General features: G+C 71.8%; 103 protein-coding genes, 3 tRNA genes and 1 pseudogene (2 of these 107 cut by a window edge). 67 read left to right on the top strand and 40 right to left on the bottom strand.

What is annotated here, in order from left to right; all coding sequences use genetic code 11:
* From gyrA to OG776_RS21465, 3 genes are all read left to right on the top strand, one after another.
* Positions 1-1,398, top strand: the 3' portion of a protein-coding gene (gene gyrA, locus OG776_RS21475; protein WP_148009299.1) for a DNA gyrase subunit A. The gene continues 1,197 nt to the left of window position 1, outside the view; 1,398 of the gene's 2,595 nt are visible here — the last part of the coding sequence; the start codon falls outside the window, past its left edge; the stop codon is at positions 1,396-1,398.
* An 18-nt stretch (positions 1,399-1,416) separates the two neighbouring features.
* The gene (locus tag OG776_RS21470) at positions 1,417-2,196 is read left to right on the top strand and encodes a DUF3566 domain-containing protein (protein ID WP_148009300.1); all 780 of its coding nucleotides are present in this window, start codon (positions 1,417-1,419) and stop codon (positions 2,194-2,196) included.
* 111 nt (positions 2,197-2,307) lie between these two features.
* Positions 2,308-2,384 (top strand) — tRNA-Ile (locus tag OG776_RS21465).
* Positions 2,385-2,863: 479 nt separating this feature from the next.
* Here OG776_RS21465 and OG776_RS21460 read toward each other — a convergent pair.
* Positions 2,864-3,232: a DUF6344 domain-containing protein gene (locus OG776_RS21460; protein WP_148009301.1), complete on the bottom strand. Its 369-nt coding sequence runs from the start codon at positions 3,230-3,232 to the stop codon at positions 2,864-2,866.
* Between the two features lie 338 nt (positions 3,233-3,570).
* Here OG776_RS21460 and OG776_RS21455 point away from each other — a divergent pair, with 338 nt between their 5' ends.
* Together OG776_RS21455 and OG776_RS21450 are read left to right on the top strand one after the other, a co-directional pair.
* On the top strand, positions 3,571-3,699 hold the full coding sequence (locus tag OG776_RS21455) for a DLW-39 family protein (RefSeq protein ID WP_003999697.1): 129 nt from the start codon (positions 3,571-3,573) through the stop codon (positions 3,697-3,699).
* 208 nt (positions 3,700-3,907) lie between these two features.
* Positions 3,908-5,422: a hypothetical protein gene (locus OG776_RS21450; protein ID WP_329322229.1), complete on the top strand. Its 1,515-nt coding sequence runs from the start codon at positions 3,908-3,910 to the stop codon at positions 5,420-5,422.
* Positions 5,423-5,444: 22 nt separating this feature from the next.
* Here OG776_RS21450 and OG776_RS21445 read toward each other — a convergent pair whose 3' ends face one another.
* The gene (locus OG776_RS21445; protein WP_329322227.1) at positions 5,445-7,319 is read right to left on the bottom strand and encodes a serine/threonine-protein kinase; all 1,875 of its coding nucleotides are present in this window, start codon (positions 7,317-7,319) and stop codon (positions 5,445-5,447) included.
* Positions 7,320-7,468: 149 nt separating this feature from the next.
* Positions 7,469-8,017, bottom strand: coding sequence for a helix-turn-helix domain-containing protein (locus OG776_RS21440; RefSeq protein WP_148009302.1), 549 nt, complete (start codon positions 8,015-8,017; stop codon positions 7,469-7,471).
* 180 nt (positions 8,018-8,197) lie between these two features.
* Here OG776_RS21440 and OG776_RS21435 point away from each other — a divergent pair.
* Positions 8,198-8,270, top strand: a tRNA-Ala gene (locus OG776_RS21435).
* Positions 8,271-8,755: 485 nt separating this feature from the next.
* Here the strand turns inward: OG776_RS21435 and OG776_RS21430 are convergent.
* On the bottom strand, positions 8,756-9,466 hold the full coding sequence (locus tag OG776_RS21430) for a DUF5324 family protein (RefSeq protein WP_148009303.1): 711 nt from the start codon (positions 9,464-9,466) through the stop codon (positions 8,756-8,758).
* A gap of 312 nt (positions 9,467-9,778) precedes the next feature.
* On the opposite strand from OG776_RS21430, the gene OG776_RS21425 reads away from it, so the two are divergent.
* Both OG776_RS21425 and OG776_RS21420 read left to right on the top strand, forming a co-directional pair.
* On the top strand, positions 9,779-10,312 hold the full coding sequence (locus OG776_RS21425) for a peptidylprolyl isomerase (protein ID WP_148009304.1): 534 nt from the start codon (positions 9,779-9,781) through the stop codon (positions 10,310-10,312).
* Positions 10,313-10,421: 109 nt separating this feature from the next.
* The gene (locus tag OG776_RS21420) at positions 10,422-11,336 is read left to right on the top strand and encodes a rhomboid family intramembrane serine protease (RefSeq protein WP_148009305.1); all 915 of its coding nucleotides are present in this window, start codon (positions 10,422-10,424) and stop codon (positions 11,334-11,336) included.
* Between the two features lie 282 nt (positions 11,337-11,618).
* On the opposite strand, the gene crgA is transcribed toward OG776_RS21420, so the two are convergent.
* A complete protein-coding gene (gene crgA / locus OG776_RS21415) occupies positions 11,619-11,873 on the bottom strand; it encodes a cell division protein CrgA (RefSeq protein ID WP_148009306.1) in 255 nt (84 codons plus the stop codon).
* Positions 11,874-12,015: 142 nt separating this feature from the next.
* Between crgA and OG776_RS21410 the strand changes: the two genes are divergently transcribed.
* The 6 genes from OG776_RS21410 to OG776_RS21385 all read left to right on the top strand — a co-directional run bounded on the left by OG776_RS21410 (position 12,016) and on the right by OG776_RS21385 (position 16,706).
* Positions 12,016-12,795, top strand: a complete 780-nt coding sequence (locus tag OG776_RS21410) for a DUF881 domain-containing protein (protein WP_148009307.1) — start codon at positions 12,016-12,018, stop codon at positions 12,793-12,795.
* Between the two features lie 32 nt (positions 12,796-12,827).
* Positions 12,828-13,547, top strand: coding sequence for a class E sortase (locus OG776_RS21405; protein ID WP_329323742.1), 720 nt, complete (start codon positions 12,828-12,830; stop codon positions 13,545-13,547).
* A gap of 71 nt (positions 13,548-13,618) precedes the next feature.
* Complete coding sequence (locus tag OG776_RS21400; RefSeq protein ID WP_148009308.1) at positions 13,619-13,780, top strand: hypothetical protein; 162 nt, start codon at positions 13,619-13,621, stop codon at positions 13,778-13,780.
* On the top strand, positions 13,777-14,415 hold the full coding sequence (locus tag OG776_RS21395) for an aminodeoxychorismate/anthranilate synthase component II (RefSeq protein WP_148009309.1): 639 nt from the start codon (positions 13,777-13,779) through the stop codon (positions 14,413-14,415). The genes OG776_RS21400 and OG776_RS21395 overlap by 4 nt, the downstream gene beginning before the upstream one ends.
* Positions 14,412-15,875 (top strand): class E sortase, encoded by a 1,464-nt coding sequence (locus OG776_RS21390; protein WP_329322221.1) that lies wholly within the window; start codon positions 14,412-14,414, stop codon positions 15,873-15,875. The genes OG776_RS21395 and OG776_RS21390 overlap by 4 nt, the downstream gene beginning before the upstream one ends.
* Before the next feature lie 81 nt (positions 15,876-15,956).
* The gene (locus OG776_RS21385) at positions 15,957-16,706 is read left to right on the top strand and encodes a class E sortase (RefSeq protein WP_148009310.1); all 750 of its coding nucleotides are present in this window, start codon (positions 15,957-15,959) and stop codon (positions 16,704-16,706) included.
* A 114-nt stretch (positions 16,707-16,820) separates the two neighbouring features.
* Here the strand turns inward: OG776_RS21385 and pknB are convergent, their stop codons facing one another.
* From pknB to OG776_RS21350, 7 genes are all read right to left on the bottom strand, one after another.
* A complete protein-coding gene (pknB, locus tag OG776_RS21380; RefSeq protein WP_148009311.1) occupies positions 16,821-18,806 on the bottom strand; it encodes a Stk1 family PASTA domain-containing Ser/Thr kinase in 1,986 nt (661 codons plus the stop codon).
* A 170-nt stretch (positions 18,807-18,976) separates the two neighbouring features.
* On the bottom strand, positions 18,977-20,467 hold the full coding sequence (locus tag OG776_RS21375; RefSeq protein ID WP_148009312.1) for a peptidoglycan D,D-transpeptidase FtsI family protein: 1,491 nt from the start codon (positions 20,465-20,467) through the stop codon (positions 18,977-18,979).
* Positions 20,464-21,912 carry an FtsW/RodA/SpoVE family cell cycle protein gene (locus tag OG776_RS21370; RefSeq protein ID WP_148009313.1) on the bottom strand — a complete coding sequence of 483 codons (1,449 nt, stop codon included), beginning with the start codon at positions 21,910-21,912 and terminating at the stop codon, positions 20,464-20,466. Before OG776_RS21370 ends, OG776_RS21375 begins: the two co-directional genes overlap by 4 nt.
* Before the next feature lie 26 nt (positions 21,913-21,938).
* Positions 21,939-23,483, bottom strand: coding sequence for a Stp1/IreP family PP2C-type Ser/Thr phosphatase (locus tag OG776_RS21365; RefSeq protein ID WP_261994527.1), 1,545 nt, complete (start codon positions 23,481-23,483; stop codon positions 21,939-21,941).
* Between the two features lie 128 nt (positions 23,484-23,611).
* Positions 23,612-24,136, bottom strand: a complete 525-nt coding sequence (locus OG776_RS21360) for an FHA domain-containing protein FhaB/FipA (RefSeq protein ID WP_148009315.1) — start codon at positions 24,134-24,136, stop codon at positions 23,612-23,614.
* 10 nt (positions 24,137-24,146) lie between these two features.
* Positions 24,147-24,989, bottom strand: coding sequence for an FhaA domain-containing protein (locus OG776_RS21355; RefSeq protein ID WP_148009316.1), 843 nt, complete (start codon positions 24,987-24,989; stop codon positions 24,147-24,149).
* Positions 24,977-25,117 (bottom strand): hypothetical protein, encoded by a 141-nt coding sequence (locus tag OG776_RS21350; protein WP_187285617.1) that lies wholly within the window; start codon positions 25,115-25,117, stop codon positions 24,977-24,979. Before OG776_RS21350 ends, OG776_RS21355 begins: the two co-directional genes overlap by 13 nt.
* A 415-nt stretch (positions 25,118-25,532) precedes the next feature.
* Here OG776_RS21350 and OG776_RS21345 point away from each other — a divergent pair.
* Positions 25,533-25,619 (top strand) — tRNA-Leu (locus OG776_RS21345).
* 163 nt (positions 25,620-25,782) lie between these two features.
* Here the strand turns inward: OG776_RS21345 and OG776_RS21340 are convergent.
* The gene (locus OG776_RS21340; protein WP_329322216.1) at positions 25,783-26,988 is read right to left on the bottom strand and encodes a sensor histidine kinase; all 1,206 of its coding nucleotides are present in this window, start codon (positions 26,986-26,988) and stop codon (positions 25,783-25,785) included.
* 309 nt (positions 26,989-27,297) lie between these two features.
* Here OG776_RS21340 and OG776_RS21335 point away from each other — a divergent pair, with 309 nt between their 5' ends.
* Complete coding sequence (locus tag OG776_RS21335; RefSeq protein ID WP_329322214.1) at positions 27,298-27,963, top strand: TetR/AcrR family transcriptional regulator; 666 nt, start codon at positions 27,298-27,300, stop codon at positions 27,961-27,963.
* 658 nt (positions 27,964-28,621) lie between these two features.
* Here OG776_RS21335 and OG776_RS21330 read toward each other — a convergent pair.
* Positions 28,622-29,242: a ScbR family autoregulator-binding transcription factor gene (locus OG776_RS21330; RefSeq protein WP_148009547.1), complete on the bottom strand. Its 621-nt coding sequence runs from the start codon at positions 29,240-29,242 to the stop codon at positions 28,622-28,624.
* 331 nt (positions 29,243-29,573) lie between these two features.
* The gene (locus OG776_RS21325; RefSeq protein ID WP_148009546.1) at positions 29,574-30,368 is read right to left on the bottom strand and encodes a response regulator transcription factor; all 795 of its coding nucleotides are present in this window, start codon (positions 30,366-30,368) and stop codon (positions 29,574-29,576) included.
* 473 nt (positions 30,369-30,841) lie between these two features.
* Between OG776_RS21325 and OG776_RS21320 the strand changes: the two genes are divergently transcribed.
* From OG776_RS21320 to OG776_RS21245, 16 genes are all read left to right on the top strand, one after another.
* Entirely contained in the window at positions 30,842-31,861 is a 1,020-nt protein-coding gene (locus tag OG776_RS21320; RefSeq protein ID WP_329322212.1) for a ScbA/BarX family gamma-butyrolactone biosynthesis protein, read from the top strand.
* A gap of 55 nt (positions 31,862-31,916) precedes the next feature.
* Entirely contained in the window at positions 31,917-32,852 is a 936-nt protein-coding gene (locus tag OG776_RS21315; RefSeq protein WP_329322210.1) for an NAD-dependent epimerase/dehydratase family protein, read from the top strand.
* 494 nt (positions 32,853-33,346) lie between these two features.
* On the top strand, positions 33,347-35,119 hold the full coding sequence (locus tag OG776_RS21310) for an acetyl/propionyl/methylcrotonyl-CoA carboxylase subunit alpha (RefSeq protein ID WP_329322208.1): 1,773 nt from the start codon (positions 33,347-33,349) through the stop codon (positions 35,117-35,119).
* Positions 35,120-35,306: 187 nt separating this feature from the next.
* Positions 35,307-35,636 (top strand): TcmI family type II polyketide cyclase, encoded by a 330-nt coding sequence (locus tag OG776_RS21305; protein ID WP_148010173.1) that lies wholly within the window; start codon positions 35,307-35,309, stop codon positions 35,634-35,636.
* Complete coding sequence (locus OG776_RS21300) at positions 35,633-36,904, top strand: beta-ketoacyl-[acyl-carrier-protein] synthase family protein (RefSeq protein ID WP_148010172.1); 1,272 nt, start codon at positions 35,633-35,635, stop codon at positions 36,902-36,904. Before OG776_RS21305 ends, OG776_RS21300 begins: the two co-directional genes overlap by 4 nt.
* Positions 36,901-38,115, top strand: a complete 1,215-nt coding sequence (locus OG776_RS21295; protein ID WP_148010171.1) for a ketosynthase chain-length factor — start codon at positions 36,901-36,903, stop codon at positions 38,113-38,115. The genes OG776_RS21300 and OG776_RS21295 overlap by 4 nt, the downstream gene beginning before the upstream one ends.
* 154 nt (positions 38,116-38,269) lie before the next feature.
* Positions 38,270-38,545 carry an acyl carrier protein gene (locus OG776_RS21290; RefSeq protein ID WP_148010170.1) on the top strand — a complete coding sequence of 92 codons (276 nt, stop codon included), beginning with the start codon at positions 38,270-38,272 and terminating at the stop codon, positions 38,543-38,545.
* A gap of 144 nt (positions 38,546-38,689) precedes the next feature.
* On the top strand, positions 38,690-39,475 hold the full coding sequence (gene fabG, locus OG776_RS21285) for a 3-oxoacyl-ACP reductase FabG (RefSeq protein ID WP_148010169.1): 786 nt from the start codon (positions 38,690-38,692) through the stop codon (positions 39,473-39,475).
* Positions 39,476-39,575: 100 nt separating this feature from the next.
* Positions 39,576-40,511 carry an aromatase/cyclase gene (locus OG776_RS21280; RefSeq protein ID WP_329322206.1) on the top strand — a complete coding sequence of 312 codons (936 nt, stop codon included), beginning with the start codon at positions 39,576-39,578 and terminating at the stop codon, positions 40,509-40,511.
* A gap of 2 nt (positions 40,512-40,513) precedes the next feature.
* Positions 40,514-42,163 (top strand): FAD-dependent oxidoreductase, encoded by a 1,650-nt coding sequence (locus tag OG776_RS21275; protein ID WP_329322204.1) that lies wholly within the window; start codon positions 40,514-40,516, stop codon positions 42,161-42,163.
* Between the two features lie 148 nt (positions 42,164-42,311).
* Entirely contained in the window at positions 42,312-43,829 is a 1,518-nt protein-coding gene (locus OG776_RS21270) for an FAD-dependent monooxygenase (RefSeq protein WP_329322202.1), read from the top strand.
* 257 nt (positions 43,830-44,086) lie between these two features.
* Entirely contained in the window at positions 44,087-44,974 is an 888-nt protein-coding gene (locus OG776_RS21265) for an alpha/beta hydrolase (protein ID WP_148014283.1), read from the top strand.
* 4 nt (positions 44,975-44,978) lie between these two features.
* Positions 44,979-46,283 carry an MFS transporter gene (locus tag OG776_RS21260; RefSeq protein ID WP_329322200.1) on the top strand — a complete coding sequence of 435 codons (1,305 nt, stop codon included), beginning with the start codon at positions 44,979-44,981 and terminating at the stop codon, positions 46,281-46,283.
* Complete coding sequence (locus tag OG776_RS21255) at positions 46,280-46,585, top strand: acyl carrier protein (protein ID WP_148014262.1); 306 nt, start codon at positions 46,280-46,282, stop codon at positions 46,583-46,585. Before OG776_RS21260 ends, OG776_RS21255 begins: the two co-directional genes overlap by 4 nt.
* A 53-nt stretch (positions 46,586-46,638) precedes the next feature.
* Positions 46,639-48,207: an acyl-CoA carboxylase subunit beta gene (locus OG776_RS21250; protein WP_148014263.1), complete on the top strand. Its 1,569-nt coding sequence runs from the start codon at positions 46,639-46,641 to the stop codon at positions 48,205-48,207.
* Between the two features lie 31 nt (positions 48,208-48,238).
* Positions 48,239-48,475 carry an acyl-CoA carboxylase subunit epsilon gene (locus OG776_RS21245; protein ID WP_148014264.1) on the top strand — a complete coding sequence of 79 codons (237 nt, stop codon included), beginning with the start codon at positions 48,239-48,241 and terminating at the stop codon, positions 48,473-48,475.
* A gap of 146 nt (positions 48,476-48,621) precedes the next feature.
* On the opposite strand, the gene OG776_RS21240 is transcribed toward OG776_RS21245, so the two are convergent.
* From OG776_RS21240 to OG776_RS21230, 3 genes are all read right to left on the bottom strand, one after another.
* Entirely contained in the window at positions 48,622-49,419 is a 798-nt protein-coding gene (locus tag OG776_RS21240; protein ID WP_261995033.1) for a 4'-phosphopantetheinyl transferase family protein, read from the bottom strand.
* 5 nt (positions 49,420-49,424) lie between these two features.
* Positions 49,425-50,396: an aromatase/cyclase gene (locus OG776_RS21235; RefSeq protein WP_148014266.1), complete on the bottom strand. Its 972-nt coding sequence runs from the start codon at positions 50,394-50,396 to the stop codon at positions 49,425-49,427.
* A gap of 314 nt (positions 50,397-50,710) precedes the next feature.
* Positions 50,711-51,406 carry an antibiotic biosynthesis monooxygenase family protein gene (locus OG776_RS21230; RefSeq protein WP_148014267.1) on the bottom strand — a complete coding sequence of 232 codons (696 nt, stop codon included), beginning with the start codon at positions 51,404-51,406 and terminating at the stop codon, positions 50,711-50,713.
* 213 nt (positions 51,407-51,619) lie between these two features.
* Between OG776_RS21230 and OG776_RS21225 the strand changes: the two genes are divergently transcribed.
* The 3 genes from OG776_RS21225 to OG776_RS21215 all read left to right on the top strand — a co-directional run bounded on the left by OG776_RS21225 (position 51,620) and on the right by OG776_RS21215 (position 54,132).
* Positions 51,620-52,066 (top strand): nuclear transport factor 2 family protein, encoded by a 447-nt coding sequence (locus OG776_RS21225; RefSeq protein WP_148014268.1) that lies wholly within the window; start codon positions 51,620-51,622, stop codon positions 52,064-52,066.
* Positions 52,063-53,442 (top strand): cation:proton antiporter, encoded by a 1,380-nt coding sequence (locus OG776_RS21220; RefSeq protein ID WP_148014269.1) that lies wholly within the window; start codon positions 52,063-52,065, stop codon positions 53,440-53,442. The genes OG776_RS21225 and OG776_RS21220 overlap by 4 nt, the downstream gene beginning before the upstream one ends.
* 153 nt (positions 53,443-53,595) lie before the next feature.
* Positions 53,596-54,132 carry a flavin reductase family protein gene (locus tag OG776_RS21215; RefSeq protein WP_261995030.1) on the top strand — a complete coding sequence of 179 codons (537 nt, stop codon included), beginning with the start codon at positions 53,596-53,598 and terminating at the stop codon, positions 54,130-54,132.
* Positions 54,133-54,184: 52 nt separating this feature from the next.
* Here OG776_RS21215 and OG776_RS21210 read toward each other — a convergent pair whose 3' ends face one another.
* On the bottom strand, positions 54,185-54,649 hold the full coding sequence (locus OG776_RS21210) for a winged helix-turn-helix transcriptional regulator (protein ID WP_148014270.1): 465 nt from the start codon (positions 54,647-54,649) through the stop codon (positions 54,185-54,187).
* Between the two features lie 139 nt (positions 54,650-54,788).
* Between OG776_RS21210 and OG776_RS21205 the strand changes: the two genes are divergently transcribed.
* The 5 genes from OG776_RS21205 to OG776_RS21185 all read left to right on the top strand — a co-directional run bounded on the left by OG776_RS21205 (position 54,789) and on the right by OG776_RS21185 (position 62,110).
* Complete coding sequence (locus OG776_RS21205) at positions 54,789-56,279, top strand: MFS transporter (RefSeq protein ID WP_148014271.1); 1,491 nt, start codon at positions 54,789-54,791, stop codon at positions 56,277-56,279.
* A 19-nt stretch (positions 56,280-56,298) separates the two neighbouring features.
* Entirely contained in the window at positions 56,299-56,697 is a 399-nt protein-coding gene (locus OG776_RS21200) for a pyridoxamine 5'-phosphate oxidase family protein (protein ID WP_148014272.1), read from the top strand.
* Positions 56,698-56,982: 285 nt separating this feature from the next.
* On the top strand, positions 56,983-58,458 hold the full coding sequence (locus OG776_RS21195) for an FAD-dependent monooxygenase (RefSeq protein ID WP_148014273.1): 1,476 nt from the start codon (positions 56,983-56,985) through the stop codon (positions 58,456-58,458).
* 95 nt (positions 58,459-58,553) lie between these two features.
* Positions 58,554-60,254, top strand: a complete 1,701-nt coding sequence (locus tag OG776_RS21190) for an NAD(P)/FAD-dependent oxidoreductase (RefSeq protein WP_148014274.1) — start codon at positions 58,554-58,556, stop codon at positions 60,252-60,254.
* A gap of 341 nt (positions 60,255-60,595) precedes the next feature.
* A complete protein-coding gene (locus tag OG776_RS21185; protein ID WP_329322192.1) occupies positions 60,596-62,110 on the top strand; it encodes an FAD-binding oxidoreductase in 1,515 nt (504 codons plus the stop codon).
* Positions 62,111-62,261: 151 nt separating this feature from the next.
* Here the strand turns inward: OG776_RS21185 and OG776_RS21180 are convergent, their stop codons facing one another.
* Positions 62,262-62,876: a TIGR03086 family metal-binding protein gene (locus OG776_RS21180; RefSeq protein WP_148009319.1), complete on the bottom strand. Its 615-nt coding sequence runs from the start codon at positions 62,874-62,876 to the stop codon at positions 62,262-62,264.
* A 152-nt stretch (positions 62,877-63,028) separates the two neighbouring features.
* Between OG776_RS21180 and OG776_RS21175 the strand changes: the two genes are divergently transcribed.
* Complete coding sequence (locus OG776_RS21175) at positions 63,029-64,294, top strand: helix-turn-helix transcriptional regulator (protein WP_329322189.1); 1,266 nt, start codon at positions 63,029-63,031, stop codon at positions 64,292-64,294.
* A 220-nt stretch (positions 64,295-64,514) separates the two neighbouring features.
* Positions 64,515-65,357 carry an NAD(P)H-binding protein gene (locus OG776_RS21170; protein ID WP_148009321.1) on the top strand — a complete coding sequence of 281 codons (843 nt, stop codon included), beginning with the start codon at positions 64,515-64,517 and terminating at the stop codon, positions 65,355-65,357.
* Positions 65,358-65,877: 520 nt separating this feature from the next.
* Here the strand turns inward: OG776_RS21170 and OG776_RS21165 are convergent.
* Positions 65,878-66,531 carry an FMN-dependent NADH-azoreductase gene (locus tag OG776_RS21165; RefSeq protein WP_148009322.1) on the bottom strand — a complete coding sequence of 218 codons (654 nt, stop codon included), beginning with the start codon at positions 66,529-66,531 and terminating at the stop codon, positions 65,878-65,880.
* A 135-nt stretch (positions 66,532-66,666) separates the two neighbouring features.
* On the opposite strand from OG776_RS21165, the gene OG776_RS21160 reads away from it, so the two are divergent.
* The 4 genes from OG776_RS21160 (at position 66,667) to OG776_RS21145 (ending at position 70,386) form a co-directional block, all read left to right on the top strand.
* Positions 66,667-67,038 carry a winged helix-turn-helix transcriptional regulator gene (locus OG776_RS21160; protein ID WP_148009323.1) on the top strand — a complete coding sequence of 124 codons (372 nt, stop codon included), beginning with the start codon at positions 66,667-66,669 and terminating at the stop codon, positions 67,036-67,038.
* 187 nt (positions 67,039-67,225) lie between these two features.
* Positions 67,226-68,656 carry a DUF2252 domain-containing protein gene (locus OG776_RS21155; protein WP_329322185.1) on the top strand — a complete coding sequence of 477 codons (1,431 nt, stop codon included), beginning with the start codon at positions 67,226-67,228 and terminating at the stop codon, positions 68,654-68,656.
* A gap of 246 nt (positions 68,657-68,902) precedes the next feature.
* A complete protein-coding gene (locus OG776_RS21150; protein ID WP_443077370.1) occupies positions 68,903-69,847 on the top strand; it encodes a hypothetical protein in 945 nt (314 codons plus the stop codon).
* 209 nt (positions 69,848-70,056) lie between these two features.
* A complete protein-coding gene (locus OG776_RS21145; RefSeq protein ID WP_148009504.1) occupies positions 70,057-70,386 on the top strand; it encodes a rhodanese-like domain-containing protein in 330 nt (109 codons plus the stop codon).
* Positions 70,387-70,598: 212 nt separating this feature from the next.
* Here OG776_RS21145 and OG776_RS21140 read toward each other — a convergent pair whose 3' ends face one another.
* From OG776_RS21140 to paaA, 6 genes are all read right to left on the bottom strand, one after another.
* Positions 70,599-71,783, bottom strand: coding sequence for an acyl-CoA dehydrogenase family protein (locus OG776_RS21140; protein WP_148009325.1), 1,185 nt, complete (start codon positions 71,781-71,783; stop codon positions 70,599-70,601).
* 129 nt (positions 71,784-71,912) lie between these two features.
* The gene (locus OG776_RS21135) at positions 71,913-72,977 is read right to left on the bottom strand and encodes a 2Fe-2S iron-sulfur cluster-binding protein (protein WP_148009326.1); all 1,065 of its coding nucleotides are present in this window, start codon (positions 72,975-72,977) and stop codon (positions 71,913-71,915) included.
* Positions 72,977-73,522, bottom strand: a complete 546-nt coding sequence (gene paaD / locus OG776_RS21130; protein ID WP_148009327.1) for a 1,2-phenylacetyl-CoA epoxidase subunit PaaD — start codon at positions 73,520-73,522, stop codon at positions 72,977-72,979. Before paaD ends, OG776_RS21135 begins: the two co-directional genes overlap by 1 nt.
* Positions 73,516-74,304, bottom strand: coding sequence for a 1,2-phenylacetyl-CoA epoxidase subunit PaaC (gene paaC, locus OG776_RS21125; protein WP_148009328.1), 789 nt, complete (start codon positions 74,302-74,304; stop codon positions 73,516-73,518). The genes paaD and paaC overlap by 7 nt, the downstream gene beginning before the upstream one ends.
* Positions 74,301-74,588, bottom strand: coding sequence for a 1,2-phenylacetyl-CoA epoxidase subunit PaaB (gene paaB / locus OG776_RS21120; protein WP_148009329.1), 288 nt, complete (start codon positions 74,586-74,588; stop codon positions 74,301-74,303). The genes paaC and paaB overlap by 4 nt, the downstream gene beginning before the upstream one ends.
* Entirely contained in the window at positions 74,585-75,628 is a 1,044-nt protein-coding gene (gene paaA, locus OG776_RS21115; protein ID WP_148009330.1) for a 1,2-phenylacetyl-CoA epoxidase subunit PaaA, read from the bottom strand. The genes paaB and paaA overlap by 4 nt, the downstream gene beginning before the upstream one ends.
* Positions 75,629-75,887: 259 nt before the next feature.
* Here paaA and OG776_RS21110 point away from each other — a divergent pair, with 259 nt between their 5' ends.
* Genes OG776_RS21110 through OG776_RS21100 form a run of 3 tightly spaced genes read left to right on the top strand, consistent with a single transcriptional unit; the run spans position 75,888 to position 79,146 of the window.
* Positions 75,888-77,018: a DUF5819 family protein gene (locus OG776_RS21110; RefSeq protein ID WP_329322183.1), complete on the top strand. Its 1,131-nt coding sequence runs from the start codon at positions 75,888-75,890 to the stop codon at positions 77,016-77,018.
* Positions 77,015-78,241, top strand: a complete 1,227-nt coding sequence (locus OG776_RS21105) for an HTTM domain-containing protein (protein ID WP_148009331.1) — start codon at positions 77,015-77,017, stop codon at positions 78,239-78,241. Before OG776_RS21110 ends, OG776_RS21105 begins: the two co-directional genes overlap by 4 nt.
* Positions 78,238-79,146, top strand: coding sequence for a TrmH family RNA methyltransferase (locus OG776_RS21100; protein ID WP_187285618.1), 909 nt, complete (start codon positions 78,238-78,240; stop codon positions 79,144-79,146). Before OG776_RS21105 ends, OG776_RS21100 begins: the two co-directional genes overlap by 4 nt.
* Here OG776_RS21100 and paaN read toward each other — a convergent pair.
* Positions 79,143-80,849, bottom strand: a complete 1,707-nt coding sequence (gene paaN / locus OG776_RS21095) for a phenylacetic acid degradation protein PaaN (RefSeq protein ID WP_148009332.1) — start codon at positions 80,847-80,849, stop codon at positions 79,143-79,145. The genes OG776_RS21100 and paaN overlap by 4 nt on opposite strands.
* A 148-nt stretch (positions 80,850-80,997) precedes the next feature.
* Here paaN and OG776_RS21090 point away from each other — a divergent pair, with 148 nt between their 5' ends.
* Both OG776_RS21090 and OG776_RS21085 read left to right on the top strand, forming a co-directional pair.
* Positions 80,998-82,512 (top strand): 3-hydroxyacyl-CoA dehydrogenase, encoded by a 1,515-nt coding sequence (locus OG776_RS21090; RefSeq protein ID WP_148009333.1) that lies wholly within the window; start codon positions 80,998-81,000, stop codon positions 82,510-82,512.
* Positions 82,509-83,099 carry a TetR/AcrR family transcriptional regulator gene (locus OG776_RS21085; protein ID WP_148009334.1) on the top strand — a complete coding sequence of 197 codons (591 nt, stop codon included), beginning with the start codon at positions 82,509-82,511 and terminating at the stop codon, positions 83,097-83,099. The genes OG776_RS21090 and OG776_RS21085 overlap by 4 nt, the downstream gene beginning before the upstream one ends.
* Before the next feature lie 3 nt (positions 83,100-83,102).
* Here the strand turns inward: OG776_RS21085 and OG776_RS21080 are convergent, their stop codons facing one another.
* Complete coding sequence (locus OG776_RS21080; protein WP_148009507.1) at positions 83,103-83,594, bottom strand: Lrp/AsnC family transcriptional regulator; 492 nt, start codon at positions 83,592-83,594, stop codon at positions 83,103-83,105.
* A 190-nt stretch (positions 83,595-83,784) separates the two neighbouring features.
* On the opposite strand from OG776_RS21080, the gene pdhA (OG776_RS21075) reads away from it, so the two are divergent.
* Genes pdhA (OG776_RS21075) through OG776_RS21055 form a run of 5 tightly spaced genes read left to right on the top strand, consistent with a single transcriptional unit; the run spans position 83,785 to position 89,956 of the window.
* The gene (gene pdhA, locus OG776_RS21075; protein ID WP_148009335.1) at positions 83,785-84,951 is read left to right on the top strand and encodes a pyruvate dehydrogenase (acetyl-transferring) E1 component subunit alpha; all 1,167 of its coding nucleotides are present in this window, start codon (positions 83,785-83,787) and stop codon (positions 84,949-84,951) included.
* On the top strand, positions 84,948-85,952 hold the full coding sequence (locus OG776_RS21070) for an alpha-ketoacid dehydrogenase subunit beta (RefSeq protein ID WP_148009336.1): 1,005 nt from the start codon (positions 84,948-84,950) through the stop codon (positions 85,950-85,952). The genes pdhA (OG776_RS21075) and OG776_RS21070 overlap by 4 nt, the downstream gene beginning before the upstream one ends.
* Entirely contained in the window at positions 85,952-87,457 is a 1,506-nt protein-coding gene (locus tag OG776_RS21065) for a dihydrolipoamide acetyltransferase family protein (RefSeq protein WP_148009337.1), read from the top strand. Before OG776_RS21070 ends, OG776_RS21065 begins: the two co-directional genes overlap by 1 nt.
* 25 nt (positions 87,458-87,482) lie before the next feature.
* Complete coding sequence (locus OG776_RS21060) at positions 87,483-88,535, top strand: NTP transferase domain-containing protein (protein ID WP_329322177.1); 1,053 nt, start codon at positions 87,483-87,485, stop codon at positions 88,533-88,535.
* Positions 88,535-89,956: a molybdopterin molybdotransferase MoeA gene (locus OG776_RS21055; RefSeq protein ID WP_148009797.1), complete on the top strand. Its 1,422-nt coding sequence runs from the start codon at positions 88,535-88,537 to the stop codon at positions 89,954-89,956. The genes OG776_RS21060 and OG776_RS21055 overlap by 1 nt, the downstream gene beginning before the upstream one ends.
* Before the next feature lie 134 nt (positions 89,957-90,090).
* Here the strand turns inward: OG776_RS21055 and OG776_RS21050 are convergent, their stop codons facing one another.
* Positions 90,091-90,678 (bottom strand): hypothetical protein, encoded by a 588-nt coding sequence (locus OG776_RS21050; RefSeq protein ID WP_148009796.1) that lies wholly within the window; start codon positions 90,676-90,678, stop codon positions 90,091-90,093.
* Between the two features lie 281 nt (positions 90,679-90,959).
* On the bottom strand, positions 90,960-92,072 hold the full coding sequence (locus OG776_RS21045) for a potassium channel family protein (protein ID WP_329322173.1): 1,113 nt from the start codon (positions 92,070-92,072) through the stop codon (positions 90,960-90,962).
* A gap of 284 nt (positions 92,073-92,356) precedes the next feature.
* Between OG776_RS21045 and OG776_RS21040 the strand changes: the two are divergent.
* Both OG776_RS21040 and OG776_RS21035 read left to right on the top strand, forming a co-directional pair.
* Positions 92,357-93,040, top strand: a pseudogene (locus OG776_RS21040) (potassium channel family protein); the annotation flags it as partial.
* Between the two features lie 10 nt (positions 93,041-93,050).
* On the top strand, positions 93,051-94,031 hold the full coding sequence (locus OG776_RS21035) for an NAD(P)H-quinone oxidoreductase (RefSeq protein ID WP_148009338.1): 981 nt from the start codon (positions 93,051-93,053) through the stop codon (positions 94,029-94,031).
* Between the two features lie 230 nt (positions 94,032-94,261).
* Here OG776_RS21035 and OG776_RS21030 read toward each other — a convergent pair whose 3' ends face one another.
* Positions 94,262-94,516, bottom strand: coding sequence for a hypothetical protein (locus tag OG776_RS21030; protein ID WP_148009339.1), 255 nt, complete (start codon positions 94,514-94,516; stop codon positions 94,262-94,264).
* Between OG776_RS21030 and OG776_RS21025 the strand changes: the two genes are divergently transcribed.
* Both OG776_RS21025 and OG776_RS21020 read left to right on the top strand, forming a co-directional pair.
* The gene (locus tag OG776_RS21025) at positions 94,515-95,201 is read left to right on the top strand and encodes a hypothetical protein (protein WP_148009340.1); all 687 of its coding nucleotides are present in this window, start codon (positions 94,515-94,517) and stop codon (positions 95,199-95,201) included. The genes OG776_RS21030 and OG776_RS21025 overlap by 2 nt on opposite strands.
* A 99-nt stretch (positions 95,202-95,300) precedes the next feature.
* Entirely contained in the window at positions 95,301-95,849 is a 549-nt protein-coding gene (locus OG776_RS21020) for a bacterial proteasome activator family protein (protein ID WP_148009341.1), read from the top strand.
* 242 nt (positions 95,850-96,091) lie between these two features.
* Here OG776_RS21020 and OG776_RS21015 read toward each other — a convergent pair whose 3' ends face one another.
* The gene (locus tag OG776_RS21015; RefSeq protein WP_329322170.1) at positions 96,092-97,723 is read right to left on the bottom strand and encodes a protein kinase domain-containing protein; all 1,632 of its coding nucleotides are present in this window, start codon (positions 97,721-97,723) and stop codon (positions 96,092-96,094) included.
* 388 nt (positions 97,724-98,111) lie between these two features.
* Here OG776_RS21015 and OG776_RS21010 point away from each other — a divergent pair, with 388 nt between their 5' ends.
* A complete protein-coding gene (locus tag OG776_RS21010; protein ID WP_329322167.1) occupies positions 98,112-99,680 on the top strand; it encodes a protein kinase domain-containing protein in 1,569 nt (522 codons plus the stop codon).
* A gap of 158 nt (positions 99,681-99,838) precedes the next feature.
* Here the strand turns inward: OG776_RS21010 and OG776_RS21005 are convergent, their stop codons facing one another.
* The 3 genes from OG776_RS21005 to OG776_RS20995 all read right to left on the bottom strand — a co-directional run bounded on the left by OG776_RS21005 (position 99,839) and on the right by OG776_RS20995 (position 102,532).
* A complete protein-coding gene (locus tag OG776_RS21005) occupies positions 99,839-101,179 on the bottom strand; it encodes a phosphotransferase (RefSeq protein WP_329323739.1) in 1,341 nt (446 codons plus the stop codon).
* Positions 101,180-101,281: 102 nt separating this feature from the next.
* A complete protein-coding gene (locus OG776_RS21000) occupies positions 101,282-101,704 on the bottom strand; it encodes a pyridoxamine 5'-phosphate oxidase family protein (protein ID WP_329322165.1) in 423 nt (140 codons plus the stop codon).
* 165 nt (positions 101,705-101,869) lie between these two features.
* Positions 101,870-102,532, bottom strand: a complete 663-nt coding sequence (locus OG776_RS20995; RefSeq protein WP_148009345.1) for a response regulator — start codon at positions 102,530-102,532, stop codon at positions 101,870-101,872.
* Between the two features lie 409 nt (positions 102,533-102,941).
* Here OG776_RS20995 and pdhA (OG776_RS20990) point away from each other — a divergent pair, with 409 nt between their 5' ends.
* Genes pdhA (OG776_RS20990) through OG776_RS20980 form a run of 3 tightly spaced genes read left to right on the top strand, consistent with a single transcriptional unit; the run spans position 102,942 to position 106,610 of the window.
* Positions 102,942-104,189, top strand: a complete 1,248-nt coding sequence (pdhA, locus tag OG776_RS20990) for a pyruvate dehydrogenase (acetyl-transferring) E1 component subunit alpha (RefSeq protein WP_148009346.1) — start codon at positions 102,942-102,944, stop codon at positions 104,187-104,189.
* A 2-nt stretch (positions 104,190-104,191) separates the two neighbouring features.
* Entirely contained in the window at positions 104,192-105,172 is a 981-nt protein-coding gene (locus OG776_RS20985) for an alpha-ketoacid dehydrogenase subunit beta (protein WP_148009347.1), read from the top strand.
* Positions 105,173-105,182: 10 nt separating this feature from the next.
* Positions 105,183-106,610, top strand: a complete 1,428-nt coding sequence (locus OG776_RS20980) for a dihydrolipoamide acetyltransferase family protein (RefSeq protein ID WP_148009348.1) — start codon at positions 105,183-105,185, stop codon at positions 106,608-106,610.
* A 106-nt stretch (positions 106,611-106,716) separates the two neighbouring features.
* On the opposite strand, the gene OG776_RS20975 is transcribed toward OG776_RS20980, so the two are convergent.
* Together OG776_RS20975 and OG776_RS20970 are read right to left on the bottom strand one after the other, a co-directional pair.
* Positions 106,717-107,673: a BRO-N domain-containing protein gene (locus tag OG776_RS20975; RefSeq protein WP_329322162.1), complete on the bottom strand. Its 957-nt coding sequence runs from the start codon at positions 107,671-107,673 to the stop codon at positions 106,717-106,719.
* A gap of 282 nt (positions 107,674-107,955) precedes the next feature.
* The gene (locus OG776_RS20970) at positions 107,956-108,852 is read right to left on the bottom strand and encodes a D-alanyl-D-alanine carboxypeptidase family protein (RefSeq protein WP_148009349.1); all 897 of its coding nucleotides are present in this window, start codon (positions 108,850-108,852) and stop codon (positions 107,956-107,958) included.
* 232 nt (positions 108,853-109,084) lie between these two features.
* On the opposite strand from OG776_RS20970, the gene OG776_RS20965 reads away from it, so the two are divergent.
* On the top strand, positions 109,085-109,768 hold the full coding sequence (locus tag OG776_RS20965; protein WP_329322160.1) for a GntR family transcriptional regulator: 684 nt from the start codon (positions 109,085-109,087) through the stop codon (positions 109,766-109,768).
* On the top strand, positions 109,765-111,069 hold the full coding sequence (locus OG776_RS20960; RefSeq protein WP_148009351.1) for an MFS transporter: 1,305 nt from the start codon (positions 109,765-109,767) through the stop codon (positions 111,067-111,069). Before OG776_RS20965 ends, OG776_RS20960 begins: the two co-directional genes overlap by 4 nt.
* A gap of 91 nt (positions 111,070-111,160) precedes the next feature.
* Here OG776_RS20960 and OG776_RS20955 read toward each other — a convergent pair whose 3' ends face one another.
* Complete coding sequence (locus OG776_RS20955; protein ID WP_148009352.1) at positions 111,161-111,985, bottom strand: maleylpyruvate isomerase family mycothiol-dependent enzyme; 825 nt, start codon at positions 111,983-111,985, stop codon at positions 111,161-111,163.
* 144 nt (positions 111,986-112,129) lie between these two features.
* Here OG776_RS20955 and OG776_RS20950 point away from each other — a divergent pair, with 144 nt between their 5' ends.
* Complete coding sequence (locus OG776_RS20950) at positions 112,130-112,924, top strand: carbon-nitrogen family hydrolase (RefSeq protein ID WP_148009353.1); 795 nt, start codon at positions 112,130-112,132, stop codon at positions 112,922-112,924.
* A 116-nt stretch (positions 112,925-113,040) separates the two neighbouring features.
* Here the strand turns inward: OG776_RS20950 and OG776_RS20945 are convergent, their stop codons facing one another.
* On the bottom strand, positions 113,041-113,516 hold the 3' portion of the coding sequence (locus tag OG776_RS20945) for an LURP-one-related/scramblase family protein (protein ID WP_148009354.1). The gene runs 19 nt beyond the window's last position; 476 of the gene's 495 nt are visible here — the last part of the coding sequence; the start codon falls outside the window, past its right edge; its stop codon occupies positions 113,041-113,043.

Here is a 113,516-nt window from a genome sequence, read left to right as displayed (position 1 = left end):
AAGGCCCTGGACGCCATCGACGAGGTCATCGCGCTGATCCGGCGCAGCGACACCGTCGAGATCGCCCGAGAGGGCCTGATGGCCCTCCTGGAGATCGACGAGATCCAGGCGAACGCCATCCTCGAGATGCAGCTGCGCCGGCTGGCCGCCCTGGAGCGTCAGAAGATCATCCAGGAGCACGACGAGCTCCAGGCGAAGATCACCGAGTACAACGAGATCCTCGCCTCGCCGGTGCGTCAGCGCGGCATCATCAGCGAGGAACTCGCGGCGATCGTCGAGAAGTTCGGCGAGGACCGCCGCTCCAAGCTGGTGCCGTTCGACGGTGACATGTCCATCGAGGACCTGATCGCCGAAGAGGACATCGTCGTGACCATCACGCGCGGTGGGTACATCAAGCGCACCAAGACCGAGGACTACCGCTCGCAGAAGCGGGGCGGCAAGGGCGTGCGCGGCGCGAAGCTGAAGCAGGACGACATCGTCGACCACTTCTTCGTCTCGACGACGCACCACTGGCTGCTCTTCTTCACGAACAAGGGCCGCGTCTACCGGGCCAAGGCGTACGAGCTCCCGGACGCCGGCCGGGACGCCCGCGGGCAGCACGTCGCGAACCTGCTGGCCTTCCAGCCGGACGAGGCGATCGCCGAGATCCTGGCGATCCGCGACTACGAGGCGGCGCCCTACCTGGTCCTGGCCACCAAGGGCGGCCTGGTGAAGAAGACGCCACTGAAGGATTACGATTCCCCCCGCTCGGGCGGCGTCATCGCGATCAATCTCCGGGAGACGGAGGACGGATCCGATGACGAACTGATCGGAGCCGAACTGGTCTCGGCCGAGGATGATCTGCTTCTGATCAGCAAGAAGGCTCAGTCGATCAGGTTCACCGCAACGGACGACGCACTTCGACCGATGGGCCGTGCCACCTCGGGCGTCAAGGGCATGAGTTTCCGTGAGGGGGACCAACTGCTCTCGATGAATGTTGTTCGACCCGGTACGTTCGTGTTCACTGCCACAGACGGCGGGTACGCGAAGCGGACCGCCGTCGACGAGTACCGCGTCCAGGGTCGCGGTGGCCTCGGCATCAAGGCCGCCAAGATCGTGGAGGACCGTGGTTCCCTCGTCGGCGCGCTGGTGGTCGAGGAGACCGATGAGATCCTCGCCATCACGCTCTCCGGCGGTGTGATTCGTACGCGAGTCAACGAGGTCAGGGAGACGGGCCGTGACACCATGGGCGTCCAACTGATCAACCTGGGCAAGCGCGATGCCGTGGTCGGCATCGCACGTAACGCCGAGGCCGGCCGCGAGGCCGAGGAAGTCGACGGCGAGGGCGCCGAGGACGAGACCGCCGAGGGCATCGAGGCCGTCGGCACGGACGAGGGCGAGCAGTCCTCGTCCGAGTAGCGCGAGGAGTGAGTCATCGTGAGCGGAGCCACGGGCGCCGGATCGGCCGGTAGGGATACGGACGGCGGCCGTGGCTCCGCCACGGGATCGGCTGACTCCCATGACACTCATGGATCCCAGGGGGGAACTGTGACGGACACCCGAGGTCCGCAGGGCCAGCAGTACGCGGCCGGAGCGGGCCCCGCGGCTCCGGGCGGACCGGCCGCGGCCGGTCCCGCCACGACCAAGGCGGCGCCCGGCGCGCCGACCGCTCCGCCGGCCGCGCCCGCGGCCTCCGCGACGGCCGCTCCGGCGCCCGACTCCGCACTGCCGGGGGAGCGGCAGCCGCAGCAGTCCTCGCAGCCGTATCACCCGCCGCAGGCGTACGCGGCGCAGACGCCGTCGGGCGCCGTGCGCCGGCCGCGGACCGGGGCGCGCACCACACCGCGCACCCGCAAGGCGCGGCTGCGGGTGGCCAAGACCGACCCGTGGTCGGTGATGAAGGTCAGCTTCCTGCTCTCCATCGCGCTCGGCATCTGCACGATCGTGGCGTCGGCGGTGCTGTGGATGGTCATGGACGCCATGGGCGTCTTCTCGACGGTCGGCGGCACGATCTCCGAGGCGACGGGGTCGAACGAGTCGAACGGCTTCGACCTGCAGTCGTTCCTCTCCCTGCCGAACGTCCTGCTGTTCACGTCGATCATCGCGGTCATCGACGTCGTGCTCGCCACGGCGCTCGCGACCCTCGGCTCCTTCATCTACAACCTCTCCGCGGGCTTCGTCGGGGGTATCGAGCTGACGCTCGCCGAAGACGAATGACCGCGGCTCCCGGGCCTCCGTCAGGGGCCCGGGATACCGATTTTGGGACTGACCGCGTCGTGCGCTAATCTTCAGAGGTCAGCGCGCGGGACACACACCGCAGAGCGCGGCGGGGCTATAGCTCAGTTGGTTAGAGCGCATCCCTGATAAGGATGAGGCCACAGGTTCAAATCCTGTTAGCCCCACCAGTACGAAAACCCCCGGTCCCCATGGACCGGGGGTTTCGTCATGAGTGACGGGTCTCCGCCGTGGGGTGATGAGCCTCGGCCGTGGGGCGGGACGACCGAGTTCCATGGAGCCGGCGGTGGTTCGGCGCTGACGGCCCCGCCACGACGGTCCCTGGAGCGGTGCGAGCCGGGATCAGGCCCTCCGGGACCGGCCCCTCCAGGGAGTTCACCGTCCTGGCGCGCACCGGAGCCCGGGACCGTGGACGTGCTCCCCGTCCGGTTCTCGTCCGGCGGCTTCCCGGAGGCGTGCCGACCGGCCATGAACCGATCCTCCGGGGCCGCAAGGAGCCTTTCCCCAGGGTTTCCCCGCCGGCGTCCGCACAGGAGAAAGCCCGGCAGCTCTTTCGAGGTGCCGGGCCTTCGGTCAGGTGTGGCGGTGTACGCAAGTCGCCGCTACATCGGGCAGGAGGGGCGGGGAAGTCGGGGTGGAGCGGTGCGCCTCAGCGCTGGAGGGGCGCCTCGCCGTGCTGGAGGCTCGTGTCGCGGTCCGTCATGGCCTCGGGGGCGCAGAGGGCGCCGAGGCCGCTCGCCTCGGCATCGACCCGCGGGCGGTGCCGGCAGCTCGGTGAGGAGCCGTGGGCCTCGGCGCGGATGCGTTGCTTCATCGTGGGGGGCAGGGCCCGGCTGTAGGAGGCCGTCCATGGAGCCGTCGCCGCCGGCACCGCCGCGGGGGCCGTGCTCTCGTGCGTCGTTCCGGACTGCGGTACCGCGGCGGCCGCGGTCGTCGTGATGAATCCGAGCGTCGTGCAGAGCGCCAGGAAGGCGGTCACGAGGACGGTCCACAGCTTCATGACCTTGTTCTGGGTCATGGCCCCTCACTTTCGGGTCAGGCGATTTGCGTACTTTCCTCATGATGTGTAAGCGGGCCGCGAAGTGGTGGACCGACGCTCATGGCGCGTTGATGTTCCGATGAACACCACCCGTATGGCCGCAAAGCCTCTCGGGAGACCATGAAAGAGGACGAAAAGACAGGGAAGGGTCACCGTGTGTGAGGTGTGATCACCCTGAGATCGGTGCGGTCGCACCCCGTCCTACTGCGCTCCACCGGTGGGGAGTTGGGGGTCGACGCAGGTCACCGATCGATATCGGGCGGTGTGTATAGTCGGGCGCCAGAGGTCCCCTACGTCAAGAAAGACGAGGTCGCGCGGTGAAGAAGCTTCTCCTGGTCGCACTGGCCGCCATCGGCGGACTCCTCGTGTACCGCCAGATCCAGGCGGATCGCGCCGAGCAGGATCTGTGGACGGAGGCGACTGACTCCGTGCCCACGGGTTCGTGAGTACCGACACCAGTCTCAGAGCAGACCCCGGCCGCCTCGCGGTCGGGGTTTTGTGTTGCCCGGGACCGGTCGCCCCGCGGCCGGAGCCCCCGTACCCTTCGCTTTCGCGTATGAAGTGATTGCTGGAGTGAAGTCTCTCGCTGTCCCGGCACGGGATTTCGGCCGTTTGTGGGGATAGCAAGGGCGAAGCCGTGGCCGGCGGGGCAGGATGGCCACGATCCGGGGTGACGACGAGGGGTGGCGTGTGATGGGGCGGCGCACGGTGGGACGGCGGGCACCGTCGCGGTACGGGCGGGCGCTCGGGGCCCTGGCCCTGGGAGCGGCGCTGGGTGTGACGGCCGCGACGGCGGGGACCGCCTCGGCCGCCTCGCCCCTGACCGGGACCGGCACACCGAAGCCGTACGCCTACGCCGAGGACGACACGACGGTCGAGGGCGCCACGAGCACCACGGACGCGGCGCGGCTGGAGCCCGGGAAGACGTACCGCAGTTCGATCGGCGAGGGCGGCCGGCTCTACTACCGCCTCGCGCTGGACGCCACGTCCGACGCGTACGTCTCCGCCACCGCCGTGCCCCGGCCGGGTGCCACGGTCTCCTACGCGGCCGGCGTCAAGGTCTCCGTCCAGGACGACAACGGCCGCCGCTGCTCCTCCTCGGCGGCCGCCCGGTTCGGCGCCTCCGAGAGCTCGCGCCCCCTGGCCGCCTGGGCCTCCCGGGAGACGGGCCCCGACGAGTACTCCTGCCAGGCGGCGGGGACGTACTACGCGGTCGTCGAGCGCGTCGACACGTCCGGCTCGTCGGCGTCCGCGTCCTCCTCCCCCGGCGACTGGGATCTCGAACTCGGCTACGTGTCGGAACCCGCCCTGACGAAGGCCGGTTCGACGAAGGCCCCCGAGGCGTGGAACTCCGCCTCGCCCGAGGCCCTGCAGGGCGACGCGCGGACCCGGGCGGGCGGTGCGGGGTTCGCCACGGCCACCGCCCTCGGGAAGGGGGTCTGGAAGGACGGGATCAGTCCGGGGCAGACGCTCTTCTACAGAGTGCCGGTCGACTGGGGACAGCAGGTCTACGCGGGCGTGGAGCTGGGCAGTTCGGCCGCCGGTGACGGGTTCGTGGGCACGGCCCTCGTGGTGTCCCTCTACAACCCCGTCCGGGGGTTCGTCGACGACGTGGGCAGCGGATACGACGGCGGCCAGCGGGCCACGGCGCTGGATCCGCTGCCGCCCGTCGCCTACGACAACCGCTACTCCCTCAACGACCGGACCAGCAGCATGCGGTTCGCTGGTTCCTACTACCTCGCCGTGCACCTCGCCGGGCAGGTCGCCGACCGGTTCGGCGACGGGCCGTTCGGGCTGACGCTGCGCGTACGGGTGGAGGGTTCGGCCCACGCTGGCCCGGCGTACGCGGGACGGACGGCCCCCCGGGACGTGTTCGACGCGCCGCCCGCCGCCGCCCCGGCGGGGATCTCCGGCGGGGCGGCAGGCGCGGACGGCAGCGGAGACCGTGCGGCGGGCGCGGTCGGCAGCGCCACGGACCCGCGCATGAAGCTGGTCGCCGCGGGCGGCCTCGGCACGGGAACCGCGCTGCTGCTGGTGCTCGCGGTGTGGACGGCGATCGCACGGCGACGGGCGAGGGCGTGGTCGGCCGCGGGGGACACGGCAGTGACCGCTCCGCCCGTGGCGTCCCCCGCCCTGCCAGGGGACCACGGGGCGCCGCCGGGCCCGTAGAAACGATCCTGCGGGCGCGTTTTCAGATCCGCGTCAGTGCCCAGAAACCCACCGCGAGGCAGGCCAGCGCGAGGAGCAGGACCGGGACGGCCACCCGGGCCGGTGGTCCGGGACGGACCGCACGCCGGTGCACGGCCCGGTGCGAACCGGCGGAGCCGTGCGCGTGCCGGTGCTCCACGACGGTGGGTTCCACGGGCCTCTGAGGGGCGGGGGCCGGCACGGACGGGGGACCGAAGGGCTGCGCGTACACGGGGGCCGTGTGCGGCACGGTGACCGCGGTGGGGGGAGTGGGCGGCTGCTCGGGCGGACGCCACGGGTGGCCCGGGACGGGATGCCGCTGGGTCTCGTGCCAGGCCTGCTGCGGTTGGGGGTGCGGTTGGGGCTGGTCCGGTTGCCGCGGGTGGCCGGGGGACCGGGGCTCGGGCTGTCGCTGCGGCTGTGGCTGCGCCTGGGGCTGGTGATGCGGACGGGTGGGCGCGTGCGGGGTGGCCGCCCGGGGCGGCGGCAGATGGAAGCTCCCGGTGTCCGACATCGTGGACGGCCTCGGGGGCGCGGAGTCCGGGTCCGTGGACTCGGGGGGGACGAAGTCCGGTGCGGGAGGCGGCGGTACGTCCCCCGGGGCGGCCTCGGGGTGTGCGTCACCGGTGTCGGGCTCCGGACGCGCGGCCTCCGGTCCAGGACCCCGGAGCACGCCTCTGGAGGTCGTCCCGGGCCATCCGTCCCCACCGGCGCCCCCGTCGGCGTCCGGGCCCGAGCCCGTGTCCGGACCGGGCAGGGAGCCGGGACCAGCGGCGGCACCGGGGTCAGGGCCGGAACCCGGCGCCTGCGCCGGGTCAGGGACCTGGGAGGGGGTGAACCCCTGGCCGGGCGCGGCTCCTCGGGCGGGGTCCGTACCCCGGCCGGAGGCCGGCCCGGAGAAGGCCCCGGGGGACCCGGTAGCCGTGGACTGGGAAGCAGTGGACCCGGTATCCGTGCGCCCGGAAGCCGTGGATTCGGCGGTGGGGCGGGTCGCCGTGCCGGCCGGTCCCGTGGGGTCGAACCCCGTGGGGAGCGGGCCGACCTGGTCGAAGACCTCGACGAGTTCGTCGTCGGGGCCGGGCTCGGGCAGCAGTTCGGCGGCCGCGGCCAGCGCCTTGCGTGCCCCCGTCGCGGTGCGGAACCGCGCGGCGGGGTCCGGCTGCAGCAGCGTGGCCACCACCTGCCACAGCGGCTCGGGCATGCCCTGGGGCGCGGACGGCGTGCCGTTCTCGACGAAGTACTCGATCAGCGCCTTGGTGTCCGGTTTGGCGCCCTCCAGCAGGTACAGGGCGACCAGGCCGACGGCGAACAGGTCGGCGGGGAAGTCCGGCTCGGACCCCATCATCTGCTCGGGCGCGAGGTAACCGGGCGTCCCCACCACGTAGTCGGTCTCGGTCAGCCGCGGTTCGCCCAGCCGCATCGCGATGCCGAAGTCGGACAGCCGCAGCCGCGGCCGGGCCGTCCCGGTCGCCTCCAGCAGCACGTTGGCGGGCTTGATGTCCCGGTGCACGACCCCCTCGGCGTGGACCGCGGCGAGCCCCGAGAGGAGCTGGTCGAGCAGGGTGCAGACGAAGGCGGGGGGCAGCGGGCCGTAGTCGCTGACCAGGTGGACCAGGGAACCCCCCGCGACCAGGTCCATCGTGAACAGGACCTTGTCGTCGTCGGCGGCCCAGCTGGCCGGCGCCAGGACATGGGGATGGTCGATCCGCAGCGCCTGTTCCCGCACGAAGCGCAGCAGCGCGTGCGCGTCGCTCTGCCGGAGCACCTTGGCGGCCACGTACCGGCGCCGCCGCCGGTCCCAGGCGCGCCACACGGCTCCGACTCCCCCGTGGCCGATCGGGTCGACCAGCTCGTACCGTCCGGCGAAGACCTCACCCATGGTCGTGCGTCGCTCCCCTTCGGCAGTCGGTCCTTACGGCTTCCGCGAGGTGCCCGGTGACCCGGGACGCGGCGCTGGACGGCGTTGCGGGCCCTCCAGCGCGGGGCGTGCGGTCGGCCGGACCGTCGGCTCGGTTGCGGGCCGTCGGCTCAGTTCTGGTGCGACTGGTAGTGCGCGACGGCGTCCGAGGTGCGGCCGGCGCCGTACACCCGGAGGAACTCTGCCAGTTCCGGGTGGGTGGGAGCGAGGGTGTCGGCGGCCTCGATGATGTCCCCGGCGGCCGCCACCGAGCGCAGCAACGACTGGATCTCGCGGACCACGCGCTTGACCGTGGGCGCACCCGAACTGCTCGTCGACTGCGTGGTGTTGCTGAGCACGGAGCCCCCCTGGGACTTCTTGATCTCGTCCATGCGCTCGGTCGCCTCGGCGGCGCTGACACTGCCGTCCGCGACCTGCCCCGCCAGGTCCTGCAGCAGCTGGACCCGCTGGACCACCGCGGGATTGCCGATCTTGGCACGCTGGCCGCTCATCAGCTGCGACAGCATGGGCGCGGACAGGCCCAGTACCCCGGCAAGACGCGCCTGGTTGAGGCCCAGATCGTCTATGAGCCTACGGAAGAGCGTCCCCAGCGGCTCCCCGTACCAGTTCCGCTGCAGCTCCTGGGCTCTTGCGGTTGCTTCCTGCTGTGCGGCGTCCATTGCGTCTCCCCATCGCTTCCCCAATACCGTGGTTCGCCATCGCGAACCACGTCGAGCATCTTACGGAGAGTGGTCGCCCACGGGGACCCCCAATCTTTTTGCGAGATACCGGGGGTGACCCGGTACTCTGGTGCCCGGCGCCAGTCGGTGGCGGAATGCACCGGCCGGACGCTTCTCTTCGGGGCCTTAGCTCAGTTGGTAGAGCGCTGTCTTTGCATGGCAGATGTCAGGGGTTCGACTCCCCTAGGCTCCACACTCGGACCGGCCGGACGCCTTCAGGGCGACCGGCCGGTTTTCGTATGCCCCACTTTGAGGCTCTCTTGGTGACCTGCGTCACAGGAGAGAATTCGCAGGCGTTGCATTTGTTTGCGCAAAGAGGTGTGCTGTCGAAGGGTGCCGGGGCCGCCCGGCGGGTGGCCGGCGCCCCGTGGCGGGCCTCGTGGTCCGTCATCGGCGCCGTGCGTGAACTGGCGCAAGCAGAGGTGGGTAATCAAGGCCATGCGCACGGTGAAGAGAGTCTGTGTGGATGTTGTGCGTGAGGGTCGTTGCAAACGTCATCACGGACGGAACCCGTAAACGGGCAGCTTCCCCGTGTTCTCCGCCGCCTTCCCGACGCGCCAGGCGCCGGGCCCCCCTCGTCCTGTTCCACGTGAAACAACGCTGTGGGGCAGGAGACCCTCAAGTCTCCTGCCCCACAGCGTTGTTGAAGCCTCTGCCCGGACCGGTCCGGGCGGGGGTTCAGTGGCGATCGTCGCGCTTCGCCGCTTCCTCCTCGGCCTGCTTGGCCTGGACCTCGGGGTCGAGGTCGGTCCGGGCGCTGCCGTCGACCGACGTCAGGCGGCCCGGTTCGGGCACCTCCGTCGCCGCGGGCGGCTCCACGAGCCAGTCGGGGTTGGCCTGCTTGTCCCACCACTTCCAGGCGGCGTAGGCGCCACCCGCCAGCAGGCCCAGGACGGCCAGCCCCTTCACCGCGCGGCCGGCCTTCGCCCGCCGCCGGTGCTTGCGGACCAGCTTCTCGATCTCCTTGGGGGAGACCTGCCCGCGCAGTGCCGCGAGCGCCGCCGCGCCTCGTGCCGCGGCCTCCTCGCGCACCGGCTGGGCCGCGGCCACGGCCTGCTCGATTCTCGGCTTGGTGTAGTCGGCGGCCTGGAGCGCCGCCTGGCGGGTGCGGACGGCGGCCGTGTGGGCGGCGTGGGCGGCGTGATCGACCTTGGGCGGCACATGGGCGCGCGCCTGCTCGAGCCGCGGCGCGAGACGGGCGTCGTACTGCACGCGGGCCTGCTCTGCGGCCAGCGTCATCTTGGGCGCGAGCCGTACGCGTGCCTCGTTCGCGTAGTGCGAGGCCCGGTCCTTGGCCGTGTCGGCGTAAGGCGCCACCACTTCCGCGGCGTGCAGCACGCTGTCCTTCGCCGAGCCGGTCGCGGCGCGCACGCTGTCAATGCGGGTCACGGGTTTTCCTCCTCCTCGGTGGCGTACTTGGGCGTTCGAGTACCCCAAACAGGCACAGTCCACCTTTCCACCCTTTTCGAGATCATGCCCCTCGCGCGTCCGGAGGGCATGCGAGATGGGGCATACGGGGCAACCGGGCCTTGCCGCCGACCCTGCCACGGATCGCGGCTCCGGGCGCCGCCCGCGCGAGGAATCGACGCGTTTTCCGCAAGAGGGAGGACGGGATGTTCGCCCGGAGGTGGCGGTCGGGCGACGCGGGGTCCGGGCCGTGCGAGGATCGGGGGGTCAAAAGAAGGCAACGGAAGGCAGATCGTGGCCGAGCAGCTTTACGCCACCCTGAAGACCAACCAAGGCGACATCGAAGTCCGGCTCCTGCCGAACCACGCGCCCAAGACGGTCCGGAACTTCGTCGAGCTCGCCACGGGTGAGCGGGAGTGGGTCAACCCGGAGACGGGTGCGAAGTCCACGGACAAGCTCTACGACGGCACGGTCTTCCACCGGGTGATCAGCGGATTCATGATCCAGGGCGGTGACCCGCTCGGCAACGGCACCGGTGGCCCGGGCTACCAGTTCGAGGACGAGTTCCACCCCGACCTCGCCTTCGACAAGCCGTATCTGCTGGCGATGGCGAACGCGGGCCCCGGCACCAACGGCTCCCAGTTCTTCATCACCGTCTCCCCGACGGCGTGGCTGACCCGCAAGCACACCATCTTCGGCGAGGTCGTCAACCCGGCCGGCCAGAAGGTCGTGGACGCCATCGCGGGCACCCAGACCAACCCGCGCACCGACCGTCCGGTCAACGACGTCGTCATCGAGTCGGTCGTGGTCGAGACCCGCGAGGGCTGAGCCCGGCCGACCGCGGGGTCCCGAGGACTCCAGCGGGGAACCAAACGCCCCGTTCATCCGTATGGATGGACGGGGCGGTGCAGTGTGTACGACCGATCGAGGGGACCCCATGGACCAGGCACCAGGCAGCCCACAGGGCCCGCAGGACCAGGGATCGCAGGACACCGGGAAGACGCCGACCTGCTACCGGCACCCGGACCGCGAGACCGGTGTGCGCTGCAGCCGCTGCGAGCGCCCGATCTGCCCCGAGTGCATGGTCAGCGCCGCCGTCGGCTTCCAGTGCCCCGAATGCGTCCGGGGCGGCTCCGGCACGGGACATCCGCCGTCGGCCTCCCGGCCGCGCACCCTGGCGGGCGGCACCGTCGCCGCGGACCCCCGGCTCCTCACCAAGGTCCTGATCGGGATCAACCTCGCCCTCTTCCTGGTGCAGCAGGCGGTGGGCGACCGCTTCACCGACAGCTTCGACCTCATCGGCCGGGCGTACGTGCCGGTCCTCGGCTCGGTCGAGGGCATCGCGGAAGGCCAGTGGTACCGGCTGCTGACGTCGATGTTCCTGCACGGCAACTACGTCCACATCCTGTTCAACATGCTCAGCCTCTGGTGGATCGGCGGCCCCCTGGAGGCGGTCCTCGGCCGGGCCCGCTACCTCGCGCTGTACTTCGTGTCGGGGCTCGCCGGCAGCGCGCTCACGTATCTCCTCGCCGCGCCGAACCAGCCGTCGCTCGGCGCCTCCGGCGCGATCTTCGGTCTCTTCGGCGCCACCGGCGTCCTGATGCGCCGTCGCAACTACGACCTGCGCCCCCTGATCGCCCTGCTCGTGATCAACCTGATCTTCACCTTCACCCCCGCCTTCGGCATCTCCTGGCAGGCGCACATCGGCGGTCTCGTGGGAGGTGTCGTCGTGGGCTACGCGATGGTCCACGCACCGCGCGAGCGGCGGAACCTGGTCCAGTACGGGGTCTGTGCGCTGGTGCTCGCCCTGGTGGTGGTCGCGACGCTGGTCAGGACGGCTCAGCTCACCTGAGCGGCCCTGGTCGTCGCTCTGTTGTCCACAGACGGTCGCGGATCTTGTGCACGCTGTGTGGGAACAGCTGTGCCCCCTGTCGCTGACCCGAGTTTTCCCAGGTCGGACAGGGGGCGAACAGACTTGCGGATCCCGGTAGGCCAGTCACACCGGCGTCAACCCTGGATGAGTTATCCACAGATCGTCGTTCTTTTTCCACCTGTGGAAAACAGTTGTGGATAACTCAGTGGATAACCCTGGGGAGAGCTGTCCGGGAACGGCCGGAGTGTCCGTCGCGGAGCGCTACTTCCACTGCGTGGAGACGCCGAATCCCGCCGCGATGAAGCCGAAACCGACCACGATGTTCCAGTTGTCCAGCGCGTCGATCGGCAGCGAGCCGTCGGTCACGTAGAAGACGACGATCCAGGCGAGGCCGATGAGGAACATGGCCAGCATGACCGGCGCGACCCAGCCGCGACTGGTGAGCTTGATGTTGGTCGTCTGCTTCGCCGGGGGTGGCGTGTAGTCGGCCTTCTTGCGGATACGTGACTTCGGCACGAGGGTCTCTCCTGTCGATGCGCTGCGTGGCCGCGCAGGGAACTGGGGCGGGCTCCGGGGCAGCGTACAAGGGGACACTGAGCGCTCCCCCGGGCGTCCGTTAGCGTAGTGCTTCCGCGGCGCCGAAGGAGATAAGGGTACGTTGAGCAATTCTGCCGACTCTCCAGGGACGGGTCCCAGTCCTGCCGGTTCGCGCCGTTTCCGGCCCGTTCGGGTCCTCACCGCGGCCGTCTTCGCCCTCGCCGGGCTGATCTTCTTCACCAGCTTCGACACGGCCAAGGGCACCAACATCCGCACGGACGCGTCCCTGCTGAAGCTCTCCGACCTGATCCAGGAGCGGAGCCACAAGAACGCGTCGCTCGACGACTCCAACGGCGCGCTGCGCGGCCAGGTCGACGGCCTCGCCGGGCGGGAGAACGGCAGCAGCCGGGCCGAGACCGACAAGGTCGCCGCGCTGGAGAAGAAGGCGGGCACCAAGCCGCTCAAGGGCAAGGCCGTCACGGTCACCCTCAACGACGCCCCGCCGAACGCGACGGCCAAGCTGCCCGGCTACCCCGAACCGCAGCCCGACTATCTGGTCATCCACCAGCAGGACCTGCAGGCCGTGGTGAACGCCCTGTGGCTCGGCGGCGCCCAGGGGATCAAGGTCATGGACCAGCGGCTGATCTCCACCAGCGCCGTGCGCTGCGTCGGCAACACGCTGATTCTGCAGGGACGCGTCTACTCGCCCCCCTACAAGATCACCGCGGTCGGTGACCCGGAGAAGCTCCAGAAGGCGCTCGCGGACTCCCCGGCGATCCAGAACTACATGGTGTACGTCAACGTCTACGGGCTCGGCTGGAAAGTCGAGGAGAACGGGACGGTGACTCTTCCCGGCTACTCGGGCACAGTGGATCTGCACTACGCGAAGCCTGTGGAGTAGCCGGAGCCGCTGCCGCTGGGGGGCCTGTGTCGGTGCGAGTGGTCGTCAGGACGGTGAGCGAGCTCTGCATCACCACCGGCACGCTGATCGTGCTCTTCGTGGTCTACCTGCTGTTCTGGACGGGCGTGAAGGCCGACAGCGAGATGGACCACCAGATCGACCAGCTGCAGCGGCAGTGGTCGAAGGGGGCACTCGCGCGGCCGCCGGGGGAGCCCGCCACCGCCCCGACGGCGACCGGTCGACCGGCGGCCGGCGGGACCCCGAAGCGCCCGCCCTCGTACGCCTACGGCAAGCCCTTCGCGGTGATGTACATCCCGCGCCTCGGTTTCACGTGGAACAAACCCGTGCTCGAAGGCACCGGAACGAGTGTCCTGAAGAAGGGGCTCGGCCACTACCGGGGGACGGCACAGCTGGGGCAGACGGGGAACTTCGCCGTCGCGGGACACCGCCGGACCTACGGCGACCCCTTCGAGGACTTCCCGGAGCTGCGACGCGGTGACGCGGTGGTGCTGACCGACGGAACCACCTGGTTCACGTATCGGATCGACAAAGGCCCCTACAAAACCGTGCCCACGGACGTTGAGGTGATCGACCCTGTGCCACGTAAGTCCGGGTATACGGCTCCGGGCCGCTACCTGACGCTGACCACCTGCGACCCGGAGTGGGGGCACAGCCACCGGCTGATCGTCTGGGCACATCTGGATTCCACACAGCCTGTGGAGGCCGGGAAACCCGGGGCGCTCCGCCGTTAGTCTGGTCCCGTACGGCGTGGGTCCGGTGGTGCAGGGTGGCTCTGACGCCGTGGTGCGACGGAAGGGACGGCATGTACGGCTTCATCTGGCGGCATCTGCCGGGCAACGTGTGGGTGAAGGCGCTGATTTCACTCGTGCTCGTCCTGGCGGTGGTCTACGTGCTCTTCCAGTACGTCTTCCCCTGGGCCGAACCGCTGCTGCCCTTCAACGATGTGACGGTGAACAACCAGTGAGCGCGCGGATCCTCGTCGTCGACAACTACGACAGCTTCGTCTTCAACCTGGTCCAGTACCTCTACCAGCTGGGCGCCGAGTGCGAGGTGCTGCGCAACGACGAGGTGTCGACCGCGCACGCCCAGGACGGGTTCGACGGAGTGCTCCTGTCGCCCGGCCCGGGCGCTCCCGAGCAGGCCGGCGTCTGCGTCGAGATGGTCCGGCACTGCGCGGACACCGGGGTGCCCGTCTTCGGCGTCTGTCTCGGCATGCAGTCGATGCAGGTGGCGTACGGCGGGGTCGTGGACCGCGCGCCCGAGCTGCTGCACGGCAAGACCTCGCTGGTGGAGCACGAGGGCAGGGGCGTCTTCGCCGGACTGCCGTCCCCCTTCACGGCGACCCGCTACCACTCGCTCGCCGCCGAGCCGGAGACCGTGCCGCCCGCGCTGGAGGTCACCGCGCGCACCCACGACGGGATCATCATGGGCCTCAGACACCGTGAACTGCCGGTCGAGGGCGTCCAGTTCCACCCCGAGTCGGTGCTGACGGAGCACGGGCACCGGATGCTCGCCAACTGGCTGGTGGAGTGTGGCGACCAGGGTGCCGTGGCGAGGTCGGCGGGGCTCGCCCCGGTGGTGGGCAGGGCCACGGCGTGACCGCGCTGCGCCCCGAGCGCGAGTCCGGCGCCGCCTACGGTGCCGCCGGAGGAGACGGGTCCTCGTACGGGCAGCAGCCGTACGGGGCGCCCGGCGCGTTCGAGGTCGCGGTCGAGCAGTTGGCGGACCCGCTCACCGATCCCCTCCCGGGCACGGCCCCGGCCCCCGGCCCCGCCGCGCCGGCCGGGCCCACCGTCGGACCGGAACAGCAGTGGACCGGTCATCACCAGTACGCGGGCGACTCCGCGGGATACGCGCAGCGGTGGCAGGGCGCCCCGGCGGGGGGCCACGACGCCGAGCGGCAGCGGCAGCCGTACACCGGACAGGCGACGACGGCCATGCCGGTCACACCGGCCTTCCAGGAGCCCGCGCCCCCGTACGGGGCGTCCGCTCCCCTGCCCCCGTACGCGGCGCCCGGGGGCCCGTCCGCGCCGGCGTACGGGGCCCCCACGGCCTCGCCCGGCCCGATGGCCGGGCCGGGTTACGACGCGCCTTCCGCGGTGGTCCGACCGCCGGACGACGAGACCGTGGCGCTGCGCGCTCCCGAGGTCGCGCAGGCACGGCTCATGGCGGGGCCCCCGGCCCGTACGGCCGCGGCGGACGAGGCCGCGGCCGAGCCCGGGGGACGCGCGGCGCGACGCAAGGCCGCACGGCGCCATGGGCGCCACGGAGGGCCCCTGGAGTCCCCGGAGTCCCCGGAGTCCCAGATGCCCCAGGAAGGGGCCCAGGAGGCCGCTGGAGCGCCGCTGAGCCGTGTGGCGGCCCGGCGTGCGGCGCAGGCGCGGAAGCCCGGCGCCGCGGTCGTGGTGAGCCGCATGATCGGCGAGGTCTTCATCACCACCGGCGTCCTGATGCTGCTGTTCGTGACCTACCAGCTGTGGTGGTCGAACGTGCGGGCGCACCAGCAGGCCGGCAGTGCCGCGCACCATCTGCAGGAGGACTGGGCGAGCGGCAGGCGGAGCCCGGGGACGTTCGAGCCGGGACAGGGTTTCGCCATCCTGCACATCCCGAAGCTGGACGTCGTCGCGCCGATCGCGGAGGGCACCAGCAAGACGAAGGTGCTCGACCGCGGAATGGTGGGCCACTACGGCGAGGGCAGCCTCAAGACGGCGATGCCGGACGCCAGGACGGGCAACTTCGGTCTGGCGGGCCACCGCAACACCCACGGTGAACCGTTCCGCTACATCAACCGCCTCAAGCCGGGCGACGCGATCGTCGTCGAGACGCAGGACGACTACTTCGTCTACAAGATGGCGTCGATCCTCCCCGTGACGTCTCCTTCGAACACAAGTGTGCTGGCCCCGGTCCCCAAGGGCTCCGGCTTCACGGGTCCCGGCCGCTACATCACCCTGACCACCTGCACGCCGGAATTCACGAGCAAATACCGGATGATCGTGTGGGGCAAGATGGTCGAGGAACGCCCGCGCAGCAAGGGCAAGCCGGACGCCCTCATCGGGTAGGCGCACCCAGCGGTGCGCTGTCGGCCTCCGGGGGCGAGCACGTGAGACAACCTGAGACAGACCAGACGGGGCAGATGCACAGTGGCAGCGAGGACCGACCACGACGAGCGCACCGACGCCGACGCCGAGGCGCCCGCACCGAGACGGCGTGGTCCCGGCCCGGTCGCGACGGCGGTCAGCGTTCTCGGTGAACTCCTCATCACCGCGGGCCTGGTGCTCGGTCTCTTCGTCGTCTACTCGCTGTGGTGGACGAACGTCGTCGCGGACCGCGAGGCGCACAAGCAGGGCGACAGGGTCCGCGACAACTGGGCTGCGTCGGACAAGGGCCCCGGCGCGCTGGACACCAAGGACGGCATCGGCTTCCTGCACGTCCCGTCCATGAAGAACGGTGAGGTGCTCGTCGAGAAGGGCACCTCCACGGAGATCCTCAACGACGGCGTCGCCGGCTACTACACGGACCCCGTCAAGTCGTCCCTGCCGATGACCGGCAAGGAGGGCAACTTCACCCTCGCCGCCCACCGGGACGGCCACGGCGCCAAGTTCCACAACATCGACAAGGTCGCGAAGGGCGATCCGATCGTCTTCGAGACCAAGGACAAGTGGTACGTCTACAAGGTCTTCGGCATCCTCCCGGAGACCTCGAAGTACAACGTCAAGGTCCTCGGCGCGATCCCCGAGGAGTCGGGCCGGAAGAAGCCGGGCCACTACATCACCCTGACGACCTGCACGCCGGTCTACACGTCCCGCTACCGGTACATCGTCTGGGGCGAGCTGGAGCGCGTCGACAAGGTGGACAGCGCCCGGACCCCGCCGAAGGAACTGCGCGGCTGACCGGCACGGCTGCGCCCGGAGCGGTCACCGGAATGCCCAGGGGCCCGGTACTCGGACGAGTACCGGGCCCCTGACGGAAGGCCGTGCCTGTTAGCCGCTAGTGGCCGTCAGCCGCTAGTTGCCGCCGATGAACCCGCCACCGCCGTTGTTGCCGCCGTTGTTCCCGTTTCCGCCCAGGGTGGTCAGGGTGATCGGCGCGTTCGGGTCCGCCTGGCCCCCTCCCGGGTCCTGCTTGATGACGAACGCGTTGTCGCCCTGATCGCCCTGCACCTGGATGTTGTTGAAGCCGTTCTGCTGCAGGATCTGCCGGGCCTGCTGAAGGGTCCGGCCCTGGACGTTGGGGACGTCCTTCTGCTGGTTCTGCGGCTTCTTGCCGATCTGGATGTTCACCGTGGAGTTCTTGTCGACCGCGCTGCCCGCCTGCGGGGAGGTCGAGACGACCTTGTCGACCTGGCCGTCGTCCGCGGTCTCCACGTCGGTGCAGTTGCCGACCAGGTTGTTCGCGGTCATCTGCGCCTTGGCCGCTTCACAGCTCTGCCCCTTCACGTCCGGCACGGTCGCCTTCTCCTGCGCCTTGGCGATGGTGAGGGTGATCGTCGAGCCCTTCTGGACCTCGGTGCCGAGCTTCGGGTCCTGGTCCAGGACCGTGTTCGGGTCCTCCGTGGAGGTCTGGGTCTTCGTCTTGACCTGGAACCGGTAGCCGTCGCCCTCGAGCTTCGCCTTGGCGTCGTCGAGGCTCTGGCCGGTCACACCGGGCACGACCACCTTCGGGGCGCCCGTCGAGACGACGAGGGAGACCGAGTCGCCCTTCTTGACGTCCGCGCCGGCCTTCGGGTCCTGGTCGCACACGCTGCCCTTGGGCTGCGCCTCGCACGGCTTCTTGGTGGTCGTCACCGTCAGTTCGACGTTGGCGGCCATCGATTTCGCGTCGGCCAGCGTCTGGCCGACGAAGTTCGGGGCGGCGAAGGGCTTGTTGCCGTCGCTGCTGCCGCTGAACGCCCACTTGCCGATCAGGATCGCGCCGATGAGCACCAGGACTCCCGCCACCACCAGCAGGATCGTCGAGGTGTTCGACTTCTTCTGCTGCTGACGGCGCCGGGGCGGACGGTCGTCGTAGTTGGTGAAGCCGCCGTCGTCCGGGTTCATCGGCGGAAGCATCGACGTGGCCTGGGCGTCCGTGGAGCGCAGCGCCGTGGTGGCCTGGTCGTCCGGGTAGCCGCCGTAGCCGACCGAGCCCATGGCGGCGGTGGCCGCGACCGGCTGGCCGTCGAGGCAGGCCTCGATGTCCTGCCGCATCTCGTCGGCGGACTGATACCGGTAGTCCGGGTCCTTGACAAGCGCCTTCAGCACGATCGCGTCCATCTCGGGCGTGATCTCGGGGTCGAAGACGCTCGGCGGCTGCGGCTCCTCCCGGACGTGCTGGTAGGCGACGGCGACCGGCGAGTCGCCCACGAAGGGCGGGCGGACCGTCAGCAGCTCGTAGAGGAGGCAGCCGGTGGAGTAGAGGTCGCTGCGCGCGTCCACCTGCTCGCCCTTGGCCTGCTCCGGGGAGAGGTACTGGGCGGTGCCGATGACCGCGGCGGTCTGCGTCATCGTCATGCCGGCGTCGCCCATGGCGCGGGCGATGCCGAAGTCCATGACCTTGACCTGCCCGTTGCGCGTCAGCATGACGTTGGCGGGCTTGATGTCGCGGTGGACGATGCCGGCGCGGTGGGAGTACTCCAGGGCCTGGAGGATCCCGATGGTCATCTCCATGGACCGCTCGGGCAGCAGTCTGCGTCCCGAGTGGAGCAGCTCACGCAGCGTGGAGCCGTCCACGTACTCCATCACGATGTACGGGATGGAGATGTTCTCGATGTAGTCCTCACCCGTGTCGTACACGGCGACGATCGCGGGATGGTTGAGCGAGGCGGCCGACTGGGCCTCCCGGCGGAACCGGGCCTGGAACGACGGGTCGCGTGCGAGGTCGGCTCGCAGCGTCTTCACCGCCACGGTGCGACCGAGCCGGGTGTCATGGGCGAGATGGACCTCCGCCATGCCACCACGGCCGAGCACCTGGCCCAGCTCGTACCGGCCGCCGAGGCGACGCGGCTCTTCCATAGCTACCTACCAGCCCTCTCCGTCGGTCCCGACCGCACACATGTGTGGTCCGGCGGTGTGCCGTCCGGGCATACCGTACCCGGATCGACTTGTGTGACCTGGCCGAGCCCGCCACCCGATACAGGACCGGTATCGCAACGTGCACCGATGTGAAGGGGACGTGACAGGGGTCACTTCTTGCTGTCGATTACTGCCTTCATCACACTCCTGGCGATCGGAGCGGCGAGACCGCCACCGGAGATGTCGTCCCGGTTGGCGCCCTCGTCCTCGACCACCACGGCGACGGCGACCGGAGAGCTGCCGTCGGCGAGCTTCGCGTACGAGATGAACCAGGCGTACGGGTTCTCGCTGTTGTCCACACCGTGCTGGGCGGTACCGGTCTTGCCGCCCACCGTGACGCCGTTCTCGTTGATCTGGGCGTTGGTGCCGGTGCCTTGCTTGACGACCGTCTCCATCATCGACTGAAGGATCTGGGCGTTGTCCTTGGACAGCGGTTCGCCGAGCTTCTCCGGCTCGGTCTGCGAGACCACGTCCAGGTTCGGGGCCTGCAGCTTGTCGACCATGTACGGCTTCATCAGCGTGCCGTCGTTGGCGACCGCCGAGGCGACCATGGCCATCTGCAGCGGGGTCGCGGCCGTCTCGAACTGGCCGATGGAGCTGAGCGCCGTCTGCGGCTTGTCCATCGACTTGGGGAAGACGGAGGCGTTGGAGCGCACGGGCGTGAACTGCTGCGCGTTGAAGCCGAACTTCTCGGCCTCCTCCAGCATCTTGTCCTTGCCGAGGTCGGCGCCGATCTTGCCGAAGACCGTGTTGCAGGAGTAGCGCAGCGCGACCCGCATCGTCGCGTTCTTGCAGGGGATGTTCCCCTCGTTCTTCAGCTCGGTCGTGGTGTCCGGCAGCGTGTACGGCAGCGGCGAGTCCGTCTTCTGGTCGGCGGACGAGTACAGCCCGTTCTGCAGCGCGGCCGCCGCGGTGACCACCTTGAAGGTGGAGCCCGGCGGGTAGGTCTCGCGCAGTGCCCGGTTGAGCAGCGGGTCGTCGGGGTTGTTCTTCTTCAGGAGCTTGGTCCAGGCCTTGGAGTCCGTCGTGGTGGAGTTCCCGGCGAAGGTCGACGGGTCGTACGACGGAGTGGAGGCCAGTGCCAGGATCGCGCCCGTCTTGGGGTCGATCGCCGCGACGGCGCCCTTGCCCTGCTTCAGCAGGCCCTGGTAGGCGGCCTTCTGCGCGGCGGCGTTGAGGGTGGTGACGACGTTGCCGCCCTGCTTCTTCTTGCCCGTGAGCATGTCGAGGGTGTTGCGGAAGAAGAGCCGGTCGTCGTTGCCGGTGAGGATGCCGTCCTCGATGCTCTCCAGCTGGGTGGCGCCGAAGGCCTGGGAGGCGTACCCGGTGACGGGCGACCACATCGCGCCGTCCTTGTAGGTGCGCTTGTACTCGAAGTCGTTGATGCCGCCCTTGGCCGACTTGACGGCCCCGGTGATCGGGTTGCCGTCGACGATGATGTCGCCGCGCGGGGTGGCGTACCGCTCGATGGCGACGCGGCGGTTGTGGGTGTCGGTCCGCAGACTGTCCGCCTGGACGTACTGGATGTAGTTGTCGCGGATCAGCAAGGCGAGGACGAGGAGCCCGCAGAAGATCGCGATCCGGCGCAGGGGCTTGTTCACGGGCGGACCACCTGGGTCATCTCGGCGTCGGGGCTGGGTGCGGGCGCGGGCGCGGGGCGGCGGGCGGTGTCGCTGATTCTGATGAGGATGCCCATCAGCGCCCAGTTGGCGATGACGGAGGAGCCTCCGTAGGCCACGAACGGCATCGTCATACCGGTGAGCGGGATCAGGCCCATGACGCCGCCGGCGACGACGAAGACCTGGAGCGCGAAGCCGCCGGAGAGGCCCACGGCGAGGAGCTTGCCGAACGGGTCGCGGGCCGCGAGCGCCGTACGGATGCCGCGCTCCGCGATCAGGCCGTAGATGACCAGGATCGCCATGATCCCCGCCAGGCCGAGTTCCTCGCCGAAGCTGGCGAGGATGAAGTCGGAGTTGGCGGCGAACCGGATGAGTTCGGAGTGGCCCTGTCCCCATCCGGTGCCGAGCGTGCCGCCGGAGCCGAAGGCCCACAGCGCCTGCATGGCCTGCTCGGAGTGGAGGATGCCGTCGTGGGTTCCGGCCTGGCTGAGCTTGTACTCGTGCAGCGGGTTGAGCCAGGCCTGGACACGGGTCTGGATGTGCGGTTCGAAGCTCGCGACGCCCACTGCGCCGACCGCCGACATCAGCAGACCGAAGACGATCCAGCTGGTCCGTTCCGTGGCGACGTACAGCATGATCACGAACATGCCGAAGAACAGCAGCGAGGTACCGAGGTCGGTCTCGAAGACCAGGATCAGGATGGAGACGAACCAGACCACCAGGATCGGGCCGAGGTCGCGTCCGCGCGGCAGGTAGAGGCCCATGAAGCGGCGGCTGGCGAGGGCCAGCGCGTCGCGCTTGACCATCAGGTAGCCGGCGAAGAAGACCGCGAGGATGATCTTCGCGAACTCGCCGGGCTGGAGGGTGCCCAGGCCGGGGATCGAGATCCAGATCTTGGCGCCGTAGATGTTGGCGCCGAGGCCCGGAACCAGCGGCAGCAGCAGCAGGATCAGGGCGCCGAACATGGAGATGTAGGTGTACCGCTGCAGGACCCGGTGGTCCTTGAGGAAAATCAGGACGACGACGAACAGGCCGATGCCCAGCGCGGTGTACATCAGCTGGCGGGGCGCGGCCGGGGCGAAGTTGGGCAGCGACCGGAGCAGCTTGGACTGGTCGAGGCGCCAGATCATCACCAGGCCGAGGCCGTTGAGCAGCGTCGCCAGCGGCAGCAGCAGCGGGTCCGCGTACGGGGCGAACTTGCGCACCGCGAGATGGCCCACGCCGGCGAGGAGGCCGAGCCCCAGGCCGTAGCTCAGCAGGCCGGGCGGCACCGAGTCGTTGATGGCCAGGCCCACGTTGGCGTAGGCGAAGACCGGGATGACGACCGCGAACACCAGCAGCGCGAGCTCGGTGTTGCGCCGGCTCGGCGTGCCGATGGAGCCGATCGTCGACGTGTGGTGCGTCGGCGTGTTCGTACTACTGCTCATGGTGTGACAGGGCCCCTCACGGCTTCTTACTGCTTACCGCACAGCGAGACCAGCTTCTGCTCCTCGTCGGAGAGGCTGGGGCCGGGTGTGGGAGTGGGTGCGGTCTTGGACGGGTTCGACGACGGCGAACTCGAGGAGTTCGGTGACGGCGTCGCGCTGGACGTGGCCTTGGACGTGAGTGAGGTGCTGGTGGTTCCCGTGGTCCCACCCGCCCCGTTCTCACCGGTCTTGGCGTTGTTCTGTGTCTCGGCGGAGCGGCGCTCGGAGTTCTTCCTGCACGCGGACGCCTGCACCGCGAGCTCGTCGATCTTGGACCGGGCGTCGTCGAGACCGCCCTCCGCGATGGTCGCCTTGACCTGCTTCTGCTGGTACGGCGGGAGGTACTTGAGTTCGATCTCGGGGTGGTCCTTCTCCACCTTCGAGAGCGAGACCCAGGCCAGGTCCTGGCTGATACCGCGGTACAGCGCGACGTGCTGCCCGTTGCTGCCGACGTAGTACTGCGTCTGCGTCCACCGGTACCCGCCGTACGCGCCACCGCCGAGCACGGCGAGCGCGAGCACGGAGTAGAAGGATCGCTTCAGCCACTTGCGGCCGGTGCGCGGCTTGACGAAGTCCTCGTCCGAGTAGTCGGCGAAGCCGCCCGCGGGGGCGTAGCCGTCGGCCTCGCCGCTGCCGGGCGGCCCGAACTCGCCGCCGCCGCCCTGGCCGGGCACCTGACGGCCGAGGCCGGAGGCGCGGCCCGCGGGGGTCTGCATGGCGCCGTTGTCGTGCAGCTGGTGCTGGTTCTCGGCGACCGCGCCCACCACGACGGGGGTGTCGGAGAGCTGGGCGGCGAGGGTGTCGCCGGAGTCGATGTCGAGGACGTCGGCGACGATGACGGTGATGTTGTCGGGGCCGCCGCCGCGCAGCGCGAGCTCGATCAGGTTCTGGACGGTCTCCTGCGGGCCCTGGTAGCTGGCGAGGGTGTCCTCCATCGTCTGGTGCGAGACGACGCCGGAGAGTCCGTCGGAGCAGATCAGGTAGCGGTCGCCGGCGCGGACCTCGCGGATGGAGAGGTCCGGTTCGACGTGGTCGCCGCTGCCCAGCGCGCGCATCAGCAGGGAGCGCTGCGGGTGGGTGGTGGCCTCCTCCTCGGTGATCCGGCCCTCGTCGACGAGGCGCTGGACCCAGGTGTGGTCCTGGGTGATCTGCGTGAGGACGCCGTCCCGGAGCAGATAGGCGCGGGAGTCGCCGACGTGCACGAGACCGAGGCGCTGGCCGGTCCACAGGAGCGCGGTGAGGGTGGTCCCCATGCCCTCCAGCTGGGGGTCCTCCTCGACCATCATCCGGAGCTGGTCGTTGGCGCGCTGCACGGCGGTGCCGAGCGAGGTGAGGATGTCGGAGCCGGGCACGTCGTCGTCGAGCGCCACGATGGTGGAGATCACCTCGGAGGAGGCGACCTCACCGGCGGCCTGGCCGCCCATCCCGTCGGCGATCGCGAGCAGCCGGGGACCGGCGTAACCGGAGTCCTCGTTGCCCTCGCGGATCATGCCTTTGTGCGATCCGGCGGCGAAGCGCAGTGACAGACTCATGCGCACCTCGCCCGTCGGCTCCGGGTACATCCGCACGGTGCCCACCCTCCGGTCGGGAGCGCGCCGGGGTCCTTCGTGTGGACCGCCGCTGCGTGCTCGCTCCGCTCGCGCTCATTCATGACGTAGCACTACTTCCGCAGCTCGATGACGGTCTTGCCGATGCGGATGGGTGCACCCAGCGGGATCGGCGTGGGAGTCGTCAGTCGGCTCCGGTCGAGATACGTGCCGTTGGTGGAGCCGAGGTCCTCGACGATCCACTGGCCGTCCCGGTCCGGGTAGATCCTGGCATGGCGGCTGGACGCGTAGTCGTCGTCCAGCACGATGGTGCTGTCGTGCGCGCGGCCGAGGGTGATGGTCTGCCCCTGGAGCGCGACCGTGGTGCCCGTGAGGGTGCCCTCGGAGACGACGAGTTTGGTGGGGGCGCCGCGGCGCTGGCGGCCGCCGCCGGCCGCCGGCGCCTGCTGGCGCTGCGGCGGTGGTGCCGCGGCCTGGCGCGCGGCCTGCTGCGGCCTGGCCGCGTCCCTGCGCGAGCCGCGCTGTGTGACACGCGTTCCGAACAGGTCGCTGCGGATGACCTGCACGGCCACGATCACGAACAGCCACAATACGGCCAGGAAACCCAGCCGCATGACCGTGAGGGTCAGCTCTGACATTGCCCCCGCTTCACCCTTCGGCTTGCCGGTAAATGATGGTGGTGCTGCCCACGACGATCCGCGAGCCGTCGCGGAGCGTAGCGCGGGTGGTGTGCTGCCCGTCCACCACGATGCCGTTGGTGGACCCGAGATCCTGGATCGTCGAGGGCGTTCCGGTCCGGATCTCACAGTGCCGGCGCGATACGCCGGGGTCGTCGATCCGCACGTCGGCTTCGGTGCTGCGGCCCAGCACCAGCGTCGGGCGGGAGATCTGATGGCGGGCGCCGTTGATCTCGATCCAGTGGCGGGTACGGCCACCGCCCGCCGGTCCCGCGCTCGCGCCGGGCCGGTGCCCCATGGGCGTGGGCCCCGGGCGCCCGGGCGGCGGCGCGGACGGCATGGGAGGCGCGGCGGCCGGCGGGTAGCCGTAGCCGCCCTGGCCGCGCGGGGACGCCTGCGGGGGACCCGCGGGGGCGCGCTCGGGCGCCTGCTGGTCGGTGGAGGAGGCGAGCGTACGGCTGCGCACCCGGTACAGACCGGTGTCGAGGTCGTCCGCCTTCTCGAGATGGACCTTGATGGGGCCCATGAAGGTGTAGCGCTGCTGCTTGGCGTAGTCGCGCACCATGCCCGCGAGCTCGTCGCCGAGCTGGCCCGAGTACGGGCTGAGGCGCTCGAAGTCCGGTGTGCTCAGTTCCACGATGAAGTCGTTCGGTACGACGGTCCGCTCGCGGTTCCAGATCGTCGCGTTGTTGTCGCACTCGCGCTGCAGCGCTCCGGCGATCTCCACGGGCTGGACCTCGGACTTGAACACCTTGGCGAAGGTGCCGTTGACCAGACCTTCGAGACGCTGCTCGAATTTCTTCAGGACTCCCATGGGGCACCTCCTCCGTCGTAGCCGTCCTGGTACTGCGTGCTGCCTGTGCCGTACTGCGCACGGCCCGCCGCGTACGGTCGGCCGCTGTCGTCCTGGTCGTGCTGGTACTGCTTACTGATCGTATCCACGCGCCGGGAAATCGGCTGGTTCCCCCTGTCGGCCCGGTCGACGGCTTGTCGACGCCTTGCGAAGTCCCCCACCGAAGTTCCCTGCGAAGCGCCTTTTCGAACTCTTCCCTGCACTGCTCCTGCCAAGGATCGTAGAGGCGGCCCGGGACCAGTGTCCCGCACCCGACTGTGCACCCTGCCCTGCTGCAGGGGAGATGGCCTGGACCGGTACGAGGTTGATACGTGAACCGGTTCTCGTCGATACGTGGAGCGGCGGCGATGTGCTCGGGCCCCGGCGTACGGGGGTCCCCCGCGGCTCCGGGGCCCCCGGGGCCGCTCGGAAAGCGAGGTGAATCCGCCCCGGCCACCGTGCTAATCTTCTGCATGTCGGAAGGGGCCAGCACCGCACGGTGGGGCACCGGAGGACACACCCAATGCGCGGGTGGCGGAATAGGCAGACGCGCTGGATTCAGGTTCCAGTGCCCGAAAGGGCGTGGGGGTTCAACTCCCCCCTCGCGCACCAGTGAAGAGGGCCCGTCGTGATCACGACGGGCCCTCTTCCGCATGCTCGGACCCGGGTGGACCCGGGTGGACCCGGGTGGCCGGCGCGGGATCCGAGTGTGTTCTGTCTCTCAATTTTTCCCCGGGGTTTCCTCAGCTCCTCCTCGGGCCGCCGGAAGCGGGTATCAGAGGTGGGCGCGCAGGGGCAGGTGGATCTCCAGGAGGGTGCCCGTGGGGGTGGCCTCGGTGATGCGGGTGCGGCCGCCGAGGTCTTCTATGCGGTCCGTCAGGGAGCGCAGGGACTCGGCGGAGCGGGGCGCGGGCCCGTCGTCGGTCACCTTCGCGTAGAGCCACCGTCTGGTGACGCGTACGACGGTGTCCACCCGGCGGGCGCCCGAGCGGGCCAGGCGGTCGCGCAGGGCCTCGCGCAGGGCGAGGAAGGTCTCCTCCCGGTACCGCTCGGAGAGGGTCCGCTCGTCCCCGACGACCTCGACGGACGTCCGGACGCCGAGGCCCGCGCGGGGGCGGGGGCCCGCGAGGAAGGCCTCCAGGGCCTCGCGCAGGGGCGGCAGGCCGGCTCGGTGGCGCAGGCCGCCGATGAGCGCCTGGTTCTGTCTCGCCGCCTCCGTCAACGCCCGCTGCGCCGAGGCGAGATGGGCGGTGAGGGCGGAGGGAGTGGGGGCGCCGGGGGTGTGTTGTGGCGTCGTGGTCGGCGCGGGGGCCGTGGCGGCGGCCGTCGTGGCCGCTTCGAGGCTGAGGCGGGCCGTGGACAGGGCGCCGCCCAGTTCGTCGTGGAGCTGCCTGGCCAGCCTGCGGCGCTCACCACGGCCGTCGTCGCCCGACCAGGCCCCCTCGCCGGTCTCCCGGACGACCTCGCCCAGGCGCCGGACCACCGCGACCGCCCGCGGCAGCGCGCCCTCCCGGTGGGCGATGCCGTGTTCCAGGACGTGCAGCAGGGCGCACTCCAGGAGCAGCGCGACGGCGGCCGCCACCTGGTGGGGGGAGGCCGCGGGCGGGGCGACGGGGCCGGGCGGGCCGTCCGCGGCGGGGGACACGGGCGGCGTGGCGAGGGCGGGGGCCTCCGCGGCCCGCGCGAGGACGGTGCGCGCGAACTCCGTCAGCGTGCCGCGCAGCGCCGGTACCTCCGCCTCGGCGGGGTCGAGCACGGTGGGCAGCCCGGCGGTGAAGCGGTCCAGGACGGCGCCGGTCTCCCAGGTCCCCAGGGTGTCGCCGGGCGCTCCGGTGCCGGGGGCCCGGCGCGGTGACATCCGGGACGCCGCACGGACCAGGCCCTCGTGCAGTGCTTCGCCGAATCCGCTGCCGACGACCGGCGCGGCGCGGGGAACGGAGACGGCCGGGGGGACGGGCGCGGGTGCGGTCGTGCCGCTCATCGGACTCCTCAACGCTCGGGTGACGCTCGGGTGCCGGGGCAACGGGCCGTCGCCAACGTAACAAACAGACTTGTCTGATTGTCAAGGGTCGGCGGGTGTTCCGGGTGAGGTGTGGCCACGGGATCGCCGTCCCGTCAAGAGCCAGGTCATGGGTAAGAGCAGCAGAATGTATGGGGATCGGATGAAGGTCTGCGTTCACAGGGCTGTCAGGTAAAACAGGCATGGTTGTATGATTCCGGTTGTTGCTGGCGCCCATGGGCACCCGCGCGCTCCTTCATGCCAAGCGCAGGAATAGGCAGGTGCAGCCTGATGCAGACTCGGTCCGAACAGACCCGTCAGGCTCTCGTCCGTGCCGCGGCGGAACTGATAGCGAACGGCCGGCTCGCCGATGCGGGTCTGGTCAACATCTGCCGCCGCGCCGGAGTGAGCCGGGGGGCTCTCTACCATCACTTCTCCTCCATCGCGGAGTTGAACGCGGCCGTCTACGAGCGGGCGCACGAGCGGGTCGTCGCGCTCATGGACGAGGCCTTCGGGAGCGGTCCCTTGGAGGACGCCCCCGAGCGCCTCCTGATCGCCTTCTGCGAGGCCCTGCGGACGGAGGAACTCGTGCGGGCCGGCATCCAGTTGGCGGTCGACGGCTCGGTGGGGCCGCCCAGGCTGCGCGACGACGTCCTGTCGCTCGTACGCGAGCGCGTCGCCGCCACGCACCGGGGCGCGGTGCCCGCCCCGGAGGACCTCGCCGACCTCGCGGTGGTGGTGGCCGCGGGGCTGGAGACCCTGGGGCACACCGACGCCGACTGGTGGGACGCCAGGACGTCCAAGAGGCTGTGGGCGCTGTTGCGGCCGCTGTTCGCGGGGCGGGCCGGGGGCGGCGCGGTCGGCCCCGGTGCCGACGACTCACTGGGTGCCGTGGGTGCCGTGGGTGTCGGGGGTACGGAGGGGGCGGGACGGCGTGGGGAAGGGGAGCGGGTCTGAGATGTCTCCGTGTGGCGTGCGTGCGCCGGTGGAGGGGCGGGCGGCTGCGCGGTGAGGTAGCCGTGCCGGGGGCGTGCGGCGCGGGGGTGCCCGCATGGCGCCGGGGTGCGGCCGGGCGTGCGAGTCGTCCCCGCGTGGGGGTGGGGCGGGAGGGTCCGTGCCGCCCGGGAGCGTGGATCGGCCGTGTGCCGTCCGGACGAGTGCCTGTGAGCAGGCGTCAGGCGACGGGCGCGAGGGGTCAGGAGCCCGGGCGCTGGGGTGAGCCGTGCGGCGGTGCCCGGGTGCGGCCGCGGACGGGGACGGGGTGCGGCGGGGCGTCGGTGACGCGCTACGGGCCGGGAGTGCGCGGCGGCCGTCCTCGGGTGCGTGGATACGCGGGCGGGCGCGGGCGGGTGTCGCGGTTCCGGGGCCCGGGTCGCGTTCCCGTACCGGGTGGGGAGCGTGGTCGGTCGCGGGGCCGGGCGGAGGCTTGGGGGAGCCTGGCCGCTCGGCGGCGTCGAGCCGGGTTCCGTCCGGCCGGGCGGGGCCGGTGCGGTGCGGTCTGTCCTGTCCGGCGAGGACCGGTCCGGACCGTCGGGATGCGCGTGGTCTGCGGGATGCGTGAGGCCGATGGGGCCGGCGTGACCGGCGGGGTGCGGCCGGCCGGGTCCGGTGGTGCTCAGGCGTCCTCGGAGGGCGCCGTGACGGACGTGCGCAGGCGGCCGAGCAGGCCGGGGGTGGCCAGGCCGGGCAGCACGAAACGCCAGAACGCGCCGATGCGTTCGGGCAGGTCCGCGCGGTTGCTGTACACCTGCGACATCAACTGCAGCCCGGTGAAGGCGCCGACGATGGTCGAGGTGGCTTCCCGGATGTCGACGCCCGGCAGGATCTCGCCCTGTTCGTCGGCCTGCCGCAGCAACGCCAGGATGGCCGCGCCGGACTGCTCGTACGCGGTCTGCGGCGGGCGTGAGAAGGACGTCTGCTCGACCGCGAGCCGCACGCTCGCGCGCAGCACCGGGTCGTGCTGGAGACGCTGGGCGAACTCCAGGGTCAGATCGATGACCGCCTGGAGCTTCACCGCACGGTCCGGCACCACGAGTGCCTCGCTGTGCGCGGTGACCAGGGCCACGGCGATCGCTTCCTTGGAGGGGAAGTGGTGGTAGAGGGCGCCTCGGGTGAGACCCGTGCGCGCCAGGATGTCGTTGGTGCTCGCCGCGTCGTAGCCGCGCTCGTCGAACACCCGGGCCGCGGACTCCAGGATCGAGTGCCTCGACCTCGTTCCGCGTTCTTGTGTCGCCATGCCAGGTCCTTGCTCTCGCCCACCAAAATTTTACCGACTGGTCTGTATTGTATCGGCAAGGCGGCACGCCGCCAGGGGGCGGGAGTATTCGCTTCCGGTTCGGCTCGGTTTTCGGTCGGTCCGGGACGTTGTCCGTGGAGGGCACTTCAGTGGGCCTTCAACCGGCCTGCAACCGGCCTTCAGTGAGCCTTGAGCAGGACTTCGGCCGTCCTGCGGCGACGGCCCCGTGCGGGGTGTGCGGGTGCACGGGCCGTACGGGGTGTGCGGGTGCACGGGGCGGCCCCGCGGTGGGTCCGGGGCGTCCCGGGCGGCCGCCTTCGACCGCCCGGGGCTACGGGTGGCCGAGCCGGAAGCCGACCCCCCGGACGGTGATGATCCAGCCGCTCGAACCGAGCTTGCCGCGCAGACTGCTGACATGGGTGTCGATCGTGCGGCCCCGGTGGGACCAGGTGTCGTCCCAGACCTGGGCCATGAGCTGGCGGCGCGGCATCACGGTGCCGGGCTGCGAGGCCAGCAGGTGCAGCAGGTCGAACTCCTTGCGGGTCAGGTCCACCGGCTCCCCGTCCAGGGTGGCCACCCGGGTGCCGACGTCGATGCGCAGCGGCCCGTGGGTGATGACCTGGGCGGACGCCGGCTGCTGTCGTACCCGACGCATCACCGCCTCCATCCGGGCCAGCAGTTCACGGAAGCCGTAGGGCTTGACCAGGTAGTCGTCGGCGCCGGCCTGCAGTCCGAGCACGCGGTCGAGCTCGGAGCCGCGCGCGGTGACGGCGATGACCGGGGTGTCGCAGACCGCCCGGATGCCCCGGCACACCTCCAGCCCGTCCAGGTCGGGCAGGTCGAGGTCGAGCAGCAGGAGATCGGCGTCGCGGTGCGCCTGGAGCGCCTTGGTGCCGGTCGCCACGCTCTGCGCGGCGTACCCCTGCCGCAACAGGCCCTGGACCAGGGAGTCCGCGGCCCGCGCGTCGTTCTCCACGACCAGGACGCGCAGGGCTCCGGCCGGCGGGCCGGGGCGGTCGGTGGCGGCGTGTGCGGCAACCGGCCGCCCGGGGTGCGGAATCGTGGGTCGGTGCGGGAGATTGCGCTGCGATCGGACGTCGAGTAGATCCACGGCTTGCCGATTCATCTGCTCCTCCTGAGGCACAGTCTCGTCATCACGGAACGGACTGCTGAACGCTCACCTTGAGGACGATAGCAAACAGACTTGTCTGATTGTCAACGTGTTCCGTGCCGCCCGCGCGCCGCCTCGTTCCTCCACCGGAAATCATCAACTGACCTGCGTAGACACGCACTTCTTCGCCCTTTCGGGGCCAGGTCCGGTGCGCCCTCTGCTCGGCGCCGATCCCGTCTTCGGCCCGGCTTCCGTCCTCTAACCGTGCAGGTCTGCACGGTTTCGAGGAGGTGGAGGCGCAAGTGGCGCGATCGGGTCGTACCGGCCGGTAAGGGCGGCCTGAACCTAGAGGGATACTAAAGCTTTACTTGAAGAACCGAACAGACATGTCTGTATCTTGTGCGAGCAAGAGAACGTCGGCCACGGGGGGTGGCTGCCGACCGTACGGATTGCTGCCCCCTGCTCGGAAACAGACAGGAGTGCCGTACATGTCGTACACCACCTCCACCCGTGTGTCGGTCGCTGGCGATGTCGCGTCGGTGGCCACGAAGGCGCCCCGCACCACCGTGAGGGCTCCGCAGCCCCGGCTGACCACGACGGTTCCGCGCGAGTACGTCCATCGCGCGGCGGTCTCCGAAGTGCTGCTGACCGGCTGGGAAGCCGCCACGGGCCCGGCCGGGCCCGACCGCTCCGACGTCTTCGCGGTCAGTGCCCAATGGCCGCGCAGCCACTCGTTCTTCACCCAGTCCGGCGGCTATCAGGACCCGATGCTGCTGATCGAGTCCGTCCGCCAGATCGGCTCCCTGCTCGCGCACGCCGAGTTCGGCGTCCCCTTCGGGCACCAGTTCCTGATGTGGGACATGTCGTTCAGCACCTCGCCCGAACTTCTCGTCGCGGACGCCGTGCCCACCGAGGTCGAACTGCGCACCGTCTGCCGCGACATCGTCCGCCGGGGCCGCTCGCTCGGCGGAATGCGCTACGACGTCACCGTGCTGCGCGACGGGGAGGCCCTGGCCACCGGGGGCGCCGCGTTCAGCTGCACCAGTCCTGCGGTGCACCGCAGGCTGCGGGCCGGCCGGCCCACCACCACCGACCGCGTCGCGCCGCCGGGGATCGATCCCGCGGCCGTCGGGCACTCCGGCGACCGCCATGTGCTGCTCGCGGAGCCGGGGGCCGGGGCGGCGCCCGGCACCGGCGACCGCTGGGAGCTGCGCGTCGACACCGCCCATCCCACCTTCTTCGACCACCCCGTCGACCACATACCGGGCATGGTCCTGCTGGAGGCGGCCCGGCAGGCCGCCCTCGTCTCGACGGGCATGCCCGACGCCCTGCTGCTGGGTCTCAAGAGCAACTTCACGCGCTACGCGGAGTTCGACGCCCCCTGCTGGATCGAACCGAGCGTGGAACCGCACGGCGCCGACGGCGGCGTACTGGTGCGGGTGTGCGGCACACAGCACGCTGAGACGGTCTTCACCGCCGAGCTCCTCCTGAGCCCGCGCGGACGTTGAACCGGTGCACCGTCCGGGCCACTTGGCGAGCGTTCCCATCCGAGGAGAGTGTTCCGTGCCCACCCTTCTGATCACCGGCGCGGCCGGTTTCGTCGGCAGCCGTGTCACCCGCGAGGCGGAGCGGCTGCCGGTCGAGGCGAGACTGATGTCGCACCGCAGTCCGCTCCCCGGTTCCCTTTCCGGGTCCGGTGTCCGGACCGTACGGGCCGACCTGGGCGAACCCGCCTCCCTGCGCGGGGTCTGCGACGGCGTCGACGTGCTGATCCACTGCGCCTCGCGGATCGGCGGGGACGCCGAGGCCAACGAGGCCGTCAACGCCCGCGGGACGGCCGCCCTCGTGGAGGAGGCGTGCCGCGCGGGGGTGGCGCGCATCGTTCAGCTCAGCACCGCCTCCGTCTACGGCCGCGGTACCTTCCGCGGGAGCCGCCCCGAGGACCTGACGCGCAACCCGGGATCGCCCACCTCCCGCACCCGGGCCGCGGCCGAGGACGCCGTTCTCGCGGCCGGCGGCATCGTCCTGCGGCCGCACCTCGTGTACGGGGAGGGCGACGCCTGGGTGGTCCCGGGGCTGGCCCGGCTGCTCTCCGCGCTGCCCGGCACGGTGGAGGGCTGGCCGTCCCGGACGTCGGTGATCGAGGTGTCCGAGCTGGCCGCGCTGCTGGTGGCGACCGCGCTCGCCCCGGCCGCCGCCCTGACGGCCTCCATCTATCACGCGGCGCACCCGGAGCCCGTCGCCGTGGACGCCCTGCTGCGCGCGGTGGCCGCGTGCGTCGGCGTCGCGTGGCCGGACCGGGAACTGACCGCCGGCCGGGCGCGGGCGGTCCTGGCGGAACGCGGCGTACCGGCGTCGGGGCTCGACATGTTCACCACCGACCACGTCTTCGACAGCACCCCGCTCTGGTCCGATCTGCGCCGCGTTCCCGGCCCGGGGTTCGACACCGATTTCGCGTCTGCCGTGCCCTGGTACCGCAAGGCCCTGCACGCGGGCTGAGGGCGGCCGCGGTCCCGCCGGGCGGGTACCCCGTGCCCGGCCGGGAGGGTGCCCGCACGGCGCCGGGGGTGGCGGCACGGCGCGGGGGGCCCGCACGGCGCCGGGGATCCCGCGCGCCGGTGGCCCCTTCCGCGTCGCCGCGCGAGGAAGGGGGGTTCCCGGAGCCCGGACGGGGAGCCCGCCTTCCGGTCATGGACCCCGCCTTCCGGCCGCCGCCCCCTTACTCCGGCCGACCCGGCTTCCGGCGGCGCGGAAAACTCGCGGGAAGGCTGGAATCACCACCATGGAATGCTGTATTCCCGCTCTTTCCGGACCCGGCGGTTCCGCCCGTCGGGTCCGGCTTTTTGACGGAGGCCTGACCTTTTTCTTTCCTCTCCCGCAAACTGTTGCGCCGGGTCTGCGGATTCTGACCCAGTTCTGCAACGGGCCGTATTGAAGGGGGGTGTGGGCTCGAACAGTCTTGTGGCTCCGAGAGGAGTCAGGGGAGGCCCATCGTGCGCAAGGTGCTCATCGCCAACCGTGGCGAAATCGCTGTCCGCGTGGCCCGGGCGTGCCGGGATGCCGGGATCGCGAGCGTTGCCGTGTATGCGGAACCGGACCGGGACGCTGTGCATGTCCGAGCGGCGGACGAGGCGTTCGCGTTGGGCGGTGACACCCCGGCCACCAGTTATCTGGACATCGCGAAGGTCCTGAAGGCCGCCGGGGACTCGGGAGCGGACGCGGTCCACCCGGGGTACGGCTTCCTGTCCGAGAACGCCGAGTTCGCGCAGGCCGTGCTCGACGCGGGGCTGATCTGGATCGGTCCGCCCCCGCAGGCGATCCGGGACCTGGGTGACAAGGTCGCCGCCCGGCACATCGCGCAGCGTGCCGGTGCCCCGCTGGTCGCGGGCACCCCGGACCCGGTCTCCGGCGCGGAGGAGGTCGTGGCCTTCGCGAAGGAACACGGTCTGCCGATCGCGATCAAGGCGGCGTTCGGCGGCGGCGGCCGCGGGCTGAAGGTGGCCCGGACGCTGGAGGAGGTCCCGGAGCTGTACGACTCCGCGGTCCGTGAGGCGGTCGCCGCGTTCGGCCGTGGTGAGTGCTTCGTCGAGCGTTACCTCGACAAGCCCCGGCACGTGGAGACCCAGTGCCTGGCCGACACGCACGGCAACGTGGTCGTGGTCTCCACCCGGGACTGTTCGCTGCAGCGCCGTCACCAGAAGCTGGTGGAGGAGGCGCCCGCGCCGTTCCTGTCCCGGGCGCAGGTCGAGGAGCTGTACGCGTCGTCGAAGGCCATCCTCAAGGAGGCCGGTTACGTCGGCGCGGGCACGGTGGAGTTCCTCGTCGGGATGGACGGCACGATCTCCTTCCTGGAGGTCAACACCCGTCTGCAGGTCGAGCACCCGGTCACCGAGGAGGTCGCCGGGATCGACCTGGTCCGGGAGATGTTCCGGATCGCGGACGGTGAGGAACTCGGCTATGGCGATCCCGAACTGCGCGGTCACTCCTTCGAGTTCCGGATCAACGGCGAGGACCCCGGCCGGGGCTTCCTGCCCGCCCCCGGCACCGTCACCACCTTCGCCCCGCCCTCCGGCCCCGGCGTCCGCCTCGACGCCGGCGTGCAGTGCGGCAGTGTGATCGGTCCGGCGTGGGATTCCCTGCTGGCCAAGCTGATCGTCACGGGCGCCACCCGCGAGCAGGCCCTCCAGCGCGCCGCCCGTGCTCTCGACGAGTTCGAGGTCGGCGGGATGGCCACCGCGCTGCCCTTCCACCGCGCGGTCGTCCGCGACCCCGCCTTCGCTCCCCGGCCCGGGGGTCCCGCGGACCCGTTCACGGTCCACACCCGGTGGATCGAGACCGAGTTCGTCAACGAGATCCCCGCCTTCACCGCCCCCGCCGACGGCGAGACCGACGACGAGCCGGGCCGCGAGTCCGTCGTCGTGGAGGTCGCCGGGCGCCGGCTGGAGGTGTCGCTGCCGTCCTCGCTCGGCATGTCACTGGCCCGCACCGGACTCGCCGCGGGCGCCAAGCCCAAGCGCCGCGCCGCCAAGAAGTCCGGGCCCGTCGCCTCCGGCGACACCCTCGCCTCGCCCATGCAGGGCACGATCGTCAAGATCGCGGTCGAGGAGGGCCAGGAAGTCCAGGAAGGCGACCTCATCGTCGTCCTGGAGGCCATGAAGATGGAACAGCCCCTCAACGCCCACCGCTCCGGCACCGTCAAGGGCCTTACCGCCGAGGTCGGCGCGTCCGTCACCTCCGGTGCCGCGCTGTGCGACATCACCCACTGATTCATGAGCGGATTCTCGGTGAATTCGCTGTGCGGCCGTGCGGTCCTCCGATATTGCCTGCGGAATTCTGACCCGGTCTGACAATTACCTGACATGGGGAACATTGAAAGCGCACTTACCGCCCCGGATACTGAAACAAGAGCTTTCGTCAACTGTCGTGTGGTGGGCCCCGAGGAGAGGGAAACGTATGTACAGCACGCTGATTGTGGCTCGGATGGAACCCGGGTCGAGCGTCGACGTGGCCAGGATTTTCGGTGATTTCGACGACACGGAAATGCCGCACCGCATGGGAACGCGCCGGCGCCAGCTCTTCCAGTACCGGGGTCTGTACTTCCACCTCCAGGACTTCGACGCGGACAACGGGGGCGAGCTGATCCAGCACGCCCGGCACGACGCGCGCTTCGTCCGGATCAGTGAGGACCTGAAGCCGTTCATCGAGGCGTACGACCCGGCCACCTGGCGCTCTCCGGCCGACGCGATGGCCACCCGCTTCTACAACTGGGAGGCGTCCGCGTGACCGGCCGACGAGTCGTCATCACCGGCATAGAGGTGCTGGCCCCCGGCGGGGTCGGGGCGAAGAACTTCTGGAACCTGCTGAGCGAGGGCCGTACGGCCACCCGCCGTATCAGCTTCTTCGACCCCACCCCGTTCCGTTCCCGGGTCGCCGCGGAGATCGACTTCGACCCCGCGGAGCACGGCCTGAGCCCGCAGGAGATCCGCCGGATGGACCGCGCCGCGCAGTTCGCGGTGGTCGCGGCCCGCGGCGCGGTCGCCGACAGCGGCCTCGACCTCGACACGCACGACCCCTACCGGGTGGGCGTCACCATCGGCAGCGCGGTTGGCGCCACCATGGGCCTCGACGAGGAGTACAACGTCGTCAGCGACGGCGGCCGGCTGCGTCTGGTGGACCACGCCTACAGCGCCCCGCACCTGTACAACTACCTGGTCCCCAGCTCGTTCGCGGCCGAGGTGGCCTGGGCGGTCGGCGCGCAGGGCCCCAGCACGGTGGTCTCCACCGGCTGCACCTCCGGCATCGACTCCGTCGGCCACGCCGTGGAGCTGCTCCGGGAGGGCTCGGCCGACGTCATGATCACGGGTTCGTCCGACGCCCCGATCTCGCCGATCACGATGGCGTGCTTCGACGCGATCAAGGCGACGACGCCCAGGGACGACGCCCCCGAGCGTGCCTCGCGCCCCTTCGACGGGACCCGCAACGGGTTCGTCCTCGGGGAGGGCGCCGCCGTCTTCGTCCTGGAGGAGCTGGAGAGCGCCCGGCGGCGCGGCGCGCACATCTACGCCGAGATAGCCGGGTACGCGACGCGCTCGAACGCGTACCACATGACGGGTCTGCGGCCGGATGGCGCGGAGATGGCCGAGGCCATCACGACCGCGCTGGCCGAGGCGCGGATGAACGCGACCGAGATCGACTACATCAACGCGCACGGCTCCGGCACCAAGCAGAACGACCGGCACGAGACCGAGGCGTTCAAGCGCAGCCTGGGCGACCACGCGTACCGGACCCCGGTCAGCTCGATCAAGTCGATGGTCGGGCACTCGCTCGGCGCGATCGGTTCCATCGAGATCGCCGCCTCCGCGCTGGCGATGGAGAACCACGTCGTGCCGCCCACGGCCAACCTGACCACCCCCGACCCCAAGTGCGACCTCGACTACGTGCCGCTGGTCGCCCGGGAGCAGCTCACCGACGCGGTCCTGACGGTCGGCAGCGGCTTCGGGGGATTCCAGAGCGCCATGGTGCTGGCGCGTCCCGAGAGGAGCGTGGCATGACCACGACGGTGGTAGTGACCGGTCTGGGCATCGCCGCCCCCAACGGGCTGGGCACACAGGACTACTGGGCCGCCACCCGGACCGGCAAGAACGGAATCGGACGCGTCACCCGCTTCGACCCGTCGTCCTACCCGTCGACGCTGGCGGGCGAGGTCCCTGGCTTCGTCGCGGAGGACGTGCTGCCGAGCCGGCTGCTGCCGCAGACCGACCACATGACGCGGATGGCGCTGGTCGCGGCCGACTGGGCGCTCGCGGACGCCGGGATCGATCCCGCGGCGCTGCCGCAGTACGACATGGGCGTCGTCACGGCGAGTTCCTCGGGCGGCTTCGAGTTCGGCCAGGGGGAGCTGGAGAAGCTGTGGAGCCAGGGCAGCCAGTACGTCTCGGCGTACCAGTCCTTCGCCTGGTTCTACGCGGTCAACAGCGGCCAGATCTCCATCCGCAACGGGCTGAAGGGGCCCAGCGGCGTCATCGTCAGCGACGAGGCCGGCGGTCTCGACGCGGTGGCGCACGGCCGGCGGCTCATCCGCAAGGGCACGCCGATGATCGTCTCCGGCGGTGTCGACGCGTCGATCTGCCCCTGGGGCTGGGTGGCGCAGATGGCCGGCGACCGGCTCAGCACCAGCGACGAGCCGACGCGTGCCTATCTGCCCTTCGACGCCGACGCGTCCGGTTACGTACCGGGTGAGGGCGGCGCCATCCTGATCATGGAGTCGGCCGAGTCGGCCTGCGCGCGCGGCGCCCGGATCTACGGCGAGATCGCGGGCTACGGCTCGACGTTCGACCCGAGGCCGGGCAGCGGCCGCGAACCCGGTCTGCGCAAGGCGGTCGAACTCGCCCTCGCCGACGCGGACGTGGCACCCGGGGACGTCGACGTGGTCTTCGCGGACGCGGCGGGCGTGCCGGAACTGGACCGGATCGAGGCGGAGGCGATCTCCGGGGTCTTCGGCGTCCGGGGCGTCCCGGTCACCGCGCCCAAGACGATGACCGGCCGGCTGTACTCCGGCGCGGCGCCGCTCGACGTCGCCACCGCGCTGCTCGCCATCGAGGAGGGGCTGATCCCTCCGACGGTGCACGTCGATCCCGCCGAGGAGTACGGACTCGACCTCGTCCTCACCCAGTCCCGCCCCGCCCAGGTGCGTACCGCGCTGGTCCTGGCCCGCGGGTACGGCGGCTTCAACTCGGCCGTCGTCGTCCGCGCCGTCGACTGACCGGCACGGTTCGGCCGCCGTCCCGCACCCGCTCCACCGCTCCCCCGCGCCCCCTGCCGCCGCCCGTCGGCGGCAGTCCCCGGGACCGCCCGGGACCCGTAGCCCGACCGATCCACCGACCTGTCGCACCATCCCGACCTCGGAAGGAACCCACGTGTCCACTTCGGAATTCACCCTGGACGACCTGCGCCGCATCCTGCTGGAGGGCGCGGGGGTCGACGAGGGGGTCGACCTCGACGGCGACATCCTCGACGAGCCGTTCGAAGTGCTCGGCTACGAGTCACTCGCCCTGCTGGAGACGGGCAGCCGCATCGAGCGCGAGTACGGGATCGTCCTCGACGAGGACCTGCTGACCGACGCCGACACCCCGCGCGCCCTCATCGAGGCCGTGAACCAGCAGTTCGGCGCCGACGAGCCCGCCGCCGCCTGACCCCGAGGGCGTGCCCGGGCCGGGCGAAACCTTTCACCGCATCCGAGTCGTGCGTCCCGCCGCGGGTACCGCCGCGCCCGGACGCGGACCGGCCCGGCCCGGCCCGGGCCCGCCGCAGACCACACGCCACAGGAGAGGAAGCACATGTCAACGCTGGAGAAGCGGGTCGCTCTGATCACCGGGGCGACCAGCGGCATCGGTCTCGCGTCCGCCCGCGCGCTGGCCGCCGCCGGCCACCGGGTGTTCATCGGCGCGCGCAGCGCCGACAACGTGGCCGCGACGGTCAAGACGCTCCAGGACGAGGGCGTGGAGGCGGACGGCGGTGTCCTCGACGTCCGCGACCCGGCCTCGGCCGCCGCCTTCGTCCAGGCCGCCGTCGACCGCTTCGGCACCGTCGACGTCCTGGTCAACAACGCCGGCCGGTCCGGTGGAGGCGTCACCGCCGACATCGGGGACGAGCTGTGGGCCGATGTCATCGACACCAACCTCAACAGCGTCTTCCGGATGACCCGGGAGGTCCTCAACACCGGCGGCATGCGGCACAGGAGCCGCGGCCGGATCATCAACATCGCGTCCACGGCGGGTAAGCAGGGTGTGGTCCTCGGCGCCCCCTACTCCGCCTCCAAGCACGGCGTGGTCGGTTTCACCAAGGCCCTCGGCAACGAGCTGGCTCCCACCGGCATCACCGTGAACGCCGTCTGCCCCGGCTACGTCGAGACGCCGATGGCCCAGCGCGTACGGGCCGGATACGCCGCCGCCTACGACACCTCCGAGGACGCCATCCTCGAGAAGTTCCAGGCGAAGATCCCGCTCGGCCGCTACTCCACCCCGGAGGAGGTGGCCGGCATGGTCGCCTATCTCGCCTCCGACACGGCCGCCTCGGTCACCGCGCAGGCCATCAACGTCTGTGGCGGACTCGGCAACTTCTGAGCGGCACCCCGCCGCGGGCGTCCCCGTTCACCGCGGACGCCCCCACCATCGCAGGCTCCCCCACCGGCAGCCCGTACCCAGCCATGGAGAAGAAAGCGTCATGACGACCCGTGAGGTAGAGCACGAGATCACGATCGCCGCGCCCGCACCGGCCGTGTACCGGCTGCTGGCGGAGGTCACCAACTGGCCGCGGATCTTCCCGCCCACCATCCACGTCGACCAGGTCGAGCGGAACGGGTCCGAGGAGCGGATACGGATCTGGGCGACCGCCAACGGCGAGGCGAAGAACTGGACGTCACGCCGCACCCTGGACCCCGAGGGCCTGCGGATCACCTTCCGCCAGGAGATACCCGCCCCGCCGGTCGCGGCGATGGGCGGGACCTGGATCATCGAGCCGCTCGGCGACGACGCCTCCCGGGTGCGGCTCCTGCACGACTACCGCGCGATCGACGACGACCCGCACGACCTCCTGTGGATCGACCAGGCGGTGGACCGCAACAGCCGCTCCGAGCTGGACGCGCTGAAGAAGAACGTCGAACTGGCCCACGCGGCCGAGGAGGCGACGTTCTCGTTCGAGGACACCGTGCTCGTCGACGGCTCGGCGAAGGACGTCTACGCCTTCCTCAACGAGGCCCACCTGTGGCCCGAACGACTGCCCCACGTCTCCACCGTCCGCCTCCACGAAGACACCCCCGGCCTGCAGACCCTCGAAATGGACACCCGCGCCAAGGACGGCTCCCTCCACACCACCAAGTCCTACCGCGTGACCTTCCCCCACCACCGCATCGCCTACAAACAGACCACCCTCCCCGCCCTCATGACCCTCCACACCGGCCACTGGACCATCACCGAAACCGACGAAGGCGTCACCGCCACCTCCCAGCACACCGTCACCCTCGACACCACCACCATCCACACCGTCCTCGGCCCCCACGCCACCCTCGACGACGCCCGCACCTACGTCCACACCGCCCTCTCCACCAACAGCCGCGCCACCCTCACCCACGCCAAAACCCACGCCGAGAGCAGGCGTTGACGATGACGACGGACCAGCAGGACACCGGCACGGCCGCGCTGGACACCGACGTCCTCGTGGTCGGAGCGGGCCCCACCGGTCTGATGCTCGCCGCCGAACTGAGGCTGGGCGGCGCCGAGGTGGTCGTCGTCGACCAGCGCCCCGGCCCGACCACCGAGTCACGCGCCTCCACGCTGCACGCCCGCACCATGGAGATCCTCGACTCGCGCGGGCTGCTGGACGGACTCGGTTCGCCGCCGTGCGAGCCGCGCGGCCACTTCGGCGGCGTACCCCTCGACCTGACGCTGCCCGGCCCGTATCCGGGGCAGTGGAAGGTGGCCCAGACCCGTACCGAGGAGCTGTTGGAGCGCCGGGCGGCCGACCTCGGCGCGGATCTGTGGCGTCGGCACCAGCTGCTGTCCCTGACCGTGCGGGACGGAGCGGACGGTGCTCCCGAGGGGGTGGAGGCCGAGACCATCGGCCCGTACGGTCCGGTCCGCGTCCGGGCCCGCCATCTGGTGGGCTGCGACGGCGAGGACAGCACCGTGCGACGGCTGGTCCGGGCCCCCTTCCCGGGGCAGGACGCCAGGCGGGAACTGCTGCGGGCGGACGTCTCCGGGGTCAGCGTCGCCGACCGGCGCTTCCAGCGCCTGCGGCACGGGCTCGCCATCGCCGCCACCCGGGACGGGGTGACCCGGGTGATGGTCCACGAGTTCGGCCGGCCCGTCACCGAACGCGGCGGCGGCGAACCGGACTTCGCCGAGGTCACCGACGTGTGGAAACGCGTCACGGGCGAGGACATCAGCCACGGGACCCCGTTGTGGGTGAACGCCTTCGGCGACGCCAACCGCCAGCTCGCGCGGTACCGGCACGGCCGTGTCCTGTTCGCCGGGGACGCGGCGCACCGGCAGATGCCGAGCGGCGGGCAGTCCCTCAACCTGGGCGTCCAGGACGCCTTCAACCTCGGCTGGAAGCTCGCCGCGGTGGTGCGCGGCAGCGCCCCCGAGGGCCTGCTCGACACCTACGACACCGAGCGCCACACCGTGGGCCGCCAGGTCCTCGCCAACATCCGGGCGCAGGTCGAGCTGCTGCTCGGCGGCCCGGAGGTCGAACCGACCCGTGCCCTGCTCACCGAACTCCTCGCCGTGGACGGCGTACGCCGGCACCTGGCGGGGATGATCAGCGGCCTCGGCATCCGGTACGCCGTCGGGGGCGGCGCGGCCGACCCGGACGCCCCGGCCGACGAGGGCGAGCCGGGCGGCCGGGGCGCCGGGGCCGACGTCGTCCCCGGGGACGTTCCCCGCTCCGGTGACCCGGCCGGGCTGCACCCGCTCCTCGGGCGGCGGCTGCCGGACGCGTGGCTGGAACCGGTGGCGGGCGGCGGGCGGCGCCGTACGACGGAACTGCTGCGCACCGGACGCGGGCTGCTGCTGTCCCTGGCCGGGAACCGTGCCGGTGCCCGTGCCGGGACCGACGCGCTGCGCGCGGCGCTGGCCCCCTGGGCGGACCGGGTCGAGTTCGTGGCCGGCCCGCCCGAGGCCGGGGGCCCGCTTCCGGCGGGCCAGGCCCTTCTCGTACGCCCCGACGGGCACGTGGCCTGGGCCGGTCCGCGTCCGGACGGGCTGTCCGGGGCGCTGACCCGCTGGTTCGGCTTCCCGGCCGCCGGCGACTGAGCACGGCCGGACGACCGTACGCGGCCCCGGCGACCCCACCCGCCCGTGCCCGCGCGCGAGGAACCGCACACGACGAACCGCACACGAGGAACCGCACACGCCACCCACCGATGCGAGGCGCGCCCACGCGCGCGAGGAAAGGACACCCATGGACGCGCAGAGGGACGCGGACGTCATCGTCGTCGGCGCCGGACCGGCCGGGCTGATGCTGGCCGGGGAGCTGCGGCTGGGCGGGGCGAGCGTCATCGTCGCCGAGCGGCTGGAGCGGCCCACCGGACAGTCGCGCGGGCTCGGCTTCACCGCCCGCGCGATGGAGTCGTTCGACCAGCGGGGCCTGGTCCCGCGCTTCGGCGGCCTGGAGAAGAGCCCGATGGGGCACTTCGGCGGGGTGCAGTTCGACTACACCGTGCTGGAGGACGCCCACTTCGGGGCCCGCGGTGTCCCGCAGTCCCGGACGGAGGCGGTGCTGGAGGAATGGGCCCGTGACCTGGGCGCCGACATCCGGCGGGGCTGGGAGTTCCGGGCCCTGGAGCAGCACGGGGACGCCGACGGAGGCGGGGACGGAGCCGGAGACGCAGGCGAGGGCGGGGTCACCGTCACGCTGGCCACCTCCGCCGGGGAACGTACGCTGCGCGCCCGCTATCTGGTGGGCGCCGACGGCGGGCACAGCCCGGTGCGCAGGGCCGCGGGTTTCGACTTCCCCGGCACCCCGGCCACCCGGGGCATGTACCTCGCCGACGTCGTGGGCTGCCGGGTCGAGCCCCGCTTCCTCGGTGAGCGGCTGCCTGGCGGCATGGTGATGGCCGCGCCGCTGAAGGAGGGCGTGGACCGGATCATCGTCTGCGAGCACGGCACCCCGCCGGCGGACCGCAGCGAGACGCCGGAGTTCTCCGAAGTGGCGGCGGCCTGGCTGCGGTTGACGGGGGAGGACATCTCCGGCGGGAGCGCCGAGTGGGTCAGCTCGTTCACCGACGCCACCCGGCAGGTCACCGAGTACCGGCGCGGCCGGGTACTGCTCGTGGGCGACGCCGCGCACATCCATCTCCCGGCCGGCGGCCAGGGCCTGAGCACCGGGGTCCAGGACGCGGTCAACCTCGGCTGGAAGCTGGCCGCGACCGTGCGGGGCTCGGCCCCCGGGGGGCTGCTGGACACCTACCACGACGAACGCCACGCGGTCGGCGCCCGACTGCTGATGAACACCAGGGCGCAGGGCACGGTCTTCCTCGGCGGTCCCGAGTCCCAGCCGCTGCGCGAGCTGTTCGCCGAGCTCATCGGCCTCGACAGCGTCAAGCGCCATCTCGCCGGTGTGGTCAGCCACCTCGACGTCCGCTACGACCTCGGGGACGACGGACATCCGCTGGTCGGCCGCCGGCTGCCGCCGCGCGCACTGGAGACCGCCGCGGGCGAGGTCCGTACACCCGATCTGCTGCACCCGGCGCAGGGCCTGCTGCTCGACCTCGTCGACGACTCCGGGCCGCGCGCGGCCGCGGTCCGCTGGAAGGACCGGGTCACCGTCGTCACCGGTACCCCGCGGGATCCGGACGCCTTCGGCGGCGCCACCGCGCTGCTGGTCAGGCCCGACGGCTATGTCGCCTGGGCGGCCACCGGTACGGCGGAGCCGACCGCCGCGCTGCACCGCTGGTTCGGGGCGCCGGAGGGCGACTGAGCGCCGGAGCCCGCACCGGCGGCGGGCCGTCCCGGCGACCACGAGAGCCCGCACACCAGAGCAGGACCACGAGAGGAAGTAACCCAGTGAGCGTTCCCACGGCCGAGACCATCCCCTCGTCCGTATCCGCCCCGTCCGTGTCCGGCCCGGCCGTGTCCGCCCGGTCGCGACCGGGCCCGGCCGTGTCCCGTTCGTCCGTGTCCGGTCCGCCGGTGTCCGGATCGTCGGTGTCCGGGTCGTCGGCGGCGGGCCCGGCCATGTCGCCGGGGGTCCGTCCCGTCGCCCTGCGGGCCGGTGACATGACACTCTCCGCGCTGATCGCCCAGCCGGCCGGCCCGCCGCGGGCCACCGTCGTCGCGGTGCACGGCGGCGGGATGAGCGCGGCCTATTTCGACGGGCAGGCCCACCCCGACGTCTCACTGCTCGCCCTCGGCGCCCGGCTCGGCTACACCGTGGTCGCCGTGGACCGGCCCGGCTACGGGCTGTCCGCCGCGGACGCGCCGAGTGGCCAGACCCTGGCCGAACAGGCCGGCGCGCTGCACGCGGCCCTGCGCCACCTGGCCGCGCGCGCCGAGACGGGCGCCGGGGTGTTCCTGCTCGCGCACTCCTTCGGCGGCAAGCTGGCCCTGACCTACGCGGCCTGCCAGGCGGGCGATCCCGATCCGGCCGTACCGCCCCTGCTCGGGCTCGACATTTCCGGGCTCGGCCGGGACTACGCGGTCGACCCGGGCGACGGGCCCGACCCGCACCGGCACCGGAACTGGAAACGGAACTGGGGCGCGCTACGCCTCTATCCGCCGAACACCTTCCGCGAGGCGGAGGCCATGGTCGCGCCCATGCCCCCGCGGGAGCGGGCGGAGGCCCTGCAGTGGCCGCGCAGGTTCCCGGTCGCGGCGGCGGCGGTGCAGGTCCCGGTGCGGCTGACCTTCGCCGAACGGGAACTGTGGTGGCACCACGACGAGGACACGCTCGCCGACCTGGCCGCGCACTTCGCCTCGGCGCCGTCCGCGTCCGTCGACCGCCAGCCCGGCGCCGGGCACAACATCAGCCTGGGCTGGGCCGCCCGGACGTACCATCTGCGCGCGTTCGCGTTCTTCGAGCAGTGCCTCGCGCGCCGGACCGCGGACCCGTCCGTCACTCCCTGACGCCATGACGACGACACAGGGGGCGGCCGAGGGGACCGGCGCACGCCGGGCGCCCTTCCGGTCGTTGACGGTGCGCAACTTCCGGCTCTTCGCGGCCGGCCAGGTCGTCTCGGTCGCGGGCACCTGGATGATGGTCACCGCCCAGGACTGGCTGGTGCTCTCGCTGACCGGGGACTCCGGCGCGGCCCTGGGGGCGATGACGGCGCTCCAGTTCAGCCCGCTGCTGCTGTTCACGCTGTACGGGGGCCGGCTCGCCGACCGGTACGACAAGCGCCTGCTGCTGACCCTCGCCAACCTCGTCTCCGGCGCCCTCGCGCTGACGCTCGCCGTGCTCGTCCTGGCCGGCTCCGTGCAGCTGTGGCACCTGTACCTCTTCGCGCCGGCCCTCGGCACCGTCAACGCGGTCGAGGTGCCCACCCGGATGGCGTTCGTCGGAGAGATGGTCGGCCCGGGGCTGCTGCCCAACGCCTCCGCGCTGAGCGCCGCCTACTTCAACACCGCCCGGGTGGTGGGCCCCGCCCTCGCCGGCCTGCTCATCGGCGCGGTGGGCGCGGGACCCGCGATGCTGTGCAACGCGGCCAGCTATCTCGCCACCGTGACGGCGCTGCGCCTGATGCGCCCCGGGGAACTGCTCCGGGCACCCGTGCCGGAACACGGCGCGCGGGTGACCGACGGGCTGCGGTACGTGCGGGGGCGTCCCGATCTCTTCGTACCGCTGGCGCTGGTCGCGGTCGTCGGCCTGTTCGGCTTCACCTTCCAGCTCACCCTGCCGCTGCTCGCCCGGTCCGTCTTCCACTCGGGCGCGACCACCTTCGGGCTGCTGACCACGGCGTTCGCCGCCGGTTCGCTGCTCGCCGCGTTCGCCACCACCACCCGCCGCGAGCGCCCGGCGGCCCGTACCGTCACCGGTTCCGCGCTCGCCTTCGGCCTCCTGGAGACCGCGGCCGGCTGGTCGCCCACCTACGCGTGGGCGGCCGTCCTGCTCTTCCTGACCGGCTTCGCCACCCTCTACTTCGCCCAGGCCGCCAACCACCGCATCCAGTTGGGCAGCGACGCCGCCTACCGCGGCCGGGTGATGGCGCTCTACACGCTCATCCTGCAAGGACTCACCCCGCTCGGTGCTCTCCTCGTGGGCTGGCTCACCGTCCGGCACGGTGCGCGCTCCGGCCTCTACGTGGGAGGGATCGCCTCGTCCACGGCGGCGCTCACGGTGCTGCTCGCGGGGCGGACACGCCGTCTCCTGCACCGTCACCGGCCACGACCGGCACTCCGCCGGGCCCGGCCCCAACCACGAAAGGCAGCCCCATGAGCGAAGAGAACCCGTGCAGTTGGCTCGACCGGCTCCCCGATCCGGTCGCCCTGCGCGCCATGACGCCCGACGAGCGGGCCGGTGCCATCGGCCACTGCCTCCGGCTGGAACTGCACGACCTGCTCGCGGTCCCGCCGGGCCACCGGCTCTCACCGGCCTTGTCGCTGCGCGGCCAGGGCCTCGACCCGCTCGACGCCCTGCACCTGGGGCGCCGGATACGGCGCGCTCTCGACGCCGAGGTGCCCGCCGAGGTGCTGCGGGAGAGCACCGTCGGTGAGCTGACCGCGCTGCTCGCCCGTTGACCGATCCCTCGATCCGCCCGTCCCAGACCTCTCAAGACAGGGGAGATCCCCAGATGGAGCCCGCGATACCCATGGAACTCGACGGCCGACTGATGGAGCTGGCCGAACGCAAGGACACCGCCCGGGCCGGACAGGACCCGGCGGCCACCGAACGCCAGCACGCCAAGGGCAAACTGACCGCGCACGAGCGCATCGAGCTGCTGCTGGACAAGGGCAGCTTCCAGGAGGTCGAACCACTGCGCCGGCACCGGGCCACCGGCTTCGGCCTGGAAGCCAAGAAGCCCTACGGCGACGGTGTGATCACCGGCTGGGGCACGGTCGAGGGCCGTACGGTCTTCGTCTACGCCCACGACTTCCGCGTCTTCGGCGGAGCGCTCGGCGAGGCCCACGCCTGCAAGATCCACAAAATCATGGACATGGCCATCGCCGCCGGAGCGCCCCTGGTGTCGCTCAACGACGGCGCGGGCGCCCGGATCCAGGAGGGCGTCTCCGCGCTCGCCGGCTACGGCGGCATCTTCCAGCGCAACACCCGGGCGAGCGGGGTGATCCCGCAGATCAGTGTCATGCTGGGGCCGTGCGCGGGCGGTGCCGCGTACTCGCCCGCCCTGACCGACTTCGTCTTCGCCGTCCGCGACATCTCGCAGATGTTCATCACCGGGCCCGACGTGGTCCGCGCGGTCACCGGTGAGGAGATCAGCCAGAACGGGCTCGGGGGCGCCGACGTCCACGGCGCGGTCTCCGGAGTGGCCCACTTCGTGCACGACGACGAGGAGAGCTGCCTCGCCGAGGTGCGTTATCTGCTGTCGCTGCTGCCGTCCAACAACCGTGAGATGCCGCCCCGCCACGTCAGCGGCGACCCGGGGGACCGGTCCGGGGACGTGCTGCTCGACCTGGTGCCGCACGACGGGAACCGTTCGTACGACATGCGGGCGGTCGTCGAGGAGCTCGTCGACGACGGCGACTTCGTGGAGGTGCACGCGGGCTGGGCCCCGAACATCGTCTGCGCCCTGGCCCGCGTCGACGGCCACACCGTGGGGATCGTCGCCAACCAGCCGGCGGCCATGGCGGGCGTGCTGGACATCAAGGCGAGCGAGAAGGCGGCCCGGTTCGTCCAGTTCTGCGACTCGTTCAACGTCCCGCTGGTCACGCTGGTCGACGTGCCCGGGTTCCTGCCGGGTGTGGACCAGGAGCACGAGGGCATCATCCGGCGCGGCGCGAAGCTCCTCTACGCGTACTGCAACGCGACCGTGCCGCGGGTCTCCGTGGTGCTGCGCAAGGCGTACGGCGGCGCGTACATCGTGATGGACTCCCGGTCCATCGGCGCCGACATCGCGCTGGCCTGGCCGACGAACGAGATCGCGGTCATGGGCGCGGAGGGTGCCGCCAACGTGGTCTTCCGCCGGGAGATCGCGGCCGCGGACGACTCCGACGCGATGCGTAGAGAGAAAATCGACCAATACAAGAGGGAGTTGGTCCACCCTTACTACGCCGCCGAGCGTGGGCTGGTCGATGACGTCATCGATCCGCGCGAGACCCGGGCGGTCCTGGCCCGTTCGCTGTCGATGCTCGTCGCCAAGCACGCCGAACTGCCCCGCCGTAAGCACGGCAACCCGCCTCAGTGAGCGGCCCCGAAGAGTGAGTGAGGGAGGATCCATGACCGCACAGCAACCCGACACCGAACCCGTGGCCGGTCCGCTTTTCCGGATCGAGCGCGGTTCCCCCTCGCCGGAGGAACTGGCCGCCCTGACCGCCGTGCTCATGGCGGTGACCGCCGGCCCCGGCGTCGTACCGGACGATCTCGCCCGCAGGCACCAGGTCGTCGCCCTGTGGCGGCGGCCCGAGCGGGTCACCGGTTTCGACGGTCCGCGCACCTGGCGAGCGGCGGCCTGAGCGGATCGGACGGGGGTGGAGCAGCCCGAAGGGCCGGAGAGTTCCCAGGAACTCTCCGGCCCTTCGGCTGTGCGTACGGGGCCGGGGGATCCGCGGACCGGTGGTGACCGGACCCCGGAGACCCACGGCCCCGCGGGGGCGCGGTCTCAGTGTTCGAGGTCCCCGTGTCCGGCGGGGTCGCGGAGCATGGAACGCAGCCCCGGTTCCATCCGGACGAGACGGGTGACCGCGTCCGGGGCGTACAGATACGCGGTGGGCACCGCGCGGACGGCGACGGGCCGGTCCCCGGCGCCGGCCAGGGCCACCGCGGCGATATGGGTGGAACAGAGCGGCAGGTTGCCCACCACCCAGCCGGTCGGCCGCTCGGCGAGCCCGGCCTCGCCCAGGTAGTCGAGGTCGGCACCCCGCGTCAGCCCGGTGCCCAGCCCCTTCAGATAGGCCTCCTTGCGTGTCCACAGCCGGCCGAACGCCATGGTGCGCTCGTGTTCGGGCAGCTTCCCGAGCTCCTCCCGCTCCGACGGGTGCAGCGCGGGCAGGCACACCTCGACGGTCTCGGCCGAGGGCAGCCGCTGGACGTCGGCGCCCACCCGTGCCTCGGCCACCACCACGATCGCCAGACCGTGGCTGTGCGAGAGCGAGAACTGGGGGGCACCGCCGGGCAGCCCGAGCACCACCGGCCGGCCGTGACGTTCACCGTTGCCCTTGTGCCGCTCGCCGGCGAGGTGGAGGCGGCCCGGTTCGATACCGGTGTATCCGGCGAGGACCCGGCGCAGCCCCACATGTGCCGCGGCGTACATCTGCCGGTCGTCGGGCCGGCGGTAGGAGTCGGCCCTGCCCCGCTCATGGGCGTCGAGTTCGTCGTACGGGACGTCGCGCGGTGAGTCGGGCGGTGGCAGCAGCCATACGTCCAGCTCCCCCCGCGCCACGGCGAGCCGGCGCACCACCGCGGTCAACGGCGGCCTTCCGCGTGGGTTTTGGCGTGGGTGAGGGTGGCGCGGCTGTTGGTGGAGAGGGCGGTGTGGACGTAGGTGCGGGCGTCGTCGAGGGTGGCGTGGGGGCCGAGGACGGTGTGGATGGTGGTGGTGTCGAGGGTGACGGTGTGCTGGGAGGTGGCGGTGACGCCTTCGTCGGTTTCGGTGATGGTCCAGTGGCCGGTGTGGAGGGTCATGAGGGCGGGGAGGGTGGTCTGTTTGTAGGCGATGCGGTGGTGGGGGAAGGTCACGCGGTAGGACTTGGTGGTGTGGAGGGAGCCGTCCTTGGCGCGGGTGTCCATTTCGAGGGTCTGCAGGCCGGGGGTGTCTTCGTGGAGGCGGACGGTGGAGACGTGGGGCAGTCGTTCGGGCCACAGGTGGGCCTCGTTGAGGAAGGCGTAGACGTCCTTCGCCGAGCCGTCGACGAGCACGGTGTCCTCGAACGAGAACGTCAGCCCGGTCTCGGCGGCCTCGCGTTCGGCGAGTTCCCTGAGCGCGGCGAGTTCCGTGCGGGCGGTGCCGTCGACCTTTGCACCGATCCTGTCGAGCGTCCCGGGGGTGTCGTCCTCGGCCCGGAACTCGTGCAGGAGCCGCACCAGGGAGGCGTTCTCCCCGCGCGGCTCGACGAGCCAGGCGCCTCCGATCCCGGCGACGTGTGCCTCGGTGACCAGGTGCTGGAAGTTGACCCGCAGCGTGGCGGGTTCGACGATCCGGCGCAGGGGCCGACTGCGCAGCCCGCTCTCCCCGGACGTCCCGTCCTCCGTGGGCGGCGCGGTCTCCCAGATCCGCAGCCGTTCCTCGCCCTCGGGGGCCGCCTCGTGGGCGACGTGGACGACCGAGGGGAAGATCCGGGGCCAGTTCTCCACCTCGGCGATCAACCGGTGGACCGTGTCCGCCGGGACCGCGACGTTGATCTCGTGCGCGACGTGGCGCATGCCCGGGTGTTCCATGCTTGCTGTCTCCTCGTCCTGGTGTGGTGCGCGCGGACGGGGCGGGGCGGGCCGGAAGCGGTGCCGGACGGAGAAGCCGCTGCCGGGCGGGGGAATTCCCGGCAGCGGCCGGCCAGGGGGGTGGGAACGCGCCCAGGTGCCCGCGTCCGTGCGCGATCTTGGTGGATGTCCTTCCGCCGTTCGGCGGGGAAGGGCGTTGTTTCACGTGAAACCGACGGTCGGCTCCCGTCGTGCGGTGACGCGTACTGCCGTGACGCGCTGTTCTGACCCGGTGGCGGGCCGGTCGCCGTCCGTCCGGCCCGCCACCGGGTGGCTCACTCGCCGGCGGAACGGGTGTGCACGACCTGGTAGGTGTTCTCGTCCTGCCAGGTCTGCAGCGCGGCGACGCGGGCGTCGACCTTCTGCCGCTCCGGGGAGCGCTCCCCCTGCGGCACGGAACGGAAGGCGTCGTACGCCTCCTTGCTGTCCCACTGGGAGTAGACGACGACGAACTTGCCGTCGACACCGCGGGCCCGCAGGCCGCGCAGGACCGTGTGGGTGCGGTAGCCGGGGACGTCGACGAGCCACGTCTGGGACTCGCCCAGCGCGTCGATCAGGTCCTCCTGGTCGGCGGGCAGCACACCGAACAGCTCGATGGCCGTGTAGTCGTCGCGCTCCGGGGAGATCTCCGTGACCCCGCCCAGTTCCGGCTTCTGCTGGGTGAAGGCGATCTCGTTCTGGAGCAGTCGGATCGAGGTGGTGATCTCGCCGAAGAGCGGCAGGGTGCGGTGCTTGAACTCCTCGCCCGCGTAACGGCTCTCCAGGTCCTCGGTGCTGCGCCACTGGATGAAGTTGGCCGTGCCGGGCTTGTCCTGTCCGGCGTGCACCGTGCTGGACATCCAGCCCTCGTAGGCCGCCGTGTCGACGATCTGGCGCATCGCGGCGAGCAGCTTGACCTGCTTCTCGGCGGCGTCGGTCGAGAACAGGTTGAGAACGGTCAGGTGCTGACCATCGGCTGCGATCTTCGGCATTCTCTCGTCTCTTCCGTTCGAGGAAAGGTGAGTTGCGAATGGAGGTACGAATGCAGCATGGCAAGCGGATCCGCCCTCGTGAAAGGCACCGCGGTTCAGGAATGACGGCTCATTTGTCAATTGTTCGAGGGAGGTGTCAGAACTTTCCCCACTTCGTCAGAGCTGTGAAAAACGGCCTTGGTCGCCGATTGGCGCGGGCGCCATGCTCGGGTAATGCAGCCAGGCCCGGAAGAATCAGAGATATCCACTCTCCTGGACCGGTACCTCATCGGTCTCGACGACGACGAACTCGACGACGCGTGGGCGCGGGGGCTCTTCACGAAGGACGCCCTGGTCGAGTTCCCCATGAGCCGGCACGAGGGCCTCGAAGGACTCGCCGGCTACCACCGTGACGCGCTGACGGCCTTCGCCGCCACCCAGCACCTCGGCTCCCCCGCCTCCGTCGCTCTCGACGGGGACGGCGAGCGGGCCACCCTGCGCGCGAACCTCGTCTCGACGCATGTCCACCACCCCGGCGCGGCGGAGGAGCCCCTGTTCCAGGTCGGCACGCTCGCCACCGGTGTGGCCCGCCGCGCCGCCGAGGGCTGGCGGCTCTCCTCCCTGACCTTCCGCGTGCTGTGGAGCCGCGGGACCCCGCCCCGACCCCAGGAGCCCCGATGACGACTCTGGCGGCGGCCGGCGCCCAGGACATGAAGCTCGCGGTCATGCTCGTCGACATCGGGGTGGTGCTCGTGGCGGGTGCCGCGCTCGGGCGGCTGGCGCGGAAGCTGCGCCAGCCGGTGGTGGTCGGTGAGATCGTCGCGGGCATCCTGCTGGGCCCCAGCGTCCTCGGTCTGCTGCCGGGGAACCTGACCGAACGGCTCTTCCCCGCCGATGTGCGGCCGTTGCTGTCCGCGGTCTCCCAGGTCGGCCTGATCCTGTTCATGTTCGTGGTCGGCTGGGAGTTCGAGAAGCGGCTGATCCGCCCGCACGCCCGGCTCGCCGCGGGGGTCTCGCTGTCCTCGATCGCCATGGCGTTCGGCCTGGGGGTGGCGCTCGCCCCGTTCCTGTACGACGAGCACGCCACCGTGGCCGGGCACCACATCTCCTTCGTCGCGTTCGCCACCTTCATCGGCACCGCGATGTCGGTGACCGCCTTCCCGGTGCTGGCACGCATCCTCACCGAGAACAAGCTGCTGGACACCCGGGCCGGGTCCCTCTCGCTGGCCAGCGCGGCCATCGACGACCTGCTCGCCTGGTGCCTGCTGGCGTATGTCTCGGCCCTGGTCACCGCGGACGGCGACTACTCCGACCTCGCCGGCATCGGTCTGCGCAGCGCCGCCTACGTCGCCGGGATGCTGCTGGTCGTACGGCCGCTGGTGGCCCGTCTGGTCTGGCGCTGGGCCGCCACCGAGCGCTGGTCCGCCCTGCTGGCGGTGGTCTGCGCGGGTGCCCTGACCTCGGCCTGGCTGACCACCTGGATCGGCATCCACGCCATCTTCGGGGCCTTCCTCTTCGGGTTCGTGATGCCCCGTGAGCCCGCGATGGTCCTGGCGGAGCACCTGCGCAAGCCCATGGACCACGTGAGCGTCGTGCTGCTCCCGGTCTTCTTCATCGTCACCGGCCTCGGCGTGGACCTCGGCGCGCTCACCTCCGGCGACCTCGTCGCGCTCGTCGCGATCATCGTGGTGGCCTGTGCGGGCAAGCTGGCCGGCGCGATCCTGCCGGCGCGGCTGGCCGGGTTCTCCTGGCGGGAGGCGAAGGACCTGGGGCTGCTGATGAACACCCGGGGTCTGACCGAACTCATCATCCTCAACGCCGCGGTGAGCCTGGGCGTGCTCGACGGACGCATGTTCACCATGCTCGTGATCATGGCCCTCGTCACGACGGCGATGGCCGGACCGCTGCTGTCCCGGCGCCGTCCGGCGCCGGCCGGCACGTCCGACGCACCCGGCACGGCGCCCGCGGCGCAGGTGTCCGGGGCGTCCAGGGCGTCCGAGGGGCCGGCCGCGTACGGCCCGGACGCCGCCGTGGACGTCCTGCGCCCACGCGGCTGAGGCCCGCGCACCCGGACCCGGTCCGCGACGTGCCCCCCTGCCCCCCCGACTCGTCATCCGCAACCCGCAACCCGCAACCCGCAACCCGCAACCCGCAACCCGCAACCCGCAACCCGCAACCCGCAACCCGTATCCGAGAACGAGAGGGCTGTCGTGATACCTGCTTCGCAAGCCATCCCCGAGCAGCTCGGTCCGGTCGACGGCCGTGCGCTGCGCACCGTGTGCGGGCACTTCGCCACCGGTGTCACGGTCATCACCTCGGGCAGCGGCGAGAACGCCGCGGGCGCCACGGTGAACTCCTTCACCTCGGTCTCCCTGGAGCCGGCGCTGGTGCTCATCTGCCTCCACCACAACTCCCGGCTGCTGCCCGTGGTCCAGGAGTCCGGCGGCTTCGTCGTGAACTTCCTGACGCAGCGGCAGGAGCCGGTGGCCTGGGCGTTCGCCGGCCGCCGGACCGCCCGGATCGACGAGGTGCCGCACCACGGTTCGGTCCACGATCTGCCGGTCCTCAGCGAGGCGCTCGCCCACCTCGAGTGCCGGCTGGCCGCCGAGTACGACGGCGGCGACCACACCATCCTGCTCGGCGAGGTCGTCTCCCTCGGGACGCCCGCCGGGGAGGAGGACCCGCTGATCTTCTTCCAGGGCGCCATGCGGGAACTCGGCGACGACCGGGTCCTGCCGGGCCGGTGACCCGGTGACCGGCGTGGCCGGCGTGGCCGGCGCCGGGCCGGGCGGACCGGGATCAGTGGTGACGGGCCGAGGCCTGCTCCTCCGCCGTGTCGAACTCCTGGCGCGCCCGCTCGACCAGCGGCAGATGGACCGTCGACCAGTCCGTGAGCGAGGCGAACAACGGCGCCAGCGTCCGTCCCAGGTCGCTGATCTGGTACTCGACCCGGGGCGGCACCTCGGGGAAGTACGTACGGATCACCAGTCCGTCACGCTCCAGCTGACGCAGCCGCTGGGTCAGCACCTTCGGCGTGATGGTGCCGATGTTGCGCTGCAGTTCCACGAAGCGCTGGGTCCCGAAGGCGTTGAGCGTCCACAGGATCGGCGTGGTCCAGCGGCTGAACACGATGTCGAGGACCGGCTCGATCAGACAGGGCTGCCGCGAACCGGGCGCGGCCGCGTGGGCGGCCCCGGGACCGGCCGGGACCGGGGTGGCGTCCGCGCCGGCGCCGCTGTCGTTCCTGGCTGCCGTGGTCTTCATACCGATCATCACCTTCCAGGGGAAGTCACTTTCCTCTAGGTACCTACTTTACTCAGGATGCTAGCTTCCGAGAAGCCAGCGATATCCGCACCTCCCCGCACGTCCCCGTCCGAGAATCCTCTTGCTCCCAGGGAGTGACATGTCCATCCAAGAGTCCACCCACAGCCCCGCGGTGGCGGGCGACTCCGGGCCGGTCCGCCGCCCCGGACTCATCCTGGCCTTCCTCTGCCTGGCCGGCTTCATGACCTTCCTCGACGTCTCGATCGTGAACGTCGCCCTGCCGACCATCGAGGACGAGCTCAACATCTCCACGACCGCCCTGCAGTACGTGGTCACCACCTACGGCATGCTCCTCGGCGGCTTCCTGCTGCTGACCGGCCGGCTCGCCGACACCCTCGGCCGCCGCCGCATGCTCCAGACCGGCCTGCTCCTGTTCGCCGGCGCCTCCCTGCTCGCCGGAGTCGCCCAGAACGCCGCGATGCTGATCGGCGCCCGCGGCGCGCAGGGTCTGGGAGCCGCGTTCATCGCCACCGCCGCGCTGAGCCTGCTCACCAACAACTTCGAGGAGGGCCCGGCCCGCAACAAGGCCCTCGGTGCCTGGGGCGCGCTGAGCGGTCTCGCCGCCGTCGCCGGTGTCACGCTCGGCGGTCTGCTCACCGACGGACCCGGCTGGCGCTGGATCTTCTTCATCAACGTGCCGATCGGCATCATCGGCGCCCTGGTCGCCCCGATGGTCGTCGGCGAGAGCCGCTCCGCCGAGCGCAGCAGGTCCTTCGACGTCGCCGGCGCCGTCACCCTCACCGGCGGTCTGGTCGCGCTCATCTTCACCCTCGGCCAGACCGTCTCCGACTCCGACGTCCCGACCGGCCGGGTCATCGGCGGCTTCGTCCTCTCCGCGCTCCTGCTCGTCTCCTTCGTCCTGATCGAGCGCCGCGCCCAGGAGCCGCTGATGCCGCTCGGCGTCTTCCGCCGGCCCTCGCTGCGCGCCGCCAACGTCATCGCGGTCCTGCTGCTCGGCACCTGCGTGACCCTGTTCTTCTTCGCCAGCCTCTTCATGCAGCAGGTCCTGGACTACTCCGCCGTGAAGACCGGGTTCGCGTACGTGCCGCTCGCGGTGCTCACCGCCGTCGGTGCCGGCATCGCCTCCCAGGTCGTCACCAAGGTCGCCGCCAAGCCCGTCCTGATGGTCGGTCTCGCGCTCTCGGCGACCGGCATGATGCTCCTGTGGCGCGCGCCGTCCGACGCCTCGTACCTGACGGACGTCCTGCCCGCCTTCGTCCTCATGGGTCTCGGGCTCGGCATGTCCTTCGTCCCGCTGCAGGTCTCGGCGTTCGCCGGGATCGAGGAGCGCGAGTCGGGGCTGGCCGCCGGTCTCATCAACACCGCCCAGGAAGTCGGCGGCGCGCTCGGCCTGGCCGTCGCGGCGACCTACGCCTTCCGTCGCGTCGACGAGCTGACCGCCAAGGCCCACGGAGTCCCGGCCCTGGTCCAGGACGCCCGTACGACCGTCTTCCACGACGCGTTCCTCGTCGGTGCCTGCTTCGCCGCGGCCGCCTTCCTGGTGACCCTGGTGCTGCTGCCGCTGACCAAGTCCTCCGAGCAGTCCGCGGCCGTGCCCGCGCACGCCTGACGGCAGAACGGACCCGGCCATGTCCAAGCAACTGCCCCTCTCCGCCACGGCGGAGGAGTTCCTCGCCGAGAACGCCCTGTGCACCCTGACCACCCTGCGCCCGGACGGCACCCCGCACGTGGCGCCCGTACGGTTCACCTGGGACGGTGAGGCGGGCCTGGCCCGGGTGATGACCACCGTGCACCGGCGCAAGTCCCGCAACCTGCTGGCCGGGGCCGGCGGCGGCCGGGCCGCCGTGTGCCAGCTGGTGGGGCCCCGCTGGATCACCCTGGAGGGCCCGGCGACCGTCTCCACCGACCCCTCCCGGGTGGTGGAGGGGATGCGGCGCTACGCCAAGCGGTACTGGTCCCAGCCGCCGCAGCCACCGGGCCTGGCGGTCATCGAGATCGCGGTGGACCGGGTGATGGGCCTCTACTGAACCGCTCCGGCACCGGCCACGCGCGAGCGTGCCGGACGCGGGAGAGGGGCCTGGGCCTGGCCCGGGAGGGTGCCGGGCCCGGGAGGGTGCCGGGCGCGAGAGGGTGCCGGAAGACACTTCCGGCACCCTCTCGCGCGTTTCCCGTGTCCCGCGCACCCGGTACCACCGAGCGTCTGCCGGGCCTCTGACGAACTTGTCAGAACTTGTCAGAGTTCTGTACCGGCGGCCATTCAGCTTCCCGGGAGCCCTCGGAATACTGGAGAAAACGCCAGCGGGAGAGGGAATATGGACGCTTTCAATGCCGATGTGATCGTTGCCGGTGCGGGACCCTCAGGACTCATGCTCGCCGGGGAACTCCGACTCTCGGGTCTCTCCGTCATCGTGCTCGACCGGCTGGAACAGCCGATGCAGCAGTCCCGCGCCCTCGGATTCTCCGCCCGTACGATCGAGGAATTCGGCCAGCGCGGACTGCTCGGCGAATTCGGCCCGCTGGAGACCATACCCGGCGGCCATTTCGGCGGACTTCCCATCGACTACCGCATCGTCGAGGGCGGCAATTTCGGTGTCCGCGGGGTGCCGCAGTCCCGTACCGAGGCCATCGTCGACAAGTGGGCCGTGGGCCTGGGAGCCGACGTCCGCCGGGGCCACGAGGTCATCGGCATGACGCAGGACGAGGACGGCGTCCAGGTCGAGGTCGCCGGGCCCGAGGGCGTCGAGACCCTGCGCGCCGCCTACCTCGTCGGCTGCGACGGAGCCCGCAGCACCGTCCGCCGCCTGGCCGGGATCGACTTCCCCGGGGTCAGCGCCACCATCGAGATGAAGATGGCCGACGTCGCCGGTGTCCAGCTGCGGCTGCGCCCCACCGGTGAGGTCGGCGAGGCGGGCATGGTCGTCGTCCTGCCGCTCGGCCCGGGCGCCACCCGCGTGGTGGTCTTCGAGCGCGGCGCGGGCGTCCGTCCCACCCAGGAGCCGCCCACCTTCGAGGAGGTGGCCGCCGCCTTCCAGCGGGTCACCGGCGAGGACATCAGCGGTGCCCGGCCGCTGTGGACCAGCTACTTCACCGACGCCAGCCGGCACGCCGCCGAGTACCGCAGGGGCCGGGTCTTCCTGGCCGGCGACGCCGCCCACATCCACCTGCCGATCGGCGCCCAGGGCATCAGCGCGGGCGTCGGCGACGTGGTCAACCTGGGCTGGAAGCTCGCCGCGGCCGTCAAGGGCCACGCCCCCGAGGGACTGCTCGACACGTACCACTCGGAGCGCCACCCGGTCGGTGCCCGCATCGTCCACAACACCCTGGTCCAGCGCACCCTCTACCTCGGCGGCCCCGAGGCCCAGCCGCTGCGCGACCTGTTCGCCGAACTGGTCCGGATCGAGGACGTACGGCGTCATCTCGTCGGCCTGGTCACCGGGCTCGACATCACCTACGGAGCCGTCGAGGGCGGTCACCCGCTGCTCGGCCGCCGCCTGCCCGACCAGGACCTGCTGGCCGGCGAGGACAGGACCACCACCTACGAGCAGCTGCACGCGGGCCGTCCGGTCCTGTTCGACCTGCACGACAGCGCCGCGCTGCGCGAGGCCGCGGCCGGCTGGGCCGACCGTGTCGACGTCGTCACCGCGACGCGGCCCGACGCCGGAGCCCCGGCCGCCGACCTCCTCGTACGCCCCGACGGCTATGTCGCCTGGGTCGGTGCCGACGGGTCCACCGAGGGACTGACCGACGCGCTCGCGCGGTGGTTCGGCGAGCCCCGCGACGCCGCCTGAGACCCGGCGGGCCCCCGGCCGGTCGCCCCCGGACCCCCGTAGGACGCGCGCCACCCATCCGATCCGTCCGTGAAACGAGAAAGAGGAGTGCGGTCTTGCCCACCAAGGCTGAGGAAGCGAAGAAGGCCGACAAGGCCGCCGAGTGGACCGAATGCGACGTAGCCATCCTCGGATCGGGCCTCGCGGGCTCGATCATGGGGGCGATCCTGGCCCGCCAGGGCGCGGACGTGGTGCTCATCGACGCCGGGCAGCACCCCCGGTTCGCCGTCGGCGAGTCCCAGAACCCGCAGCTCGTCGAGTGGCTGCACATTCTCGCCGTGCGCTACGACGTGCCCGAGATCAAGCACATGCTGGACGTGAAGGCGGTCACCGAGCACATCGGTCCGACGCACGGCCGCAAGCAGAGCTTCGGCTTCGTCACCCAGCGGCCGGACCGCGAGCCGGACCCGCGCGAGGCGACGATGTTCGTCATCCCGAAGATGCTCACCGAGGCGGTGCACCTCTTCCGCCAGGACACCGACTCGCACTATCTGAACGTCGCCGCCAAGTACGGCTGCACCCTGCGCCAGAACTGGTTCGCCACCGACCTCGACGTCGACGACGACGGTGTCACCGTGACCGGCAGGAACGGCGAGGTCTTCCGCGCCAAGTACCTGATCGACGCGAGCGGGTTCCGTTCCCCGCTGGCGGAGAAGTTCGACCTGCGCGAGAACCCGCCCCGGCACAAGCACCACGCCCGCTCGCTCTTCACGCACTACGTGGGCATCAAGCCGTACGACGACGTCTGCAACTACCCGGAGGCGCTCAGGCCGCCGGCCGAGTCGCCCTTCCACGGCGGCACCCTGCACCACCTCATCGAGCGCGGCTGGTTCTGGATCATCCCGTTCGACAACTACAAGGACTCCAAGAACCCGGCCTGCAGTGTGGGCCTGACCTTCGACGAGCGGCTGTATCCCAAGCCGAAGGACATGACGCCCGACCAGGAGTTCCACCACTACCTGGACAAGTACCCAGCGGTGAAGCGGCAGTTCGACGGGGCCAAGCGGATCCGCGAGTGGGTCTCCACCGACCGGATCCAGTACTCGTCGAAGCGCACCATCGGTGCCCGCTGGTGCCTGATGTCGCACGCGGCGGGCTTCATCGACCCGCTGTACTCGCGCGGCCTGTCCAACACCTTCGAGGTCGTCGACGCGCTCGCCTACCGGATCCTGGACGCCCTGCGCGAGAACGACTTCACCGAGGAGCGCTTCGAGTACGTCGAGCGCCTGGAGCAGGGGCTCCTGGAGTACAACGACAAGATCGTCAACAGTTCCTACATCGCCTTCAGCCACTTCCGGCTGTGGAACGCGGTGTTCCGGGTCTGGGCCTGCTTCACCACCCCGGCGACCATGCGCCAGATCATGGCGCGCCAGAACTTCCAGCTCGACGGCGACGACCGGCACTTCAAGGAGATGGAGAAGGCGCCCTACACGGGCCTGTGGTGGCCGGACAGCCACGCCTTCAAGGTCCTCTTCGACATCACGGCCGAGACCTGCGAGCGGTACGAGGCGGGCGAGATCGACGGTGACAAGGCCGCGGACATCGTCTTCGAGGCGATCCGCGACTGCGAGTCGGTCAACACCCCGTTCGGCTGGAAGGGCCCCGAGGACCTCCGGTTCTTCCGGGCCACCACGCCCACGATGATGAAGTTCATGTGGTGGGCGAGCACCTCCGGCCCCAAGGAGATGCGCGACCTCGGCCGCTCGATGCTCGCCGGAGTCGTCAAGCAGGGCATGAAGGGCCGCAAGGTGTCCTGACCGGGCCCGCGGCCCCCCACCGCGCCGCCCGGCCCCCACGCCGCGTGCCCCGCACGCCGCGCGCCGTGCCCCCACGCCCCTCCCGCGGCGCCGGCTCCTTCCCCCCGGACGCGGTGCCGGGCCCACCCTCCCCCCGTGGGCCCGGCACCGCCCCTTCCCGGGGCCGGAGCCCGTACCCCGGAGCCCGTACCCCGGAGCCGGTACCCCGGAGTTCGGACGCGGCTCCCGGTCGCGGGCTGTTTCCCCTCCGGTCTCCCCTGATCCCCACCGGTCCCCCTGAGCCCCTTTGATGCATCTCCCTCCACTGGCAACCACCGCCTCCTAGAACCCTTGGGACATCCGTGATCACTCGTAGAGCACTGATCGGGGCGGGATCGGCCGCCGTCGGCCTGGCCGTCCTGCCCACCAGCCCCGTCCTCGCGGGCTCCGGCACCACACCCTGGAGCACCCTCGCGGCCAAGCTCCAGGGCCGTCTGGTGCTGCCCACCGACTCCGCCTACGCCGTCGCCAAGCAGCTGGAACTCGGTCAGTTCGACGCCGTCAACCCGCGGGCCGTGGCGTACTGCGTCAGCTCGGCCGACGTCTCCGCGGCCCTGCGCTTCGCCCAGACCTACGGCCTGCCGTCCGCCGTCCGCAGCGGCGGCCACAGCTTCGCGGGGTACTCGACCACGCCCGGCCTGATCATCGACGTCTCACGACTGAACGCGATCACCGTGGGCGACGGCACGGTCGACATCGGCCCCGGCGCCAAGAACGTCGAGATACTCAACGCCCTCGCCCCGCACGGCCTGGTGGTCAGCGAGGGCGGCTGCCCGACCGTGTCGGCCGGCGGCTTCCTCCAGGGCGGCGGCTTCGGCTTCCTGACCCGCCCGCTGGGCATGGCCTGCGACGCGGTCACCTCGGCCGAGGTGGTCCTCGCCGACGGCCGGGTGGTCACCGCCTCGCCGACCAGTCACTCGGACCTGTTCTGGGCGATCCGCGGGGGCGGCGGCGGCAACTTCGGCGTCGTCACCCGCTTCTCGGTCACCCCCCACGAGGGCGACCAGATGGCGATCAGCAACCTGATCTTCCCGTACGACCGGGCCGCCGACGTGCTGCACGGCGTCGGCGAGTGGCTGGTGGACGCGCCCCGCACCATCGGTGGCGGCGCCTATCTGGTCCAGGCCGACGCCGCGCCCGGCTCCGTACCGGCGCTCAACGTCTTCCTCGCCTCCCGCGGCACCCCGGCCGAACTGGCCGCCGAGTCCGCGCGGCTGCTGGCGCTCACCGGCGCCGTGACGGCCCGCCAGGACGCGGTCATGACGTACCAGCAGGTCATGATGATGATCTTCGGGTGCGCCACCCTGTCCGAGGACCAGTGCCAGCGCGCCGGGAAGTCCCCCGCGGGCGTGCTGACCCGGCCCGCCTTCGGCCTGGAGCGGACCCGGATGGGCAGCACCCCGTACACCCAGAGCGGCTGGGCGGACGTGCTGACCGCCTTCGACGCCGACCGCAGGGCCGGCCAGGCCCGCTACCTCGACCTCCATTTCTTCGGCGGAGCGGCCAACGACCCGGCCCGTACCGCCACGGCGTACGTGCACCGTGACGCGCTCTTCTCCGTCAACTACCGGGTCCTCGTCAACGATCCGGCACAGGTGACCGCGGAGGCCAGGAGCGTCGCCACGCGCTGGGTCGACAACGGGTTCGCGACCATCGACCCGCTGTCGAACGGCGAGACGTACCAGAACTGGATGGACGCGGAGCTGACGGACTGGCGGGAGTCGTACTACGCCGAGAACTACGCCCGGCTGTCGGTGGTGAAGGCGAAGTACGACCCGCACCGGTACTTCAGGTTCGCCCAGGGCATCGGGGCCTGAGGCGGCCGGCGCCCGCGTGCCGGGCGCCTGCGTGCCGGACGCCCGCTCGTCCGGCGGGCCGCCCTGTCGGCGGCCCGCCCTCGACGGTCCGCACGCCGGTGGTCCACAGGTCCGGTGGACCACCGGACCTGTGGACCGCTCCGTCGCCCGATCAGGGGCGGCGGCCGTACCAGCCCACCAGCCTGTCGATGTCGGGAGCGTCCTCATGCACCTCCACCACCGGTCCGAACGGCACCTGGCCGCCGCGGGGTTCCGCGGGCACGGCCCGGTGCATGGAGGCCAGCGGCGCGGCGAGCATCTCCGGGTCCCAGTCCGGGGTCTGGCCGGTGGCCTTGGCCAGGTCCCAGGCGTGCAGCACGAACTCGTTGGTGTAGATCACCGAGGCGACCACACCGGGGACCGGGCCCCAGGGCAGTCCGATCTGGCGGCCCAGCACCGCGGGGTCCCGCCAGACGGCGTCGAACTCCTGCGTCGCAGCGGTCCAGGCCTTGGCCCAGTCACCGTCGGCGACGTCCTCCGCGAAGTGCGGAACGCTCATGAAGGAGCCGCCGGCGCCCAGGACGGCGACCCGGCGCAGCACCGACACCACGTGGTTGGCCATGTCGCGGACGGTGTAGTCGGGACACGGGGTGACGGTGTCGTACTGGTCGGGGCGGAGCGCGGCGAGCGTGCGTCCGGTCAGTTCGACGGCCTTGAACAGGCCGCCACGCGGGTCGGCGGAGGGCTTCGCGGTCTCGCCCGGGTCGGTGGTCGTGTCGTGAGTCATGTGTTCATCGTCGATGCCGAACAGGTCATCTTGTGGCCTATTACCGAAGCCCTCTCCGATGGTGCCGAAAATGTATGGAATGGCTTAAAACCGCTCAAAATCACGGGAGTTGCCGCCCGGGGAACGGGTGCGCGAGCGGGAGCGGGTGCGACGTGAAGGCCGACCGTCTGGTGGCGACCCTGCTGCTGCTCCAGGCACGCGGCCGGGTGACCGTGCGCGAGGTGGCGGGGGAACTGGAGGTGTCCGAACGCACCGCGCGCCGCGACCTGGAGGCGCTCACCAGCGCCGGCGTCCCGGTCTACTCGCAGCGCGGCAGGGGCGGCGGATGGAGCCTGGTCGGCGGCGCCCGCACCGACCTGACCGGTTTCACCTCGCGAGAGATCGGGGCGCTGTTCCTGGCCGCGGGGCCGCTGTCGGCCTCTCCCGAACTACGGTCCGCGCTCCGCAAGTTGACGCGGGCGGTACCGGCACCGATGCGGCCGCACGCCGAGGCCGCCGCGAAGGCCATCCTCGTCGACGGCCCCGACTGGTCGCGCACGGAGGGCGGCAGCGGGCCGCACCGGCACGCCCTGGAACGGGCGGTGCTGGACGGCCGGCAGGTCCGGCTGGGGTACGCGCCCGCCGACCGGTCCGTGACGGACGGCGACCCGGGCGAGGACGGCCTCGGCGAGGACGGCCTGGTCGAGGACGGCCTGGTCGAGGACGGCCTGGGCGAGCCGGTGGGTCACGAAGGGCCGGGTCACGAACGGCCCGATCACGAACGGCCCGATCACGAACGGCCCGGTCGCGAACGGCCGGGGGACGTGCGGGTGGGCGGCGAGCGGGCCGGTGGTGACCGGGTGGGCGGTGACGGGGCCGGTCGCGTGCGGACGGTGGATCCGCTCGGGCTGGTGAACAAGGCCGGTCGCTGGTACCTGGTGGCGGGGACCGCGGAGGGGCCCCGCACCTTCCGGCTGGGCCGGGTCACCTCCGTGGAGCCGACCGGCGAGCCCGTACGGCGCCCCGAGGGGTTCGACCTCGCCTCCGTGTGGCGGGAGCTCGCGGCCGGGGTGGAGCGGCGGCTGTCCGCGGTGAGCGTGCGGGCCCGTGCCGACCCGGACGCCCTGTCGGTGCTGCGGCACCTGCTCGGCGGCCGGCTCCGTACGGGCGGGGTCCAGCCCGACGGCCGGGTCGCGTTCACCGCCGACGGTCCCTCGCTGGACGTGCTGACCGCACAGCTCGCGGGTCTCGGCGCCCGGATCGAGGTGCTCGGCCCTCCCGAGGCGCGCGAGTCGCTCGTACGTCTGGGCCGGTCGCTCACCGCGGTGTACGGGGGCCGCCACGACGATCACGGCGGCTCGCACGGAGATAGTCGCTTTCCTATAGGTACCTACTATACCGACGATGCTAGCGTTCCGGTCATGGCGGCGACCCGGTGAGCACCGGGTGCTCGCCCGACCGTCTCGATCGAGGACCGCTGACCACAGCCCGACCGGCCACCTCCGACCGGCTGCCGACCGGCCACTTCTGACCGGCTGCCGACCGGTCACCTCCGACCCGCTGCTGCCCGGCCACTTCTGACCGGTCACCGCTGGTCGATCACCACCACCGATGACCACTGATCGCTGACCACGGATCAACGCACCAGGGAGCTGTTTCATGATTGTCGTCACCGGAGCCACCGGAAACGTCGGGCGTCCGCTGATCGAGGCGCTGACCGCGGCGGGGGAGCAGGTCGTGGCGGTGTCGCGCCGCCCGTTGCCCTCCCCGGCTCAGGGGGTGCGGCACGCCCAGGCCGACCTCGGGGACGCGCGGAGCATGCGGCCGGTCCTCGAAGGCGCCGACGCGTTCTTCATCCTGCTGGCCGGCGAACTGCTCGGCCACGGCGAGGCTGCCACCGAGCTGCTCACGGCGGCCCGGGACGCCGGGGTCAGGCGGGTCGTCCTGCTCTCCTCGCAGATCAACGCGACCCGGCCCGGAGCCGCGTCGCACGGCAGGCTGCGTGAGTTCGAGGAGGCCGTACGCGGTTCCGGCCTGGACTTCACCGTCCTGCGGGCCGGCGGGTTCGCCTCCAACGCCTTCGCGTGGGCGGAGTCGGTCCGCGCCGACCGTACGGTCCTCGCCCCCTTCGGCGACGTGGCGCTGCCGGTCGTCGACCCGGCGGACATCGCCGCGGTCGCCGCCGCGGTGCTGCGCGAGGACGGGCACGCGGGCCGTACGTACGAGCTGACCGGCCCGGAGGCGATCACCCCGCGTCTGCAGGCCGGGGTGATCGCGGAGGCCATCGGCGAGGAGGTGACCTTCGTGGAACTGACCCGCGAGGCCGCCCACGCCCACATGGCGCGGTTCATGCCCGAGGACGTCATCGCCGGCACGCTCGACATCCTCGGCGAACCGCTTCCGGCGGAGCAGCGGGTCAGCCCCGACGTGCAGACGATCCTGTCCCGGCCGGCCACCCCCTTCTCCGGCTGGGTGGCCCGCAGCCTCCCGGCCTTCAAGTAGCCCACGGCCACGCCCCCGCCGTCCCCCGGTACAGCCGCCGGACGCCCGCCGTGATCCGTCCCCCGCGGCGGCGGGCGCCCGGCGGCCCACAACGGCCCCGGCGAGCAGCGGTCCGACCGGGGGTGGTCCCGTGAATCGGGGTCCGATCGGGGTTGCTCCGCGAACTTCGGTCCGGTCGGGGGCGGCTGCGCGAGCGGTGGTCCGTCCGGGGCCGTCCCGCGAATCTCGGTCCGGCCGGGGAGCGGCTCCGCGAGCGGTGGTCCGGTCGGGGTGGTCCCGTGAATCGGGGTCCGGCCTGGGGTGGCTGCGCGAGCGGTGGTCCGGTCGGGGGCGGTGCCACGAGCGGCGTCCCAACCGAGGCGGCCCCATGCACCGCGGTCCGACCGGAGGCGGCGGTGCAACCGCGGCCCGAAGGGCGCCGCGACCCACGGGGCGGCCGTCCCGGACGCAGCGGCTCGGAACGACGACGGTGGCGCCGGGGTCCAGGACCCTGGCGCCACTCCCGTCCCCCCGGCAGGGGCTACGCGGCGAGACGCTCCGCGAGCTCCTTCGCCTTGATCGCGGCGGAGTCGAGCGCCTTGGTGCGGGACGCCTCGAAGAGCGGGACCAGCTCGGACATCGCCGGGTTGTGCGGCGCCATCGTGAGCTCCGGGACGATGAAGTCCAGGTCCAGCTCAAGGGTGTCGCGGAGGATGGCCTCCAGGTAGTTCTGCACGTACTCGAAGCCCTCGCGGGGCGTGCCCGGCGCGTACGAGCCGCCGCGGCTGGCGATCACCGTGACCGGAGTGCCCTTGATCTTCGAGTCCTCGGCCATGGCGGTACGGCCCATGAGGATCACGTTGTCCAGCCACGCCTTGAGGGTCGACGGGATCGCGTAGTTGTACATCGGCGCGCCTATCAGGACGGCGTCCGCCTGCTCCAGCTCCTCGATGAACTTCAGACGCTCGGCGAAGGCGGCGGCCTGCTCCGGGGTGTGCGCGTCCGCCGGGGCGAAACCGGCGGTGTGGGCGTCGGCCGTGATGTGCGGAACCGGGTTCGCGGCGAGGTCGCGGTAGACCACGGTGCCCTGCGGGTGCTGCTCCTCCCAGGCCTTGCGGAAGGCGTCGGTCACCGTGCGCGAGGTGGAGGCGGGGCCCTGGAAAACGGACGAGTCGATGTGGAGGAGGGTGGCCATGGGGGATCTCCAAAGGGTGTGACGGGTCGAGCCCGACGGGACGGGGCCCGTGGGCTTCTTTTTCGTACTCGACTAGAGATAACACAGTCACTTACTTTTTTTCATCCCCCAAAGGGAACGCAGTACTCTTGAGCCATGCCAGAGCTGGGAGCACACGACGCAGGGCCGTGCCAGAAGGTCGACGACGGTATGGCCCGGGTCTTCCAGCTGTTCGGAAAGCGCTGGACGGGCCTGATCGTGGCCGTGCTGCTGCCGCACCCCGTCCACTTCGCCGACCTGCGCCGGGCGATCCCCGGCATCAGCGAACGGATGCTCTCCGACCGGCTCACGGAACTCGGCGCCGCGGGACTCGTCGTGCGCGACGTCGACGAAGGACCGCCGCTGCGGGTCTCGTACGGTCTGACACCGGCCGGCGCCGCGCTGGAGCCCGCGCTGAAGGAACTGGGCAGCTGGGCGGAGGAGCATCTTCCGGGCAGCCCGCAGTGTCCCTCCGAGCTCAGGAAGTGAGCCCTCCGGACGGGACAGGGCGGGGCGCCTGCGGGGCCCAGCGGGAGGTCGCGGGGACGGGGAGCCGGTTCCCGCGACGGGCCGCCGTCCACCGGTGCGGAGTTGTCCACAGGGTCTGACGCGTTTCGGCCACCGGCTGTACGGTCATCACGAGTTGATGTTCGTGCGTGCGGGGGAGGCGGTCGCGATGACCGAGCTGGGTACGAGGGACGAGGCGCTCCGGGCGCCCAGGGTTTCCGGGGTCTTCGCGGTTCCGGGGTTCGCGGGCTGGCCCGCGCAGGGTTCGCCCAAGGAGCAGGGCAAGGCACTCCGCGCCCGGGTGCCGCGCACCGCGCACGCCGAGCTGACCTCGGACGCCGACCGGCCGGACGTCGTGACCGTGGTCCAGGAGTCCAACCGCGGCAGGATCCCCGAGCTCACGCCGATACGGGTCGGCCGGATGGCCGCCACCCCCTTCGCCTTCCTGCGCGGCTCGGCCGGCCTCATGGCCTACGACCTCGCGCGCACCCCCATGACCGGCATCGACGCCCAGATCTGCGGTGACGCCCACGCGGCGAACTTCGGCCTGTACGGCGACGCGCGCGGCGGCCTGGTCATCGACCTCAACGACTTCGACGAGACGGTGCGCGGCCCCTGGGAGTGGGACCTCAAGCGCCTCGCCGCCTCGCTCGTGCTCGCGGGCCGGGAGGCGGGCGCGGACGAGGACACCTGCCGCAAAGCCGCCCATGACGCGGTCGGTGCCTACCGGCGCACGATGCGGCTGCTCGCCAGACTCCCGGTGCTGGACGCGTGGAACGCCATCGCCGACGAGGAGCTCGTCTCCCACACGGACGCCCACGACCTGCTCGGCACCCTGGAGCGGGTCTCGGAGAAGGCGCGGGCCAACACCAGCGGGCGTTTCGCCGCCAGGTCGACGACCTCGGTCGAGGGCGGCGGCCGGCGCTTCGTCGACGCGGCCCCGGTGCTGCGCCGTGTGCCCGACGCGGAGGCGGCAGCGGTCGCGGCCTCCCTGGAGCAGTACCTGACGACGGTCTCGGAGGACCGCCTCCCCCTCCTCGCCCGGTACGCGGTGCACGACGTCGCCTTCCGCATCGTCGGCACCGGCAGCGTCGGTATGCGGTCCTACGTCGTGCTGCTCCTGGACCACCGTGGCGAACCCCTCGTCCTGCAGGTGAAGGAGGCCCGTGCCTCGGCGCTGCTGCCGCACCTGGCCACGGCCGGCCACGCGGTGCCCGACGTGTCGCACGAGGGCCGGCGCGTCGTCCTCGGGCAGAAGCGCATGCAGGTCGTCAGCGACATCCTGCTCGGCTGGACCACGGTCGAGGGCCGGGCCTTCCAGGTGCGCCAGTTCCGCAACCGCAAGGGCAGCGTCGACCCCGCCGCGCTCGCCGCCGACCAGGTCGACGACTACGCGCGCATGACCGGCGCACTGCTCGCCCGCGCCCACTCGCACAGCGCCGACCCCCGCCTGATCGCCGGCTACTGCGGAAAGAACGAGGAACTCGACGAGGCGGTCGCCACGTTCGCCATGGCCTACGCGGACCGTACGGAGACGGACCATGCCGCCCTGCTGACGGCGATACGAGAGGGACGGATCGCGGCGGAGCAGGGCGTCTGAGGAGGAAGCGGAGCCGGGGATTCTCGGAGGGCCGGGGTACGGCCGGGGGAGCGGGAGTTCTCAGTCGACGGTTCCGGTCGAGCCCGCCGGAGTGTGGCCTACGCTGGGCGGGTGACGACCCCGGAAGCCGAGCACAGCCAGTCCGACCGCATCGAGACCGGGGATTCCCGGTCCCAGGATGCCGGCGATCCCCAGTCCGCCGCCCCGGTCACGCCCACGGCAGCCGAGGACGCGGCGCCCGAGAACGTGACCACCGCGAGCGTGACGACCGCGAGCGTGACCACCGACGACTCGGGCACCGGGGACGCCGGTCCCGAGAGCGCGGGTCCCGAGAGCGCGGGTCCTGACAGCCCAGGTTCCGCCCAGGCCGGTGCCAGTGCCGGTGCCGGTGCCGGGAGCGACGCCGCCCAGGGGGAGGCGCGGCCCGAGGCGCGGCTGGAAGCGGCCGTGCGGGCGGCCGAACAGGCACTCATCGAGTTCGAGATCGCCGTGGAGACCTTCCGCGTCGAGGTCGAGAACTTCTCGCGGCTGCACCACCAGAAGCTCGGCCCGATGTACTCCCGCCTCGACGAGCTGGACGCGCAGATCGCCGAGGCCCAGGCGGCGCGCACCGGTGACCCGGAGGACATACGCAAGGCCGACGAGGCACGGGCGCGGGTCATGCCGATGCCTGGCGTCGAGGAGCTGTTCCACGGCTGGATGGACTCGGAGGGACTGTTTCCGGAGGCCGTGGCGATGCTGACGGACCAGCCCGTACGGCCCCCGCAGCGGGTCCGCCCCAGCGACGAGGCCCGCAAGCTCTACCGCGAGCTGGCCCGCAAGGCCCACCCCGACCTGGCACAGGACGAGGACGAGCGCATGCGGCGCGGCGAGTTCATCTCCCGGGTCAACGCCGCGTACGCCCGGGGCGACGAGGCACTGCTGCGGGAGCTGTCCGAGGAATGGGCCGCGGGACCGGTGCCGAAGGAATGGAAGGCGAGCCGCAGCGAGGAGCTGTACGCCCGTCTCGAGTGGCTCTCCGAGCGCAAGGAGATGCTCACCCTGGTCGCCCACGAACTGGAGGAGAGCGCCATCGGCGCCATGCTCAAGCTCGCCCCGGACGACCCCGACCGACTCCTGGAGGAGATCGCCGAGCAGCTGCTGACCCAGGTCGGCGAGCGCGAGGCGGAGCTGGCCAAACTGGTCGGCTAGGACCTGTCGCCCATATCACCCCACAGGCCACAGGCCACAGGCCACAGGCCACAGGCCACAGGCCACCGTGCACCAGCCACGAGTTACGGGACACCGGCGACGGGACACACGGCGGATGCCGGCACCTGGCCCGGACAGGCAGACCCGGGGACCTGGTCCGTCGGCTCGCGCGGTCGGGTAGCGTCGGGGGCATGCAATTCGGATCTGGTGTGCCCACGGTCGAGATCGGCGATCTCGCGGACGGAGACTTCCTGCTCGACGTCCGGGAGGACGACGAATGGCAGGCGGGCCACGCCGAAGGGGCGCTGCACATCCCCATGAGTGAGTTCGTCGCACGCTACGGCGAGCTGACCGAGGCGGCCCCGCAGGACGGCAAGGTCCACGTGATCTGCCGTTCCGGCGGCCGGTCCGCGCAGGTCGCGATGTACCTGGTCCAGCAGGGTGTCGACGCCGTGAACGTGGACGGCGGCATGCAGGTCTGGGCCGCTTCCGGCCGTCCGGTGGTGGACGACAAGGGCGCCTCGGGCTTCGTGCTCTAGGCAGCCCCCGCGAGGCCCTGCCCGGAACCGCCCTCCCGCATCACCGTCCGTCCCCCTGGCGAGGCGCCGCGCAGGTGCGGTGTCCCTTACCCCCCCGACCACGCCTGGTTACTTTCGTGCGGCCGTGCGGGCGCACGGCCGTGCGTGGCGCGGCCGTGCTGTCGCGCGGTTCGGGTCGGTCGGGGTGCCCGTCGGCCCGGTTCTGGGGACGGTCACCCGAGGGGATGGGTCGCGAGCAGATCGCCCAGCGCCTCCTCGTGGGCGGCCGCCGGGCCGAGGGACAGCTCAAGGTGCTTCGCCCAGGCGTGATAGCGGTGCAGCGGTGAGTCGGTGTCCGCACCGAACCCGCCGTGCAGATGCTGCGCGGTCTGCACGACCCGCCGTACCCCTTCCGACGCCCAGATCTTGGCGACGGCCACGTCCCCGGCCACCGGAAGCGCACCGCCCGCCGTGCCCGCGGCCGTGCCTTTCGCCGTGCCGTCCGTCCCCGTACCGGCGGCTCCGGTGCTGATGCGCCACGCGGCCTGCCAGAGCGTGGCCTCCATCGCGCGCAGGTCGATGTAACGGTCGGCCGCCTGCACGGCGACGGCCTGGAACGTGGCGACCGGGAACCCGAACTGCTCGCGCTTGCCCGTGTACGCGCTCGTCATGTGGAGGACCCGCTCACCCAGCCCCAGTGCCAGCGCACAGGTCCCGGTGGTCAGCAGGTCCCGCAACCGTTCCCACGCGCCCTCCGCCTCGATGACCTGGCCGCCGGGGATCCGCGCGGACTCCAGCCGCAGCTCGCCGAGACGTTCACCGGACGTGGAGACCTGCTCGCCGAGCACGGTCCCCTCGTGCCCCCGTGGCACCAGCGCGAGAAGGGTCCGGCCGTCGTCCGTGTGCGCGGGGACGACGACGAGGTCCGCGCCGTGTGCCCAGGCGACCGCCGTCTGCACCCCGTCGAGCGTCCACACGTCACCGTCCCGGCGGGCGGTCACGGCACGCTCGGCCGGTTCGTGGCCGGTGCGGCCGTTCGCCGCGACGGTCAGCACGACCTCACCCCGGCCCGCCCGCGCGAGCAGCCCGGCCTTCGTCTCCTCGGCGCCGTACTCCTGCACGGTCACCGCGGCCGCGGTGCTCTCCAGCAGCGGCACGCGCGCGAGCACCTTCGCGGACTCGCGCAGCACGAGGCACAGGGCGATCGCGTCCAGGCCCGCTCCGCCGTACGCGGGGTCCAGCAGCAGGCTCAGCAGGTCCGCGTCGGCGAGTTTCGCCCACAGGGCCCGGTCGAAGTCGTCGGCGACGGCGCCGGCGGTGAGCGCGGGGCTCGGCACCCCGTCGGGCGCCACCCCGCCGAACACCGCCGCTGACGCCTCGACCGCCGCCTGTTGCTCCTCGGTGAAGGTGAAGTCCACGGTCCTGTCCCTCCCACGCGCCGACCCGGGGACCGGGCGCATCGCCCGGTGCCGGGCAGGGCACCTGATCTGACGGAGCGTCAAGATAGAACAGGTTCTATGAGAAGGGAACGGTCACCCCGCCTCCGGCTACCGGTCGAAGTCCAACTCCACGGTCTCCGTGGCCGGGTGGGACTGACAGGCCAGCACATATCCCGCTTCGGTCTCCTCCGGCTCCAGCGCGAAGTTGCGGTCCATCCGCACCTCACCGGAGACCAGGAAGGCGCGGCAGGTTCCGCACACCCCGCCCTTGCAGGCGTAGGGGGCGTCCGGCCGGTTGCGCAGCACCGCGTCCAGCAGCGACTCGCCGTCCTCGACGGACCAGGTCCCTCCACGGCCGTCGAGCCGCGCCGTCACCGTGCTGTGTGCGGGAGCCGGCGGGCCGGCGACCTTGGTGTCCCCGTCGTCCACGTGGAAGATCTCCTCGTGGATCCGGGCCCTCCGCACGCCGAGCTCGCGCAGGGCGCGCTCGGCGCCCTGCACCAGACCGAAGGGCCCGCACAGGAACCATCCCGCCACCCGGTCCACGGGGAGCAGCGCCGGGAGCAGCCGCGCCAGCCGATCCTGGTCGAGCCGCCCGGAGGGCAGCCCGGCCTGCTGTTCCTCCCGGGAGAGCACGGTGACCAGCTGGAACCGTTGCGGGAAGCGGTCCTTGAGGTCGGCGACCTCTTCGAGGAACATCGTCGACGCGGACGTCCGGTCGCCGCGTATCAGGCAGAACCGCGCCTCGGGCTCGCGCGTCAGCAGCGTCGAGACGATCGACAGTACGGGGGTGATCCCGCTGCCGCCGACCACGGCCGCGTACAGCCCGGCCGCCGGCTCCAGCGTGAACCGTCCCGCCGGTGTCATCACCTCCACCACGTCGCCGACGGCGATCTCCTTGAGCGCGTACGTCGAGAACGCGCCGCCGTCGACCAGACGCACCCCGACCCGCAGGGTGGCCGGGCCCTCGTCGCCCGGGGCGGGCGCGGGGGAACAGATGGAGTACGTGCGCCGAATCTCCGTGCCGTCGACCGTGCGGCGCAGCGCGAGGTGCTGACCGGGATCGTGCCGGTACTCCGCGCGCAGAGCGGGGGGCACCGCGAAGGTCAGGGCGACCGAGTCGTCGGTGAGCCGGTCGACCGCGGCCACCGGGAGCGGGTGGAAGCGGGCCATCACAACTCCTTGAAGTGGTCGAACGGTTCACGGCAGGACAGGCAGCGGCGCAGCGCCTTGCAGGCGGTGGACGAGAAGCGGCTGAGCAACTCCGTGTCGGTCGAGCCGCAGTGCGGACAGCACACGGGCTCCGGGTCGTCCTCGGCCGTCGTCCGCGCGAGCGTGCGGGTCGGTCCCAGGCCGACCGTCACCGGACCCGCCGGCCGTCCGCCGCGGGGCGGCGCAATCCCGAACTCCCGCAGCTTGCGGCGTCCTTCGTCCGAGATGTCTTCCGTCGACCAGGCCGGACTGAGCACCGTGCGCACGGACACCTCCCGCACCCCGTGTTCGTGCAGTACGCGCTCGATGTCCGTGGTCATCGCCTCGACGGCCGGACAGCCGGTGTACGTCGGGGTCAGCTCCACGTCGACGGCGCCCTCGCCCCGCACGTGCACGGAGCGCAGTACGCCCAGGTCCTCCAGGGTGAGCACGGGCAGCTCCGGGTCGGGAACGGACCCGGCCAGCCGGCGCAGTTCCTCCTCCAGGGCGGTGGCCGTGGTCACCATGACGCCCCCGGGTGGCTGCGGTGCAGGTGCTGCATCTCGGCGAGCATCCGGCCGAAGGACTCGGTGTGCAGGCCCTCGCGTCCCGCTCCCGCCCTCCACGCCCCGGCCTGGGGGCCTTCGGGGACCTCCAGCGTCGCGCGCCGCAGGACGTCGGTGACGGACTCCAGCCAACCGGTCCTGAGAGCCTCCCGGTCGACGTCCACGCCCTCGACGGGCTGGAACATCTCTCCCGTGAACCGCCACAGGGCCTCGCAGGCCTGCCGCATCCGCTCATGGCTGACCTCCGTGCCGTCGCCGAGCCGCAGGGTCCACTGCTCGGCGTGGTCCCGGTGGTAGGCGACCTCCTTGACGGCCTTCGCCGCGAGCGGCGCGAACACACCGCCGCCGGCCGCCAGTTGCGCGTACAGGAGGTGCTGGTAGGTGGAGAAGTACAGCTGGCGGGCGATGGTGTGCGCGAAGTCGCCGTTGGGCTGCTCGACGAGCTGGAGGTTGCGGAAGGCGCGCTCCTCGCGCAGATACGCGAGCTCGTCCTCGTCGCCCGCCATGGACAGCAGCACCCTGGCCTGGCCGAGCAGGTCCAACGCGACGTTGGCCAGGGCCACTTCCTCCTCGAGGACGGGCGCGTGGCCGGCCCACTCCCCCAGGCGGTGCGAGAGCACCAGGGCGTCGTCTCCGAGGGCGAGGGCCGCGGCGGTCGCCGTCCCGGACCCGGCGGGGGCCGTGGACGTCTGTGCCGTGGTCGCCGTGGCCCGGGGCGTCCGGGTGTCGGATGCGTGCGTCACAGGTGCTTCACCCCTTCCGGGATTTCGTAGAACGTCGGGTGGCGGTAGGGCTTGTCCGCGGACGGCTCGAAGAACGGGTCCTTCTCGTCGGGGGAGGACGCGGTGATCGCGGCGGACGGGACGACCCAGATCGAGATGCCCTCGCCGCGACGGGTGTACAGATCCCGCGCGTTGCGCAGCGCCAGCTCTGCGTCCGGTGCGTGCAGGCTGCCTGCGTGGGTGTGCGAGAGCCCGCGGCGCGAGCGCACGAAGACCTCCCACAGCGGCCAGTCGTTGGTGGTCATGCGCGCGCCTTCCCGTTCTCGTCGGCCGAGCCGGGTATCTCCGCGGTCGGACCGGCGGTCTGCTTGTCTGCGTAGGCCGCGGCCGCCTCCCTCACCCATGCGCCCTCTTCGTGGGCCTGCCTGCGCTGTGTGATGCGCTGGTCGTTGCACGGGCCGTTGCCCTTGAGGACCTCCCGGAACTCCGTCCAGTCGATCGCGCCGAAGTCGTGCTGGCCCCGCTCCTCGTTCCACACCAGGTCCGGGTCCGGGAGGGTCAGGCCGAGCGACTCGGCCTGGGGGACGCAGATGTCCACGAAGCGCTGGCGCAGCTCGTCGTTCGAGTGGCGTTTGATCTTCCAGGCCATGGACTGCGCCGAGTGCGAGGACTCGTCGTCGGGCGGTCCGAACATCATCAGGGAGGGCCACCACCAGCGGTTCACCGCGTCCTGCGCCATCTCGTGCTGTGCCGGGGTGCCGCCGCTGAGGGCGAGCAGCAGCTCGTACCCCTGGCGCTGGTGGAAGGACTCCTCCTTGCAGACGCGGACCATCGCGCGTGCGTAGGGCCCGTACGAGCAGCGGCACAGGGGGACCTGGTTGGTGATCGCGGCGCCGTCCACCAGCCAGCCGATCGCACCGACGTCCGCCCAGGTCAGCGTCGGGTAGTTGAAGATCGACGAGTACTTCTGGCGTCCGGAGTGCAGCTTGTCGAGCAGCTCGTCACGGCTGGTGCCGAGCGTCTCGGCCGCGCTGTAGAGATAGAGGCCGTGTCCCGCCTCGTCCTGGACCTTGGCCATCAGGATCGCCTTGCGGCGCAGCGAGGGAGCGCGCGTGATCCAGTTCGCCTCCGGCTGCATGCCGATGATCTCGGAGTGGGCGTGCTGGGCGATCTGCCGGACGAGGGTGGAGCGGTAGGCGTCGGGCATCCAGTCCCGGGGCTCGATGCGCTCGTCGGCCGCCACCGAGGCGTCGAAGACGGCCTGGTACGCCGCCGTGGAAACGGCATCGCCCGCGGCTTCTCCCGCCTGTGTACGGGCCGTGCGCTGCGCTGCTGCTGTCGCCATGCGGTCCCCCTCGACCTCTCGCTCCCGACCGACCGATCGTTCGGTTCTGTCGAATCAATGGTGGGACGGGCGCCGTATGGTGTCAACCGCTGTGGATAACCTCGACGCGACGGTCGGTCCCGGTGTGCCGGACGGGGCTGTGCCGGGAGGCCGGGCCTGAGTACGGTTCCCGTGCGCACGCCGCGGAGTGCTGCGCGCGGCGGCCCGGGCGCCGCGCGTCCGGCGGCGGGCATCGGACCGGGACGGGAATCGGGGCGGAATGGACGCGTACGACGAGGGCTCGGACGCCCGACACGGGCCGGACGGTCCCGGCAGCCCCCTGCGCGACGGCCCCGTCCCCACCGGTGCCCTGCCCGACGACGCACCCCCCGCTGCCGCACCGGAACCGGCCGGCGGGGAGGTGGCCGCCGAGCGTGATCCCACGCCGGGAGGCCCCGCCCGTGAGCCGTCCGACGCCGACCCGTCTGACGCACACCCGTCTCGCGCCGAGGCCCTGCACGCCGACCGGTCCGACGCCGACCCGTCTCGCGCCGAGACCCCGCACGCCGACCCGTCCCCCGCCGACCCGTCGGAGAAACCCCACGCCGACCCGCCCCACGCGGCGAGTCCCCGCGGGATGCCGGAGCCCAGCCCCACGACGCGTGAGCCCTTCCCGCAGCCGGCAACCACCCGCGCGCACGGCGAGCCCTTCTCCCCGCCGGAGTCCAGCCCCGCCCCGGCCCCCGTCGCCGGCATCGCCGCCCTGTCCCTGCGTCATCAGATCGTCGCGGCCTTCGCGCTCGCCGTCGTCGCGGTCCTCGCCTGCGTGCATCTCGGCATGGTGTTCCTGCACGTCGCGCCCTCGAACACCGTGACCAAGCAGCACGGCAAGGCGATCGACCAGTGGGTGTACCCCGAGTTCGAGCAGAACTGGAAGCTCTTCGCCCCCAACCCGCTGCAGCAGAACATCGACGTGCAGGTCCGCGCGCGGGTCCGCGGCACGGACGGCAGTGCCACCGAGACCGGCTGGTACGACCTGTCCGCGCTCGACGGCGCGGCCATCGACGGCAACCTGCTCCCGAGCCACACCCAGCAGAACGAACTGCGCCGGGCCTGGGACTTCTACGTCGGCACCCACGACAACGACAACCGCCCGGTGGGCCTGCGCGGCGACCTCTCGGAACGCTATTTGCGCCGCGTCGTGCTCCTGCGCCTGGCCCGCGAGGAGGCGGGTGGCAAGGGCGCCCTCGTCGAACGCGTCCAGGTCCGCTCCCGTACCACCAACGTGCCTCCCCCCGACTGGAGCGACGAGCAGGTGTCCGACCGGCCGGTCCTGCGCGAGCTCCCCTGGTGGACGGTCACCGAGAAGGACCTGACGGACACGCGGAGCACGGAGGCGAGCGCCCGATGAACCGATTCGCCGTGCCCGTCTCCCGTGGCATCACCCGGGTCACCGACGCCGCGCTGGGCCCGTACCAGGCCGCCGTGATCCGTATCGGCTTCGCCGGCACCTGGCTGCTCTTCCTGCTGCGGGAGTTCCCCGACCGTCAGGAGATGTACGGCCCGGACGGACCCTGGAGCTGGGAGCTCGGCCGGCGGCTCGTCGCGGACAACCACGCCTTCACGGCCCTGATGTGGTCCGACAGCCAGGTGTGGTTCGAGAGCGTCTACGCCCTGGCCGTCCTCTCCAGCGTCCTGCTGCTGGCGGGCTGGCGGACCCGCACGATGTCCGTGCTGTTCATGGTCGGCGTGCTCTCCCTGCAGAACCGCAGCGTCTTCATGGGGGACGGCGGGGACAACGTCATCCATCTGATGGCGATGTACCTGGTGGGCACGCGCTGCGGCCGGGTGTGGTCGCTGGACGCCCGGCGCGCACGGCTCGCGGGGGAGGCACGCGCGCGCGGTGAGGCCTCCCGGGCCGCGGGCCCGGACCGGGTCGGGCCCGTCCTGTGGGCGGTGCTCGGTCTGCTGCTGGCCGCGGTGACGGCGGCGGGACACCTCGGGGCCGGCTGGTCGGCGGTCTTCTGGGGCCTGTGGGCCGTACAGGCGCTGTGGTGGGCCACCGGCCGGGCACGCACCCGGCAGCCGCGGATCCTGCTCGACGTGATCGCCAACGTGGTGCACAACGCGGCGCTGTTCGTGATCATGGCCGAGGCGTGTCTGATCTACGCGACGGCGGGCTGGTACAAGATCCAGGGCTCGCGCTGGCAGGACGGCACCGCGGTCTACTACCCGCTCCACCTCGACTACTTCTCGCCCTGGCCGGCCCTGTCCGACCTGCTGGCCGCACACGGCACGATCGTGATGCTGGTGACCTACGGGACGGTCGTCGTGCAGGTCGCCTTCCCCTTCACGCTGTTCAACCGGCGGGTCAAGAACGTGCTGCTGGCGGCGATGATGACGGAGCACGCCGTGATCGCCGTGGTCCTCGGACTGCCGTTCTTCTCGCTCGCGATGATCGCCGCCGACTCGGTGTTCCTGCCGACGCCCTTCCTGCGGCGGCTGGGCGGACTGGCGGCACGCGCGTGGGGCCGGTTCCTGCCGGGCGGCGGCGCGAAGCTGCCGGGCCAGCGCGCGGGGGGCCCGCGCACCCCGGAGGGAACCGAGGACGCGCACGTAGGCTTCACCGCATGAAGGACCCCGCTGACCACCGCGACCCTGGCGAAGACCAGGCCCCCGCTGACCACCGCGCCCCCGGCGACGACCTGGCCCCGGCTGATGCCGGTGCCGTGGCTGACGCCCGCGCCGTGGCTGGCGGCCGCGACGGAGCGCGGGACACGGTGGACACCTGGCAGCGGTTCGCCGGCGCCGGTGTCCTGCTCGACGGTTTCCACGCGCTCAAGCACGCGGTGCGCTTCCGGGCCGAGATCCTGGCGGCGGTCACCGGTGACCGGCGGGCGGCGCTGGCGCTCGCCGACGAACTGGCGCCGGACGTGCGCGACACCCTGGACGGCCTGCTGGTGGAGGTCCCGGAGGCCGTCTACCGGTCCCTGGTCCCGCGTCCGCACCCGACCGCGGTCGCCGCGCTCGCGGTGCGTCCCTCCCGCGAGGACGGTCTGGGGGCGCTGACGGCCGCGGCCCGCACGGCGCCGGTAGTGGTGCTCGACCAGCCGCGCAACCTCGGCAACGTGGGCGCCGTGATCCGGCTGGCGGCCGGCTTCGGCGTGACCGGGGTCGTCACGACGGGAACCCTCGACCCCTGGCACCCGACGGTGGTGCGCGGCGGGGCGGGCCTGCACTTCGCGACCGCCGTGGAGCGGCTGACGGTCGCGGAGCTGCCGCCCGGGCCGGTGTTCGCCCTCGATCCGGAGGGCGAGGACATCCGGGGAACGAAGCTCCCGGACGACGCCGTGCTCGCGTTCGGCTCCGAGCGCAGCGGCCTCTCCCCCGAACTGCGGGCCCGGGCCGACCGCCTGGTGTCGCTGCCGATGCGCCCCCAGGTCTCCAGCTACAACCTCGCGACCAGTGTGGCCATGACGCTGTTCCACTGGAGCGCCGCCGGGGGCGCGCCCGTCAGGTCCCGGGCCGACACGACCTAGAGCTCGCGCCGCACCTCGACCACCCGGAAGCGGTTCGCCACGAACGCGCCGTCGCACAGCGCCGCGTTCGCCGCCGGGTTGCCGCCGGAGCCGTGGAAGTCGGAGAAGGCCGCCGTCTGGTTGACGTACACCCCGCCCGTGAGGTTCAGGGAGAGCTGGGCGGACTCCTCCAGGCAGACCTCCTCGACGGCCCGCTCGAACTCCTCGTCGGTGGTGTACGCGCCGACGGTCATCGCGCCCTTGTCCCGCACGGTCCGGCGGAGCAGGTCCACGGCGTCCGCCGCGGAGTCGACCGCGACCGCGAAGGAGACGGGGCCGAAGCACTCGCTCATGTAGGCGGCCTCGTCGTCCGAGCCCTCCCAGTACTTGCGGGCGCCGTCGAGCTTCACGATCACCGGCGTGCGCACGACGGCGTCGGGGAACTCCGGGTTGGTGATCTCCCGGGAGGGGAGGGCGACCTCGCCGAGGCCGGCGGCGGCCTCCAGGCGGGCCTTCACGTCCGGGTTCACGATGGCTCCGAGCAGCCCGTTGGCCCGGGCGTCGTCCCCGAGGAGCCCGCCGACCGACCGGGCCAGGTCGGCGACGACCTCGTCGTACGACTTGGGGCCCTCGTCCGTGCGGATGCCGTCGCGCGGGACCAGGAGGTTCTGCGGGGTCGTGCACATCTGGCCGCTGTACAGGGACAGGGAGAAGGCCAGGTTGGACAGCATGCCCTTGTAGTCGGCGGTGGACTCCACGATCACCGTGTTGACGCCGGCCTTCTCGGTGTAGACCTGCGCCTGGCGGGCGTGGGTCTCCAGCCAGTCTCCGAACGCGGTCGAGCCCGTGTAGTCGATGATCCGGATCTCGGGACGGACGGCCAGGGTCTTGGCGATGCCCTCCCCGGGGCGCTCGGCGGCCAGCGCCACCAGGTTCGGGTCGAATCCCGCCTCGGCGAGCACCTCGCGCGCGATGCCCACGGTGAGCGCGAGCGGCAGCACCGCGCGCGGGTGGGGCTTCACGAGGACGGCGTTGCCGGTGGCCAGGGAGGCGAACAGGCCCGGGTAGCCGTTCCACGTCGGGAAGGTGTTGCAGCCGATCACGAGCGCGATGCCGCGGGGGACCGGGGTGAACTGCTTGGTGAGGGTGATCGGGTCCCGCTTGCCCTGGGGCTTGGTCCACTCCGCGGTGTCCGGGGTGCGGACCTGCTCCGCGTAGGCGTAGGCCACCGCCTCCAGGCCGCGGTCCTGTGCGTGCGGGCCGCCCGCCTGGAACGCCATCATGAAGGCCTGGCCGCTGGTGTGCATCACCGCGTGCGCGAACTCGTGGGTCCGGTCGGCGATCCGCTTGAGGATCTCCAGGCAGACCATCGCGCGTGTCTCCGCGCCCGCGTCGCGCCAGGCAACCTGACCGGCCCGCATGGCGGGCAGCAGCACGTCGATGTCCGCGTGCGGGTACGTGACGTCCAGCGCGATGCCGTACGGCGAGACCTCGCCGCCCACCCAGTCGTCGGTGCCCGGCTGGCCGAGGTCGAGGCGGGTGCCGAGGAGCGCGTCGAAGGCGGCCTTGCCCTCGGCCATGCCCAGGCTGCCGTTCTCGCCGTAGGCCTTGGGGTGTTCGGGATGCGGGGACCAGTACGCGCGCGTGCGGATCGCTTCCAGCGTCTGGTCGAGGGTGGGCCGGTGCTGGGCGATCAACTGGTGCGCGGTGAGTTCGGCGGCCATCGGGGACCAACTCCTCGTCTCAGGAGCGCTTCGTTGCGCTCGCGAGCTGGGCAGGAACGGACAGTCAGAGTTAGAGTAACCGAACGATCGGTCGGGACAAGGGGGTCCGCCGCATCTGTGGAAAACCCTGTGCGGGAGGATCGCGAGCATGACAGCACTCGACCTCAACAGCCCCGTGGCCGTCGTCGGCACCGGCACCATGGGCCAGGGCATCGCCCAGGTCGCGCTGGTCGCGGGCCACCCCGTACGGCTCTACGACACCCTCGCGGGCCGCGCCGACGCGGCGGCCGAAGCGATCGGCGCGCGCCTCGACCGGCTGGTCGAGAAGGGCCGGTTCGGCGCCGCCGACCGGGACGCCGCACGCGAGCGGCTGCGACCCGCGCGAAGCCTCGACGAGTTGGCGGACTGCGCGCTCGTCATCGAGGCGGTCCTCGAACAACTCGACGTCAAGCAGCGGCTGTTCCGCGATCTCGAGGACATCGTCGAGGAGGACTGCCTGCTCGCCACCAACACCTCGTCCCTGTCCGTCACCGCCATCGGCGGAGCCCTGCGCAACCCCGGCCGCCTGGTCGGACTGCACTTCTTCAACCCTGCGCCGCTGCTGCCCCTCGTGGAGGTCGTCTCCGGGCACGCGACCGACTTCTCGTCGGCCACGCGCGCGTACGAGACGGCACGGGCCTGGGGGAAGACCCCGGTCGCCTGCGCGGACACCCCCGGCTTCATCGTCAACCGCATCGCGCGGCCCTTCTACGCCGAGGCCTTCGCGGTCTACGAGTCGCAGGCCGCCGACCCCGCCACCATCGACGCGGTCCTGCGCGAGTCCGGCGGCTTCCGGATGGGCGCCTTCGAACTCACCGACCTGATCGGCCAGGACGTCAACGAGTCCGTCACGCACTCCGTGTGGCAGGCCTTCTTCCAGGACCTGCGCTTCACCCCCTCGCTCGCCCAGCGCCGGCTCGTCGAGTCCGGCCGGCACGGCCGCAAGACGGGACACGGCTGGTACGACTACGGGGACGACGCCGAACGTCCCGAGCCGCACACCGCGGAGAAGGCGCAGCCGCCCGCCCATGTCGTCGTCGAGGGCGACCTGGGACCCGCCTGCGAACTGCTCGCCCTGATCCGCGAGGCGGGCATCCAGGTCCGCGAGGAGGAAGAGGACCACGGAACCCGCCTGGTGCTGCCCGGTGGTGGCCAGCTGGCCCTCGCCGACGGCCAGACCTCGATCGAGTTCCGCGACGTCGTCTACTTCGACCTGGCGCTGGACTACCGCAGGGCCACCCGCATCGCCCTGTCCGCCTCCCAGGACACCGCGCCGCAGACGGTCGCGGAGGCCATCGGCCTCTTCCAGGCACTGGGCAAGGACGTCAGCGTGATCGGGGACGCGCCCGGCATGATCGTCGCCCGGACCGTGGCCCGCATCGTCGACCTGGCGCACGACGCCGTCGCGAAGGGCGTCGCCACCGAGGAGGACATCGACACCGCGATGCGCCTGGGTGTCAACTACCCGCTGGGGCCCTTCGAATGGAGCCGCAGGCTCGGCAGGAGCTGGGCCCACGACCTCCTGGAGGAGCTGCACCTGCGCGAGCCCTCCGGCCGCTACGCCCCCTCACTCGCGCTGTACCGCCACGGGCACGCCAGTGAGAAGAGGGAGGGCACCTCATGACCACCGCCAAGCGGGACACCTACACCCCGGAGACCCTGCTCTCCGTCGCCGTCCAGGTCTTCAACGAGCGCGGCTACGACGGCACCTCCATGGAACACCTCTCCAAGGCGGCCGGCATCTCCAAGTCGTCGATCTACCACCATGTCGCCGGCAAGGAGGAGCTGCTGCGCCGGGCCGTCAGCCGCGCTCTCGACGGCCTCTTCGAGATCCTCGACGAGGAGCACGCGCGCGTGGGGCGTGCCGTGGAGCGCCTGGAGTACGTCGTACGGCGGATGGTCGAGGTGCTCACCGCCGAGCTCCCCTACGTGACGCTGCTGCTGCGCGTGCGCGGCAACACGGCCACGGAGCGGTGGGCCCTGGAGCGGCGCCGCGACTTCGACCACCGGGTGGCCGGGCTGCTGAAGGACGCGGCGGCCGACGGGGACGTGCGCGGCGACGTGGAGGTCCGGCTCGCGACCCGGCTCGTCTTCGGGATGATCAACTCGATCGTGGAGTGGTACCGGCCGGACGGGCGGGGCATGGGCGAGCGCGAGGTGGCCGACGCGGTCGTACAGGTGGTCTTCGGGGGTCTCAGGGCGGAGGGCTGACCTTCAGGCCTCCGGCTCCGGCTCCAGGTCCTCCTCCTCGAACACCAGCAGCGTCCGTGTGCTGAGGACCTCCGGGATGGCCTGGAGCCGGGTGAGGACCAGCTCGCGCAGCGCCCTGTTGTCCGGCGTGTGCACCAGCAGCAGCACGTCGAAGTCGCCGCCCACCAGCGCGATGTGGGATGCCCCGGGGAGTATCCGCAGCTGCTCGCGCACCGTGCGCCAGGAGTTCTGCACGATCTTGAGGGTGATGTACGCGGAGGTGCCCTGGCCCGCGCGTTCGTGGTCGACGCGTGCTCCGAAGCCGCGGATCACGCCGTCCTCGATGAGGCGGTTGATCCGCGCGTAGGCGTTCGCCCGGGACACGTGGACCCGTTCGGCCACGGATCGTATGGAGGCACGGCCGTCCGCCTGGAGCATCTGCAGGATGTCCTGGTCGATCGCGTCGAGCGGACGGGCGGGCGGCGACACGGCGCCGGCCTCCGGCGACTCGGCCATTTGTTCAGGTGCCATGTCCCCCCGCCTCCCTACCATGGACGTACTGCGTCCATCTCAGGCTGTGCAGAACCGTTTGTCCACAGCCTGCGGGTGCCTGTAGCCAAAATGTGCCGACGACCGAACAATCGGTAGGTGAGGCGCGTCACAACCTGTGCCGCGTCCGGAGCCACTCCCACGAGGAGGTGCCGTCATGACGGTCATGGAGCAGCGAGGTGCCTACCGGCCCACGCCGCCGCCCGCCTGGCAGCCCCGCACCGACCCCGCGCCGCTGCTGCCCGACGCGCTGCCCCATCGCGTCCTCGGCACCGAAACGGCCGCACAGGTCGACCCGGATCTGCTGCGCCGCCTGTACACGGAGCTGGTGCGAGGCCGCCGCTACAACACGCAGGCCACGGCTCTCACCAAGCAGGGCCGCCTCGCGGTCTACCCCTCCAGCACGGGCCAGGAGGCCTGTGAGGTCGCCGCCGCGCTCGTCCTGGAGGAGCGCGACTGGCTCTTCCCCAGCTACCGCGACACGCTCGCCGCCGTCGCCCGGGGCCTCGACCCCGTCGAGGCGCTGACCCTCCTGCGCGGCGACTGGCACACCGGGTACGACCCCCGCGAGCACCGCATCGCCCCCCTGTGCACCCCGCTCGCCACCCAGCTCCCGCACGCGGTGGGCCTCGCCCACGCCGCCCGCCTCAAGGGCGACGACGTGGTGGCGCTCGCCCTGGTGGGCGACGGCGGCACCAGCGAGGGTGACTTCCACGAGGCGCTGAACTTCGCCGCCGTGTGGCAGGCCCCGGTCGTCTTCCTCGTCCAGAACAACGGCTTCGCCATCTCCGTCCCGCTCGACAAGCAGACCGCGGCTCCTTCGCTGGCCCACAAGGCCGTCGGCTACGGAATGCCCGGGCGCCTGGTCGACGGGAACGACGCGGCGGCCGTGCACGAGGTCCTGAGCGACGCGGTGCGCCACGCGCGCGCGGGCGGCGGTCCGACGCTCGTCGAGGCCGTCACGTACCGCATCGAGGCCCATACGAACGCCGACGACGCCACCCGCTACCGCGGCGACTCCGAGGTCGAGACCTGGCGTGCGCACGACCCGATCGTGCTCCTGGAACAGGAGCTGACCGAGCGGGGCCTTCTCGACGAGGACGGCATCCGGGCCGCCCGAGAGGCCGCCGAGACGATGGCGGCGGACCTGCGCACCCGGATGAACCAGGACCCGGTGCTCGATCCCATGGACCTGTTCGCCCACGTGTACGCCGAGCCCACGCCGCAACTGCGCGAGCAGGAGGCACAGCTGCGCGCCGAGCTGGCGGCCGAGGCCGAACCGGACACCGCCGCCGGATCCGAGCCGGAAGGCGGAGCCCGATGACCACCGTCGCCCTCAAGCCCGCCACCATGGCGCAGGCCCTCACCCGCGCCCTGCGCGACGCCATGGCGGCCGACCCGAGCGTCCATGTCATGGGCGAGGACGTCGGCACCCTCGGCGGCGTCTTCCGGGTCACCGACGGCCTCGCCAAGGAGTTCGGCGAGGACCGCTGCACGGACACCCCGCTCGCCGAGGCGGGCATCCTCGGCACCGCCGTCGGCATGGCGATGTACGGCCTGCGACCGGTCGTGGAGATGCAGTTCGACGCGTTCGCCTACCCTGCCTTCGAGCAGCTGATCTCGCACGTGGCGCGGATGCGCAACCGCACCCGCGGCGCCATGCCGCTGCCCCTGACCATCCGGGTCCCCTACGGCGGCGGCATCGGCGGCGTCGAGCACCACAGCGACTCCTCCGAGGCGTACTACATGGCGACCCCGGGGCTCCATGTCGTCACGCCCGCGACGGTCGAAGACGCCTACGGACTGCTGCGCGCCTCCATCGCCTCCGACGACCCGGTGGTCTTCCTGGAGCCCAAGCGGCTCTACTGGTCGAAGGACTCCTGGAACCCCGACGAGCCGCGGTCCGTGGAGCCGATCGGCCGCGCGGTGGTGCGCCGGACGGGCCGCAGCGCCACGCTCATCACGTACGGGCCGTCCGTGCCCGTCTGCCTGGAGGCCGCCGAGGCCGCGCGGGCCGAGGGCTGGGACCTCGAAGTCGTCGATCTGCGCTCCCTCGTCCCCTTCGACGACGAGACGGTCGCGGCGTCGGTGCGGCGGACCGGCCGCGCGGTCGTCGTGCACGAGTCGGGCGGTTACGGCGGTCCCGGCGGGGAGATAGCGGCCCGTGTGAGCGAGCGCTGTTTCCACCACCTGGAGGCGCCGGTGCTGCGGGTGGCCGGGTTCGACATCCCGTATCCGCCGCCGATGCTGGAGCGGCACCACCTGCCCGGCGTCGACCGGATCCTGGACGCCGTGGCGCGTCTGCAGTGGGAGGCGGGCAACTGATGGCGCAGGTGCTGGAGTTCAGGCTCCCCGACCTCGGCGAGGGGCTCACCGAGGCGGAGATCGTCCGCTGGCTGGTGGCGGTCGGCGACGTCGTCGCCGTCGACCAGCCCGTCGTGGAGGTGGAGACCGCCAAGGCGATGGTCGAGGTCCCCTGCCCCTACGGGGGCGTGGTCACGGCCCGCTTCGGCGACGAGGGCACGGAACTGCCGGTCGGTTCCCCCCTGCTGACGGTCGCGGTCGGCGGCGACGCGCCCGCCTCCGGCGGGGCGGACGAAGGGTCCGGCAATGTGCTCGTGGGCTACGGGACCGGAGCGCCTCCGGCGCGCCGCAGGAGGGTGCGGACCAGTCCGGCCGCACCCGTGCGGCCCGCCGCCGAAGCCCGCTCGAACGGCGGCTCCCCGGCCGCCGCCCGGAGCGCCGCCGCCCCCTCCGGGGCGCTCGGCGCGGCCAGGGCGGCCGGCGCGGACACGGCCGCCCCGGAGCGCACGGACGCGCGGGACCTCGTGGACGCGCGGGCTCTCACGGACGCGCTGGACCGGCGGAACGCGGGGGCACCGACAACCGGTCCCGTCCCCGTCATCTCGCCGTTGGTGCGCAGGCTCGCCCGGGAGAACGGCCTGGACCTGAGGGAGCTGACGGGCTCCGGCCCCGAAGGACTGATCCTGCGGGCGGACGTGGAGCACGCGCTGCGCTCGGCCGCCGCCCCCGGGCAGCCGCAGGTCCTCGACGGCCTCCGGGCACCTGCCGCCACAGCCGTGACCGCCACCCACGCCTCCACCGCCCCCTCGGCCACCGCGCCCGCGCCCGCGGCCGCGGCCGGGACCCGGGTCCCCCTGCGGGGCATCCGGGGCGCCGTCGCCGACAAGCTCTCGCGCAGTCGGCACGAGATCCCCGACGCGACCTGCTGGGTGGACGCCGACGCGACCGAACTCCTCGCCGCCCGCGCGGCGATGAACGCCGCGGGCGGTCCGAAGATCTCGCTGCTCGCCCTGCTGGCCCGGATCTGCACCGCCGCGCTGGCCCGCCACCCCGAGCTCAACTCGACGGTGGACACGCAGGCCCGCGAGATCGTCCGGCTCGACCACGTTCACCTCGGCTTCGCGGCACAGACCGAACGTGGCCTCGTCGTCCCGGTCGTCCGGGACGCCCACACCCGCGACGCACAGTCGTTGAGCGCCGAGTTCGCCCGGCTGACCGAGGCCGCGCGGACGGGCACCCTGACCCCCGCCGACCTCACGGGCGGCACCTTCACGCTGAACAACTACGGCGTGTTCGGGGTCGACGGGTCCACGCCGATCATCAACCACCCCGAGGCGGCCATGCTCGGCGTCGGCCGGATCATCCCCAAGCCGTGGGTGCACCAGGGCGAACTGGCGGTCCGGCAGGTCGTCCAGCTCTCGCTGACCTTCGACCACCGGGTGTGCGACGGCGGCACGGCGGGCGGCTTCCTGCGGTACGTGGCGGACTGCGTCGAACAGCCGGCGGTGCTTCTGCGTTCCCTGTGATCGCTGCGGCCCGCATACTCGGGGGGTGACCGCGTACGAGCACCCGGGCGCCCCCGGCCCCGCCGCCCCGTACGACGCCGTCGTGCTCGCCGGCGGTGCCGCCCGGCGCCTGGGCGGCGCGGACAAACCCGGAGTGCGGGTGGGCGGGCGCCCGCTGCTCGACCGGGTGCTCGCCGCCTGCGCAGCGGCCGCCACCACGGTGGTCGTGTCCGAGCCCAGAACCACCGCGCGACCCGTGCGGTGGGCCCACGAGGACCCACCCGGCGGGGGGCCGCTGGCCGCCCTCGACGCCGGGCTGCGCCGCACGTCGGCCGAGGACGTCGTGGTGCTCTCCGCCGACCTGCCGTTCCTGGACGAGGGGACGGTACGACGGCTGCTCGACGCCCTTCGGGGGAGCGACGCCGGGCGCGGCGGCGCGGAGCGCCCCGAAGGCGTGCTGCTCAGCGACCCCGAGGGGCGCGACCAGCCGCTCGTGGCCGCGTACCGGGCGGAGCCCCTGCGCCGGGAACTGGCCGTGCTCGCCGCCGCGCACGGCGGGCTCACCGGGCTGCCGCTGCGACGGCTCACCGCCGCGCTGGACCTCACCCGCATCTCCGACCCCGTCGCGTCCTTCGACTGCGACACCTGGGACGACATCGCCGCCGCCCGGGCACGTATCAGGGAGCATGGGCACGTGTTGGACGAATGGATTTCCGCAGTCAAGGACGAGCTGGGCATCGACCTGGACGTCGACACCGGCGGCCTGCTCGACCTGGCGCGCGACGCAGCGCACGGAGTGGCACGGCCCGCGGCACCGCTGACCACGTTCCTCGTGGGGTACGCGGCCGCGCACGCGGGCGGAGGCCCCGAGGCCGTGGCCGCGGCCGCCCGCAAGGCCGCCGCGCTGGCGCTGCGCTGGGCCGACGAGGACACCCCCGAGGACGGGGAGGACACCAAGAAGGCTGCCGTGAAGGACACCGAGAACGTCACCCCGGGTGCCGCGCCCGGAGCCGGAGCCGCGCCCGGCCCCCACGCCCCGACGGGCTCCGGCCCCCACGCCCCCGCGGGCCCCGGTTCCGACGCCGCCCCGGACGCCTGATGACCTCGCCGGGCGCCCGCGTCGGCCGGGACGCCGACGAATTCGACGTGGAGGAGGCCCTGGCCTTGGTCAAGGACCCCCGACGCCCGGCGGGCCCCGGACGGGACCGGGGCGACGCCGCCGCACGGACACCCGCGCCCGACACCGTGCCCGCCCCGCACACCGCGCGCAGCGACGGGGACGGACAGCACAGGGCCACCCCGTGGCCCGCCGCCCGCACCGCCGCGGAGCGGGCGGCGCGTTCACTGCCGCGCCGCACGCCCGTCTCCGTGCCCCTGGACGCCGCTCTGGGCCTGGTGACCGCCGCGCCGCTCGACGCGCTCACGGACCTGCCCTCCTTCGACACCTCCGCGATGGACGGCTGGGCGGTCGCCGGCCCCGGCCCCTGGGAGGTCCGTGAGGAAGGCGTCCTCGCCGGTCACGCGAAGCCCGGGTCCCTCACCGACGGCGAGGCGGTACGGATCGCCACCGGCGCACGCGTCCCCCGGGACGCCACCGCCGTCCTCCGCAGCGAACACGGACGCATCGACGACAAGGGACGCCTGCACGCGGCCCTTCCCGGCGCCGCCGGCTCCGGGCGGCCCGGCGCGACGCCGACGGTCGTGCACGGGCAGGACATCCGGCCGCGCGGTCAGGAGTGCCGCAGCGGTGACCAGCTTCTGGCCGCCGGTGTCCTGGTCACCCCGGCCGTGCTGGGCCTCGCTGCTGCCGCCGGATACGACACCCTCGCGGTCATTCCCCGCGCACGTGTCGAAGTTCTCGTCCTGGGCGACGAGTTGCTCACCCAGGGACTCCCCCAGGAGGGCCTGATCCGGGACGCGCTCGGCCCGATGCTGCCGCCCTGGCTGCGGGCGCTCGGCGCCGACGTCATCGCCGTGCGCAGGCTGCGAGACGACGCGAAGGCCCTGCACAAGGCGGTCGCGGGTTCCGGCGCCGACCTGATCGTCACGACCGGCGGCACCGCCGCGGGCCCGCTCGACCACGTCCACCCCACCCTGAGCCGTATCGGCGCCCGGCTCCTCGTGGACGGGGTCGAGGTGCGTCCGGGCCATCCCATGCTGCTGGCCCGAACCCGGGAGAACCAGCATCTGGTCGGCCTGCCCGGCAACCCCCTGGCGGCCGTCTCCGGGCTGCTCACGCTCGCCGAGCCACTGCTGCGCATCCTGGCGGGGCGGGCGGCGCCGGAGCCGTACACGCTGCCCGTACGGGAAGGGGTGCACGGGCACCCGTACGACACCCGGCTGATCCCCGTCGCCCTGCACGGCGACCAGGCGGTCCCGCTGCGCTACAACGGTCCGGCCATGCTGCGCGGTATCGCCGCCGCCGACGCGCTCGCGGTCGTACCGCCCGGCGGTGCCCGCCCGGGTCAGGAGCTGGAACTCCTGGACCTGCCCTGGGCGGTGTCCGGCAGCGGTGGCTGATCGCCCTGTGTCAGGGCGTCGGCCGGAGCCCGCCCATCCGCCGAGGGGTGAGCGGGATCGGGGAGTGTTTCACGTGAAACGTCCGGATCGTGCTCCGGGTGCGCGGAGGCGGCGTCGGCTCGACCGGCGGTCTGTCACCAGTCGCTGTCGTGGACGACCCGGAAGCTGCCGACGACACCGTCGTCACCGAACATGGCTCCGGCCAGCAGCGCCTCGGAGCTGAACGCGTCTCCTTGGACGGGGCTGGTCACGACGCCGTGGGTGGCGCCGTGCGGGCCGACGGTGGCGACCGGTGAGCCGCCGTTGCAGTTGAACCCGCGGTAGACCTCGACGGTCCGCCAGCTGTCGTTGTAGATGCTGAAGCTGTTGGCGCCGAGTCCGCTCGCGGCGGCGATGCAGCCCTCGACGGAGCCGGAGTACGTCCGCTCGTTGAAGTAGATGTACCCGGGTCCCTCGTGGCCCGAGCCGCGGCCTCCGCGGTCGCCGCCGTCCCGGTCACCGCCCTCGCCGCCCTTGTTGCCGTTGCCGTTGCCGTTGCCGACGGGAGCCGTCGCGGGGGCGGCCTTCCGGACGGACGGCGCGGCCTTCGGGGCGGCGTGGGCCGCTCGCTGGACGGAGGGGGCGACCTGCGTGGACTCGGCGGGCGAGGCGTAGGTGATGCCGGTGGTGGCGAAGGCCGCAGCGCCTACGGCGGCGGCCACGGCGAAAGTGCGCGTGGGCATGTGACTTCTCTCTGCCTCGGAGACGTCGGCCGGACAGCCGACCTGCGTCGAACGTACTGATCGCCCCATTCACTGTCATTTCGGGCATGTCCAACGTGTGATGGCGCGGGCCGGACGGGTGCAAAAGCGGAACGCACCGCATATCCCTGCGCCGACGGGTTCCTGGCGTGCCGTCAGCGTGCCCGGCCCGGTCGGTCCCCGCCCCTTCCTGCCGAGCCGTCCCCCGCCCGGTCCGGTGACGCCCGGCCCGTTGGTGCCCGGTCCGGTGACGCCCCGTCCGGTCAGCCGCGTGGTCGGCTCTGCCTGATGCTGATCACCCGGTCCCCGAGCTGGAGGGCTGCGGCCTCCGGATCGGTGTGGTCGAGCACCTTCCTGCGGCGTACGACGGCGACGACGAGATCGGAGCACTCGCGAGGCGACCGGCCCACCTCGCCCTCGGTCACCGCGCGTTCGATCAGATCGAGTCCGCTGCCGTGGGTCATCAGGTCCTCCAGGGTGTCGGCCGCGTGCGGGCTGGCCACGGACACGCCGAGGAGACGGCCGGCCGAACTGGAACTCGTGACCACGGTGTCCGCGCCGCTCTGTCTGATCAGGGGGACGTTCTCGTCCTCCCGGACCGCGACGACGAGAGCCGCCCGCTTGTTCAGCTGGCGGGCGGTCAGTGTGACCAGGGCCGCGGTGTCGTCGCGCTGCGGGGCGACGATGACGCGTGCCGCGGCCTGCAGTTCGGCCTTGCGCAGGGTGTCGGTGCGGGTGGCGTCGCCGAGCACGGCCACGAGCCCGTCGTTTCCGGCGGCCTCGACCGCCTTGCGCAGCGGATCGACGACGACGATGTGGTCCTTCGGCGTGCCCTGGCCCAGCAGCGACTCGACGGCGTGCCTCCCCTTGGTGCCGTAGCCGACGACCACGACGTGGTCCCGCATGCGTGCGCGCCACCGGTGGACGCGCACCTGTTGGCGGGTGCGTTCGGTGAGGACCTCCAGCGTGGTGCCGACCAGGATGATCAGGAACAGCACGCGCAGCGGGGTGATGACGAGGATGTTGGTGAGCCGGGCGGCGTCGCTCACCGGGGTGATGTCGCCGTACCCGGTGGTCGAGAGGGTGACGGTCGCGTAGTACGCGGCGTCCAGCAGGTCGACCCGGCCGTCCGCGTTGTCGTTGTACCCGTCACGGTCGATCCAGACGAGAAGCGTCGTCACGGCCAGCACCAGCAGCGCCATGGCCAGTCGCCGCAGGACCTGCTGGAGCGGCGGCAGGGTCCGCTCGGCGGGCAGCGTGATGGACCGTCCGGCTTCGGCGTCCTCCAGGGCATCGCCCCGCGAGCGGTACCAGAGGGACCGGAGGATCGAGATCCCCCCTGGTCTCGGCGGGTGGGACCGCTTCTCGTGGCTCATGGTTCGCCCCCTGCGACGGTGATCCGATCGGACAGCACGGTGACCATGGTCCCGGACGAACGCCCCCCGGCACGCGGGCCGCGGAATCCGGCACGTCGCGTCGCCGTCCGGGACCCGGCCGAGGGCCACCGGTGAACGGGCGTGGTGCCCGTCGCGGGACCGGCGTCGTGCCCGTCGCGGGAGACGGGCCCACCGCCCTGCCGACGGCGCCGTCCCCCTCGTTGGCAGTAGCGTCGTCCCCGTTGCCGGGTTCGTAGGGTGCACGCGGAAGACTGCTGGAGGGGGCGGCCTTGAGGGACCACACCGTGGTTGTCGGCTTCGGGACCAAGGGGCGGTCGGCGGTGCAGACCGTCTGCGCGTCGGGGCTGAGGAAGGAACAGGTCGTGGTGGTCGACCCCAGTTCCGAGGCGGTCGCCGCCGCGACCGCCGACGGGTACACGGGGGTCGTCGGGGACGCGACCCGCAGCGACGTCCTGATGCGGGCCGAGGTCCGCAAGGCGCGGCAGATCATCATCGCGACCCAGCGCGACGACACCGCCGTGCTGGTCACGCTGACCGCCCGCCAGCTCAACGGCCAGGCGAAGATCGTCGCCGCGGTACGGGAGGAGGAGAACGCCCCCCTGCTGCGGCAGTCGGGCGCCGACGCCGTCATCACCAGCGCCAGCGCGGCGGGACGGCTCCTCGGACTCTCGGTGCTCAGCCCCAGCGCGGGCCTGGTCATGGAGGACCTCATCCGGCAGGGCAGCGGGCTCGACATCGTCGAACGTCCGGTCATAAGGGCCGAGGTGGGCAAGGGGGTGCGCGAGACGGACGACCTGGTGGTGAGCGTCGTACGGGGGCACCGGGTGCTGGGGTACGACGACCCGGCCGTCGGCACGCTCCAGCTGACCGACCGGCTGATCACGATCGTGCGGGGCGCTCAGCGTCCCCCGGTGGCGCCGGGTACCCGGCCCCGCCCGCAGGAGTAGCGTCGCCCTCATGTACGCGATCACGATTCCTGAACCTGGTGGGCCCGAGGCGCTGGTGTGGGACGAGGTCCCGGACCCCGTGCCCGGCGAGGGCGAGGTCCTCGTCGAGGTGGTGGCGAGCGCGGTCAACCGTGCCGACCTGATGCAGCGCCAGGGCTTCTACGACCCGCCGCCCGGAGCGTCCCGCTACCCCGGCCTCGAATGCGCCGGACGCGTCGTCGAGACCGGGCCGGGTGTCTCGGGGTGGGCCGTCGGCGACGAGGTGTGCGCGCTGCTCGCGGGCGGAGGTTACGCCGAGAAGGTCGTCGTCCCGGCCGGGCAGCTGCTGCCGGTTCCCGCGGGCCTCGACCTCAAGCGCGCGGCGGCCCTGCCCGAGGTGGTCTGCACGGTCTGGTCGAACGTCTTCATGGTCTCCCACCTGCGTCCGGGCGAGACCCTGCTCGTGCACGGAGGGTCCAGCGGTATCGGCACCATGGCGATCCAGCTCGCCAAGGCCGTGGGCGCGAAGGTCGCCGTCACGGCGGGCACCAAGGAGAAGCTCGACTTCTGCGCCGAACTCGGCGCGGACATCCTGATCAACTACCGCGACCAGGACTTCGTCGAGGAGATCGAGCGGGCCACCGACGGTGCCGGCGCCGACGTCATCCTCGACAACATGGGCGCCAAGTACCTCGACCGGAACGTGCGGGCCCTCGCCGTCAACGGACGGCTCGCGATCATCGGCCTGCAGGGCGGCACCAAGGGCGAGCTGAACATCGGGGCGCTCCTGGCCAAGCGGGGCGCCGTCACCGCGACCTCGCTGCGCGCCCGTCCGCTGGGCGAGAAGGCGGCGATCGTCGCCGCTGTACGCGAGCATGTGTGGCCGTTGATCGACTCCGGTCACGTGCGCCCGGTGGTCGACCGCGAGCTGCCGATGAGCGAGGCCGCGGAGGCGCACCGCATCCTGGAGGAGAGCGGTCACATCGGCAAGGTGCTGCTGGTCACCCCCTAGCGGAGAGCCGTCCCGCCCGCCGGCATCCCCCGGCGGGCCCTCGGGGCGGGCGCCGGGCCAGGCGGGGCGCCGGCCCCGCTCCACGGCTCGACCGGCGCGCGCGACCGGCCGGCCCGGCGGCCCGGCGTCCCTGTCGGTGTGATCGGACAGGTTCGACCGGTCGGCCCGGCCCGGCGCGTCGGCGTGGCCCGTCCGCGCGGCCCCTCGGCCGCGTCGGTCGGCCGGACCGCTCAGTCGCGTCGCAGGTGCAGGGCGAGGAAGGCCATCCCCAGGCCCAGGCCGATGAGGATCAGACCGCCGCCCAGGGGCAGGATCCGGAGGGTCCGCCGCGTCGGCGCGGTGCCGGGGTCCAGCACGTGCTGCTCGACGGGTACGGCCGCGTTCGGCGCCCCGGTGGTGCCGTCTCCCGTCCCGTCCACACCGTCCTGCGAGGTACCGGACCCGGCGCTCTCGTCGACCGGGTCCCGGTCCGTGTACGTGGGCATGGAGTCCTCGTCGTTCTCGCCCTGGTCGCGGTCCCTGTCCTGGCGTCCCGGCCGGGCACGGCCCGCTCCCGGGCGGCTTCCCGCGCGGGAGTCCTCCTCGGCCGGGGTGGGCCCGGCGGCCTCCCGCACGGACGGCGCGTCTGCGGCGGCCGATCCGACGGCCGGACGGCCCGTCTTCGTGGACGGCGAGCGGGCCGGAGGCGCGGACGCCGAACGGCCCGACCCGCTCGAACGGCCCGACCCGGTGGACGGCGCGTGGTCCGACCCCGTGGACGGCCGGTGCGGCAGGGACGCGGACGGCCGGTGCGACGACGACGCGGACGGCCGGTGCGACGGCTGGGCGGCCGGCCCGTGCGACGGTGAGGCGGGCGGCCGGTGGGACGGCGGGTCGGCCGGCGCGTGGTCCGTCACCACGGACGGGCGGCGGGACGGCGACGCGGACGGCCGGCGGGAGGGCGACACCGAGGCCGAGGCGGCCGGCGAGGCGCGCGGCGAGGTGGCCGGCGGTGCGGACGGCGGGGCCGAGGAAGCGGCCGCGTACGAGGCGCCCCAGGACGGGGATGCCAGAGCGGTCGCCAGAAGCAGCAGCAATATCGGCCCGCGGGGTCGGCTGAGCCATGGAGTCACGCCAGTGACCCCCTCCCGGTCGAGGAGTCCCATGATCAATGGGGCAAGCCTCACATGAGGGTTCCTTCCCGGCATCCCGACGGTGACCGGCCGAGTGGATCACCCGCAACGGGGGGCGGCACCGTGATGAGGTGGGGTGGTGCGAGACAATGGCGGCATGGAGATGCCGAGGAACGAAAGGTCACCGGAGAACCCCCAGATCCTGGTCGTGGGCCAGGACGGAATGGCTCTCGGTGGCACCGGTGACGAGGACTCCCGTGAGGTCCCGGTGACAGAGATGGTCGAACAGCCGGCCAAGGTCATGCGCATCGGGAGCATGATCAAGCAACTCCTCGAAGAGGTGCGGGCCGCACCCCTGGACGAGGCGAGCCGCGTTCGGCTGAAGGAGATCCACGCCAGCTCCGTGAAGGAGCTGGAGGACGGCCTGGCCCCCGAACTGGTCGAGGAGCTGGAACGGCTCTCACTGCCCTTCACCCATGACGCGACCCCCAGCGACGCGGAGCTGCGGATCGCGCAGGCTCAGCTGGTGGGCTGGCTCGAGGGTCTCTTCCACGGAATCCAGACGACCCTGTTCGCGCAGCAGATGGCGGCCAGGGCTCAGCTGGAGCAGATGCGCCGGGCCCTTCCGCCGGGCGTCGGCGGCGGCCTGGAGGGCGGCGACGAGGACCCGCGCACGGGCGGCCGCTCGGGCGGCCCGTACCTCTAGGTCCCACCGGGGCGGGAAGCGGGAAGCGGGAAGCGGGAAGCGGGAAGCGGGAAGCGGTACGGACAGGGCGGGCCCGGCACGAACGTGCCGGGCCCGTTCCCTCTTCCGGTCGTTCCTCCCGCGCCGCCACCGGTCGTCCCCGGCTTGCACCCGGTACCGGCCGTCACCGGGTACCGGCCTGCACCGGGTACCGGCCTGGACCGGGAACCGGGCGTCCCCGCGGACCGGGCGTCCCCGCCCGTTCAGGACGGGTCGCCGGTCGAGACCTTCAGTTCGATCTCGGGCATGTCCTTCGGGTCGACGTCCGTTCCGGCGGTGGGGAACTGCCCCATGACGGTGCCCTCCCCGTAGGTGTTCTCGTCGACGGGGGTCTGCTTCATCCTCCAGCCCGCCGCCTGGAAGCAGGACTTGACCGACTTGATGTACCGGTAGGTGAAGTCCGGGACCTGGATCTTGTCCGGGTCGTCGTACGACTCCTGCGGATCGGTGCACTTCTCCGTGTCGATGGTCTTCGAGGTGTCCGGACCCCGGTGGCTCGCCACCACGGCCGGAGTTGTGGAGGCACCGCCGCCGCCCTTGTCGTCGTCTCCGCCGCCGTTCATCGAGAGGGCGGTGATCAGACCGCCGAGCGCGACGAGCGCCACGATGATCGACCCGATGACGACGCCCTTGTTGCTCCGGCGGCCCCCCGGACCACCGGAGGCGGCCGTCATGTGCTGGGGCGTGAGGTTGTACGGCGGCGGGGTCTGCACCCCGTGCTGGTGGGCGCCGTACGGAGTTGTCTGCGGAGCGGGCTGGTAGCCGCCCTGCTGCGGGTAGCCGTACCCGGGTGAGCCCGGCGTCGGCGTCGGCGCGCCGTAGGGGCCCGGCTGGTACGGCGTCTGCACGGGACCCGGGGTCGGCATCGACTGGTCGACCGGCGGGAAGACGGCGGAGCTCACACCCGCGCCGCTCGACGTCCTGGCGCCCGGCACGATGCTCGGCGGAACGGCGTGGAGCGACTGGGCCACGCGCAGGCACTCGTCGCGCATGGCCTCGGCGCTCGGGAAACGCTCGTTCGGGTTCTTCTTCAGCGCGCGGGCGACCAGCGCGTCCACCGCCAGCGGCAGCGAGCGGTTGACCGAGGAGGGCGCGACCGGCTCCTCCTGGACGTGCGCGTAGGCGATGGCCAGCGGCGAGTCCGCCTCGAACGGCAGCCGTCCGGTGACCAGTTGGAAGAGCATGATGCCGACCGAGTACAGGTCCGACCTGGCGTCCACGCCCCGGCCGAGCGCCTGCTCGGGCGAGAGGTACTGCGGGGTGCCGACGACCATGCCGGTCTGGGTCATGGAAGTGACCCCGGACTGCATGGCGCGGGCGATGCCGAAGTCCATCACTTTGACGACGTTGCGCTTCGTCATCATCACGTTGCCCGGTTTGATGTCCCGGTGGACCAGGCCCATCTCGTGGCTGATCTCCAGGGCCGCCAGCACGTCCGCGGTGATCTTCAGGGCCTTGTCGGCGGGCATCGCGCCGTACTGCCGGATGTCCGCGTCGAGGACCGAGCCGAGCGGCTTGCCCTCGATGTACTCCATGACGATGTACGGCGTCGTCATGCCGTTGAGGTCGTCCTCGCCGGTGTCGAAGACCGAGACGATGTTGGTGTGCGTGAGCTTGGCCACCGACTGCGCCTCGCGGCGGAACCGCTCGCGGAAGGCCTGCTCGCGGCCGAGTTCCGTGTGCAGTGTCTTGATCGCCACCTGGCGGTCGAGCACCGAGTCGTACGCGAGATGCACCGAGGCCATGCCGCCCTCGCCGAGCAGATCGCGCAGCTGGTAGCGGCCGCCGGCGACCGCGCGCCCCGCGTACCGGCCCTGTGCGCCGTCCTGGCTCATGTTCTGCGTCCCCCATCGGCACGGCGGCAGCGTCGGCTGGTTGCTCCCGCGGTCCGTGATCGATTGACTGTGATCAAATCGATCGACTGTGATCACCCGTGTCCCGGTGATCGATTGGCTGATTCCCGGCCAAGTCTGCCCGAGGGCGGTGACACGTCAAGCTCGGTGCCCGTTCCGTGACCGTACGCGAAAGAAGCGTCGCGGAAGCGTTACAGGTGCCGTGCGGGCGGTACACAGGATTTGCGCACGGGTACCCGGGGCGGGTTGGATGGCCCGTCCATCTCGATTCCATCTCGGACCGGCACCCCGCTCCGAGCCTGTAGCGTGGCTCGACGGAGACCGTAACAACCACCGCGCAGACCGCGGGCAGAAACGACGGCGAGGACTGATGGCACAGCAGCAGCGCGCTCAGGGCCCGTCCGACCCCGAGGCGACTGGCGGCGGTATGTCAGATGCGCCGGAGATGTGGGGTAACGGCGGACTTGTGGGGGACGGCCGGTATCGGCTGACCCACAGACTAGGCCGGGGCGGCATGGCCGAGGTGTTCGCGGCCGAGGACGTGCGCCTCGGGCGCACCGTCGCGGTCAAACTGCTCCGCTCCGACCTGGCCGAGGACCCGGTCTCGAAGGCCCGCTTCACACGCGAGGCCCAGTCGGTGGCCGGACTCAACCACCACGCCGTCGTCGCCGTGTACGACTCGGGCGAGGACGTGGTCGGGCACGGGGTCGTCCCGTACATCGTGATGGAGCTGGTCGAGGGCCGCACCATCCGTGACCTGCTCATCAACGCCGAGGCCCCCGGGCCCGAGCAGGCGCTGATCATCGTCTCGGGCGTGCTGGAGGCGCTGGCCTACTCGCACCAGCACGGCATCGTGCACCGTGACATCAAGCCGGCGAACGTGATCATCACGCAGACCGGTGCCGTGAAGGTGATGGACTTCGGCATCGCGCGCGCCCTGCACGGGGCGCAGTCGACGATGACCCAGACCGGCATGGTCATGGGCACGCCGCAGTACCTCTCCCCGGAGCAGGCGCTCGGCAAGGCCGTCGACCACCGCTCCGACCTGTACGCGACCGGCTGTCTGCTCTACGAACTCCTGGCGCTGCGGCCCCCGTTCACGGGCGAGACGCCGTTGTCGGTGGTCTACCAGCACGTCCAGGACATCCCGGTGCCTCCGTCCGAGGTCGCGACGGCGGCGCCGCCCGAGCTCGACGGGCTGGTCATGCGTTCGCTCGCGAAGGAGCCGGACGACCGGTTCCAGACCGCCGAGGAGATGCGCGGGCTGGTCCAGTACGGCCTGCAGATGCTGTACGACCAGGGCGGCCACACGGGCACCTGGAACACCGGGCCGGTCACGGTCCACGAGGGACGGCACACCCCGGCGGCGGGTTTCGCGGGCACGACCGCGCTGCCGCACCCCGGTGACTCCTCCGGGACCACGCAGATCCCGGCGCCGATCATCCCGCCGTACGGCGGCGGGGACGACGGCGGTTTCGAGGGGCACGGCAACAGCGGCGGCGGCCGCGGCAAGCTGTGGATCCTCGCGGTGCTCGCGGTCATCGCGATCGCGGCGGGGGTCGCGCTCGCGCTCAACAACACCGGTGGCGGCGGCAGCGGCGGTACCGGCACGACCCGGTCGCCCTCGGTCACGCCGTCCGAGAAGGGCGACGAGCCCAGCTCGAGCCCCAGCGACGACTCCACGGACTCCTCGCAGGACAGTTCCACGGACAACGGCACGGGCTCGGACTCCGGTTCGGACTACACGCCGTCGTACACCCCGTCCAAGAGCTACAGCAGCCGGCCCTCGGACGAGCCGTCCGACGAGCCCTCGGACACCCCGACGAAGTCGACCCCCTCGCAGCCGTCGAACGAGCCGAGCAGCGACGCCCCGGTCTCCCCGGATCCCACGGGTGACGGCGGCGGCGGCGACACCGAGGGCGACACCGCGAACCCCTGAGGGGATCCGACCGAGACGCCCGCCACGCGCGCGTGAGGCCCGGAGACGGGCGTCACGCGCGCGTACGCGTCCTGCGGGCCGTCCCGTGCCCTCCGCGGGAGCCCGGCCGTCTCCCGGGGGCTCCGCGGCGGCACCGCACCCGCCGGTGGGCCGGCCGATCAGCCCGTGAACGCCTCGCACACCGCGTCGTACTCGCGGGTCCACCACACCGCCAGCGCGGAGGCCGCCGGGAACTGCGGGTCGGCCCGGGTGTCGCCGCGTTCGTAGTGCCAGCGCAGCATCCAGAAGTCGTTGAGGCGCTCCCACCACACGCGATGCACGGCGGCGGCCAGTTCGGCGGCCCCGGCCCCGGCCGCACGCCGGTACGCGCGCGCGTAAGCCCGCACCTTGGTCAGGTCCAGCGCCCCGACGGGCCGTACGAAGAAGATCATCGCGGCGCGTACGGCCTCCTCGGCGCGGGGGTGGACGCCCAGCCGGTCCCAGTCGACGATCGCGGCCGGTTCGCCGTCGCGGTAGAGCAGGTTGAACGGGTGGAAGTCCCCGTGGACCCAGCCCACCGAGCCGCCCTGCGGGGGCCGCCGGTCGGCGTGCTTCTCCAGGAGGGCGCGCCGCTCCAGGAGCCGGTGCCGGGCGAGTTCGTCGAAGGCGTCGGGCGGGCGGTGGCTGCGCACCCTGGCGAGCAGCCGGTCGATGAGCGCGAAGGTGTCGGCGGGGTCGGCGCCCCGGGCCGGGTCGGTGCCCTCGACGGCGCGGACGCCGACACTACCGGTGCGCGCGAGCATCCCGGGGCGTGCGGTGTCCCCATGGTCTCCGCCGTCTCCGGGACCTCCTGGGTCTCCGGAACCGCCCGGGTTCCCGGGATCGCCCGGGTCTCCGGGACCTCCCGGGCCTGCCGGACCCTCCGCGTCTCCGGGGTGTCCTGGGCCCGCGGTGTGCGCGGTGGGTCCCGTGCCCCCCGGCTCCTCCGCCGACGAGGCCGGAGCCCTGTCCCGTCCTCCCCGGCCCCCGTCCGGCGTCCGCCCCGGAGTCCGGTCCGGGGGCCGGTCCGCGGACGGTTTCGCCGGGGAGCGTCCCTGGGTCGCCAGTACGCGCTCCATCACCCGCTCCAGGCTCGCGTGGACGACTCCGAGGAGGCCCCCCAGCCGGGCGCACTGCTCCGTGGAGAGCTGGCCCCCGTGCCGGTGCCTGCCGTCGATCCAGGGGTGCAGCGCGTACGCGTGGCCCCCGACGACGGCCACCGTGCGGCCGTCCGTGCCGGCCAGCGGCGGGGCGACGGGAACGCCGAGATCCGCGAGCCGCTGGGTCGCCCGGTGCTGGCGGGCGATCGCGGCGGGATCGGCCGTCTCGGGGTCGAAATGGTGCTTGAGGAAGTAGCGGCCCTGGGTGGTGCGCAGCCGGTAGCCGCGATTGAGCAGCCCCTGTTCGACGGGGTCGCAGGTCAGCGCCGACCCTGCGGCGTACTGACGGAGGAGGGCGCCCAGAGGGGGCGCGTGAAGCACGGGAGCGGGTACGGATGAGCGCGGCACGCGCCAGATGCTAGGTCACCGTACAGGCCGCTGACCTGCGTTTGTCACACACAGTCATGTTTGATCACGAGATGGTCACAGGATGTGCTGGAACTGCCGTTCCAGGCCATCGTCCGTGGAATGCACGGTGCAGACCTGAGGTGTCACGCCCAGATAGACGGGATCGAAGCGTTCACCGTCGACGAGCCGCGGGGCGGGTCCGAAGCGCTCGCGCTCCGCCGCGGTCGGCTCGACCGCCTGGCACCGGCCCACGATCTGCACGGACCACAGGCTCTCCCCGGGCCGCGCGGAGCTCAGGTTGTCGGTGCCGTACGCGATGACGGCGCCCGCGCAGGCCTGGTGGCTTCCGCAGCCCCGGTGCATACGGAGCAGGACCCGTCCGTCGACCACGATGTGGTGGGCCGCCGCGAGCAGCGGAAGAGCGTGCCGGCTGGCGGCCACCCGGCCGTGGTCGGTGCGGCGCATCAGGTCCACGGCGAGCTGTTCGTCGGTGGGCATCCTTCCAATCTTCGGCACGCGCGCGGCCCCGGCAAGAGCCGCCCGGCCCGGGGGGAAGGGGCCGTAGGTCCCGAACGGGCCCGGGACCGCCCCCGGCGCCCGGACGACGCCCGTGTCGCCCCGAACGCCCGCCCCCGGGAACGCCGGCGGGCGGGCGCGCGCACCTCAGTGGCGCTGCTTCTCCGCCTGGAGGCGCGCGACGTACGCGGCTGCCTGTGAACGCCGTTCCATGCCCAGCTTGGACAGCAGGCTCGACACATAGTTCTTGATCGTCTTCTCGGCGAGATGCAGCCGTTCGCCTATCACCCGGTTGGTCAGCCCCTCGCCGATCAGGTCGAGGATCCTGCGCTCCTGCTCGGTGAGGTGCGCGAGCCGGTCGTCGCCGCGGGGGCCGCCGTCGCGCAGCCGCTCCAGGACCCGGGCCGTGGCCTCCGGGTCGAGCAGGGACTTCCCCGCCGCGACGTCGCGCACCGCCGCCAGCAGCTCGCCGCCGCGGATCGCCTTCAGCACATAGCCCGACGCACCCGCCATGATCGCTTCGAAGAGTGCCTCGTCGTCGGCGTACGAGGTGAGCATCAGGCATCGAACGGACTCGTCGGCGGACCGGATCTCGCGGCAGACCTCGACCCCGCTGCCGTCCGGGAGGCGGACGTCGAGCACCGCGACGTCCGGGTGGGTGGCGGGGATCCGGACCAGTGCGTCGGCCGCCGTCCCGGCCTCGCCGACCACCTCGAAGCCGTCCTCCGCCGAGAGCAACTCGTGCACCCCGCGCCGCACCACCTCGTGATCATCGACGAGAAATACGGTAATTTTTCCGTTTTCGGGCACAAAGTAAGTGTCACACACCACCCTCGGCCCCGCGGAAGTCCACTCTTCCCGTGCCCGGGGTGGCCGGGATAACGTGCCGGTGTTCCGGCCCCCTGCAAGGCCGCGACCAGTGCTGTGACCAGCGACTGTTCCCGACCCGCGCGAACTACTTGGAAATCCGACTAAAAAGTACTTGGAAATCCAAGCAAAAACGCAGGTCAGGAGGGGTTTCACAGAAATGTGGAGCACTGGGTAACGTGACCGATGCAGGGCGCTCGCCGGGGCACCTGTCACGCCTGTTCCGGCCGAGTGGCACCCACCCCGTGCACGGGAACCGGAACGGCGAGCCGCTCCCTCGAGCTCTTGGAACGAGCGAGGGGGAACCCAGCCACCCGGCAACCCCGGGGGCCGGACCGACGGAGGAGTACACGTGACCGTGGAGAGCACTGCCGCGCGCAAGCCGCGACGCAGCGCCGGTACGACCGCTGCGAAAGGCGGCGCCAGTACGGCCGGTTCAAAGACCGCCGCGAGCAGGACGGCAGCGGGCAAGGGCACCGGCGCGGCCGGCAAGAAGGCACCGGGCACTCCGGGCGCGGACCCCGAGCTCGTTCAGCTGCTGACGCCTGAGGGCGAGCGGGTCGCGGACGCCACGTACGACCCGTACGTCGCCGACATCACCCCCGAGGAGCTGCGCGGCCTGTACCGGGACATGGTGCTGAGCCGCCGCTTCGACGCCGAGGCCACCTCCCTGCAGCGCCAGGGCGAGCTGGGCCTGTGGGCCTCGATGCTCGGCCAGGAGGCCGCCCAGATCGGTTCGGGCCGGGCCACCCGTGACGACGACTACGTCTTCCCGACCTACCGCGAGCACGGCGTCGCCTGGTGCCGCGGGGTCGACCCCACCAACCTGCTCGGCATGTTCAGGGGTGTGAACAACGGCGGCTGGGACCCGAACGGCAACAACTTCCACCTGTACACGATCGTCATCGGCTCGCAGACGCTGCACGCCACCGGCTACGCCATGGGCATCGCCAAGGACGGCGCGGACTCGGCCGTGATCGCGTACTTCGGGGACGGCGCCTCCAGCCAGGGCGACGTCGCCGAATCGTTCACCTTCTCCGCGGTCTACAACGCGCCCGTCGTCTTCTTCTGCCAGAACAACCAGTGGGCGATCTCCGAGCCCACCGAGAAGCAGACCCGGGTGCCGCTCTACCAGCGCGCGCAGGGCTACGGCTTCCCGGGCGTCCGGGTCGACGGCAACGACGTCCTGGCCTGCCTGGCCGTGACCAAGTGGGCGCTGGAGCGGGCCCGCCGCGGCGAGGGCCCCACGCTCGTCGAGGCGTACACCTACCGCATGGGCGCGCACACCACCTCCGACGACCCGACCAAGTACCGGGCGGACGAGGAGCGCGAGTCCTGGGAGGCGAAGGACCCGATCCTGCGCCTGCGCGCGTACCTGGAGGCCTCAAACCACGCGGACGAGGGATTCTTCGCGGAACTCGAGGCCGAGAGCGAGACGTTGGGCAAGCGAGTACGCGAAGTGGTCCGGGCCATGCCGGACCCCGACCACCTCGCGATCTTCGAGAACGTGTACGCGGACGGGCACGCGCTCGTCGACGAGGAGCGGGCCCAGTTCGCCGCCTACCAGGCGTCGTTCGTGGACGAAGGGGAGGGCAAGTAGCGATGGCTGCGGAAAAGATGGCGCTGGCCAAGGCGATCAACGAGTCGCTGCGCACGGCCCTCGACACCGACCCCAAGGTCCTGATCATGGGCGAGGACGTCGGCAAGCTCGGCGGTGTCTTCCGGGTCACCGACGGTCTGCAGAAGGACTTCGGCGAGGACCGGGTCATCGACACCCCGCTCGCCGAGTCGGGCATCGTCGGCACCGCGATCGGCCTCGCCCTGCGGGGCTACCGGCCGGTGGTGGAGATCCAGTTCGACGGCTTCGTCTTCCCGGCGTACGACCAGATCGTCACGCAGCTCGCGAAGATGCACGCGCGGGCGCTCGGCAAGATCAAGCTCCCCGTCGTCATCCGCATTCCGTACGGCGGCGGCATCGGCGCCGTGGAGCACCACTCCGAGTCCCCCGAGGCGCTCTTCGCGCACGTCGCGGGCCTCAAGGTGGTCTCCCCGTCGAACGCGAGCGACGCCTACTGGATGATGCAGCAGGCCATCCAGAGCGACGACCCGGTGATCTTCTTCGAGCCCAAGCGGCGCTACTGGGACAAGAGCGAGGTCAACACCGACGCCATCCCCGGCCCGCTGCACAAGGCGGTCGTGGCGCGCGAGGGCAGCGACCTGACGCTCGCCGCGTACGGCCCGATGGTGAAGGTCTGCCTGGAGGCCGCCGCGGCCGCCCAGGAGGAGGGCAGGTCGATCGAGGTCCTGGACCTGCGCTCGATGTCGCCCATCGACTTCGACTCGGTCCAGACCTCGGTGGAGAAGACCCGCCACCTGGTCGTGGTGCACGAGGCGCCGGTGTTCCTGGGCACGGGCGCGGAGATCGCCGCCCGCATCACGGAGCGGTGCTTCTACCACCTGGAGGCACCCGTCCTGCGGGTCGGCGGCTACCACGCCCCCTACCCGCCGGCCCGCCTGGAGGAGGAGTACCTTCCGGGCCTGGACCGGGTGCTCGACGCCGTCGACCGCTCGCTGGCGTACTGAGGAGAGAGTCGTGACGACGATGACTGAGAACGCGTCGGGGCTCCGCGAGTTCAAGATGCCCGACGTGGGCGAGGGACTCACCGAGGCGGAGATCCTCAAGTGGTACGTCCAGCCCGGTGACTCCGTCACCGACGGCCAGGTCGTGTGCGAGGTCGAGACCGCCAAGGCCGCGGTCGAGCTGCCCATCCCGTACGACGGCGTGGTGCGCGAACTCCGCTTCCCCGAGGGGACGACGGTGGACGTGGGCCAGGTGATCATCGCGGTGGACGTGTCCGGAGGAGCGGCGCCCGTGGCGGCCCCGGCCGTCGAACCCGCCCCCGTGGCCGCGCCGTCTCCGGCGGCCCCGGCCGGCGGGGAGTCCAAGCCGGAGGGCCGCACCCCGGTCCTCGTCGGGTACGGGGTGGCCGAGTCCTCCACCAAGCGCCGCCCCCGCAAGGGCACCGAGGTCCCCCCGCAGCAGTCCGAGGTCCTTCCCGCGGCCGCCACGGTCCAGGCCGAGCTCAACGGACACGGCAGGCCGCGCCCGCTGGCGAAGCCCCCGGTCCGCAAGCTCGCCAAGGATCTCGGGGTCGACCTGACGACGGTCACCCCGTCGGGCCCGGACGGCGTCATCACGCGCGAGGACGTCCACGCGGCGGCCGCGCCCGCGCCGGTGCCGGCCCCGCAGGCGTCCGTCGAGGAGACCGTGCCGGCCGCCCGCGTCCAGGCGCCCGCCCCGGTCGCCGGGTACGACGCGGCGCGGGAGACCCGCGTCCCGGTGAAGGGTGTCCGCAAGGCCACCGCCGCCGCGATGGTCGGCTCGGCGTTCACCGCTCCGCACGTCACCGAGTTCGTGACGGTCGACGTGACGCGCACGATGAGGCTCGTCGAGGAGCTCAAGCAGGACAAGGAGCTCGCGGGCCTGCGGGTGAACCCCCTGCTGCTCATCGCCAAGGCCCTGCTGGTGGCGATCAGGCGCAATCCCGAGGTCAACGCGTCCTGGGACGAGGCCGCACAGGAGATCGTCGTCAAGCACTACGTGAACCTGGGCATCGCCGCCGCGACCCCCCGTGGTTTGCTCGTCCCGAACATCAAGGACGCGCACGCCAAGACGCTCCCCCAGCTCGCCGAGTCGCTGGGCGAGCTGGTCGCGACGGCGCGTGAGGGCAAGACCTCGCCGGCCGCGATGCAGGGCGGCACGGTGACGATCACCAACGTCGGCGTCTTCGGCGTCGACACGGGCACGCCGATCCTCAACCCCGGCGAGTCGGCGATCCTCGCGATCGGGGCGATCAAGCTCCAGCCCTGGGTCCACAAGGGCAAGGTGAAGCCGCGTCAGGTGACGACGCTCGCGCTCTCCTTCGACCACCGCCTGGTCGACGGCGAGCTGGGCTCCAAGGTCCTCGCCGACGTGGCGGCGATCCTGGAACAGCCGAAGCGGCTCATCACCTGGGGGTGACCCGGAAGGGAAACCGGACACGAAGCCCGTGTCGATCGGGTAGCTTCAGTGGAGAGGGGTCGGCCGCACATTCTTCTTGCGACCGTCCCCTCTTCCTTTGCGCAGGTCAGGAGCGGTTGAGCACGTAGACGGGCGCTCCGTTCCCGCTGCCGCCCCGGGAGCGGATGCAGGCGTGCTTGCGCAGCATCCGCAGACAGTCGTTGACCCGCTGCACGGAGAGTCCGGTTCGGGCCGCGATGGCGTCCAGCGGCTGACGCAGTTCGCCCTCCTCGACCAGGACGGGCACGATCACGACCGCCACCGCCCACACGTCGGAGGTCACGCTCAGCCGCTGCCGCCAGTCGGCGAGGACGGACTCGGCGACCGGGTTCGCGGGGAAGTCGGTGGTGGGTGCCGGACGGTCGAGGGCGAGGACGTCGAGCCGGCTCGCGATCCGTCCCATGGCCTCGGCGATGGCGCGCTGCGCGGCGAGTGTCTCGCGCTGCATCTCGACCATGGTCCGCTGCAGCGTGAGCGACTCCTGCTGGGCGACGGCGTGCTGCTCGTCGGCCTGCAGGTTGCGCTCCTCCAGCCGGACGATGGCGTCGGCGACCTGCTCGGGCATGGCGTAGGCGATGGGCGCGCCCGGTTCGGCGGGCTGCACCTCGGCCTCCTCGAGACTGTAGGAACCCTCTCGCTGGACGGTCTCGATGACCTCCGCGGCCCACTGCTTGAAGGGCGCGCAGGCGGGTTTGGTGCAGGCGTTGACGAGAAGGATCAGACCCTGGAGGTCGATCAGCTGCAAGTCTCGGCGCCATGTCCTACCTGCGGGAACGCTGAGACCGTGACTTCCAGTCACTGTCTCGAGATTGTCTCGATGGTGCTCCGGCACGTGGTCGAGGAGCGCCTTCCGGGGTGTCGTGTAGCCCAACTTCTTGCAGACGTCCACGGACGGGAACCAGTGGTTTCCGTCCGGCATGGTCAGCCTCCGGACCCGGTCGCCGGTCGCCGCGTAGACGAAGTCGCTGATGTCGATCGCCTCGTACCGCTCGCCCGAACGGGGTCGCTTGCTCGGTTCGTTCATGTGAACCACCTCCGCCGCGGAACGTAGAACGGAGGAAATCGAATATGCCAATTGCAACCGTGATGTTCATGATTGCGAGGGAAAGATCGTCGGTTCCACGGCGTGTGACCGCGACCGTGTGCATGGCGGCCGGTGGAGCCCGTGCCCGCCTCGACCGCGGACGGACGGGCGCCACGGACGACGGACAGGGGCCCGCCGCTGGTGTGCGGCAGGCCCCTGTTTCCTCGTGCTGTCCTGCGTGATGCGTCCCGCGCCGGGAGTCGTCGTCCCCGCGCGGGGGGACTACTTGGCGAAGGCGTAGCTCATGAGCTTCTTCGCGTCCGACTCGCGGGCCGGGATGGAGGTCGACGCGAGAACCGTGCCGATGACCGTCTTGCCGTTGCGGGTGGCGGCGAAGACGAGGCAGTACTTGGCCTCGGGGCCGGAGCCGGTCTTCACGCCGATGGTGCCGCTGTAGCTGCTGAGCAGACCGTTGGTGTTGGTCCACGCGGCCATGGTGCGGGTGCCGCCGGTCTTCGTCTTGGTCTTCGCCGTGTACGACTTCGTCTTGACGATCGTCTTGAACGTGCTGTTCTTCATCGCGCTGCTGGCGAGCTTCGTCAGGTCGCGCGGGGTGGAGTAGTTGTTGCCGTTGCCGATGCCGTCGAACGAGTCGAACTTGGTGTTCGTCAGACCGAGGGACCTGGCCGTGGTGTTCATCTTGCCGATGAACGACTTCACCCGGGCGGCCATGGTCGAGCCCGAGCCGTACTTGTCCGCGAGCGCGTACGCGGCGTCGCAGCCGGACGGCAGCATCAGACCGTAGAGGAGCTGACGGACGGTGACCTTGTCGCCGACGATCAGGTGGGCCTGGGAGGCGTTGTTGCGGACGATGTAGTCGCTGTACGCCTTCTGGATGGTGACCGTGGCGTCCAGGTTCAGGTTCGACTGCGAGAGGACGACCTTGGCGGTCATGATCTTGGTGGTGGAACCGGTGGAACGCTTGGTGTCCGCGGCCTTGGTGTAGAGGGTCGCGGCCGTGCCGTTGTTCATCACGTAGCCGCCCTTGGCGGCGATCGTGGGCGTGGTCACGGCGCCCGCGGGCGCCGCGCCGAAGGCTCCGGCGGCCAGAACGGCTCCGGTCGTGACGGTCACAGCGGCGGCCCTGCGGAAACGCGTGCCCTTAATGCCGGTAATCAAAATGAACGCTCCGAATGCGCGAAATGCCCCTGGGAGAACGGCACATGGCAGTGCCGTCTCACGTACGGACTCCCCAGGTACCCAAAGGGATGCACGGAAAAGGGAACTGAATGATGTGATGTGGATTACGTAGGGAGCCCCAAGGTGAACGCGTGAGAAGCCGTCGGGTCGCGCCGGTCCGCATCCTGGACGAGGACCGGCGATGCGTGCGTGTTGTATCTATGATGTGCGCATGCCTGCCGCCCCCTCCGTGCCCGCCCCGCCCGCCGCTCCCGCGGTGAAACAGCCGCCCGCCGCCGACCGGGTCTACGCCTACGTCAAGCAGGGTGTGCTGGAACGCCGTTACGAAGGCGGGACGCTGCTCACCGAGGGCGAGCTCGCCGATGCCGTCGGGGTGTCCCGCACACCGGTGCGCGAGGCGCTGCTCCGGCTGGAGGCCGAGGGCCTCATCAGGCTCTATCCGAAGAAGGGCGCGCTCGTCCTGCCCGTTTCCGCGCAGGAGATCGCGGACGTGGTCGAGACCCGCCAGCTCGTCGAGGAGCACGCGGTCCGCAAGGCCGTGCCGGCCGCGCCGCATCTCATCGCGCGGCTGGAGGAACTCCTCGCCCGGCAGAAGGAACAGGCCGCCGCGGGCGATCTGGCGGGCGCCGCCGTCACCGACCGGTGCTTCCACGCGGAGATCGTCCGCAGCGGCGCCAACGAGATCCTCTCCCGTCTCTACGACCAGCTCCGTGACCGTCAGTTGAGGATGGGAGTGGCCGTGATGCACGCGCACCCCGACCGGATCACCAAGACGCTCACCGAGCACGAGGAGATCCTCGAAGCCCTGCGCTCCGGTGACGCGGAGGCGGCCGTCGGCATCGTCCACCGCCACGTCAGCTGGTTCTCGAACCTGGCGCGGGGAGAGGTGCGATGAGCTCCCACTCGGCCGTGTCGCTGCCGGGTGATCCGCCCGGCGGCCGCCGGGCCGTCGGCGTCTGGGGCATCGGTGTCTCCGTCTACTTCGTCGCGGTCATCTTCCGCACCTCGCTGGGGGTCGCCGGACTCGACGCGGCGGACCGGTTCCATGTCAACGCCTCGGCCCTCTCCACCTTCTCGATCCTCCAGCTCCTGGTCTACGCGGGCATGCAGATACCGGTCGGGCTGCTCGTCGACCGGCTCGGCACCAAGCGGGTGCTGACCTTCGGCGTCGTCCTGTTCACGGCGGGACAGCTGGGATTCGCGTTCTCGTCCTCGTACGGGATGGCGCTGGCCTCGCGGGCGCTGCTGGGCTGTGGGGACGCGATGACGTTCATCAGCGTGCTGCGGCTGGGCACCCGCTGGTTCCCGGCCCGGCGCGGGCCGTTGGTCGCACAGCTCGCGGGGCTCGTCGGCATGGCCGGCAACCTCGTGTCCACCCTCGTGATCGCCCGGCTGCTGCACGGGGTCGGCTGGACGGCGGCGTTCGCGGGCAGCGCGGCCGCGGGCGTGGTCGTCCTCGTCCTGCTGCTCCTCTTCCTCAAGGACCACCCCGAGGGCCACGAGCCGGAGCCGTTCCCGCACCAGGGCGCCGCCTATGTGCGCCGCCAGATCCTGGCGTCCTGGCGTGAGCCCGGCACCCGGCTGGGCATGTGGGTGCACTTCACGACACAGTTCCCGGCGATGGTGTTCCTCCTGCTGTGGGGCATGCCGTTCCTGGTCGAGGCGCAGGGGCTGTCGCGGGCGACGGCCGGTGAACTGCTCACCCTCGTCGTCCTGTCCAACATGGTCGTCGGTCTCGTGTACGGGCAGATCGTCGCCCGGCACCACGCGGCGCGGCTGCCGCTGGCGCTCGGGACGGTGTCGGCGACCGCGCTGGCGTGGGCGAGCGCGGTGGCCTACCCCGCGCCGCACGCGCCGATGTGGCTGCTGGTCGTGCTGTGCGCCGTGCTGGGGGCCTGCGGACCGGCGTCCATGATCGGGTTCGACTTCGCGCGGCCCGCGAATCCGCCCGAGCGGCAGGGGACCGCGTCCGGGATCACCAACATGGGCGGTTTCGTCGCCTCGATGACGACGCTGTTCGCGATCGGGGTGCTGCTGGACGCCACCGGCGACGACTACCGGATCGCCTTCTCCGCGGTGTTCGTCCTCCAGGCGGCCGGACTGAGCCAGATCTTCCGGCTGCGCGGGGAAGCGGCGCGCAGGGAGCGGGAGCGGCTGGTCGCGAGCCGGGTGGAGACGGTGCACGTACCGGCGTAGTCACCGCCGGCCGGGCGCGGCGGGAGCGACCGGCCGAGCGGCTTCCCGGGCCGGTGCCGCGGAGCCCGGAGTCCCCGGGCTCCGCCGCGGGTCACTGCGTGACCGTGAAATTGCGGAGGATCGCGGTGGTCAGCTCCGGGTCGCCCTCGGTCTTGATGCGGTCGGAGACGGCCTCGGGGGTCACCCGCCCGCAGGCCAGACGGAAGAAGGTCTCCCAGTCGAGGGTGAGCGTGGCGGCCGGACCGAGGGAGGGGGCACCGTCTATCGAGCCGCGGCCGTCGGCGTCGACGCGCACCGTGCGCAGGAACTCCACGGGTCCGTGGACGTCGAAGACGACCGCCGACTGCGCGGGCGCCCCCGCGTCCTTGGCCACCACCTTCGGCAGCGCGGCGAGCAGCTGGTCGCGCACGATCTGCGCGCCCGGGGAGTCGAGGTTGCCCGGCCGGCCGAGGGTGGTCCGGAGGTCCTGCTCATGCACCCAGACGTCGAACGCCCGGTTCAGCATGGCGTGTTCGAGGGTCACCTCGGTGCCGAGCGGGCCGCGTACCTTGGCGTCCGGCTGCCGGGTCTCGTTCCGCAGCTGACGGTTGCGGCGGATGATTGTGTACTCCAGCTCGGAGGTCATCTCGGGCGCCGTGTGGTGGCGGCGCACATCGACCTGCATCTCCATGTAGCGCTGGTGCTCGTTCGTGACGTGGAACAGGTCCCGGGGGAGCGTGTGGATCGGCCGCGGATCGCCCAGCATCTCGCAGTCGAGCCCGATCACATGCGACACCAGATCCCGAACCGACCAGCCCGGGCAGGGCGTACGCCGGTTCCACTCGCCCTCCACCAGCGGTGACACCAACTCGGATATCGCGGTGACGGAGTGGGCCCAGGCGTCGGCGTAGGACTGAAGGCTCGGATGCAGACTCACGGAACGGGACCCCTCGGGCGGTCGGTACGCGGGCAGTGGGTGTCTTGGAACGCTAAGTTACGCTGCTGTGAGGCACCCCGGCAGTGCTTTCGTGTGACGATCGTAGGCCCGTATGGACGGCTCGAATGCCAGGACGGTGGTAGTGTGCGCGCCTCTCTGCTCCAGATCGACGTAAAAGCTGCTGAATCGGTCGATTCGCGTCGGCGGCGTGTGGCGGCTCTGGTACGAGAACAAGCCGGAGTGGATCTGGTGGTGCTGCCCGAGCTGTGGACCACGGGAGCGTTCGCCTACGAGTCCTTCGCCACGGAGGCGGAGACCCTCGAAGGGGAGACCGCCGAGGTCATGGCCAAGGCGGCGAGCGACGCCGGCGTGTGGCTGCACGCGGGATCGGTCCCGGAACGCGCCCCGGACGGAACGCTCTTCAACACCTCCCTCGTCTTCTCCCCCTCCGGCGGCCTCGCCGCCACCTACCGCAAGATCCACCGCTTCGGCTTCGACAAGGGCGAGGCCGTGCTCATGGGCGCGGGGGACGAGCTGGTGACGGTCCGCCTCCCGGAGACCACCGTCGGCGTCGCCACCTGTTACGACCTCCGCTTCCCGGAGCTCTTCCGCGGGCTCGTCGACGCGGGTGCCGAGACCCTCGTCGTCCCGGCGGGCTGGCCGGAACGCCGCCGCGGCCACTGGACCCTGCTCGCCCGGGCGCGGGCGGTCGAGAACCAGGCGTTCGTCCTCGCCTGTGGAACGGCCGGCACCCACGCCGACGTTCCCCAGGCCGGTCACTCGATCGTGGTCGACCCCTGGGGAGAGGTCCTCGCGGAGGCGGGCCCGGACGAGGAGGTCCTCACGGTCGAGTTCGACCCGGGGCGGGTGGCGGCGACGCGGGAGCAGTTCCCCGTGCTCAAGGACCGCGTCCTGGGCCTCGCCTTCCCCCGCGGCTGAGGGCGCGCGTCGGCGTACGACGACGGCGCGCGGGGCGGGTGTGCGCGCGCCGGGCGCACGTGACCGACGCCCTCCCCGTACGACCGGGCGCTCCCCGGACGTGGCCCCGGGCCGGATCAGTCCTCGCCGTGCTCCTTCTCCGCCAGGTGGATCACACAGACCGCCACCGCGATCAGCAGTGCGGTGTCCGCGTCGTCCCGGACGATGTCGACGCCGTACGTCTCCCGCACCCGCAGCCACCGGCGCGAGATCTGCGCGAGCAGCTCCCCGTCGTAGTCGATCCCGAACTCCCGGTCCAGGATCTTGCCGCTGACGTCGAGTTCCGTACCGTCCACCAGGGCGACCCGGTAGTGGTTGCGCAGCAGGGAGAGACGCTTGCGCCGGATGGTGGCCAGCGTCTCGCCGTCCCGCCCGATGACCATGGTGTCCCGCAGGGCGAACATCTTCTGGTGGATGTCGATGAGGACGCGCCCCCGCGCGTCCTTCAGCTCGAAGGTGTCCCGCAGCCGCATCGCCTTGCCGTCGACGAGGAACACCTTGTCGCCGTGCTCGTCCTCGATCCAGTAGTCGTCACCGAAGCCGAGGAGCCGGT

This window comes from Streptomyces sp. NBC_01689 (assembly GCF_036250675.1).
Classification (GTDB): Bacteria; Actinomycetota; Actinomycetes; order Streptomycetales; family Streptomycetaceae; genus Streptomyces.
Note: the sequence above shows the minus strand (reverse complement) of the source record. Positions and strands in the feature narration are given on the sequence as shown.

Excerpts from the sequence above, each read along its gene's own strand:
- paaD (WP_148009327.1), bottom strand. The coding sequence starts at position 73,522 with ATGGTGACCACGGCCACCGCCCTGGAGGAGGAACTGCGCCGGCTGGCC.
- OG776_RS21020 (WP_148009341.1), top strand. The coding sequence starts at position 95,301 with ATGGAGATGCCGAGGAACGAAAGGTCACCGGAGAACCCCCAGATCCTG.
- OG776_RS20985 (WP_148009347.1), top strand. The coding sequence starts at position 104,192 with ATGGCTGCGGAAAAGATGGCGCTGGCCAAGGCGATCAACGAGTCGCTG.
- OG776_RS21210 (WP_148014270.1), bottom strand. The coding sequence starts at position 54,649 with ATGAAGACCACGGCAGCCAGGAACGACAGCGGCGCCGGCGCGGACGCC.
- OG776_RS21255 (WP_148014262.1), top strand. The coding sequence starts at position 46,280 with ATGAGCGAAGAGAACCCGTGCAGTTGGCTCGACCGGCTCCCCGATCCG.
- OG776_RS21370 (WP_148009313.1), bottom strand. The coding sequence starts at position 21,912 with ATGAGCAGTAGTACGAACACGCCGACGCACCACACGTCGACGATCGGC.
- OG776_RS21450 (WP_329322229.1), top strand. The coding sequence starts at position 3,908 with ATGGCCACGATCCGGGGTGACGACGAGGGGTGGCGTGTGATGGGGCGG.
- OG776_RS21360 (WP_148009315.1), bottom strand. The coding sequence starts at position 24,136 with ATGTCAGAGCTGACCCTCACGGTCATGCGGCTGGGTTTCCTGGCCGTA.
- OG776_RS20960 (WP_148009351.1), top strand. The coding sequence starts at position 109,765 with ATGAGCTCCCACTCGGCCGTGTCGCTGCCGGGTGATCCGCCCGGCGGC.
- OG776_RS21460 (WP_148009301.1), bottom strand. The coding sequence starts at position 3,232 with ATGACCCAGAACAAGGTCATGAAGCTGTGGACCGTCCTCGTGACCGCC.
- OG776_RS21050 (WP_148009796.1), bottom strand. The coding sequence starts at position 90,678 with ATGCCCACGCGCACTTTCGCCGTGGCCGCCGCCGTAGGCGCTGCGGCC.
- OG776_RS21010 (WP_329322167.1), top strand. The coding sequence starts at position 98,112 with ATGGCACAGCAGCAGCGCGCTCAGGGCCCGTCCGACCCCGAGGCGACT.
- OG776_RS21155 (WP_329322185.1), top strand. The coding sequence starts at position 67,226 with ATGACCGAGCTGGGTACGAGGGACGAGGCGCTCCGGGCGCCCAGGGTT.
- paaA (WP_148009330.1), bottom strand. The coding sequence starts at position 75,628 with ATGGCGACAGCAGCAGCGCAGCGCACGGCCCGTACACAGGCGGGAGAA.
- pknB (WP_148009311.1), bottom strand. The coding sequence starts at position 18,806 with ATGGAAGAGCCGCGTCGCCTCGGCGGCCGGTACGAGCTGGGCCAGGTG.
- OG776_RS21295 (WP_148010171.1), top strand. The coding sequence starts at position 36,901 with ATGACCACGACGGTGGTAGTGACCGGTCTGGGCATCGCCGCCCCCAAC.
- OG776_RS21305 (WP_148010173.1), top strand. The coding sequence starts at position 35,307 with ATGTACAGCACGCTGATTGTGGCTCGGATGGAACCCGGGTCGAGCGTC.
- OG776_RS21245 (WP_148014264.1), top strand. The coding sequence starts at position 48,239 with ATGACCGCACAGCAACCCGACACCGAACCCGTGGCCGGTCCGCTTTTC.
- OG776_RS21355 (WP_148009316.1), bottom strand. The coding sequence starts at position 24,989 with ATGGGAGTCCTGAAGAAATTCGAGCAGCGTCTCGAAGGTCTGGTCAAC.
- OG776_RS21035 (WP_148009338.1), top strand. The coding sequence starts at position 93,051 with ATGTACGCGATCACGATTCCTGAACCTGGTGGGCCCGAGGCGCTGGTG.
- OG776_RS21055 (WP_148009797.1), top strand. The coding sequence starts at position 88,535 with ATGACCTCGCCGGGCGCCCGCGTCGGCCGGGACGCCGACGAATTCGAC.
- OG776_RS21260 (WP_329322200.1), top strand. The coding sequence starts at position 44,979 with ATGACGACGACACAGGGGGCGGCCGAGGGGACCGGCGCACGCCGGGCG.
- OG776_RS21330 (WP_148009547.1), bottom strand. The coding sequence starts at position 29,242 with ATGGCGACACAAGAACGCGGAACGAGGTCGAGGCACTCGATCCTGGAG.
- OG776_RS21235 (WP_148014266.1), bottom strand. The coding sequence starts at position 50,396 with ATGGAACACCCGGGCATGCGCCACGTCGCGCACGAGATCAACGTCGCG.
- OG776_RS21320 (WP_329322212.1), top strand. The coding sequence starts at position 30,842 with ATGTCGTACACCACCTCCACCCGTGTGTCGGTCGCTGGCGATGTCGCG.
- fabG (WP_148010169.1), top strand. The coding sequence starts at position 38,690 with ATGTCAACGCTGGAGAAGCGGGTCGCTCTGATCACCGGGGCGACCAGC.
- OG776_RS21100 (WP_187285618.1), top strand. The coding sequence starts at position 78,238 with ATGAAGGACCCCGCTGACCACCGCGACCCTGGCGAAGACCAGGCCCCC.
- OG776_RS20975 (WP_329322162.1), bottom strand. The coding sequence starts at position 107,673 with ATGAACGAACCGAGCAAGCGACCCCGTTCGGGCGAGCGGTACGAGGCG.
- OG776_RS21070 (WP_148009336.1), top strand. The coding sequence starts at position 84,948 with ATGACCACCGTCGCCCTCAAGCCCGCCACCATGGCGCAGGCCCTCACC.
- OG776_RS21105 (WP_148009331.1), top strand. The coding sequence starts at position 77,015 with ATGAACCGATTCGCCGTGCCCGTCTCCCGTGGCATCACCCGGGTCACC.
- OG776_RS21445 (WP_329322227.1), bottom strand. The coding sequence starts at position 7,319 with ATGGGTGAGGTCTTCGCCGGACGGTACGAGCTGGTCGACCCGATCGGC.
- OG776_RS21195 (WP_148014273.1), top strand. The coding sequence starts at position 56,983 with ATGGACGCTTTCAATGCCGATGTGATCGTTGCCGGTGCGGGACCCTCA.
- OG776_RS21205 (WP_148014271.1), top strand. The coding sequence starts at position 54,789 with ATGTCCATCCAAGAGTCCACCCACAGCCCCGCGGTGGCGGGCGACTCC.
- OG776_RS21135 (WP_148009326.1), bottom strand. The coding sequence starts at position 72,977 with ATGGCCCGCTTCCACCCGCTCCCGGTGGCCGCGGTCGACCGGCTCACC.
- paaN (WP_148009332.1), bottom strand. The coding sequence starts at position 80,849 with ATGGCCGCCGAACTCACCGCGCACCAGTTGATCGCCCAGCACCGGCCC.
- OG776_RS21015 (WP_329322170.1), bottom strand. The coding sequence starts at position 97,723 with ATGAGCCAGGACGGCGCACAGGGCCGGTACGCGGGGCGCGCGGTCGCC.
- OG776_RS21280 (WP_329322206.1), top strand. The coding sequence starts at position 39,576 with ATGACGACCCGTGAGGTAGAGCACGAGATCACGATCGCCGCGCCCGCA.
- OG776_RS21365 (WP_261994527.1), bottom strand. The coding sequence starts at position 23,483 with ATGAGTCTGTCACTGCGCTTCGCCGCCGGATCGCACAAAGGCATGATC.
- OG776_RS21270 (WP_329322202.1), top strand. The coding sequence starts at position 42,312 with ATGGACGCGCAGAGGGACGCGGACGTCATCGTCGTCGGCGCCGGACCG.
- OG776_RS21065 (WP_148009337.1), top strand. The coding sequence starts at position 85,952 with ATGGCGCAGGTGCTGGAGTTCAGGCTCCCCGACCTCGGCGAGGGGCTC.
- OG776_RS21250 (WP_148014263.1), top strand. The coding sequence starts at position 46,639 with ATGGAGCCCGCGATACCCATGGAACTCGACGGCCGACTGATGGAGCTG.
- OG776_RS21085 (WP_148009334.1), top strand. The coding sequence starts at position 82,509 with ATGACCACCGCCAAGCGGGACACCTACACCCCGGAGACCCTGCTCTCC.
- OG776_RS21275 (WP_329322204.1), top strand. The coding sequence starts at position 40,514 with ATGACGACGGACCAGCAGGACACCGGCACGGCCGCGCTGGACACCGAC.
- OG776_RS21180 (WP_148009319.1), bottom strand. The coding sequence starts at position 62,876 with ATGACTCACGACACGACCACCGACCCGGGCGAGACCGCGAAGCCCTCC.
- OG776_RS21025 (WP_148009340.1), top strand. The coding sequence starts at position 94,515 with ATGGAGTCCTCGTCGTTCTCGCCCTGGTCGCGGTCCCTGTCCTGGCGT.
- OG776_RS21400 (WP_148009308.1), top strand. The coding sequence starts at position 13,619 with ATGTACGGCTTCATCTGGCGGCATCTGCCGGGCAACGTGTGGGTGAAG.
- OG776_RS21080 (WP_148009507.1), bottom strand. The coding sequence starts at position 83,594 with ATGGCCGAGTCGCCGGAGGCCGGCGCCGTGTCGCCGCCCGCCCGTCCG.
- OG776_RS21340 (WP_329322216.1), bottom strand. The coding sequence starts at position 26,988 with ATGAGCGGCACGACCGCACCCGCGCCCGTCCCCCCGGCCGTCTCCGTT.
- OG776_RS21090 (WP_148009333.1), top strand. The coding sequence starts at position 80,998 with ATGACAGCACTCGACCTCAACAGCCCCGTGGCCGTCGTCGGCACCGGC.
- OG776_RS21420 (WP_148009305.1), top strand. The coding sequence starts at position 10,422 with ATGGACCAGGCACCAGGCAGCCCACAGGGCCCGCAGGACCAGGGATCG.
- OG776_RS21045 (WP_329322173.1), bottom strand. The coding sequence starts at position 92,072 with ATGAGCCACGAGAAGCGGTCCCACCCGCCGAGACCAGGGGGGATCTCG.
- OG776_RS21265 (WP_148014283.1), top strand. The coding sequence starts at position 44,087 with ATGTCGCCGGGGGTCCGTCCCGTCGCCCTGCGGGCCGGTGACATGACA.
- OG776_RS20965 (WP_329322160.1), top strand. The coding sequence starts at position 109,085 with ATGCCTGCCGCCCCCTCCGTGCCCGCCCCGCCCGCCGCTCCCGCGGTG.
- OG776_RS21440 (WP_148009302.1), bottom strand. The coding sequence starts at position 8,017 with ATGGACGCCGCACAGCAGGAAGCAACCGCAAGAGCCCAGGAGCTGCAG.
- OG776_RS21000 (WP_329322165.1), bottom strand. The coding sequence starts at position 101,704 with ATGCCCACCGACGAACAGCTCGCCGTGGACCTGATGCGCCGCACCGAC.
- OG776_RS21160 (WP_148009323.1), top strand. The coding sequence starts at position 66,667 with ATGCCAGAGCTGGGAGCACACGACGCAGGGCCGTGCCAGAAGGTCGAC.
- paaB (WP_148009329.1), bottom strand. The coding sequence starts at position 74,588 with ATGACCACCAACGACTGGCCGCTGTGGGAGGTCTTCGTGCGCTCGCGC.
- OG776_RS21335 (WP_329322214.1), top strand. The coding sequence starts at position 27,298 with ATGCAGACTCGGTCCGAACAGACCCGTCAGGCTCTCGTCCGTGCCGCG.
- OG776_RS21170 (WP_148009321.1), top strand. The coding sequence starts at position 64,515 with ATGATTGTCGTCACCGGAGCCACCGGAAACGTCGGGCGTCCGCTGATC.
- OG776_RS21110 (WP_329322183.1), top strand. The coding sequence starts at position 75,888 with ATGGACGCGTACGACGAGGGCTCGGACGCCCGACACGGGCCGGACGGT.
- OG776_RS21030 (WP_148009339.1), bottom strand. The coding sequence starts at position 94,516 with ATGCCCACGTACACGGACCGGGACCCGGTCGACGAGAGCGCCGGGTCC.
- OG776_RS21200 (WP_148014272.1), top strand. The coding sequence starts at position 56,299 with ATGTCCAAGCAACTGCCCCTCTCCGCCACGGCGGAGGAGTTCCTCGCC.
- OG776_RS21230 (WP_148014267.1), bottom strand. The coding sequence starts at position 51,406 with ATGCCGAAGATCGCAGCCGATGGTCAGCACCTGACCGTTCTCAACCTG.
- pdhA (WP_148009335.1), top strand. The coding sequence starts at position 83,785 with ATGACGGTCATGGAGCAGCGAGGTGCCTACCGGCCCACGCCGCCGCCC.
- OG776_RS21220 (WP_148014269.1), top strand. The coding sequence starts at position 52,063 with ATGACGACTCTGGCGGCGGCCGGCGCCCAGGACATGAAGCTCGCGGTC.
- OG776_RS21165 (WP_148009322.1), bottom strand. The coding sequence starts at position 66,531 with ATGGCCACCCTCCTCCACATCGACTCGTCCGTTTTCCAGGGCCCCGCC.
- OG776_RS21225 (WP_148014268.1), top strand. The coding sequence starts at position 51,620 with ATGCAGCCAGGCCCGGAAGAATCAGAGATATCCACTCTCCTGGACCGG.
- OG776_RS21325 (WP_148009546.1), bottom strand. The coding sequence starts at position 30,368 with ATGAATCGGCAAGCCGTGGATCTACTCGACGTCCGATCGCAGCGCAAT.